The organism is Pseudoalteromonas sp. SIMBA_162 (assembly GCF_046535955.1).
Classification (GTDB): Bacteria; Pseudomonadota; Gammaproteobacteria; order Enterobacterales; family Alteromonadaceae; genus Pseudoalteromonas; species Pseudoalteromonas marina.
This window is the reverse complement of the sequence record NZ_JAWJBQ010000007.1, coordinates 1-115343: the sequence shown is the minus strand read 5'-3', so window position 1 is coordinate 115343 and position 115343 is coordinate 1. Positions and strand designations below refer to the sequence as shown.

Annotated in this window: 112 protein-coding genes and 2 pseudogenes (1 of these 114 running past the window's edge); 68 read left to right on the top strand and 46 right to left on the bottom strand. The window is 37.7% G+C overall.

The window, feature by feature from the left end:
* The 20 genes from R0J88_RS07375 to R0J88_RS07280 all read left to right on the top strand — a co-directional run.
* Positions 1–1042 carry the 3' portion of a hypothetical protein gene (locus R0J88_RS07375; RefSeq protein ID WP_410899557.1) on the top strand. 962 nt of this gene lie to the left of the window's left edge, so only the last 1042 of its 2004 coding nucleotides appear in the window; its start codon lies beyond the left edge, outside the window; it ends in the stop codon at positions 1040–1042.
* A gap of 55 nt (positions 1043–1097) precedes the next feature.
* Positions 1098–1535, top strand: a complete 438-nt coding sequence (locus tag R0J88_RS07370) for a hypothetical protein (RefSeq protein WP_410899556.1) — start codon at positions 1098–1100, stop codon at positions 1533–1535.
* Positions 1535–2194, top strand: coding sequence for a hypothetical protein (locus R0J88_RS07365; RefSeq protein ID WP_410899555.1), 660 nt, complete (start codon positions 1535–1537; stop codon positions 2192–2194). Before R0J88_RS07370 ends, R0J88_RS07365 begins: the two co-directional genes overlap by 1 nt.
* Before the next feature lie 42 nt (positions 2195–2236).
* Complete coding sequence (locus R0J88_RS07360) at positions 2237–2680, top strand: hypothetical protein (RefSeq protein ID WP_410899554.1); 444 nt, start codon at positions 2237–2239, stop codon at positions 2678–2680.
* A gap of 60 nt (positions 2681–2740) precedes the next feature.
* Positions 2741–4249 (top strand): cell surface receptor IPT/TIG domain-containing protein, encoded by a 1509-nt coding sequence (locus R0J88_RS07355; RefSeq protein WP_410899553.1) that lies wholly within the window; start codon positions 2741–2743, stop codon positions 4247–4249.
* A 186-nt stretch (positions 4250–4435) separates the two neighbouring features.
* Positions 4436–4975 carry a tetratricopeptide repeat protein gene (locus R0J88_RS07350; RefSeq protein WP_410899552.1) on the top strand — a complete coding sequence of 180 codons (540 nt, stop codon included), beginning with the start codon at positions 4436–4438 and terminating at the stop codon, positions 4973–4975.
* 155 nt (positions 4976–5130) lie between these two features.
* Positions 5131–5493 carry a hypothetical protein gene (locus R0J88_RS07345; RefSeq protein WP_410899551.1) on the top strand — a complete coding sequence of 121 codons (363 nt, stop codon included), beginning with the start codon at positions 5131–5133 and terminating at the stop codon, positions 5491–5493.
* Positions 5494–5558: 65 nt separating this feature from the next.
* On the top strand, positions 5559–6116 hold the full coding sequence (locus R0J88_RS07340; RefSeq protein WP_410899550.1) for a hypothetical protein: 558 nt from the start codon (positions 5559–5561) through the stop codon (positions 6114–6116).
* Between the two features lie 121 nt (positions 6117–6237).
* Complete coding sequence (locus tag R0J88_RS07335) at positions 6238–6717, top strand: hypothetical protein (RefSeq protein WP_410899549.1); 480 nt, start codon at positions 6238–6240, stop codon at positions 6715–6717.
* A gap of 2 nt (positions 6718–6719) precedes the next feature.
* Entirely contained in the window at positions 6720–7415 is a 696-nt protein-coding gene (locus tag R0J88_RS07330) for a hypothetical protein (protein WP_410899548.1), read from the top strand.
* A gap of 305 nt (positions 7416–7720) precedes the next feature.
* A complete protein-coding gene (locus R0J88_RS07325; RefSeq protein WP_410899547.1) occupies positions 7721–9232 on the top strand; it encodes an OmpA family protein in 1512 nt (503 codons plus the stop codon).
* Positions 9233–9478: 246 nt separating this feature from the next.
* Positions 9479–11023 carry an IPT/TIG domain-containing protein gene (locus tag R0J88_RS07320; protein WP_410899546.1) on the top strand — a complete coding sequence of 515 codons (1545 nt, stop codon included), beginning with the start codon at positions 9479–9481 and terminating at the stop codon, positions 11021–11023.
* A gap of 29 nt (positions 11024–11052) precedes the next feature.
* The gene (locus R0J88_RS07315; protein WP_410899545.1) at positions 11053–11520 is read left to right on the top strand and encodes a hypothetical protein; all 468 of its coding nucleotides are present in this window, start codon (positions 11053–11055) and stop codon (positions 11518–11520) included.
* A gap of 186 nt (positions 11521–11706) precedes the next feature.
* Positions 11707–12315, top strand: a complete 609-nt coding sequence (locus R0J88_RS07310; RefSeq protein WP_410899544.1) for a hypothetical protein — start codon at positions 11707–11709, stop codon at positions 12313–12315.
* A 79-nt stretch (positions 12316–12394) separates the two neighbouring features.
* A complete protein-coding gene (locus R0J88_RS07305; protein WP_410899543.1) occupies positions 12395–12589 on the top strand; it encodes a hypothetical protein in 195 nt (64 codons plus the stop codon).
* A gap of 156 nt (positions 12590–12745) precedes the next feature.
* Complete coding sequence (locus tag R0J88_RS07300) at positions 12746–14800, top strand: hypothetical protein (protein ID WP_410899542.1); 2055 nt, start codon at positions 12746–12748, stop codon at positions 14798–14800.
* 19 nt (positions 14801–14819) lie between these two features.
* Positions 14820–15245, top strand: a complete 426-nt coding sequence (locus tag R0J88_RS07295) for a hypothetical protein (RefSeq protein WP_248461526.1) — start codon at positions 14820–14822, stop codon at positions 15243–15245.
* Positions 15242–15679, top strand: coding sequence for a hypothetical protein (locus tag R0J88_RS07290; protein WP_410899541.1), 438 nt, complete (start codon positions 15242–15244; stop codon positions 15677–15679). The genes R0J88_RS07295 and R0J88_RS07290 overlap by 4 nt, the downstream gene beginning before the upstream one ends.
* A gap of 80 nt (positions 15680–15759) precedes the next feature.
* Positions 15760–16923, top strand: coding sequence for a hypothetical protein (locus R0J88_RS07285; RefSeq protein ID WP_410899540.1), 1164 nt, complete (start codon positions 15760–15762; stop codon positions 16921–16923).
* An 87-nt stretch (positions 16924–17010) separates the two neighbouring features.
* Positions 17011–17808 (top strand): hypothetical protein, encoded by a 798-nt coding sequence (locus R0J88_RS07280; RefSeq protein WP_410899539.1) that lies wholly within the window; start codon positions 17011–17013, stop codon positions 17806–17808.
* Positions 17809–18484: 676 nt separating this feature from the next.
* On the opposite strand, the gene R0J88_RS07275 is transcribed toward R0J88_RS07280, so the two are convergent.
* The 6 genes from R0J88_RS07275 to R0J88_RS07250 all read right to left on the bottom strand — a co-directional run bounded on the left by R0J88_RS07275 (position 18485) and on the right by R0J88_RS07250 (position 25246).
* Positions 18485–19324, bottom strand: a complete 840-nt coding sequence (locus R0J88_RS07275; protein WP_410899538.1) for a UDP-2,3-diacylglucosamine diphosphatase — start codon at positions 19322–19324, stop codon at positions 18485–18487.
* Positions 19325–19515: 191 nt separating this feature from the next.
* Positions 19516–21240 (bottom strand): proline--tRNA ligase, encoded by a 1725-nt coding sequence (locus R0J88_RS07270; protein ID WP_410899537.1) that lies wholly within the window; start codon positions 21238–21240, stop codon positions 19516–19518.
* An 88-nt stretch (positions 21241–21328) separates the two neighbouring features.
* Complete coding sequence (gene tsaA / locus R0J88_RS07265) at positions 21329–22033, bottom strand: tRNA (N6-threonylcarbamoyladenosine(37)-N6)-methyltransferase TrmO (RefSeq protein WP_243530555.1); 705 nt, start codon at positions 22031–22033, stop codon at positions 21329–21331.
* 181 nt (positions 22034–22214) lie between these two features.
* Entirely contained in the window at positions 22215–22784 is a 570-nt protein-coding gene (locus R0J88_RS07260) for an outer membrane beta-barrel protein (protein WP_410899536.1), read from the bottom strand.
* A 249-nt stretch (positions 22785–23033) separates the two neighbouring features.
* The gene (locus R0J88_RS07255; RefSeq protein WP_006793023.1) at positions 23034–23498 is read right to left on the bottom strand and encodes an acyl-CoA thioesterase; all 465 of its coding nucleotides are present in this window, start codon (positions 23496–23498) and stop codon (positions 23034–23036) included.
* A gap of 101 nt (positions 23499–23599) precedes the next feature.
* Positions 23600–25246, bottom strand: a complete 1647-nt coding sequence (locus R0J88_RS07250; protein WP_410899535.1) for a 4Fe-4S dicluster domain-containing protein — start codon at positions 25244–25246, stop codon at positions 23600–23602.
* Positions 25247–25466: 220 nt separating this feature from the next.
* Here R0J88_RS07250 and R0J88_RS07245 point away from each other — a divergent pair, with 220 nt between their 5' ends.
* Together R0J88_RS07245 and R0J88_RS07240 are read left to right on the top strand one after the other, a co-directional pair.
* Positions 25467–26216: an electron transfer flavoprotein subunit beta/FixA family protein gene (locus R0J88_RS07245; protein WP_006793021.1), complete on the top strand. Its 750-nt coding sequence runs from the start codon at positions 25467–25469 to the stop codon at positions 26214–26216.
* Positions 26217–27143 carry an electron transfer flavoprotein subunit alpha/FixB family protein gene (locus R0J88_RS07240; protein WP_410899534.1) on the top strand — a complete coding sequence of 309 codons (927 nt, stop codon included), beginning with the start codon at positions 26217–26219 and terminating at the stop codon, positions 27141–27143.
* 139 nt (positions 27144–27282) lie between these two features.
* On the opposite strand, the gene asnS is transcribed toward R0J88_RS07240, so the two are convergent.
* On the bottom strand, positions 27283–28680 hold the full coding sequence (asnS, locus tag R0J88_RS07235) for an asparagine--tRNA ligase (protein ID WP_006793019.1): 1398 nt from the start codon (positions 28678–28680) through the stop codon (positions 27283–27285).
* Between the two features lie 297 nt (positions 28681–28977).
* Between asnS and R0J88_RS07230 the strand changes: the two genes are divergently transcribed.
* Entirely contained in the window at positions 28978–29412 is a 435-nt protein-coding gene (locus R0J88_RS07230) for an ATP-binding protein (RefSeq protein WP_008131176.1), read from the top strand.
* A gap of 2 nt (positions 29413–29414) precedes the next feature.
* Here the strand turns inward: R0J88_RS07230 and R0J88_RS07225 are convergent, their stop codons facing one another.
* The 6 genes from R0J88_RS07225 to bioA all read right to left on the bottom strand — a co-directional run bounded on the left by R0J88_RS07225 (position 29415) and on the right by bioA (position 35972).
* The gene (locus R0J88_RS07225; protein ID WP_410899533.1) at positions 29415–30044 is read right to left on the bottom strand and encodes a Vat family streptogramin A O-acetyltransferase; all 630 of its coding nucleotides are present in this window, start codon (positions 30042–30044) and stop codon (positions 29415–29417) included.
* Between the two features lie 30 nt (positions 30045–30074).
* Complete coding sequence (locus R0J88_RS07220; protein WP_410899532.1) at positions 30075–31085, bottom strand: ABC transporter ATP-binding protein; 1011 nt, start codon at positions 31083–31085, stop codon at positions 30075–30077.
* Positions 31086–31098: 13 nt separating this feature from the next.
* Positions 31099–32598: an ABC transporter permease gene (locus tag R0J88_RS07215; RefSeq protein ID WP_410899531.1), complete on the bottom strand. Its 1500-nt coding sequence runs from the start codon at positions 32596–32598 to the stop codon at positions 31099–31101.
* Positions 32598–33638 (bottom strand): extracellular solute-binding protein, encoded by a 1041-nt coding sequence (locus tag R0J88_RS07210; RefSeq protein WP_410899530.1) that lies wholly within the window; start codon positions 33636–33638, stop codon positions 32598–32600. The genes R0J88_RS07215 and R0J88_RS07210 overlap by 1 nt, the downstream gene beginning before the upstream one ends.
* Positions 33638–34450, bottom strand: coding sequence for a hypothetical protein (locus tag R0J88_RS07205; RefSeq protein WP_410899529.1), 813 nt, complete (start codon positions 34448–34450; stop codon positions 33638–33640). Before R0J88_RS07205 ends, R0J88_RS07210 begins: the two co-directional genes overlap by 1 nt.
* 214 nt (positions 34451–34664) lie before the next feature.
* Positions 34665–35972: an adenosylmethionine--8-amino-7-oxononanoate transaminase gene (bioA, locus tag R0J88_RS07200; protein ID WP_410899528.1), complete on the bottom strand. Its 1308-nt coding sequence runs from the start codon at positions 35970–35972 to the stop codon at positions 34665–34667.
* Between the two features lie 95 nt (positions 35973–36067).
* On the opposite strand from bioA, the gene bioB reads away from it, so the two are divergent.
* The 5 genes from bioB to htpX all read left to right on the top strand — a co-directional run bounded on the left by bioB (position 36068) and on the right by htpX (position 40817).
* The gene (gene bioB / locus R0J88_RS07195) at positions 36068–37108 is read left to right on the top strand and encodes a biotin synthase BioB (RefSeq protein ID WP_006793000.1); all 1041 of its coding nucleotides are present in this window, start codon (positions 36068–36070) and stop codon (positions 37106–37108) included.
* A gap of 13 nt (positions 37109–37121) precedes the next feature.
* Complete coding sequence (locus R0J88_RS07190) at positions 37122–38273, top strand: aminotransferase class I/II-fold pyridoxal phosphate-dependent enzyme (RefSeq protein ID WP_410899527.1); 1152 nt, start codon at positions 37122–37124, stop codon at positions 38271–38273.
* Positions 38270–39103: a methyltransferase domain-containing protein gene (locus tag R0J88_RS07185; RefSeq protein WP_410899526.1), complete on the top strand. Its 834-nt coding sequence runs from the start codon at positions 38270–38272 to the stop codon at positions 39101–39103. The genes R0J88_RS07190 and R0J88_RS07185 overlap by 4 nt, the downstream gene beginning before the upstream one ends.
* Before the next feature lie 25 nt (positions 39104–39128).
* Positions 39129–39812 (top strand): dethiobiotin synthase, encoded by a 684-nt coding sequence (bioD, locus tag R0J88_RS07180; RefSeq protein ID WP_006792997.1) that lies wholly within the window; start codon positions 39129–39131, stop codon positions 39810–39812.
* A gap of 141 nt (positions 39813–39953) precedes the next feature.
* Complete coding sequence (gene htpX, locus R0J88_RS07175; protein ID WP_203983513.1) at positions 39954–40817, top strand: protease HtpX; 864 nt, start codon at positions 39954–39956, stop codon at positions 40815–40817.
* Positions 40818–40893: 76 nt separating this feature from the next.
* Here htpX and gloA read toward each other — a convergent pair whose 3' ends face one another.
* Entirely contained in the window at positions 40894–41421 is a 528-nt protein-coding gene (gloA, locus tag R0J88_RS07170) for a lactoylglutathione lyase (RefSeq protein WP_008131158.1), read from the bottom strand.
* A gap of 377 nt (positions 41422–41798) precedes the next feature.
* Here gloA and R0J88_RS07165 point away from each other — a divergent pair, with 377 nt between their 5' ends.
* The 8 genes from R0J88_RS07165 (at position 41799) to R0J88_RS07130 (ending at position 46056) form a co-directional block, all read left to right on the top strand.
* Complete coding sequence (locus R0J88_RS07165; RefSeq protein ID WP_410899525.1) at positions 41799–42584, top strand: DUF2071 domain-containing protein; 786 nt, start codon at positions 41799–41801, stop codon at positions 42582–42584.
* 125 nt (positions 42585–42709) lie between these two features.
* Positions 42710–42997, top strand: a complete 288-nt coding sequence (locus R0J88_RS07160; RefSeq protein WP_410899524.1) for a hypothetical protein — start codon at positions 42710–42712, stop codon at positions 42995–42997.
* A gap of 184 nt (positions 42998–43181) precedes the next feature.
* Positions 43182–43580, top strand: coding sequence for a hypothetical protein (locus R0J88_RS07155; RefSeq protein ID WP_410899523.1), 399 nt, complete (start codon positions 43182–43184; stop codon positions 43578–43580).
* Between the two features lie 243 nt (positions 43581–43823).
* On the top strand, positions 43824–44135 hold the full coding sequence (locus R0J88_RS07150; protein WP_410899522.1) for a hypothetical protein: 312 nt from the start codon (positions 43824–43826) through the stop codon (positions 44133–44135).
* A 173-nt stretch (positions 44136–44308) separates the two neighbouring features.
* Positions 44309–44641 (top strand): hypothetical protein, encoded by a 333-nt coding sequence (locus R0J88_RS07145; protein WP_410899521.1) that lies wholly within the window; start codon positions 44309–44311, stop codon positions 44639–44641.
* A gap of 18 nt (positions 44642–44659) precedes the next feature.
* Positions 44660–45208 (top strand): GNAT family N-acetyltransferase, encoded by a 549-nt coding sequence (locus R0J88_RS07140; protein ID WP_410899520.1) that lies wholly within the window; start codon positions 44660–44662, stop codon positions 45206–45208.
* Between the two features lie 197 nt (positions 45209–45405).
* Positions 45406–45639 carry a hypothetical protein gene (locus R0J88_RS07135; protein ID WP_410899519.1) on the top strand — a complete coding sequence of 78 codons (234 nt, stop codon included), beginning with the start codon at positions 45406–45408 and terminating at the stop codon, positions 45637–45639.
* A 108-nt stretch (positions 45640–45747) separates the two neighbouring features.
* A complete protein-coding gene (locus R0J88_RS07130) occupies positions 45748–46056 on the top strand; it encodes a DUF6419 family natural product biosynthesis protein (RefSeq protein ID WP_410899518.1) in 309 nt (102 codons plus the stop codon).
* 222 nt (positions 46057–46278) lie between these two features.
* On the opposite strand, the gene bktB is transcribed toward R0J88_RS07130, so the two are convergent.
* The 6 genes from bktB to R0J88_RS07100 all read right to left on the bottom strand — a co-directional run bounded on the left by bktB (position 46279) and on the right by R0J88_RS07100 (position 52768).
* Complete coding sequence (gene bktB, locus R0J88_RS07125; protein ID WP_410899517.1) at positions 46279–47469, bottom strand: beta-ketothiolase BktB; 1191 nt, start codon at positions 47467–47469, stop codon at positions 46279–46281.
* Positions 47470–47859: 390 nt separating this feature from the next.
* The gene (locus R0J88_RS07120; RefSeq protein ID WP_410899516.1) at positions 47860–48462 is read right to left on the bottom strand and encodes a thiamine biosynthesis protein ThiC; all 603 of its coding nucleotides are present in this window, start codon (positions 48460–48462) and stop codon (positions 47860–47862) included.
* A 196-nt stretch (positions 48463–48658) separates the two neighbouring features.
* Complete coding sequence (locus tag R0J88_RS07115) at positions 48659–49363, bottom strand: metal-dependent hydrolase (protein WP_243530503.1); 705 nt, start codon at positions 49361–49363, stop codon at positions 48659–48661.
* 75 nt (positions 49364–49438) lie between these two features.
* Complete coding sequence (locus tag R0J88_RS07110) at positions 49439–51070, bottom strand: diguanylate cyclase domain-containing protein (protein WP_410899515.1); 1632 nt, start codon at positions 51068–51070, stop codon at positions 49439–49441.
* Positions 51063–51503 (bottom strand): hypothetical protein, encoded by a 441-nt coding sequence (locus R0J88_RS07105; protein ID WP_243530499.1) that lies wholly within the window; start codon positions 51501–51503, stop codon positions 51063–51065. The genes R0J88_RS07110 and R0J88_RS07105 overlap by 8 nt, the downstream gene beginning before the upstream one ends.
* A gap of 2 nt (positions 51504–51505) precedes the next feature.
* Positions 51506–52768 carry a hypothetical protein gene (locus tag R0J88_RS07100; protein ID WP_410899514.1) on the bottom strand — a complete coding sequence of 421 codons (1263 nt, stop codon included), beginning with the start codon at positions 52766–52768 and terminating at the stop codon, positions 51506–51508.
* 235 nt (positions 52769–53003) lie between these two features.
* Here R0J88_RS07100 and R0J88_RS07095 point away from each other — a divergent pair, with 235 nt between their 5' ends.
* The 4 genes from R0J88_RS07095 (at position 53004) to R0J88_RS07080 (ending at position 58731) form a co-directional block, all read left to right on the top strand.
* Positions 53004–53819 carry an ABC transporter ATP-binding protein gene (locus tag R0J88_RS07095; RefSeq protein WP_410899513.1) on the top strand — a complete coding sequence of 272 codons (816 nt, stop codon included), beginning with the start codon at positions 53004–53006 and terminating at the stop codon, positions 53817–53819.
* A complete protein-coding gene (locus R0J88_RS07090) occupies positions 53819–55267 on the top strand; it encodes an ABC transporter permease (protein WP_410899512.1) in 1449 nt (482 codons plus the stop codon). Before R0J88_RS07095 ends, R0J88_RS07090 begins: the two co-directional genes overlap by 1 nt.
* Positions 55264–56535, top strand: coding sequence for a DUF3526 domain-containing protein (locus R0J88_RS07085; RefSeq protein WP_410899511.1), 1272 nt, complete (start codon positions 55264–55266; stop codon positions 56533–56535). The genes R0J88_RS07090 and R0J88_RS07085 overlap by 4 nt, the downstream gene beginning before the upstream one ends.
* A gap of 84 nt (positions 56536–56619) precedes the next feature.
* The gene (locus R0J88_RS07080) at positions 56620–58731 is read left to right on the top strand and encodes a TonB-dependent siderophore receptor (RefSeq protein ID WP_410899510.1); all 2112 of its coding nucleotides are present in this window, start codon (positions 56620–56622) and stop codon (positions 58729–58731) included.
* 83 nt (positions 58732–58814) lie between these two features.
* On the opposite strand, the gene R0J88_RS07075 is transcribed toward R0J88_RS07080, so the two are convergent.
* Together R0J88_RS07075 and msrA are read right to left on the bottom strand one after the other, a co-directional pair.
* Positions 58815–59729, bottom strand: coding sequence for a 2OG-Fe(II) oxygenase (locus tag R0J88_RS07075; protein WP_410899509.1), 915 nt, complete (start codon positions 59727–59729; stop codon positions 58815–58817).
* Between the two features lie 174 nt (positions 59730–59903).
* Positions 59904–60503, bottom strand: coding sequence for a peptide-methionine (S)-S-oxide reductase MsrA (msrA, locus tag R0J88_RS07070; protein WP_410899508.1), 600 nt, complete (start codon positions 60501–60503; stop codon positions 59904–59906).
* Between the two features lie 492 nt (positions 60504–60995).
* Here msrA and R0J88_RS07065 point away from each other — a divergent pair, with 492 nt between their 5' ends.
* A complete protein-coding gene (locus R0J88_RS07065) occupies positions 60996–61190 on the top strand; it encodes a CPXCG motif-containing cysteine-rich protein (RefSeq protein ID WP_058428886.1) in 195 nt (64 codons plus the stop codon).
* 57 nt (positions 61191–61247) lie between these two features.
* On the opposite strand, the gene R0J88_RS07060 is transcribed toward R0J88_RS07065, so the two are convergent.
* Positions 61248–61448: a hypothetical protein gene (locus R0J88_RS07060; protein ID WP_006792973.1), complete on the bottom strand. Its 201-nt coding sequence runs from the start codon at positions 61446–61448 to the stop codon at positions 61248–61250.
* A 91-nt stretch (positions 61449–61539) separates the two neighbouring features.
* Here R0J88_RS07060 and R0J88_RS07055 point away from each other — a divergent pair, with 91 nt between their 5' ends.
* Positions 61540–62028, top strand: coding sequence for a GNAT family N-acetyltransferase (locus tag R0J88_RS07055; RefSeq protein ID WP_410899507.1), 489 nt, complete (start codon positions 61540–61542; stop codon positions 62026–62028).
* A gap of 15 nt (positions 62029–62043) precedes the next feature.
* Positions 62044–62925 carry an alpha/beta hydrolase gene (locus R0J88_RS07050; protein ID WP_410899506.1) on the top strand — a complete coding sequence of 294 codons (882 nt, stop codon included), beginning with the start codon at positions 62044–62046 and terminating at the stop codon, positions 62923–62925.
* Positions 62926–63136: 211 nt separating this feature from the next.
* Here the strand turns inward: R0J88_RS07050 and R0J88_RS07045 are convergent, their stop codons facing one another.
* Positions 63137–64345 (bottom strand): porin, encoded by a 1209-nt coding sequence (locus tag R0J88_RS07045; RefSeq protein ID WP_410899505.1) that lies wholly within the window; start codon positions 64343–64345, stop codon positions 63137–63139.
* A gap of 518 nt (positions 64346–64863) precedes the next feature.
* On the opposite strand from R0J88_RS07045, the gene R0J88_RS07040 reads away from it, so the two are divergent.
* The 5 genes from R0J88_RS07040 (at position 64864) to R0J88_RS07020 (ending at position 72337) form a co-directional block, all read left to right on the top strand.
* On the top strand, positions 64864–66453 hold the full coding sequence (locus tag R0J88_RS07040) for an ABC-F family ATPase (RefSeq protein WP_074210169.1): 1590 nt from the start codon (positions 64864–64866) through the stop codon (positions 66451–66453).
* 205 nt (positions 66454–66658) lie between these two features.
* Positions 66659–67141, top strand: a complete 483-nt coding sequence (gene purE, locus R0J88_RS07035) for a 5-(carboxyamino)imidazole ribonucleotide mutase (RefSeq protein WP_006792966.1) — start codon at positions 66659–66661, stop codon at positions 67139–67141.
* Between the two features lie 2 nt (positions 67142–67143).
* Positions 67144–68292, top strand: a complete 1149-nt coding sequence (locus tag R0J88_RS07030; protein WP_203987182.1) for a 5-(carboxyamino)imidazole ribonucleotide synthase — start codon at positions 67144–67146, stop codon at positions 68290–68292.
* A 260-nt stretch (positions 68293–68552) separates the two neighbouring features.
* Entirely contained in the window at positions 68553–69716 is a 1164-nt protein-coding gene (locus tag R0J88_RS07025) for an endonuclease/exonuclease/phosphatase family protein (protein ID WP_410899504.1), read from the top strand.
* A gap of 119 nt (positions 69717–69835) precedes the next feature.
* Positions 69836–72337: a prolyl oligopeptidase family serine peptidase gene (locus R0J88_RS07020; protein ID WP_410899503.1), complete on the top strand. Its 2502-nt coding sequence runs from the start codon at positions 69836–69838 to the stop codon at positions 72335–72337.
* A gap of 44 nt (positions 72338–72381) precedes the next feature.
* On the opposite strand, the gene rrtA is transcribed toward R0J88_RS07020, so the two are convergent.
* Complete coding sequence (gene rrtA / locus R0J88_RS07015) at positions 72382–73005, bottom strand: rhombosortase (RefSeq protein ID WP_410899502.1); 624 nt, start codon at positions 73003–73005, stop codon at positions 72382–72384.
* A gap of 64 nt (positions 73006–73069) precedes the next feature.
* Here rrtA and ggt point away from each other — a divergent pair, with 64 nt between their 5' ends.
* The 3 genes from ggt (at position 73070) to R0J88_RS07000 (ending at position 77592) form a co-directional block, all read left to right on the top strand.
* Entirely contained in the window at positions 73070–74848 is a 1779-nt protein-coding gene (gene ggt, locus R0J88_RS07010; RefSeq protein ID WP_410899501.1) for a gamma-glutamyltransferase, read from the top strand.
* A gap of 137 nt (positions 74849–74985) precedes the next feature.
* Positions 74986–76680 (top strand): NAD-dependent malic enzyme, encoded by a 1695-nt coding sequence (locus R0J88_RS07005; RefSeq protein ID WP_008133030.1) that lies wholly within the window; start codon positions 74986–74988, stop codon positions 76678–76680.
* A 186-nt stretch (positions 76681–76866) separates the two neighbouring features.
* Positions 76867–77592 (top strand): SIMPL domain-containing protein, encoded by a 726-nt coding sequence (locus R0J88_RS07000; protein WP_410899500.1) that lies wholly within the window; start codon positions 76867–76869, stop codon positions 77590–77592.
* On the opposite strand, the gene R0J88_RS06995 is transcribed toward R0J88_RS07000, so the two are convergent.
* Positions 77580–78947 carry a DUF2254 domain-containing protein gene (locus tag R0J88_RS06995; protein ID WP_410899499.1) on the bottom strand — a complete coding sequence of 456 codons (1368 nt, stop codon included), beginning with the start codon at positions 78945–78947 and terminating at the stop codon, positions 77580–77582. The two genes, R0J88_RS07000 and R0J88_RS06995, sit on opposite strands and share 13 nt — an antisense overlap.
* 152 nt (positions 78948–79099) lie before the next feature.
* Here R0J88_RS06995 and R0J88_RS06990 point away from each other — a divergent pair, with 152 nt between their 5' ends.
* From R0J88_RS06990 to R0J88_RS06975, 4 genes are all read left to right on the top strand, one after another.
* Positions 79100–79474 carry an MAPEG family protein gene (locus R0J88_RS06990; protein ID WP_276755108.1) on the top strand — a complete coding sequence of 125 codons (375 nt, stop codon included), beginning with the start codon at positions 79100–79102 and terminating at the stop codon, positions 79472–79474.
* A gap of 14 nt (positions 79475–79488) precedes the next feature.
* Positions 79489–80124 (top strand): sulfotransferase, encoded by a 636-nt coding sequence (locus R0J88_RS06985; protein WP_410899498.1) that lies wholly within the window; start codon positions 79489–79491, stop codon positions 80122–80124.
* Positions 80125–80230: 106 nt separating this feature from the next.
* The gene (locus R0J88_RS06980) at positions 80231–80803 is read left to right on the top strand and encodes a tRNA-(ms[2]io[6]A)-hydroxylase (protein WP_008133023.1); all 573 of its coding nucleotides are present in this window, start codon (positions 80231–80233) and stop codon (positions 80801–80803) included.
* A gap of 274 nt (positions 80804–81077) precedes the next feature.
* The gene (locus R0J88_RS06975) at positions 81078–81854 is read left to right on the top strand and encodes a DNA/RNA non-specific endonuclease (protein WP_410899497.1); all 777 of its coding nucleotides are present in this window, start codon (positions 81078–81080) and stop codon (positions 81852–81854) included.
* Positions 81855–82135: 281 nt separating this feature from the next.
* Here R0J88_RS06975 and R0J88_RS06970 read toward each other — a convergent pair whose 3' ends face one another.
* From R0J88_RS06970 to R0J88_RS06945, 6 genes and pseudogenes are all read right to left on the bottom strand, one after another.
* Positions 82136–83095, bottom strand: a complete 960-nt coding sequence (locus R0J88_RS06970) for a sugar-binding transcriptional regulator (RefSeq protein WP_006792952.1) — start codon at positions 83093–83095, stop codon at positions 82136–82138.
* Between the two features lie 176 nt (positions 83096–83271).
* A pseudogene (locus tag R0J88_RS06965) lies at positions 83272–84282 on the bottom strand (ABC transporter ATP-binding protein).
* Between the two features lie 10 nt (positions 84283–84292).
* Complete coding sequence (locus R0J88_RS06960) at positions 84293–85057, bottom strand: carbohydrate ABC transporter permease (RefSeq protein WP_410899590.1); 765 nt, start codon at positions 85055–85057, stop codon at positions 84293–84295.
* Positions 85058–85124: 67 nt separating this feature from the next.
* Complete coding sequence (locus R0J88_RS06955; protein ID WP_410899496.1) at positions 85125–85997, bottom strand: carbohydrate ABC transporter permease; 873 nt, start codon at positions 85995–85997, stop codon at positions 85125–85127.
* A gap of 138 nt (positions 85998–86135) precedes the next feature.
* Positions 86136–87443: pseudogene (locus R0J88_RS06950) on the bottom strand (ABC transporter substrate-binding protein).
* Between the two features lie 108 nt (positions 87444–87551).
* The gene (locus tag R0J88_RS06945; protein ID WP_410899495.1) at positions 87552–88880 is read right to left on the bottom strand and encodes a hypothetical protein; all 1329 of its coding nucleotides are present in this window, start codon (positions 88878–88880) and stop codon (positions 87552–87554) included.
* Between the two features lie 446 nt (positions 88881–89326).
* On the opposite strand from R0J88_RS06945, the gene R0J88_RS06940 reads away from it, so the two are divergent.
* The 5 genes from R0J88_RS06940 to R0J88_RS06920 are packed head-to-tail and all read left to right on the top strand — an operon-like array spanning position 89327 to position 94927.
* On the top strand, positions 89327–89710 hold the full coding sequence (locus tag R0J88_RS06940; RefSeq protein ID WP_006792946.1) for a response regulator: 384 nt from the start codon (positions 89327–89329) through the stop codon (positions 89708–89710).
* A gap of 12 nt (positions 89711–89722) precedes the next feature.
* A complete protein-coding gene (locus tag R0J88_RS06935) occupies positions 89723–90628 on the top strand; it encodes an AAA family ATPase (RefSeq protein ID WP_410899494.1) in 906 nt (301 codons plus the stop codon).
* A 5-nt stretch (positions 90629–90633) separates the two neighbouring features.
* Positions 90634–91623 (top strand): DUF58 domain-containing protein, encoded by a 990-nt coding sequence (locus tag R0J88_RS06930; RefSeq protein WP_410899493.1) that lies wholly within the window; start codon positions 90634–90636, stop codon positions 91621–91623.
* Positions 91620–93596 (top strand): transglutaminaseTgpA domain-containing protein, encoded by a 1977-nt coding sequence (locus R0J88_RS06925; protein WP_410899492.1) that lies wholly within the window; start codon positions 91620–91622, stop codon positions 93594–93596. The genes R0J88_RS06930 and R0J88_RS06925 overlap by 4 nt, the downstream gene beginning before the upstream one ends.
* A gap of 8 nt (positions 93597–93604) precedes the next feature.
* A complete protein-coding gene (locus R0J88_RS06920) occupies positions 93605–94927 on the top strand; it encodes a Na+/H+ antiporter family protein (RefSeq protein WP_410899491.1) in 1323 nt (440 codons plus the stop codon).
* Between the two features lie 180 nt (positions 94928–95107).
* Here the strand turns inward: R0J88_RS06920 and R0J88_RS06915 are convergent, their stop codons facing one another.
* From R0J88_RS06915 to R0J88_RS06905, 3 genes are read right to left on the bottom strand one after another with little or no spacing between them, the layout of a single operon-like run.
* Positions 95108–95539, bottom strand: a complete 432-nt coding sequence (locus R0J88_RS06915; protein ID WP_410899490.1) for an acyl-CoA thioesterase — start codon at positions 95537–95539, stop codon at positions 95108–95110.
* A gap of 5 nt (positions 95540–95544) precedes the next feature.
* The gene (locus R0J88_RS06910) at positions 95545–96363 is read right to left on the bottom strand and encodes a M23 family metallopeptidase (protein ID WP_410899489.1); all 819 of its coding nucleotides are present in this window, start codon (positions 96361–96363) and stop codon (positions 95545–95547) included.
* Positions 96356–97213 (bottom strand): 6-carboxytetrahydropterin synthase, encoded by an 858-nt coding sequence (locus tag R0J88_RS06905; protein ID WP_410899488.1) that lies wholly within the window; start codon positions 97211–97213, stop codon positions 96356–96358. Before R0J88_RS06905 ends, R0J88_RS06910 begins: the two co-directional genes overlap by 8 nt.
* Positions 97214–97416: 203 nt before the next feature.
* On the opposite strand from R0J88_RS06905, the gene fabA reads away from it, so the two are divergent.
* The gene (gene fabA / locus R0J88_RS06900) at positions 97417–97932 is read left to right on the top strand and encodes a bifunctional 3-hydroxydecanoyl-ACP dehydratase/trans-2-decenoyl-ACP isomerase (RefSeq protein WP_006792937.1); all 516 of its coding nucleotides are present in this window, start codon (positions 97417–97419) and stop codon (positions 97930–97932) included.
* Between the two features lie 68 nt (positions 97933–98000).
* On the opposite strand, the gene rmf is transcribed toward fabA, so the two are convergent.
* Entirely contained in the window at positions 98001–98171 is a 171-nt protein-coding gene (gene rmf, locus R0J88_RS06895; protein ID WP_004586522.1) for a ribosome modulation factor, read from the bottom strand.
* 365 nt (positions 98172–98536) lie between these two features.
* Between rmf and R0J88_RS06890 the strand changes: the two genes are divergently transcribed.
* From R0J88_RS06890 to R0J88_RS06880, 3 genes are all read left to right on the top strand, one after another.
* Positions 98537–99172 carry a TetR/AcrR family transcriptional regulator gene (locus R0J88_RS06890; protein ID WP_410899487.1) on the top strand — a complete coding sequence of 212 codons (636 nt, stop codon included), beginning with the start codon at positions 98537–98539 and terminating at the stop codon, positions 99170–99172.
* Between the two features lie 49 nt (positions 99173–99221).
* Positions 99222–100214, top strand: a complete 993-nt coding sequence (locus R0J88_RS06885; RefSeq protein WP_410899486.1) for an MDR family oxidoreductase — start codon at positions 99222–99224, stop codon at positions 100212–100214.
* Positions 100215–100286: 72 nt separating this feature from the next.
* Positions 100287–100703, top strand: a complete 417-nt coding sequence (locus R0J88_RS06880) for a VF530 family DNA-binding protein (RefSeq protein WP_006792934.1) — start codon at positions 100287–100289, stop codon at positions 100701–100703.
* 136 nt (positions 100704–100839) lie between these two features.
* Here R0J88_RS06880 and R0J88_RS06875 read toward each other — a convergent pair whose 3' ends face one another.
* Positions 100840–101271: a DUF3859 domain-containing protein gene (locus R0J88_RS06875; RefSeq protein ID WP_410899485.1), complete on the bottom strand. Its 432-nt coding sequence runs from the start codon at positions 101269–101271 to the stop codon at positions 100840–100842.
* A 158-nt stretch (positions 101272–101429) separates the two neighbouring features.
* Here R0J88_RS06875 and R0J88_RS06870 point away from each other — a divergent pair, with 158 nt between their 5' ends.
* Positions 101430–102434 carry a YHYH protein gene (locus R0J88_RS06870; protein WP_410899484.1) on the top strand — a complete coding sequence of 335 codons (1005 nt, stop codon included), beginning with the start codon at positions 101430–101432 and terminating at the stop codon, positions 102432–102434.
* A 3-nt stretch (positions 102435–102437) separates the two neighbouring features.
* The gene (locus tag R0J88_RS06865; RefSeq protein WP_410899483.1) at positions 102438–102959 is read left to right on the top strand and encodes a hypothetical protein; all 522 of its coding nucleotides are present in this window, start codon (positions 102438–102440) and stop codon (positions 102957–102959) included.
* A gap of 52 nt (positions 102960–103011) precedes the next feature.
* Here the strand turns inward: R0J88_RS06865 and R0J88_RS06860 are convergent, their stop codons facing one another.
* Positions 103012–104823, bottom strand: coding sequence for a protein kinase domain-containing protein (locus R0J88_RS06860; RefSeq protein WP_410899482.1), 1812 nt, complete (start codon positions 104821–104823; stop codon positions 103012–103014).
* Positions 104824–105031: 208 nt separating this feature from the next.
* On the opposite strand from R0J88_RS06860, the gene R0J88_RS06855 reads away from it, so the two are divergent.
* Positions 105032–107047 (top strand): TonB-dependent receptor, encoded by a 2016-nt coding sequence (locus R0J88_RS06855; protein ID WP_410899481.1) that lies wholly within the window; start codon positions 105032–105034, stop codon positions 107045–107047.
* Between the two features lie 143 nt (positions 107048–107190).
* Here R0J88_RS06855 and R0J88_RS06850 read toward each other — a convergent pair whose 3' ends face one another.
* Positions 107191–107862: an NADPH-dependent FMN reductase gene (locus tag R0J88_RS06850; protein WP_410899480.1), complete on the bottom strand. Its 672-nt coding sequence runs from the start codon at positions 107860–107862 to the stop codon at positions 107191–107193.
* A 182-nt stretch (positions 107863–108044) separates the two neighbouring features.
* On the opposite strand from R0J88_RS06850, the gene R0J88_RS06845 reads away from it, so the two are divergent.
* Positions 108045–109562 (top strand): leucyl aminopeptidase, encoded by a 1518-nt coding sequence (locus R0J88_RS06845; protein WP_410899479.1) that lies wholly within the window; start codon positions 108045–108047, stop codon positions 109560–109562.
* A 43-nt stretch (positions 109563–109605) separates the two neighbouring features.
* On the opposite strand, the gene R0J88_RS06840 is transcribed toward R0J88_RS06845, so the two are convergent.
* From R0J88_RS06840 to R0J88_RS06810, 7 genes are all read right to left on the bottom strand, one after another.
* Positions 109606–110190: a lipoyl domain-containing protein gene (locus tag R0J88_RS06840; RefSeq protein ID WP_410899478.1), complete on the bottom strand. Its 585-nt coding sequence runs from the start codon at positions 110188–110190 to the stop codon at positions 109606–109608.
* A 137-nt stretch (positions 110191–110327) separates the two neighbouring features.
* Positions 110328–111341, bottom strand: coding sequence for a DUF5924 family protein (locus R0J88_RS06835; protein WP_410899477.1), 1014 nt, complete (start codon positions 111339–111341; stop codon positions 110328–110330).
* Positions 111342–112032: 691 nt separating this feature from the next.
* Complete coding sequence (locus R0J88_RS06830; protein WP_410899476.1) at positions 112033–112590, bottom strand: cytochrome b; 558 nt, start codon at positions 112588–112590, stop codon at positions 112033–112035.
* Between the two features lie 670 nt (positions 112591–113260).
* Positions 113261–113521, bottom strand: a complete 261-nt coding sequence (locus R0J88_RS06825) for a hypothetical protein (protein ID WP_006794208.1) — start codon at positions 113519–113521, stop codon at positions 113261–113263.
* 121 nt (positions 113522–113642) lie between these two features.
* Complete coding sequence (locus tag R0J88_RS06820) at positions 113643–113867, bottom strand: hypothetical protein (protein ID WP_006794207.1); 225 nt, start codon at positions 113865–113867, stop codon at positions 113643–113645.
* Between the two features lie 142 nt (positions 113868–114009).
* Positions 114010–114444 (bottom strand): hypothetical protein, encoded by a 435-nt coding sequence (locus tag R0J88_RS06815; RefSeq protein WP_410899475.1) that lies wholly within the window; start codon positions 114442–114444, stop codon positions 114010–114012.
* Positions 114445–114593: 149 nt separating this feature from the next.
* Positions 114594–115163, bottom strand: coding sequence for a hypothetical protein (locus tag R0J88_RS06810; protein WP_276755085.1), 570 nt, complete (start codon positions 115161–115163; stop codon positions 114594–114596).
* Between the last annotated feature and the right edge of the window lie 180 nt (positions 115164–115343).

The following is a 115343-nucleotide window of genomic DNA, read 5'->3' as shown; positions in this document are numbered from 1 at the left end:
CGATCAAAACCCAGCAGAAAAAATCGGCACTGCAGATTTACTTAGTCCCGAAAATATGGATTTAGTAAATTTAAATTATAATTATATAAATCAGTATTTAATACCTGATTTAGTTATTGAGAATGAATCTGCAATTATAAAATACAATGGTAAAGAATCCTCTGGCTGGTTAGTTATTCAGTTCGATGACCACTTTATAAATTTACCTAAAACAGTTGAAAATAATCAATTAAAATTTAATGTACCATTTGGTGCTAAGTCTGTCTTTTATACAAATGGACATTATAAAAGTAACACTCTTGATATTAGTTTGTCACCAAAAGGTACGCCAATTATTATCGCCGAACAAGCCACTTTGGCAGGTAATTTAGCAATCAATTCAAGTTTAGGAAATACACTTACAATTCAAGGTGATTACTTTTACCCTGACTCTTTAATAGTGATTGGTGATAAAGAGTACACACCTGATTCAATATCTTTTAACGAGTTAAATTTAGAAGTAACTAAAACAATTAGTTCTGGAGAGCTAAAAGTTAAAACAAGTTACGGTTATTCAAATAGTATTGAGTTTGAACTTGTATCAACTAAGGAAATCATTTTAGCGAGTGAATTTGATGCGATATCGAGTGATATTATAATAAGCTCGTTTACTGGTGTTGATTATAATTTCACTAACAGAACAACAAATATAAATACAAGTGGCCATTTTTACTCTGGCTTTTTTGTTAAGAATAAATCAGGTGAAAATTATCCGTATTATATTTATCTAGAAGGGTTAGAAAATGACTTTTCACCGTTACACCTTGCAATATCCAGTGTGTGGTTTGAACTCAGGCCAGAACGAGTGCTTTCTAAGGCAGATAGCCTAAACTTCTATAACGCACTAAAGCAGTTAAAAGAGGTTTTAAATTTAGCAAGTTATATTAGTAATCAAGCCAACACTTATAAAATAATTGATAAGAAATACCATGAACTTTTAAATACAGCGAGTATCGCTGGTGGAGAGATGTTGAATAAGCGAAAAATTAATAATGGCAATTAAATTAGCTGGCATTAAATCTATAGCTTTACAGCCTAACAGCAATAAGGAAATTATTATGGGAAGAATAACCAAAATATTAAGTAGTTTTATATTTTTAGCATGTTCATTCTCAGCACTTGCTGATGAAGTACCGGACGAGCTTAAAACAATGAGTAAAGCAATTGTCGATAGCTACCTAGTAAACGACAGTAGTGAATTTTTAGCCCAATACCACCCAAGGTTGGGCAAAGCAATGGAAGAATACTCAAAAGGTAAAGTTGAACGTTTGTTTGAACATAAAAGAGGCGATATACATGAACATAAATGGGACAGTATTGAGCTCTATACAAAAAGGTCTGGTTACAAAAAGTTTGATTCTCGAATGCAAAAACGTTTTTTTCCTAACCTCAATACACACTTCATAGTTTATTATGATCTAAAAAGATATAAACATAGTTCATTAATTGTTTTCGATTATATAAAGGAAGATGGCAAGTGGTACTTGGTTAACTAATGAAAGACTCGTTATCAAAACTAATTACAAATAATGTAGAAAATATGCCGCCTTTTGCAGAGGGCGGCAACTACACCTTAAAAAATACAGGCTACTGGCCGCAAAAAACCAGCGGCCAGTGGACCATGTTTTATTTGGTTAACTTAATAGTGTCTGTGTTACTTGGGTTGCTGGGTATTGATTTTTTCCCGCAACCTACACATCAAGCATTTCACTTGCAAACACAAGTATTGGTGTCAGCACCCATTAATATGGTGCTGATAAGTGGCTTTAGGTTAGCGCTTTGGGTTCATGATAGTAAACGAAAAGCCAAGCCCATTGAAGTAAACAAAACCAGTGGCTGCATAACTCCCGTCAGTGGTATCAAACCAGTTAAGGCAACTCTAAAAGTGTTTCCCAAAAGTAATTTTGAACAAGGGAAGTTTCATATTTTTACAGGTTTACAAGTTGAATATGATGATAATACCAAACAACAGTTTAACCGGTTATCAGTACTTCAGTTACCAGAGTTAGTAGCTTGGCTTGAGTCAACTAAAGATGTAGAGGTTACCTTTAAAACATCGTTAATAAAAAAAGTGCCTGTTTGGTTTACTAACACACTGTTACTTATTGTGGCGACTGTGGTGGCAATACGCTTATACCAGTTGTTTTTAACTTAATTAAATTTTCAATTTAGATAATATAAATTAGTGGGAATATAAATGAAGAATATAAGTCTACTTGGCGCATCACTTTTATTATTAGCAGGGTGTGGCAATGGCACTATAAATATTGTTGGTGTACAAAAATTCGAAGCCCCAAAAGAATTATATGAAGGTTATACAACACCACCGCGATTATTTTTAGAAATAGAAAGTGGCGAAGAAGACGAGGTCTGCGAAATGGACTTTCCTATCGATGTACTTAAAAACAAACAAGCCATAGATGAAAGCGGAATTGTACCTACTTTGATTGTAACGTGTGACTATGATGGCATTAGTGGGGTAGGTGATAGAGTCGACTCTGAGTACGAACATGTAAAACTCAATTTTTTAGAGGGGAATAAAGCGGTTATAAGTGTAAAAGCTAAGCTTATGGTTTCGTCTGAAGATAGATATTACGAAACACAAACATTGGAGCCACTTGAGTTCGAATACGCCTATTAAAACAATTTTTTTGAACGATTAAATTACAATATTAACGGACTAATCAACAAGGATGGATTCTTGAAAATACCTCTATTTTATATCTCATTACTAAGCCTAAGCTGTGCTTTTATAACACCATTACACGCAAAAACTATTCAGCCAACTACCCATATAGGCACGTGGCAAAATAAAGACGAAGACGGCGATGGGGTTCCTGATGAGCTTGATGCTTATCCGTTTGATAATCCCCGATCTAATTATTTTGAAGTTCAAGACAGCGAACCTAACGATAACCCCAGTGTTGCTTCATCTTTGTCTTCTGGGATCCCTTTTAGGGTAAAGGGAGCTATTTCAAACAAAGGAGACAATGGCGATCTATATCGTTTTAAAGGCAAAGAAGGTGATTTTGTTTCCGCATTAGTTACCTACGAGTCTGAAAGTTTTGCTCCCAAAGCTTACTTTTCGGATGAAAGTGGTTTAGCTATTAACTCTTCTTTAATTCACTCTAGTAAAGAAAATAAAACTTTTTTTGTAACTGTTATTATCCCTAAAGATGGTTTATTTCATTTGGGGGTAATTGATAGTCGTTCAGGCGGAAATCCAAGTTTCAAATATCAAGTAGATGTTTTTTATGATAAAGATATCGATGGTATCCCAGATAATAAAGAGAGTGCATTAGGTATACTTCCTAATAGTCAAGATACCGATAAAGATGGGATCCCCGATTTTTATGAATACTATGTAGATGCATCTATTGGAATAGACTTCGATAGTGACGGCATTCTAAATATGCTCGACGAAGACAGTGATGGCGTTGCAATTAGTGATAAGTTCGAAGAGTACACCGACCCAGACGAAGACGGCCTTCACAACTTTCTTGACCTTGATAGTGATGGTGATTCAATTTTAGATAGTCAAGAAAAGGTGAATGATAAAGGCTTACCATTAGATTCGGATTATGATGGTTTAGCTGATTTTTTAGACTTAGATAATGATGGTGACTACATATTAGACATTTATGATTCTGCTCCCTATGTAAAAGTTGAAAGTATTTCAATGGATTCAACCCCATTTATCCAAATTAGCAGTGTGAGTTCTTTAATTAATGGGGTAAAGACTAAGGAAGTATTCAGAGGGAATGATACCGTTGTTGTAAACGGTATGAATATGGAAAACGCAAAAGCACCACTTTTGGTTATTTATTCACAAGACAATATTTATAATTTTACTCCCATATTTATTGAGGGAAAATATAGATTCAAGCTCAATATTCCTGAAGGAAAACATAGAGCATTTTTATATGTTAACGATTTAAAAACAAATGATATTTACATCAAAGTTTATGGTAAAGATGCACCGCTTATTTTAGGATCTTCTTTCGTTATGCTTAAACGTGGTGCTAATTTTACATTAAACGTAACGGGAGCAACACAAGCCACTAAGGTTATATTGAATGGCAAAACGATTTTTCCAAATAATATATCGGCAACATCAATAACGTTTCACGTACCTAATAAAGCGGTAAAGGGAGCTCTTCATCTCTTGAATGACTCGGGTAAAAGTAATTCAATATTCTATAACTTTTAAAAAAGATTTGCGTAAATACCTAATATGAATTACTCGCCTAAGATCTTTTCGTATCTGATATTTGGTTAGAATAAGTATTGGAGTAAGAGTTTTTAAAAGACGTTAACAGTGCACAGAGTACTGTTATTAAATAAAATGATTGGGAGTGCAGGCCTTTATTGCACGCTTACTATAAGGACTATACAGATGAAAAAACTACCATTAGCGATTGTACTTGGCTTAGCCAGCACTATAGCATCGCTTGAAATACAAGCAGATACCGATAAATCGCTATACGCAACTGTTTCAACTGAAGAGCAGCGCAATGTTGACATACAGCTTAGCAAAGCAAAACAAGGAGATGCTGAGGCGATGGCGAGAGTAGGGCGGCTTTATGCTCAAAGCTCTGGTAGGGAGTACCCACAAGACTTTGATAAGGCACGCTACTGGTTAGACAAAGCTATTGAACAGGGTAATACTAGCGCTTTTTACTATTACGCAAAGTTATATGAAAAGGGAACGTTTGGTAAAAAAGACCCTGTTAAAGCGTTTGAGTATTATCATCAAGGTGCCGAGGCTGGAAACATGACTGCTATGTACTTTGTATATGAGGGCTACCGCGATGGAAAGGGAGTTGCAGCAGACCAAGAAAAAGCCCAACACGTGTTGGATGAGTGCGCACAAAAGGGCGGGTCACTGTGTTCTGACTTAAAAAGGGTTTTAGGTAACTTAAATAAAAACAAATAATATTATGCTATTAAATAATGAAAAACTTAAACAGAGTTTGGCTGCTTACTCTCACATATTTGATAAGGTAAGCGATAAAAATCACATAGCATTTAAAACCAAAGCAACGGGTCTCGCTCGTACCTTAGGAGTTATATTTGCTGTGTTGGCGCTAGGTGCAAGTACACAAAGTTTATCATTTACGTTTTACGCATGGGCAACGGCGGTGTTTATCACTTTTATTGCTTAGTGCCAAAGTGTTACTGGTATTTACAACTGCAAGCAAAGGTTGTTATTACAGTATTTCAATACTCGGTATAAAGCACAAACAACATGCTTATTTACATAGTAAAGGGTTTAACGTTGAGCCCGATACTGATTTACAAAATAAGTGGCGGCTAGTAGTTGCCAATCAACGCTATTTATTAAATAGCCGAAGCGATGCTGAGTCACTGGCTTTAATGTTAGCTTTAATTTTAAACACAAATGCTTTCATTAAAACTCACAGTGGTGCAAACCCTGAGCTAATAACTAAATAAAACTATCAAAATAATAAGGACATTTTTAAGATGAAACCATTTCTAAACGACCCTGCGCCAGTTTTATGGCGAATAAAAGATTACGCCAAGCTTACACTGCCTTTTTTTGCGCTGTTTTTATTTGCAAATATACTGAGTTTACTATGAAGCCAAAGTCTCGTAAATCATCAGATGGCGCCTTTTATATTTACAAAGATATGGGGATGTTTAGAGCGACAGGTTTCGTTATTGGGCTTATTTGTATTGCTCAATTAGTTTTTTCTTACGATAAAGCCGATTTTAACCTATTTGCGTGGGCATGTGTTTCTACATTATGTTGGCATTTGCTTTTTTTAAAATCGCGCTTAAGTGTGCCTGCAAATAATAGTGTGCTTGAATTTAAATCCAGTTCACTTTATTCAATTAGGACTGTGCGTTATCAATTGAAGGATATCACAAGTGTAATAGCCACTCGCCACCCTATAAAAAAAGAGTTTTTTCAATACCATGTTGAGTTTGAAAATTTATCTAGGGTTACTTTAGGTTACAGTCGCGCACATAAAAATGTTAGAAATATCGCAAAAGAGTTAGCTGATCATATTAATAAGCCTTTTGTTGATGATATTAGAAATTTTTTTGATTGAGACGCTAAAACTTTATAAACAGATAATCTATTAAACAGAAAAGTGCAGAGTGTCTATGGTGTACTTATAAACTCAGCAAATGAGTAAAATGCACACAAATCGAAAATTACAGGAGAAAACTATGAAAAAAATCGCTTTTTTTACACTGGCTCAATCATTACTTTTATCATTTACGGCAAGTGCCGTTGACTACAGCATCCCAATCGAAAATTGTAAAAAGTCAGTAGATATCGTTTTAAATCAGGATTATGAGCTTTTCAAGCAGCTTTATGCCCCGCTGCCTAAAGATATGGACGAAAGTATTGTAAAAGGAATGTTAGCTCGTGAGCATGATCATTATACAAAAAATCATTATTTGGGTATCCATAACTTTACAATTGTTGGTACTGAGGTACTTGAGGATGCTAAAAACAGTATATATCAAACATCTCAAAAGAATGCATTGAAGTATGGTTACATTGATGAGTTGAGGGTTAATTATACATTTACAACATCAAAAATATTTCTTGGTAAAAAGAAAGACAACGTAACAATAAAAGGAAAATGTAAGTTTGGGCAAGTTGATGGCAAGTGGCTTTTGGTCAACTTATTAAGAAGCTAAATATGACTAATAATGAACAGCCAACCAGCCTAGACGATAAAAAATGGTTTAAAAATGTTCACTTTAAAGAGCAGGATACCTTAAGCTCTACAAGTGAAATTAAACTTCCTTTATTGCGTTTATTATGTCATTTGTCTTTTCCAATAGAGTTACTATTCACCGTAGCTTTAATTTCACTTTCATTGGTGGCCGGACTTTGGTTAGTTGATAGCTATAGCTTAGCTGGTTTAGTTATTTATATACCGCTTCTTATTGGTACCCTATTTTTAAAACGCATTCTTATATGGCGCAAGTTTGGGCTTAGTTCAAAACACGTGATGACCATAAGCAAAGAACAAATTAAAGTTTACCCTTTTATAAATGATTCATTAAAACAAAGCAGATTATTCAAAAGGGATGATATCGAGTCGGTAATATTTAATTATAACCTTAGCAATCAAGTGTCTGATACACAAATTCAAGTAAATGCTGCGCTAAATAGGGCTTTTATAAACCTAAAAACAGGCGAAAACATTGAGTTGAACGTTAACAGAGTGGGGTTGTTTAATGTTTTGTTTTTGTTGTATTACTTTGATTACCCATTAATTTATAAAAAATCATTTGAAGGAGGGGGCTCTAGTATCGGCTATATATTCTTACGCGTTTCTGGCATTTTAGCTAACTTTCCTATAATAGCGATGTACCTTGCCGAGTTTTAATAAGTAGCTAATATTAGAACGCTTCAAAATCGCTGTGGAAACCAGTTAAATAGGCTGGTTAACTTAACAGGTTTCATGTTGAGTTAAAACCTAGCTCTAATTAAGTTTATATGAGAACTTAATTAAAAAATGGCTAGCTGATATGAGTGACTTTTCAAAGCCAATTGCATTGGCTTTTTAATATAAAAAAATACTCATGCATACCAATATGTTAAGTTTTAATTTACGAGTTAAAGTATTAGAATATTTAACGTTTTCTAAATAAACTAATTTTTAGAGCCGAACCTATAAAAAAAGGAATTTTAATGAACAATAAAGTTATAAAAATACTCCAGCTATTTATAATCTATTTAATTGGTGTATCAAGTGTGCAAGCAAAGCCATTATTGTCACCGTATCCAAAAGCAAAATTAGATGATTCAGTTACTCTAGCGGGTGAAGAAACTCAGTTAATGACAAAGTTTGATCCTAATGCAGAAAAATCTAAACAGTTTGAGTTTGCAACATTTATTGGTGATACAGCTCATTATGAATATACAATAAGAAACGTTGCTTCGTTGAAGGTAGCAAAAAATTATGAAAATGCATTAAAGAATGCTGGCTTTGAGGTAATTTACAGATGCTCTTTAAATGAGTGTTATTCAGGTGATAGACGAAGCGATAAAAAGCGATTAGCTGAAAAATCTAGTTACTTTGATCCCAGTAGCCAGTTCTATAAACCGCATTATATTTTCGCAACAAAGGGAGGTGCACAACCAGACGCCGCAATTTCATTATTCGTAGGACAAAATGATAATCTGACACGAATATTATTAACCTCTGTGGATATAAAAGACATTGAAACAGGCCTTATCACGGCTGATTTTAATGCATTCAAAAAACAAAATGACACAAAAACAACAACCCCCCCTCGCAAAGATAAAGGTGGATCGGCTGACCACCCGTTAATCAGTCGTTATCCAGGCAGTTATATTGAAGATTACAAACAAGTTGATTATGAAGAATTTAGCATTCCTATTGGTATTGCTGATAAAAAGACCAGAAAGCTTCCAATGCTTGATGTAACAGGCGATTTAACACAAATTACTTATGCTGTGAAAAATGTGTCAACACTTAAAATTTATCACAACTATCTGAGTGCTTTAGTAAAGGAAGGATTTGAAACTGTTTTCACTTGCCAGAAAAATGCCTGTAGTAATAATACCCGCAGTAGACTAATTCGTGAGGACTTAATCAAATTGGGCGATATCCTTGCATTAAAAGGTGTTAACAATTACTGGGGTCAACCTCGTTACCAAGTTATGAAAAGCACATTTGAGGGGCAGACTACTTACGTAGCGTTTTTCATAGGCAACTATAAAGGTGATTCTCGTATTCAGCTTTTAGTTATGCGAACCGAGCCACTAATAACAGGGTTAATAGAAACAAATAGCGATAAAGTACTAGAGCAGCTCAAGCAAAAGGGTAAAGCGTCTATTTATGGTGTACTGTTTGACTATGATAAAGCAGTTATAAAACCCGAATCCAAGCAATCTCTAGATGTGATAGCACAAGTTCTTGAAAAAAATAAAAAATTGAGTTTGTATGTAGTTGGGCATACAGACGACAAAGGATCTGCAGAATATAATCTCGATCTATCTAAACGCAGAGCTAATGCGGTAGTTAAAGCGTTAATAGCTGATTATGGCATTGCCAAAACAAGGTTAATCCCTCAAGGCGTTGGGCCTTATTCTCCGGCAGCGACTAATAAAAATGAACTAGGTCGAGAGCTTAACCGTCGTGTTGAGTTAGTTGAAAGGCTGTCTGATGCAAATTAATGTATTTAAAAATCTTATATAACCAACTTAGTAAATGCTAAAAAGCTAAGTTGGTAATTTTTCGATGCTAAAAATAAAGATAGATAACATTTTCGCTAGTTGGAAAACAGCCACGCGCACTATGCTAACCTTAAGGATGTGTAAAGTAAGTATTTATTATATAAGTACTTAATACACATCTTTTTTAGCTTTTAGCGTTATCAGCACTAAATTATAAAAATTGGATAATTAAAAAAGGATGGACTCTTGAAAACACAACTAATATATCTTTCGCTTTTAAGTGTTAGCTGTGCTTTTTGCACGCTAACATATATACCAAATTCACATGCAAAAAACATTCAGCCAACCACCCATATAGGTACGTGGCAAAATAAAGATGAAGACGGTGATGGTGTGCCAGATGAGCAAGATGACTATCCGTTTGATGCGAGTAAAACTCAATACCCTGTTTATTTCGAAAAAGAACCTAACGATAACCCATCTGTTGCAACTCCAGTAGAGCTTGGTAAAGGTTTTAAAGTTAAGGGCGTTATTTCATCAAGAACAGACAAAGGTGATTTATATGGTTTTAACGTTGATGATGGAACTATGGTCACTGCTGTATTCGAAAGTGCAGCTAAACGATTTGACCCGCAAGTTTATGTTTCAAATTCAGAAGGCAGAGTAATTAGTAAGTATGTTATTAGCGAATATAAGAAATTTGGAAAGCATATTGTTAATTTTCATATGTTTGAGGCGGGTCGTTATCAACTAAGTGTAATGGATAATAATTACGGTGGTGGCCCTGATTTAATCTACAGTATGGTTTTATTTTATGACGAAGATGTAGATGCTTTTGATGATGAGAAGGAACGTGCATTTGGCAGTAACCTTATTAAGAATGACCAAGATGAAGATGGTATTTTAGATGGGTTAGAGTATGTTTTACTGAATAATTATATAGATTTTGATGAAGATGGAATACCTAATTGGCAAGATACTGACTCTGATGGTGATTCGTTCTCTGATAAAATAGAAGGCATTGAAGATTTAGATAAAGATGGCTTCCCAAATTATATAGACCTTGATGCTGATGGTAATAACTTAGATGATGAAATAGAAATTGGTGATTTTAACCATTCACTTGATTTTGATGATGATGGAAAATTAGATCACTTAGATTTAGATGATGACGACGATTTAATATTAGATATTTACGATACGCAACGTCGTAAAAAATCTCAAACTGTTAAATTAACAGGGCCTAATCAAAATCGTTTACTTGTGCGTTGGGTTTATAATATGTCCTTTGAAGGGCACTCTATTCGAGATTTTATTAGAGCTGGGGATAAAGTAGAGTTTGAAGTAGATGGCTTACCAGCAGATGCAAAAAATTTGGTCCTTGTTTTTCAATACCCTGATGATCTTATTAACTTAAAACCGACCATAGCTAAAATTGAAGCAAGCAAAACATATATAAGTGTAGAGGTGCCAAGTAAGATAGGCGAGGCTTATGTATATTTAGCTCATGATGAGGTTATTAGTGATGCCCAACCAATTGAAGTAAATAAGAGTAAATCCCCACTTTTAAAACCTGAAAAGCGAAGCATCAGTGCAGGAGAAACAATTACTCTTATAGGTGAAAATTTTAATGAGCAGACGGTTGTTCATTTTAAAAATGTGACTGTTAATAGCATTTATATAGATGAAAAAACCATTAAAGTTAAAACGCCACGTCAACTCAGTGGCTGGCGTTACTGGGTAAGTAATCAGTTTGGAAAAAGTAACGCGGCTAGCTTTTCAATCGAATAGGTCAGGCCCTAATGTTTTAAGGATAAATAATGAATAAATACCTAATTCCATTGTCGTTATTAGCAAGCTTTACATGCCACGCAGAGCTTGATTTAACGATCCCAAAAGAAAACTGCTTTAAAGCGGTAGAAATAGTAAAAAATAAAGATGAACAGCTATTTAAACAATTGTATACACCTCTAGATCATATCCCCAATGCAGATAAAGCGATCACCAAACATGTTGATAGGGCACATAAAAAATACTATGAAAAAGAGTACGATGGTATTAAAAACTTTCGTCTTGTCGAATCAAAGCTTGTTAACTACTCTGAGGATACTGAGTATAACGTTGTTAAAGGAACGTATAAAAAGTGGGGATATACAGAGCAAGCATTTATATATTACAAGTTTGATACTATTGATAAGCGACATAATGAGAAAACCACAATGTATGACAAATGCCGTTTTGGTTTAAAAGACGGCAAGTGGTATATGGTCAATTTACTGCAAGATTAGTTCGTGCATATTAAAAAAAAGAGCATGTAATTTATATTACATGCTCTTTTTTATAGTTTACTGTTGAGATTAGTAATGCAAAGCGAAAAGTTAGATATACAATTGGATGACAAGTTTTGGTTTAGGCTCGTAAATTTACCTGAAAAAGACGCCTTAACCCCTACGAGTAAAATCACTATGCCGGTAGTGACTAAATTATTTAGGCTAAATTTTGGGATTGAGTTTTTATTTGCAATCGCATTGTTAGCGCTTGCATTGTACAGTCATGTCTGGGTTGAAGAGGACTGGATTAGTGGTTTGTTTTTTATATATATTCCTTTATTCTTGGGACTATGGTTTTTGCGAAAGGTGTTAATTTGGCAAAGGTATGGCTTTAATTACAAAGCCGCTTTTGAAGTAAGTAAAGATGAGTTAACTATAGTTACAGAGCCATTATCTAAACAGCAACATATTACTTTAGCTAAAGCAGATATAGATTACATACAATTTAGCTACGGGTATATGCGCTCAAGCGGGCAAGGCTATCAAGAAAAACGTTCACATATTTCCCAAGCGGTTGTGGTGTTAAAAAACAATGAACGCTATACAATTAAACCAAATACCATCGCAACATTAAACTTGCTTTATCTTTGCATTTATTTTGACTATCCGGTGAGTTACAAGTATGGCCTTACCGACGGCGGGGGCAGCGTTATGTTTATTTTGATGCGGGTTATGTCAATGGGTGGTAATTTTATAATGATAGGTCTTTATTTGTATTGGATAGGGACAGGATATTTGAAATCAATTTTTTAGCTCAAGCAGAAATTTTCAACTTAAGTTATTATTTAAAAAGCATTCATTAACACACAAAGCTTTAACCAGAGGGATCGTTATGATTAAAGGATTTAGTATAATTTTAATTGCCGTACTGGGAATTACGTTATTAAGTATAGGGTTATACCGCTTTACAATTCAGCCAGAGTTCTCGCAAACCACTACTTTTGGGTTAATGTATATTGGCGGACTTTTAAGTATGTACGGTTTGCTCGCTATGTTTTATGAAGGGCTTACTAAAAAGGCATATTAAATCTTTAGGGTGTATAAGCTGTAGGCTTTAATTCACTTAAAGTATATACAGTTGATTGCTCTAATTATCATTTTTGATTAAATTGCATACTTTATATAAATTAGGTACAGTTTATAACTGTAAATGCTTTATGGATAAACCAACAAGGATGGATTCTTGAAAATACCCCTATTTTACCTTTCATTGTTAAGTGTTAGCTGTGCTATTAGCTCGGTAACATATACAACACACGTTCAAGCAAAAATAGTTAAATCACCCTCACATATTGGTACATGGCAAAACAAAGATGAAGATGGCGATGGTGTACCAGATGAACAAGATGACTATCCGTTTGATGCTGCTAAAACCACAATCCTGGTCGTTCAAGAACAAGAGTTTAATAATAACGTTGGCCAAGCAAATCCAGTTGGTACGCTGCCTTTTAAAGCGGCGGGGGTTATTGCTAAAAATGTAGATATAGATGATTTTAAATTTAATATCCCCAGCTCAATGCTATTTGAAGACTTATCAGTGACGTTTATACTTTTTAAAGATGATTCACGTTTTACACCGTCTTTAACGATTATTAATAATAATGGCGATGTTATTTCTTCTATACCTACAAACATTGAACACGTTGGTAAAGTCGGTCAGGTTATTACCTTCTCGCCTAAGCAAGCGGGTGAATATAATTTAAGTATTACTGATAGAAACAACTTAGGTGCAGATAGCTTTACATATAAGGTACATGCGTTTATTGATATAGATAAAGACGCAGTTCCCACAAACAAAGAGCTTGCTTTGGGAATGAATCACCTTGGGCAACATACCGATGATGATAAAATACCCGATGGAAATGAGTACCATATTTATACAGCTAACTTTATCTTTAGTCATGATGTCGACAGTGATGGCATTCCAAACTGGCTTGATTTAGACAGTGATGATGATGGCATTACTGATGCTATAGAACAAACCTACGATTTAGATGGTGATAAAAAACCAGCCTTTATAGACTTAGACAGTGACAATAATGTAGTTTTAGATTCTGAAGAAGTAAACTTAGTTGAGTTTATCCGTTATGACCTTGATGGTGATGGCATCCCTAATTTTTTAGATACAGACGACGATGGCGACTTTTTGTTTGATGAAAATGACACTCAGCCACTAATAAAACTAATTGATATAAATAACTTATACCCATCAAATACCCCAGTCATTAGCTCTGTAACATACTCTCATAGTGACGAAGCCGTATTTATTAACAAAGTTAGGCCGTTTTTCCCTGCTAATTTAAATGCAGAAAACCTAAAAGGTGATGCGGCACATTTGATAATGTTAAAAGGGGATGACAAACAGCCAGTCGTTAATTTACCAGTGACGATTACATCCGAGAATAAAATTGAATTTGTTATACCTAATTATCCAAAGGTAGCGTTGGGCGGAGAACCCATTACATTTTTTATTGCTATAGATGGCTATAAAATCAACAGTATTGATGCCACATTACTGCATCCAAAAACACCAGTTATTACAGGCATTCCGACTAAAAATGTAGTCGAAGGCGATAAAGTATTAATAACTGGTGCAAATTTAGAAAGTGGTACTGCATTAGTTTTTGCAGATGGCCCATCAATACAGTTGGATTATATAGATGATACTAATGCTAGTTTTATTGTGCCTAGTGATGTTGGTACAGGCTGGTTTAGCTTACAAAATGTATATGGTGAAAGTAACTATTCAAGTATCAAAAAAGAAAACGTTATATTGCTAAAGGTTGTAATGCCCGATTACTTACATATTAAGGGGCCTTTTTATGTAGATAATTTAGACGGGGAGTTTTATGGCATTAATGCCTTTAATAACAAACAGGTACAAATAAGCTCAACCACTGATTATATTTCTCTTTATTACAAAGATGGCATTCGATTATTCCAAAGTTACATAGCCGATGATAGCCAAATAGAGCTAAGTGTTGATAGTACGCTTAAATCTTTTGTTTTACGTGCTTTTGCATATCAAAACAAAGTTGAGAATGTGCAACAGTTAAAAAATAAAATAAGTGATTTAGTATCATACAAAGAGTTTAAATACTGGTATGAAGAAAATTTAAGGCAAGAGTCGATTGACGCATTTTTAAAAGATGACTCTTATAGCATTATTGGTAAAGCCACAGCAGTAGCAGACGATCTTTATAAAAAATTAAAAAGTGAACATAAAAATAATAATTAAGAGTGAATAAGGGAACGTTATGTTAAAAAAAACCATGTGTGTATTGCTTGGTTCATTAGTTTTGCAAGGGTGTGTAGACTCCCACTTAGTGACGGGGGTTATTGAAGATTCAATTAAGTTTGAATCTGGCGATAGCATGTTAATCTATGATGTAAGCATTGAGGGGAGTAAGCATAGCTGCACAATGCTATTGGCTGTAATGGGAGAGGACTTATGGGCGCTAGAAAACGAAGATACCTTATTAGGGGGGTTAGCATGTATTGATAAAGAGGGTCGAATTTTATCTGGTCCTCCGGAAGTAGATGGTTTTACTTGGAAACCAGTAGAGGGCGGTTTTGAATTTACTATGAACGCGACTGCTACAGAGCAAAATAATAAAAGTGAAAAACTTAATATTTACACAACGTCCCCCTTATTTGTTCCGTTAACAAAGGATTTGAAATGAAACCCCAATTAATAGCGTTTTCTAGCATTATGGTATTAAGTACAGCAGCTTTTGCTAATGAATCTAACGTAAATTTTCCTGCCAAGGATAATCAAGACCCTTTATTTATAAAAAAATGCGAAGAGTTTAGACAAGCAAAAGCTGATAAAGACATTGATACCTTGATGTCTTTTGTACCAAAGCATTTTAAAGATACGGAAGACGAAAAAAAACGCGCTATTGCATATTTGAGTAAAAAGGCAGAAAAATTTCAAAAGTATGTAACAAGCCCTGAATTCGAGGTTTTATCTCAAAAGATATCAACAGAGACAAAACCTCTTTTTGCTCAAGTTAAAATTGAGGCTAAATATGGCGAAAAGAACTTAGTGTCGGATGGTTGTGGCTTTAAATATACCAAAAAAGACGGTTGGATAATCATTGTTGCGTCTAGTTAATTAGCTTTTCGACTACTTTAAGTATTTATATATTATGAGAGTATGTAACTAAGCATACTTTTTTATTCAAAGAGGGAATTTTGGCTAATTCAATTATATTAAAATCACTATTAGAAACGATTAAATGGCTATTCATTTGGCTAACAGTAGCAGGGCTTGTGCTCGATGTTTTAAGTCAAGGCTTTATTTTTGATACAAGCGATGGGCTTGATGTTTTATTAATTATTGTGCTTTTGATGTTTCAACACCGATTAAAATTTGATGAACACAATAATCGAATAGATATAAAGTTGGGGGCTTATTTTTTTAAGAAAGAAATCTTCACGTATAGTCACCACAGCATTGATACAAACAGTATAAACACAATATCGTTTAGAGCAGATAAAGCTGTAAATATCATAGATATTAATTACACTTCAGCAGAAGGTAAATTGAGCACTTATACGTTTAGGTGTTTCAAACAAGACAAACAAGCACAGTTAGTGGCGAGTAAGCTGTCAACCGTTGAGCGCGTTTATGCAGCTAAACGTGAAGAGGCCGAGGCTGAAAAAACAAACTCAGCAACGGTGAACAAATTTACAAAAATATTTCCGCAACATACTATTTTAGGTAATGCGGAGGCTAAAAATAATATTCCCATACTTAGGTGTGCGCTACCGCTCCCTGATAGTAAGAAAAGCTTAGTTCATTTTGTCGTCGTGTGTTTTGCTTTGCTTACACTATTTATTGCTTATTCATCACAAAATTGGAAATCATCTTTTGCATTTTTAGTAATAACTTATTTAAGCTATTACTTTGCTAGGGTTATTGTTTGTAATAAATACTACTTTATTAAAGCAGCGCCTTTAAGCTCCATTATAGTAAATGGTGACGAGCTTTATTTACCCGCACTATTATTTACTGATAAAACACCGCGTACACTAACTAAGCAGGATATTATTAGCATTGAGGCTAAATGGAATTACAACTACGATTCAATTGATGACTCTATTGGCAGAACTACAAAAAGGTCACACTTAATATCGCTTGTTTTTAATACCACAAAAGGGCAGAGCATTTCGCTGACGCACTGGAGTGTTGATAGTGAAGCCCTAGTATATTCGTTATTAAAATACCAATACCCAGTTTCATTAGATAGAGCAAGTCAAATGGTTTACCCATTTAAGCGGCACGTGGGATTATTCGTTTTTTTATTCATACTCATTATACTTGTTATGAACCTAGAAAAAGTTATATCTATTTAATCTAATAGGTACTTTAGTACAGGCGCTGATAACAGCTTAATATAGCGTGGTTACATCGCTTTTTAATTCCTAAGTTTTAAGGATGAAATGTTGAAAAATATTGTTAAATTAATAGTTTTTATCACTGTGGTTTTTTGTGGTTATGCACATGCGCAAATTAACCTAACACTTAATTATCAAGTCACTAAAGAGCTGAATCATTTTGCATACATTAAAATAAAGGTAACCGATAAATACCTTCGTACAGATTATATTTTGCCAAATAAAACCTTCACAGAAATGACCATTAGAGACGATGGCCAATATATTTTAGACTATCAAAAAAATATCGCATACAGGTTAGATTATGCTGTAAATAAAGAAAATGGTGATAAAGCTTTAGCGGGTATGCTGCAACATGCTCCAGGTTTTACTAAAGAGCAAATTTACGAAATGAGCTTAGATCCTAAAAACGACCCTAATAACTACATTGCTTATCAAAAGGAAGGAGATAACTTATTTGTAGGATATTTAGATGGTGATAAAGTGCAAACAGTTAAAACAAGTGCATTCCCAAATCAATTTTTATCTTCTACTGATTATACTTGGCTGTTAGAACGAGCGCGAGAAGATACTTATTTTGGTAAAGCGCTTGTTGGTTTTTTAGATGTACCTTTAATAGACTTTATGCGTAAATTTAAGTACGACACAGAGCAGTTGCCGACGGAAATCTCACTCCATAATGAAAGAAAAGCAGTTTTTTTAAAGACTGTTAATAAAAATAGCATAGATGAAGGAGAGCTTGAAATAGAGCCTCAGTTTATCATTAAGGATATAACGCATGAATCGATTCAATTTATGCAGAATTTAAATGATTACGCCAAAAAAACAGGAGTTATAGAATGAAAAGCGCCACCGTGTTAATAATTTCATCTCTAGTCGCTTTGCTTATATTAAGCTATGGACTTTTTTCGATGACTTTAGATACTGAATCCAGCCCAATAATCAACTATATCTGTATAGGGGGAGGATTTATCTTTTGTGTCGCCATCGCCATATTTGTTGTAAAAGAAGGTTTGAATAATCAAAATACACTCAAATAGTTCACTTTAGTTTTAGGGTCCTTATTTAGTTTTTAATACACAACACAGTAGCGAGAAAGTCTTGGAGGTAAATGTTAAAAAAGGAGTGTTTTTTTGATATTGCTAAAAGTAATAATCTAATTGGTATAGCTGCGGGACTCTTTTTGCTGATTGTGTTGCCTTATTTGTATATATTTGAATAAACGTTAGAAGCTATATTTATGACATTGAACAAATTGAATTAAAGTGCGAACTAAAAAGCCTCGTTTTTAAAAAACACCTGCAAGATAGCGTTAATACAATTAGGTTTTGATTCTATAGCTCTTATTTAGGGCATATCCTTTGGTATGAAAGTAAATACATAGATCCGTTGCTAAGTACAGCTATTGGTATGAACGACTATGTTGTCAAACTTATAAAACCTAAAACGCTGAAAGACAGGTTAATGAAGTGTTTAAATTAACCTGCGTATTTAGAGGTGTAACTTAATAAGTCAGTGGTTAAGCCGCTGACTTATTAGTTTTCGCATCGTCATTACTCATTAGTGGCGATGAAATGTTAGATATGTCGGCGCTGTCTAAAACTGTGTGTGTATCTGACCAGTGAAGCAGTTCTATTTTTCCATCGGCTTGTTCCACTAAGGCGGTGCAGTTTTCTATCCAATCGCCGTCGTTACAATACACTATGCCGTCGCACACTTTTATTTTAGGGTGGTGTATATGCCCACAAATAATTCCATCTACGTTTTGTTTTTTTGCCTCATGAATAGCTGCGTCTTCAAATGCATTTATTGCTTCGCGTGCCTTATGAACTCGTGCTTTTATCCACGACGCTAACGACCAGTAATTACCCCCAAACAACTTTCTTATTTTATTGCTCCAACGATTTAAAAATAAAAGCAAATCGTAGCCTGCATCGCCAGCAATGCTAATAATTTTGTTATAACGAGTTGCGCTATCAAAGTCATCGCCGTGAACGAGCAAAAAGCGTTTATTGGCTTGAGTTACATGAATATACTGCTGGTGGACTTCTATGCCAAACAGGGTTTGATTTATATAGTTTCTAAAGGTTTCGTCATGGTTTCCTGGTATATAAATTACGCGTGTTCCGTTGGCCGCTTTTTGTTGAATGCAATTAAGTATTTGATAGTGAGAGGGGTGCCAATAAAATTGGCGCTTCATAGACCATAAATCAATAATGTCGCCAACTAAATATAAAACGTCAGTCTCAACAGCGCTTAGAAAATCGAGTAAATAATCAGCTCTGCAATCTTTATAGCCTAGGTGAACATCTGATATCCATATAGCAGGGTATTTAGCCTTTTGTTCAGCACTTTTCATATTGTCCCTCGTTAGTTTTGTTAGCTATAAATTACTTTAGAGAGAAAAAATGACAGTTACACGACATTTTTAGTAAAGCTATATGACACAAAATTTAGGCATAAAAAAACCGCTTAGAAATGAGTCCAACTTATTGGGGTCACTTCAAAAAGCGGTTTTTGCATTCACGTTATTGAATAACGAATAAGTGTTTAGGCTTGCATAGCTGCTTTAATGCTTTCAATAGCGGTATCTATGTCAATCATTAGCTTTTCACCTGTGCGACGATTTTTAAGCTCTACTTTATTTTCGTCTAGGTTACGTTCGCCAATTACAAGTGTGAAAGGCACACCTACAAGCTCCATATCATTAAACATGACACCTGGGCGCTCTTTTCTATCGTCAAATAACACATCCACACCTGCATCTTTTAAACCTTGGTAAAGGCTGTTTGCAATATCAGGAATACGATGCGACTTGTGCATGTTCATTGGTACAATAGCAAGGTCGAACGGCGCAATAGATTGTGGCCAAATAATACCGTATTTATCGTTGTTTTGCTCAATAGCAGCAGCCACAATACGCGATACACCTACACCGTAACAACCCATGGTCATTACTTGGTTTTTGCCATCTTCGTTTAATACGCCTGCTTTCATGGCTTCTGAGTATTTTGTGCCAAGTTGGAATATATGTCCTACTTCAACACCACGTTTAATTTGTAATGTGCCTTGGCCACAAGGGCTAGGATCGCCTTCTACAATGTTACGAATATCAGCAACGTCGTAGTTAGTTACATCACGGTCCCAATTTATGCCGCTAAAGTGTTCGTCGTCTATATTAGCACCGGCTACAAAGTCAGCCATTACGTTGGCTGTGCGGTCAACAATAATTGGCATTGTTAATCCTACAGGACCTAGTGAGCCAGGTTTTGCGCCGATTGCAGCAATGATGTCTGCTTCTTTTGCCATTTCAAGCGGTGAGTCAACGAGAGGGTGCTTTTCCGCTTTCAATTCGTTTAATTCGTGATCGCCACGAATAACAAGGGCAACTAAACCACGTTGTTCGTTTTCATCTGGGGCACCATAAACGATTAACGTTTTAACACTACGGTGTGGTTTAACACCGTAATGCTTTTTAAGCTCTTCAATTGTTTTAGCATCTGGAGTCGGGAACGCTTTTAATTCTTTTGTAGCATCAGCACGAGGCTCTGTTGGGGCAAGGGCTTCGGCTTTTTCAATATTAGCGGCGTAATCACTACCATCGCTAAATGCGATAGCGTCTTCACCTGATTCGGCTAAAACATGGAATTCATGAGACACGCTACCACCAATAGACCCTGTATCGGCAATTACTGGGCGGTAATCTAGGCCTAAACGTTCAAAAATATTGCAGTATGCTTTGTGCATTGCTTGATACGTATTATTTAAACATTCTTCACTCATATGAAATGAATAAGCGTCTTTCATGGTGAATTCGCGTGCGCGCATAACACCAAAACGAGGGCGTCGTTCGTCACGTACTTTAGTTTGTACTTGATATAAAGTAAGTGGTAACTGTTTATAGCTATTCACTTCTTTGCGAACAAAATCGGTGATTACTTCTTCATGTGTTGGACCAAGTGCAAATTCACGATTATGACGGTCTGTAAAGCGCATTAGCTCTGGACCAAACTCGCTCCAACGGCCTGACTCTTCCCATAAATCAGCAGGCTGTATGACAGGCATCAGCATTTCTATTGCGCCTGCTTTGTCCATTTCTTCACGAACAATGTTTTCAACTTTACGCAAAACGCGTAAACCAGAGGGTAACCAAGTGTATAAACCCGAAGCGACGCGACGGATCATACCGGCTCTAAGCATTAACTGATGCGATACAATTTCAGCATCTGAAGGCGTTTCTTTAAGTGTTGCGAGTATATATTGACTGGTACGCATTATTTTTCCGAAATAGAGTAATATGTTCTTTTAATAGAGCTTAAGTTTACCAGCGGTTGCTTTTACACAAAAGCGCTAAGTGAGTTATTTAGCTTTTTTCTATACTTGTTACTAGGTTGTGCTCGCCATTAACTTGCCAGCGTATATTGTAATCATACAATGTCATTCCATAGCTCTGCTCGCCGTCTTTTTGTTTTTTGTAAGCAGGGCGTGGATCTTGTTTTAAAACATTACTAATAAAGTTCAATAATTCAGGGTATTGAGTTTGCTGCTCAATGAATAAAGTCACTTCAGGGGTAAACTCTACACTCATTTGTGTTTCTGGGCGTGTATCTGCAAAGCCAGCACTTGCGTCAAGCATGGCATCTGAATAAGGCAAGTAGGGTTTTATGTCAATGATGGGCGTGCCATCAAGCAGGTCTATTCCGGCAAGTAATAAACTGAGTTGGCCATTTTTATATTCTATGCCCTCAAGCTTTACTGCACTCATACCAATGGCATTTGGTCTGAAAGTAGCACGAGTAGCAAATACACCTTTGCGTTCATTACCGCCTAAGCGAGGAGGGCGTACCATGGGCGAGTAGCCTTTATCTGCGGTTTCATGAAAGCGAAACAATAACCAAATGTGGGTAAATTCATCAATGCCGCGTACAAATTCTTCGCGGTTAAAATCAGGCGCAAAAATAAGTTTTGCTTTGGCTTCAGGTACTAAACGAGGTTGTCTTGGTATGGCAAACTTTTGTTTATAGGGAGATTGTATGTGGCCAACGGCCGAAATGCTGTAGTCGCTCATGTTACTCAAGTACAAATAGAATAGGCGGGTATTCTACCTTTATTTACAGGCCATCGCATCACAGCAGAGCAATTTATTTAATTAGACTAAATGGTTTAAAATGGCTTTTAGACTGAGTGGTTTATATGAAGCAGAAAAAGGTAAGCCTAAGCTTACCTTTGTTAAACAACTTGTTTATAGTTTAAAACATGTATTGCAGTGAAACTGATGCTACATCCATATCAGGATCAATATCATCGTCTAGTTTGTAACGCTCGTACTCTAAACGCATTTGCACATTGCTAGAAAAAGCAAACTCTAAACCAGCACCATAAAATGCGTCACCGCCATCTTGTGAAGTAGAAACGCTTCCAACAGGGAGTTCTTGTTTTATATCTGCATCCCATTCTAACCAACCACCTTTGACATAAACCGAAAAGCTCTCAGTTAATGGGATACCTAAACGCGCGGCCAATGACACACCGTCAATTTCAGCTTTGCTATCAATATCGCTAACTTCATCAAAGTTTTGATAAGCCAGCTCTACACTTAAATATTCATTAAATTGCGTACCAACATACCCTTTGAGCATTTGTGCGTCATCATCAAAATCAGTATCGTTTTCACTGTCTTCAAACTCAAAAGAGTACTGTCCGTAACCTATACCGGTATAAATACGTGGAGAATCAAAATCGGAAATGTCTGCCTGCGCCGCAGAGTTAAAACCAAGTGTTGCTAGCGCCAGTGCTGAAAGTGAAAGTGATTTAATCATTAAATAGCTCCTTTAAAAAATAAAATGGTTTGATTTTTCAAACTTCAATTACTTATTTGCAGTGAACATGCCAATGATTAAATTGATTACTAATACAGCTAAACTAGTATTTTTGGATTAGTTATTTGGGTTATTTAGGGTTTTTATTAAACAAATCGCTAACTGCTAAGATTTAGCGATTTTAAATAAATTGTATTTTTTACAAAGCATTAGGTGATTTTTACAGTACAAAAATTAGCTAATGCGTATTTACACTTGATGAAGTAAGTTTTCGGTTTCTATCGCAATTTCTTTCATTTTAATTGCGTAGTTTTCTAATTTTATATCTTCATTGGAGACTGCTTTAAACTCTGGCACTGCAACGGGGTAACCCGTTTCATCCATGGCAACAAAGCTTATTACACAGTGATTTGTTTCAACCATGTTCTGTGTTTTAGGGTCGCCACACCGAACTTGTATAAATATTTGCATACTTGTTTTACCGGTATGTGCAATTTTAGCTTCCACTTCTACTATTTGACCAACCAGAATAGGGCGTCTAAATTTAACACCTGCCACCGATACGGTTACACAATAATGACCACTCCAGCCAGCAGCACAGGCATAGCCAGCTTGGTCAATCCACTTCATAACCACACCACCATGTACCTTCCCACCAAAATTAACGTCGGTAGGTTCTGCTAAAAAACGAAAAACAACATTTGACGACGGCATAAGCTTTACTCTTTTTATTAGTTATACAATCAGCATAGCGCAAAAAAGGGGCCGAAGCCCCTGCAATTTAGGATATGTTTATAATTTATATGTAAAAGATATTACATATTGGGGTAATTAGGGCCGCCAGCGCCCTCTGGGGTAACCCAAGTGATGTTTTGGCTCGGATCTTTAATGTCACAGGTTTTACAGTGAACACAGTTTTGTGCATTAATTACAAACTCGTTGTTACCTTCTATTTCTTGCACTTCATAAACACCTGCTGGGCAATAGCGCTGCGCAGGTTCATCAAATTTCACAAGATTAACTTTTATTGGTATTGCTGTGTTTTTAAGTTTTAGGTGACAAGGTTGAGACTCTTCATGGTTAGTGTTTGATAAAAACACACTTGAAAGTTTATCAAAACTAAGTGAACCATCAGGCTTAGGGTAAGCTATTTTTTCAGCAATGTTAGCATCAACCAGCGTAGAGTAATCTGGTACATCATCTTTAAAGGTAAATGGTAAAGCACCGTTGAATACATTTTGATCGAGCGTGTTGTATGCACCCCCTAAAAATTTACCTAGCTTATGCATCACCGGACCAAAATTACGAGACTGATAAAGCTCTTTATAAGCCCAAGATTGTTCAAACTGCGTGTGGTAATTTACTAAATCAGTATTAGCTTGTTCATTTTCTAATGCTTCAAAAATGACTTCAGCGGCTATAATGCCCGATTTCATTGCTGTGTGATTTCCCTTAATTTTTGCAAAATTTAATGTGCCTGCATCACAGCCTACTAATAATCCGCCAGGAAAATGCATTTTAGGTAAAGAGTGTAATCCACCTTTTGCAATAGCACGCGCGCCATAAGCAATACGCTCACCGCCTTCAAGTACGTGTTTAAAAACAGGATGATGTTTCATTCGCTGGAATTCATCAAACGGGCTTAAATGCGGGTTTGTGTAATTTAAATCAACAATTAAGCCAACAACGACCTGATTATTTTCGCTATGATACATAAATGCACCACCGCTCGTATCACCACTTAACGGCCAACCTGTGCCATGAACTACTTTACCTTGTTGATGCTTAGACTCATCTACTTGCCATATTTCTTTAAAGCCTAAGCCATAATGTTGAGGCGATGAGTCAGCATCAAGTGCAAACTGGTTTATAAGTTGTTTGCCTAAATGGCCTCGGCAGCCCTCAGCAAAAATAGTATATTTAGCTCTTAGCTCCATGCCTGGCATGTAGCCATCTTTTTCATTACCCTCTTTATCAACGCCCATGTCACCCGTAACAATACCTTTTACTGCGTCGTCTTCAATAATAAGTGAATGTGCGCTAAAGCCTGGAAATATTTCTACGCCTAAACTTTCAGCTTGCTCTTCTAGCCAGCGGCATACGTTACCCATTGAAACAATGTAGTTACCATTATTATGAAATGTTTTAGGCGTAGCAAAGTGGGGGATTGATGTTGCTTTTTCTTCGTTATTAAACCAATAAATTTCATCATTTGTAACTTTTGTAGTTACTGGCGCACCTTGCTCTTGCCAATTTGGTAGTAATTCATCTAACGCTTTTGTTTCAAATACAGCGCCCGATAGAACATGCGCCCCAACTTCTGAGCCTTTTTCTACAACACAAATCATGCACTCTTGTTGTTTTTCTTGTGCAAGTTGTGCGAGTTTTATTGCACTAGCAAGTCCTGCAGGTCCAGCGCCTACAACAACTACATCAAATTCCATGGTTTCACGTTCGACCATAATAACCTCTTTATTTATGACGGACTCACTCAATACTGCCTCAGTATTTGAATAAGGTATTCAGCCTATTTATTACAATGCCAATTTTTCGTTACAGGCTGTGAATAGTTAAAGGTTATTTTAGGTTGACGTTTACGTCAACAGGAAGTAGTCTGATTTCATAAAATAAATAGGTTGACGTACACGTTAGGTTGTAGGTTTAAATAATTATGGAGTTCCTATGAAAGTTCTTGTACCAATAAAACGCGTTATAGATTACAACGTAAAAGCGCGTGTCAAAAGTGACAACAGCGATGTAGATTTAACGAACGTTAAAATGGCGATGAACCCATTTTGTGAAATTGCAATTGAAGAGGCTATTCGCTTAAAAGAAGCCGGTACAGCCACTGAAGTTGTAGCTGTTACTATTGGCGCTAAAACATCGCAAGAACAATTACGCACAGCGCTTGCACTGGGTGCAGATAAAGCAATCCACATCGAAACCGATGAAAAATTAGAGTCATTACACATTGCAAAATTACTCGCGAAAATTGTTGAGCAAGAAGCGCCAGAGCTTGTTATTTTAGGAAAGCAGTCGATTGATTCAGACAATAACCAAACGGGTCAAATGCTTGCAGCATTAACTAATCGTGGGCAAGGTACGTTTGCGTCTAAAGTGGTCGTCGCTGATGGAAAAGTAAATGTTACGCGTGAAGTAGACGGCGGTTTGCAAACGGTCGCGCTTTCATTGCCAGCCATTATCACTACAGATTTACGTTTGAACGAACCACGTTATGCATCACTACCCAATATAATGAAAGCAAAACGCAAGCCGCTTGATGTAATAGCTGCAGACTCTTTAGGTGTAGATTTAACACCTCGTATTCAGCTTGTTAGCGTAGAAGAACCGGCTAAACGTAGTGGTGGTATTATTGTAGAAGACGTTGCACAACTTGTAGAAAAATTAAAAACAGAGGCAAAGGTGATTTAAATGAAAACACTTGTAATTGCAGAGCACGACAACGGTGCCTTAAAACCAGAAACCTCAAAAACAATTAATGCGGCTATTCAAATGGGTTTTCCTGTTGATGTATTAGTGGCCGGTGAAAACATCGCCAGTATGAGCGAGACTATTTCAAGTATAGAAGGCGTTGCGAGTGTGCTTGTTGCAGATAATGCAGCTTATGCACACCAACTAGCAGAAAGCATGACCGATTTAGTTATGTCGTTAACTAACAACTACAGTCATATTGTGGCAAGTGCAACTACCACAGGCAAAAATTTTATGCCACGTGTTGCGGCCCTTTTAGATGTAGCACAAATATCTGAAATTATTGATGTAATAGATGCTGATACGTTTAAACGCCCAATTTATGCCGGTAACGCTATTGCGACTGTAAAATCACTTGATGCTAAAAAGGTGATTACCGTACGCGCAAGTAGTTTTGATTTACAAGGCGAGCAAGCCGTTGCAAGTATTAATACTTTAGATACAGTATCGGACTCACAGTTAAGTACGTTTGTAAGCGTTGAGCAAACTGAGTCAGAGCGCCCAGAACTTACCGCTGCTGAGGTGGTTATATCTGGCGGTCGTGGTATGCAAAATGGCGAAAATTTTGCGTTATTAAATGGCGTTGCCGATAAACTAGGTGCCGCTATTGGTGCATCGCGCGCTGCGGTAGACGCAGGCTTTGTACCTAATGATATGCAAGTAGGGCAAACAGGTAAAATTGTAGCGCCTAACTTATACATCGCAGTGGGTATTAGCGGAGCCATTCAACACTTAGCGGGTATGAAAGACTCAAAAGTGATTGTTGCAATTAACAAAGATCCCGATGCACCTATTTTTCAGGTTGCAGACTATGGACTCGTTGCCGATTTATTTGATGTGTTACCGCAATTAGAAAACGCACTATAACCATTTATTAAACCTTATTCTGGTTGAAAGCCGTGGTGCCTGATGGGTGCTGCGGCTTTTTTTATACGTTAAATTTTAGCCATAAAAAAACCAGCCAATTGGCTGGTTTTTAATTTTAAACAATTTAGTAAATACTCATCTAGTAAGTTGCGCTGCCTTTAGTACGAGGGAAGGCGATTACATCACGTACATTGCCCATACCTGTTACATAAGCAACTAAGCGTTCAAAGCCTAAACCAAAGCCTGAATGTGGCACACTACCGTATTTACGTAGGTCGCGGTACCAGCTGTAATCTTCTTTGTTTAAGCCCATTTCTTCAAGGCGCGCATCAAGTACATCAAGGCGCTCTTCACGTTGAGAACCACCAATGATTTCACCAATACCCGGTGCAACTACGTCCATAGCAGCAACGGTTTTGCCGTCTTCGTTTTGGCGCATGTAAAATGCTTTAATATCACGTGGGTAGTTTTTAATTACTACCGGTGCTTTAAAATGTTCTTCTGCTAGGTAACGTTCGTGCTCAGACTGTAAATCTACACCCCATTCAACATCAAACTCAAATTTCTTACCGCAGTTTTTAAGAATTTCTACTGCGTCTGTGTAATCAACTTGTGCAAAGTCTTTTTCAACAAATTCTTCTAAACGGCTAATAGCAGTTTTTTCGATACGTTGAGCAAAAAACTCCATGTCGTCACGGCGCTCTTCAAGTACCGCTTTAAATACGTACTTAAGCATGTTTTCAGCAAGCTTTGCGATGTCTTCTAAATCTGCAAATGCTACTTCAGGTTCAACCATCCAAAACTCGGCCAAGTGGCGTGAAGTATTTGAGTTTTCTGCACGGAAAGTAGGGCCAAACGTATAAATTTTTGACATTGCAGACGCGTAAGTCTCACCGTTTAACTGGCCAGATACAGTTAAGAATGCTTCTTTTCCAAAAAAGTCTTCACTGTAATCAACATCGCCTTTATCTGTACGCGGTAGGTTTTGCATATCTAGTGTAGATACACGGAACATTTCACCTGCGCCTTCACAGTCACTTGCTGTGATAATAGGTGTGCTGATCCAGTAGTAACCTTGCTCGTGATAAAAACGGTGAATGGCTTGTGCTAAACAGTTACGTACACGTGTTACTGCACCAATCATGTTAGTACGTGGGCGAAGGTGAGCGTGTTCACGTAAGTATTCAATGCTGTGGCGTTTTGCCGACATTGGGTATGAATCTGGGTTTTCTACCCAACCTAATACAGTGACCGTATTCGCTTGAATTTCAAACGATTGGCCTTTGCCCGCAGATTGAACTAAAACACCAGTAACCGATACAGAACAACCGGCTGTTAAGCTAGTAACTTCATCATAATTATTTAGTGAATTAGGAACTACCGCTTGAATAGGATCAAAACACGAACCGTCATGAACGGCTAAAAATGATATTCCTGCTTTTGAATCGCGGCGAGTACGGATCCAGCCTTTAATTGTTACTTGGCTGTCTACCGCAACATTGCCTTTTAATAGCTCTGAAATCGCTAAATGGCTCATCTTCACTCCAATGATATAAGTTGCCTAACTTTATTTATTTAAATATGTACAGTATATAAACCATATTTTATTTATAGATGGTGCTGTACTAGAACCCTGTATCTTACCTAGTAAAGTAAAATAAAAAAACTATTGCGGGCAACTCTTTATAAGTTTTTATCAATGCGGTTTATTTTTAGTCGATTTTTAGGCACAAATGACTAAGTTTGTAATTTGCTGCTCTGAAGTTTAGCGATTTTGTGGCATTATATATTTTTTGATTACTCAATACTGACCATTACTTTAGAAATGGATGCTATGAAACAAGTTTTTATTTTACGTGGACTACCTGGAAGCGGTAAGTCGTATTATGCACAAAATTTAGCAGACGAATTAGCGACTGCAGATGAAAGCCAATACTTAATTTGCTCAACAGACGATTATTTTTTAAATGAGCAGGGCGAATATCATTTTGATAAATTTAAATTACCGCAATACCATAATTTAAATTTAGCGCGTTTTATTCAAGCGCTCGCACAAGATATTCCGCTCGTGATTGTAGACAACACCAATATAAAAAAATGGGAGTTTGTTGCATACACTCAAGCAGCTGTTGCCTTAGGTTACCAAGTTAAAGAAGTGATAGTGGGTGAAGTAAAAGATAAATCTATGCAGCACTTATACGCTAAACGCAATTCGCATAACGTGCCGCTTAAAACCATTAGTAAAATGGCATATATGTTTGAATGGTAGTGTTATAGTTTAGACAGTAAGTCTAAATTATTTTGAGTTATAGCATCTAAATGAGCAGTGATTTTGTCACTGCTCCAATCCCACCATGCAATAGATAGCAGTGCATTAATCGTTTTATCGTCAAACCGCTGTTTGATTATTTTTGCTGGATTACCACCAACGATAGCATAAGCAGGCACATCGTTGGTCACTACCGATTTACTAGCAATGATAGCGCCACTTCCTATTTTTACCCCTGGCATAATAGTGGCGTTATAGCCTATCCACACATCATTGCCAATTTCTGTATTTCCTTTAAATGGTAAGTCACCTGGTTGAGGTGCAGACTTTTCCCATCCGTTACCAAATATAAAAAATGGGTAGGTAGAAAAACCAGCACTTTGATGATTAGCCCCATTCATTATAAACGTTACATCTTTTGCTATGGCACAAAACTTCCCAATAATAAGTTTGTCGCCAATAAAATCGAAATGATAAAGTACGTTTTTTTCGAAGTGTTCAGGCCCATCAGGGTCGTCGTAATACGTATAATCACCGACTTCTATATTAGGCGACGTAATAAAATTTTTTAAATAACCTACTTGAGGAAACCCTTGCATTGGAGATGGGTTATTTGGATTTGGTCCGTTCATAGTTTCCTCTAAAGTAAAATATTTAATGCGCTAGTTTTTAAAAGCAGCCAGCGGATGAGAGGTACTTAGCGAAACATGTACGTTGTCACCAGGGTGTACAACCAGTTCATGACTCACGCGGCTAGTGACTACTGTACCACAGGCAAGTTTTATAGCGCATAATCGACTACCGCCTTCAAAGCGTACCCAAATAACCTCGCCATTATTACCTATACTGCTTTGTACTAATAAAACATCGTCGGGGCGAAGCAATACATCAACATTGCCTTGAGCGCAGTCAACACCATGCGCGGGCACATTGCCAATATCGGTAAGTGCTTGGCCGTTATTTAATGTGCCTTTTATAAAGCTAGCTTCACCTAAAAAACGCGCAATAAAGCGGTTTTTTGGGGTACTAAAGCATTTTTCGGGAGTGTCAATTTGTTGTATTTGCCCACCTTTTAAAACACCAACACGATCCCCAACCGATAGTGCCTCTTCTTGGTCATGGGTAACCCAAATAGCAGGTACACCTGCATTTTTTAGTGCGTTTCGGATATCCCAACGCAGCATGTCTTTTAACGCGGCATCTAGATTCGATAGCGGCTCATCAAGTAATACAAAGTCAGGCTGGTGAGCAAGAGTACGTGCTAATGCAACACGTTGCTTTTGACCGCCAGACAGGGTCGCAGGTTTCTTAGCCCTAAACTCTTCAAGACCAAGTAGGTTAATCCATTGATCTGCCACACTGTGATCTTTTAATTTAAAACAAATATTTTGCTCAACCGTTAAATGCGGAAATAACGCAAAGTCTTGAAAAACCATACCGACACTGCGCTTCTCAGGAGGCACTGATTTATTACGGGTTGCACGCCATTTATCTGCGTTTATTTCACCTTCAGAAATAGGTATTAAGCCTGCGAGTGCTTGTAATATTGTACTTTTACCGCAACCGGTGGGGCCAACAAGCATTAGGATTTCGTTTTCACCAAGCGTTAAATTCAAATCGCTCACAACGCGATTACTGCCATAATCTATAGACAACTGACTTACAGATAGCATTTACTTCAAATCCTTAATGTTCAAACTGGTTACGTTTTTCGCCAGACATCATAATAGCTAAACCACAAGCAGAGATCACCACTAATAACAGCCCAGGTATAGCGGCACGGCCAAAATAGCCAGCTTCGTAAACACGCCATAAATAAGTAGACAGGGTTTCAAACCCAGTAGGGCCTAGCAATAAAGTGGCTTCAAGTTCACGCATTGACTCTAAAAACACCAATGCACCACCAGCGACGATACCACGCATGGTTAAAGGCAAAGTAATACGTGTGAAAGCTTCGCGCGGGCTTGCACCAAGCACTCGAGCAGATTTTACCAAGCTAGGGTCTAAATGTTCGGTACTAGTACGAATTGAACCGACCGCGAGAGGCAAAAAACGTAGCATGTAGGCAATAATAAGTAATCCCAAAGTTTGATACAAAAATGGTAATTGCAACCCGCCATAAACCAGCGCTGTGCCCATTACAATACCGGGTATGCCAAAGCCAAAGTAAGTAACGCGCTCCATAACTCTGCCTGCTTTGCCACTGAGAGCCGCGTGCGCAACAGGGACCGCTACTATTACTGCAACAATAGCAGCAAGTGCAGACGCATAGGTTGAATGCCATGCAATGGTAAAATCAAAATTACTTAAGCCATCTCGTGCAAGCCATATAAAAAATATTGCCAAGGGTAAGCCGATTGCTAGCAACAGCACAGGAGCGAACAGAGTAAATAACGCACTCAATTGAAGTTTATTCGGGAATAAAAAAAGGGGGCGGCCATGACGCTCACTCGCTGTTTTTATTTGCGACTCTATAAGTAATAAAAAGCCTACAATAACCATTAACTGAAGCGACAGCATCGCTGCGCGACCCAGTTCAAAGGCATTGTATTCAACATAAATTACACGGGTGAATGTATCAAGTCTCATCATGGCTGGGGTGCCAAAGTCAGATAAAGTATAAAGTGCTACTAATAACGACCCAGCAGCAATGCCATTTACCACGCGAGGTAGAATAACTTTGAATACACTTTGCGTCATCGACATACCCAATGTGCGAGCTGCGTTTACCATGCTGGCGTCTAAACTGAGTAAAGATGATCGGGTAGTCATCATCACAAATGGAAATGTATATAGGGTCATAACTATTGCAGCGCCGGATAGCCCATACATAGACGGTGTTTCAAATCCGAGTAAATTATTTATTTCACCCCCAGGGCCAAATGCAGCATAAAGCGTAAACGCACCAATATAACTAGGTATAGCAAGGGGAGCGGCAAATAATACAAGCCATGCTTTTTTAAATGGTAAGTGTACATAGGCGCTTATAAACGCAAGTGGTACGCCGATTAAAATTGAGCCTAAAACAGTTAAGCCCATTAAAGCCAGTGTATTACCTAATATGGTTAAATTATGGCTATCAAAATAGGAACTTGAGTCACTAGCAAGCACCATTAATATACAAATAGGGGTAAGCGTAATGAGCGCTGCAAGCAGCGCCATTGGGTAAGATGGGGGTAATCGCATTATAAAACGCCGTTGCTGCGCATTAAGTCAATAGTGGGTCGCAAATCTGCAAGCTGTGTTAAATCAATTTTAGGTGGTGAAACACTCGAAAGCGAAGGTAAACCATCAGGCTGAGCAATACCGTTTACAAGGGGGATTTCGTAGGCTTCACGTGATAAATAACCTTGTACTTCTTTGCTGAGTAAATAGCGCATAAAGTTAGTTGCAAGCGGATCACTGTTAAGCGTTAATATACCCGAGGCGTTTACTAAACAGCCTGCATCGTTTTGGGTAAAGGCTAAATCAAGATTTGCATCCGGCTTGCCTGATTTTAAACGTAAAGTGTAATAATGATTAGCAAAGCCAATATCAACTTCACCCCGTTCTACACCCATTACAACGCCTAATTCACCTGCGTATGTTTTTGCACGTTTTTTAACTTTTTTAAGCCATTTAGCCGTTTTATCGTCGCCTTGTAAAATACGCATTGCTGTAACAAACGATTGAAAAGACGCATAAGCAGGGGCCCAACCAATACTCAAGTCGCTGTCAGCAATTTCCATAATGCTGGTTGGAATTTGATCTTTAGTTAAACGCGACGTATTAAAAGGCAATGTGCGAATACGTCCCGTTACTGGCGCCCAGTCTTTATATTTAAATTGCGGCTGCAGTTGAGACGATAAATCGTCTGGCAGTGGTTTTGCAAGACCTGCATCGGTTACTAAACCAATTGCACCTGAGTCCACTGCCCAAAATAAATCAGCACGTTTAACACCCGCTTTGGCTTCTGCAACAATTGTGTTGGCAAGTGCAGCTGTTGGTCCACGGCGAATAGCTAAATTAAAATCAGGGTTATTTTTTTGGATAGCTTGTAATACGTTTTCGTATAAACCACCTTCACCTCGGCCTAAATATAAGGTTAAATCACCTTTAAGCTTAGGTAAATCGTCAACCGAGACGGGGTTAGTTACTGTATTAGCAAAAGCTTGCGCTAGAGGTAATGGCAATGAGCCAATTACCCCTAATGCAGCTAACCCTTGTATAAAGGTTCTGCGTTCCACTAAAAAACGTCCTTACGGTTTTTTTCTGCTTTTTCAATTAAACGTTTGGCGCGGTCCAATTTTGTTTGCATGCTGGTAACTACATCGCGTACTTCATCAACACTTTTGTTATCTGCGATTGCTTTTGGAAGCGTGACGTTAAAATCTTTTTCAAGTGCCTCGACTAAATTTGCATCTTGCTCTATGAGTGTTCCTTCAACGCCTTCGAATAAGTGTAGGTAAGTATCGTGAACAATTTCAGTGGCTTCGTCTTGAAGGCGTTCAGCAAGTTTTGCGATGACGCGGTCTAGTTTGTGCTTTATTTCGTCTATTGTTGTACTTTGTGTCATTTCTTTACTTGCTGTAGCTGTAACAGACTCTAACAAGCCTTTTTGTTGAAATTTAGCCGCTAATTTAACAGCACCTAAACCTTGCCATAAAGCATTATTCATTGCGGTTTGTTGTACACGAACCTCAGCGGCTGATTTACCACCGTCAATTGCCATTTTTACACCGTACAAACCCTGCCAAATAGAGGCATAAACAGGCACTAAATTAGTTTCAATTGCACTGTGAAATTTTACCGATTCCCAATATTCAATTAAATCGTCGGTATTTACGGCCTTAGCGCCTTTATTTTCGTAGGTGCTAACAAGCGTGTCTACTTTGCCTACCATCCACTCAACTTCTTCGTTATAGCTTTTAAGGTTAGCTTGAAGGTGATTTACATGTTCACCAATAGGACCGTTAGCAAATACAGGTTGCGCAATAAACGCAGACGCTATTAATAAAGAGGCACCTAATGTTTTGGCTGGTTTAAAAAATAAGTTCATGAAAGAAGTCCAAAAAGGTAATTGTAAATGATAGGTATTATCATATCCGTAAATATTACGAAGAGCAATATACTAAAACTGCTAAACACGTATTTGAGGGCATGAGGACGAATTTAATTAATACAAATGATCTATATCAAGTTAAATCCGCTTTTTGCTTAAAGTTAATGAAGCTATTGACTAATTAATACCACTATTAAACTTTAAAAAATCACTATACTTTAGCGTAATGTTTGCCTTTAATTGCACTATAAATAGCATCGCAAAGCGTTTTAATACTGTTTTCGTCACTTATATACGGTGGCATAAGGTAAATTAGTTTACCGAAAGGGCGGATCCATACACCTTGTTTTACAAAAAAGGCCTGAATAGTCGCAACATCGATATTGCTAACCTCTTTATTAAGCTCTACAACACCTATCGCGCCGAGCACTCTTACATCAGCAACGTCTTCAAGCTCCGCACATTTGTGTAATTGCTGAAGTTGATTATTTATTTCTTTTACGCGTTGTTGCCAGTTTTGCTCAAGTAATAAGTCTATGCTGGCACATGCAGCTGCGCATGCTAGCGGATTACCCATAAAGGTAGGTCCGTGCATTAAAACTCCGGCTTCACCTTCACTAATGCCTGTGGCAATTTTATCGCTCGTAAGCGTTGCCGATAATGTCATTGAGCCACCGGTAAGTGCTTTACCTATGCATAAAATATCGGGTTCAATATTAGCGTGTTCAACCGCAAATAACTTACCCGTACGGCCAAAGCCTGTGGCTATTTCGTCGCAAATTAAAAGTACATTGTATTGATTGCATAGCTGCCTTACGCAGGCTAAATAATCGGGATGATAAAAATTCATACCTCCCGCATTTTGTACTATGGGTTCAATAATAAAAGCAGCTACGTGTTGGTGGTTATTTTTAAAGTACTGTTCAAGTTCACGCGCTTCACTTTGCTCAAAAGTGCTTGAAAACTTACTGGCAGGGGCAGGTACAAATACGTGCTCAGGTAAAAAACCCTTATATAGGCTATGCATAGAGTTCACAGGATCGCATACGCTCATTGCAGCAAACGTATCGCCATGATAACCCTTAAAAGGGGTCATTAATTTTTGTTTTGTTTTAATACCTTGGCTTAACCAGTATTGCAGAGCCATTTTAATAGCTACTTCAACACTTACCGAGCCACTGTCAGCTAAAAATACTTTAGTTAAGCTTGGGGGGCTGATATCTACAAGTTTTTTACACAGTTCAACTGCACTTGAATGTGTGATACCTCCAAACATAATGTGGCTCATGTGATTAATTTGATTAACCATTGCTTTGTTAATAGCAGGGTGGTTGTAACCATGAATAGCGCTCCACCACGATGCCATGCCATCTATAAGTTGCTCGCCTGTTTCTAGATAAATTATATTGTGTTTAGCGTGGGTTACAGGGTAAACGGGAATAGGCTTTGTCATTGATGTGTATGGATGCCAAATGTGTTCACGATCAAAATTTAAATCAATTGAGTGTTTATTGTTCATATGTAAACTTTAACTGGGTGGACTTCGTTGACAATGGTACTTGAAGTTTTAGACTAATCCAACATCACCGATATGAAAAAAATAAAGAGAGAATTATGGAACTTGCACCTGTTCGCCACAATTGGACCCATAGCGAAGTTAAAGCATTATTTGAAATGCCGTTTAACGATTTACTTTTTAAGGCGGCGTCGGTACACCGTGCTAACTTCAACCCAAATGAAGTGCAAATTTCTACCCTGTTATCAATTAAAACTGGGGCATGTCCAGAAGATTGCAAGTATTGCCCACAGTCAGGACACTATAAAACCGACTTAGAGCGCGAGCGCCTTATTGAAGTAGAAAAAGTAGTAGAGCAAGCGCGTTTAGCTAAACAAAAAGGCGCAACACGTTTTTGTATGGGCGCTGCGTGGTCAGATCCAAAAGACAGAGACATGCCTTACATTTCGAAAATGGTAAAAGAAGTAAAAGAGCTTGGCCTTGAAACCTGCATGACGCTGGGCAAACTCACAAACGAAAAAGCACACGAACTCAGCAGTGCAGGTTTAGATTACTACAACCATAATCTTGATACATCACCTGAATACTACGAGCAAATTATATCAACCCGTACCTTTGAAGATCGATTAAACACCATAGATCATGTACGCGATGCCGGTATGAAAGTATGTTCAGGCGGTATAGTCGGTATGGGCGAGCAAGCAGCCGACCGTTATGGGTTACTTATGCAATTGGCTAACTTGCCACAACAGCCAGAAAGTGTACCTATTAATATGCTAGTTAAAGTAAAAGGTACCCCACTTGAAAACGTTGACGATTTAGACCATTTTGAGTTTATACGCACTATTGCTACTGCACGAATAATGATGCCACACAGCTATGTACGTTTGTCGGCAGGGCGTAACGCCATGAACGAGCAAATGCAATCAATGTGTTTTTTTGCAGGTGCTAACTCTATATTTTATGGTGACAAGCTGCTTACCACAGAAAACCCAGAAGCGGATGCCGATATGAACCTAATTAAAAAGCTAGGAATGAACCCAGAAACGCGTGAAGATTATTCAGATGAAGCTGTAGCAGCGTCGCTTTCATCGCAAGTTGCAGATAAAGCAACGTCTGAATTATTTTACGAAGCCTAAGTAAGCGTTACTAATGCCATTTGAATTTATTAGCGCACACCTTAATGAACGGGCAGAGCAATTGCTTTTACGCAAACGCCACGTGGTACAAAGCGCCACAGCACGAACCATTATGGTAAATGATAAAACCTACCTAAATTTTGCCAGTAATGATTACTTGGGCTTTGGTGATTTAACTATTGAGAGCGAAAATATTAATACGTTAGGTAGCCATAGCTCTGCATTAGTAACAGGGTATCAATTACAGCAACAAGCGTTAGAGCAGTACTTATGCACTCAGTTAGGTTATCAAGCTGGGTTGCTTTTTAATTCTGGGTTTAGTGCTAATAGCAGTGTAATTAAAGCGTTGTTTCAGGATAAAGCAGCAGCGCAAAACAGCGCTATTTTTCAAGATAAGTTAAACCACGCTAGCTTAATAGATGGGGCACTTCATTCAAATGCGGCTTTAATACGGTTTAACCACAACGATTTAAATCACTTACGATCTCGGCTCGAAAAGTCAAAAGCACAAAATAAGTTAATTATTAGCGAAGGTGTTTTTTCGATGGATGGCGATACGGCCCCTATCAAAGACCTATTGCTCCTTGCAAAACAACACAATGCATGGCTGATGATAGACGACGCACATGGCTTTGGCGCGTTAGGTAATACAGGACTGGGTAGTTGCGAAACACTTATTGGCGATATTTTACCCGATATACTCGTCATCACATTTGGTAAAGCTGTTGCTAGTAGTGGCGCGTGTGTGTTGGGTTCACGCGCATTTATAGACTACATGCTGCAATATAACCGCGATTACACATACTCAACGGCTATGTCGCCATTATTGGCAGATAATACATTAGTGCGCTTAAAGCACATTAAAAAAGCTAACACGCAACGAGTAATGTTAAATAAAAACATTGCTACTTTTAAACACCTTGCACAACAGCACAACATAGCGGTAATGGAGTCCGATACGGCTATTCAACCTATTGTATTAGGGTGTGCAGAGCAAACATTAAAAGCGGCTAATAAACTCAAGCAACAAGGAATTTGGCTAACCGCTATTCGCCCACCTACGGTTGCGTACAATACTGCACGCTTAAGAGTGACGTTAACGGCAGCGCACACCCTTGATGATATTACTTATCTAGTTAAACATTTAGCAAAGGCACTATTATGATAGCCCATGCACTTGATAGTAAGCCGGTTACAAAGCCCGCAACACTGTGCCATTTAAAAAGGTTTAACCCAGCCCTTAAAAAAGGAGCGCAGGTTAACTTTTCAAAAGCGGCGGGTGATTACAATACGCATGCACATGTTCAAAAAAAAGCAGCGGATGATTTGTTCAAATTAATAACGCCTTCAGCATGTAATAAAAATAAAGTGTGTGTTGATTTAGGTGCAGGCCCACTTGTAAACACCGATCAGCTTAAAAGCCTTTACGGTAATGTGCTTTCAATGGATTTAAGTTTTAATATGCTCAATAGTTGTAATAAAGGCGATTACAAAGTATGCGCAGATATGGACAATTTACCATTACAATCAAACAGTGTAGATATTATTTTTAGTAACTTTGCGGTGCAATGGTCAGCTAACTTTAACGTGCTTTTAAAGTCACTTTATGAGGTATTAAAACCGGGCGGGCAAGCTTTTATTAGCACTGTAGTGGAAGGCTCACTAAACGAAATAAAAACAGCGTTTGCTGCGGTAGATAGCCACAGCCATATTAATACATTTAATTCGGTTGATTATATAAACCAATCGGTCCAAAGTTCTGGTTTTAATGTTACAAACACTATAAGCACAATGTATACAGATAAATATTCGACACCGCTGCAAGCAATTCGCTCAATAAAAGCAATTGGCGCAACCACTCAGAATACAGGAAAAACACGCCCAGGGTTATTAACAAAATCGGCGCTCAAAACGGCGTGTGCAGCGTATCCAGTAATAAACCAAAAAGCGTGTGTTTCTTATCATGTAGTATTGTTATCATTAACTAAAGCGTAAACATCGTTTGTTACAAGGCAAAGCTATGAAAGAATTTTTTATTACTGGTACCGACACCGATGCGGGAAAAACACATGTAACCAGTTTATTGTTAAAACTGCTTGCCCAACATAAAAAAAAGGCAATAGGGTATAAACCACTAGCGGCTGGGTCTGAAATGGCGTTTGACCAACTTGTTAATGCTGATGCACTTATGCTAATGGAAAGTGCAACAGTAAGCGCAAAGTATGACGTGGTAAATCCCTTTACTTTTGCACCACCCATAGCCCCCCACATAGCTGCTGAGCAGGCGGGTGTAACTATTAATGTAAACAAACTTACTGCGGCCTATAAAACGGTAAAACAGCAAGGCGCTGACTACCTGCTTACAGAAGGTGCTGGTGGCTGGGCTTTGCCTATAAATAATACCGAGTATTTATACGATTGGGTAAAAGCTGAGAAACTACCGGTTATATTAGTGGTTGGTATGAAGTTGGGCTGCTTAAATCATGCACTTTTAACCGCAGCACACATACAAAGCTTAGGTATTAACTGTATAGGTTGGATAGCCAACCAGGTTGATGAACACATGGATGAATACCAAGCAAACCTTGATAGTTTAAAGGCACGCTTACCGTTTCCCATTCTTGCTATTAGCCCGTACAGCGAACAAACACCAAAATTACAAATCTATAAAACACTTCTTGAAAATTTATCAATAAATCCATAAATAATACTTGCGCTGTGACATAGTTTGTCACAGAATAACACTATCGCAAATGACATAGTGTGTCATTGCGATAGTGTTGCTTACAGCCGATCAAATTTTAGTAAATCGCTCAGCAATAAATGTTATTTTTGGAGAAAGCGAATGAAACGTGTATTTTTGTTTTTATTAACTAACCTTGCGGTTATGTTGGTATTAGGTGTGGTGCTTTCAATTATAATGAGCGCGCTAGGCTTAAGCCATCGCAGCCTAGGTGGTATATTACTTATTGCGGCCGTATTTGGTTTTGGTGGGTCGTTTATTTCACTTTATATGTCTAAATGGATTGCTAAAAAATCAACGGGTGCGCAGGTTATTACTCAACCAAGTAACCAAACCGAACAATGGCTTGTAAACACTGTGGCAGTGCAAGCTAAAAAAGCTGGCATTGCAATGCCTGAAGTGGCAATTTACGACAGCCCTGAAATGAATGCCTTTGCAACAGGCCCAAGTAAAAACAATTCACTAGTTGCTGTAAGTACAGGCTTAATGCAAAGTATGACCCAAGATCAAGCCGAAGCAGTGCTTGCTCATGAGGTGTCACACATTGCTAGTGGCGATATGGTAACGCTTACGCTTATTCAAGGTGTGGTAAATACCTTTGTTATATTTGCTGCAAAAGTGTTGGCAAATATTGTAGATAATTTTCTTAATGGCGATGAAGAAGAGGGCGGAATAAGCTGGACCTACATTTTGTTCGATATGTTATTCCAAGTCCTGTTTGGTGTGTTGGCAAGTATAGTTGTAGCGCATTACAGCAGACAGCGTGAATTTGCAGCCGACAGCGGTGCCGCTAAATTAGTTGGTGCAGATAAAATGCGTTCTGCCCTAGAAAGGTTAAAGCAAAACCATCCTTCACAATTGCAAGGCTCAATGATGGCATTTGGTATTGCGGGTGGTAAAAGCATGGCTGAGCTGTTTTCATCTCACCCGCCGCTTGACTCTCGAATAAGTGCACTGAGTAAGTAATTTTACTTTAAAATACAAAAGCCAGCGTAACAGCTGGCTTTTTAGTATGTGGTAACCGTTTTATTAAGCGTTGAGATTATTTACCAAAAATAATATCGGTTATGCCATCTGGTGAGAGTATTTCTATCCAGTAGCCATCAGGGTCTTTTATAAAAGCTAAGCCTTTCATTGAACCATCGTCTGGTTTTTTTACAAACTCTACATCGTATTTTGCAAAGCGCTCACTGGCTGCGTACACATCGGGTACACTAATACCAATATGGCCAAACCCTTTTGGTTCGTCGTTACCGCTGTGGTAGCCTGTAAAACTATCGTCGTTTTCTGTGCCCCAGTTGTGAGTGAGCTCTATAAGAGCAGGGCGACCAAATACCCATTTCGCTTTTGTCTTATCATCACCTTCTGGCTGTGTTGGCTCGTAGCCTAAAAAGTACAGCGTAAACTTCATTTCAGGAAAGTCATACTTACCTAATAGCTTCATACCTAATACATTTTGATAAAATGCCAGCGACGGTTTTGGATCTTTTATACGTAACATAGTTTGCTGCATTACATAGCCTTCAGTGGCCTGTGCAATTTGCTCTGGAGATTCGTCATACTGAGACATGCGGTGATCCTTAATGAAATGAATGAAAAATTTAAATGAATTTATAAAAGCAGACTTTGCATCATCATAATCAACAGCCGCAAAAATTAAAACCACCTAGCTAAATTAACAGCCAGTGAGTTAAGTGTTTTATAAGCAAGAAATGGCATATTAAATGACTCTGTGTATTTATACAGTAGTGTTGTTTTGTCTAATAACATTATTAAAAGTCGTTTTAGCGCATTTAAAAAAGGGCGGGTTATAGCCTAGGTAATTAGCTGTTTACATTAAAGTTATTTAGTGGAAGTATTAAGCAATGTAATTTACACCGTTATGAGATGTTATAAATCCCGGAAGTGGTGTTCAATAAATTGTTATATTTCAAGGGAGGCTTGGCATTGGATTCATTAAAATTAAAAGATTTTCTTCAACCAAGACCTACTCCCAAAGGGATTGATATTCTCTGTAAATTACAACATTTTGCCATCATCACTTACGCAGTAACTCCTTCTAGGTTTGATGGACTTTTTCCAGAACGTTTTAAATTAGATACTTTAATAATTAACGGTGAAGAAAAAGCTTTAATCTCTGTTGTTCCTTTTATCGATGTTGACTTTACGTCAGCGGTTTTCCCATTTCCCAAGTTTACAATGGGACAAACCAATTACCGAATTTATATCATTGATAGAGAAACTAATGAACGTTGTGTTTGGTTTCTAGGTACTACTTTAGATTCATGGACTCTTGCTGTACCCAGATTTTGTTGGAACTTACCTTGGTACAGCGGTGAGGTTAAATTTGATTGTGAATTCAATGACTCACAAAAAATATACAGTAAATATAACATGACCACCAAAGCCACATGGGCTCCTGCTAAGGTAGAGTTATCTCAAACCAAAGACACTCCTATAGAGTTACCAGGGTTTCCTGATACTGAAACTGGACTTGTATATTTAACTCATCCATTGGCAGGTTTTTACTATTGTCGTGATGGTAAACTAGGAACTTATCGTGTTTGGCATAAGCAATTAGATGTCTCTTCAGCCAATCTTGTATCTGCTAGTTTTGGTCTACTGAGTCGCTTAGGGTTAGTTACTCAAGATGAACAACAAGCAGCACATAGCGTACTTACTGAGCCTATGAATGAGTTTACTATTTATTTACCTCCAAAAGTGGTGAAATAGAAATATAATAAATAGTTTAAAAGCGGACAAAATTCAGTTGGCTGGTTTCGCTCCGCTTCACATTATAGCCAACCAAATTTTGCCTTTTAGCTGAGGCGTTATGTGCCAAGGGAGTATAGAGTTACATGTCATTTATGCATGTGGGATTCGCATGGTGGAATAGTAAAAGTAAATTCCATAAACGAGTAATGTTCTTTTGTGCTTTTATCATCATATTTACAATAATAATGGCTTCCGTAATAGTTAACTTTACTGACAGCCGCGCATTCAAGATGGCAGTAAGTAAACTTTCTACTAATCCTATTGTTCAAGCTAACTTTGGTCAATCCCCAGGTTTTTCATTTGATTACGCAAATGGATTTGAAATTTCCGATAGTGGAGTTAACGGTGAAGCAAACTTTGCATCAAAATAATAGGTAATGAAAAATCAGGACTCGCATATGTTGTAATGTACAAATCTGCAGGTATCTGGAAAATCGAAGAACTAAACTTGCTCATGGATAACGAAGAACCAATTGTGCTAATTGGCATATAACAATCATTAGAGTAGGACAATGTTCCTCACCCGTTTTAGTACGGTAATTATTAAGGGGTCTCATGAAGATAGTTATACTTTTTATTTTTCTTTTTCCCCCTTCTGTTTTTGCAGATGATTGCTCTTTTGAACACCTACGTAATGACTTTATTATTGAAAGTGCAGAGATTGATGCAAAACAAAGTTTTGAGGCTAAAGGTGTGTCTTTTATTGCCGTCGCTAATGGTTTAGTTCCTGCTCGCCCTGGGTTTGAGCATATTCAAATGACAGCATGTATTATATTGAAAACTAGATGGGATGTTTTGTGGGTTGGTGCAGACAGCAGTAATTGTTCTGCACAAATTGAGCTGGAAAAACACGCCATAGCTTATTCACGTATTTTTAACGAGGAAATGCTAGAACTCGCTAAGCATAGTAAAAACTATAATTGTGCTAATGATTTTCAAAATTTACTTAATTAGAACGAGTACGACTTTTTATATTCTTTTAGACACGCACTCTTCAAAACAATTACAGGAAAGCAAATCACGTCATTCTGTTTACAATTAATGCTTTTAACCTAAGCTAGCCAAAAGAGAGCAAATAAGTCATTTTCTTTAAGCAAAATATTAATATTAACTAATAAATAGTTACAAATTACAGTTGGTTTTATTACCGTAACTCATTTACTTTATTGATTAAAGTTTTATGTAAGAAGGATTTTTATGAGTAATTTATCTACAAGAGAAAAAGTAGCGTTCACGTTGTGTGTTAGTTTTGCTTTTTTATTATTAATTAGCGGTATTTACGATTTTTGGATTATCGAATTTAAAGCACAAGATTTATTAATGAGTATTGGGGCATTTTTAATGCTGCTTAGTTTAGCGTTAATGCCGAAAATATTTTTCTTACCTTTTGCTGATATTTTTAAATCAAAAGAAACACCAACTATAGGTATTCCCAAAGTACAGCAATGGATTATGTTCTCAGGTGTATTGCTATGCGCATTTGGTTTTGCATTGAGGTTGTTTTTTTAATAAATGTGAAACCTAAACTTACTGTATAAGTTAAAGGCTTAGTGATTATACAAAGTTTACTGCTAGATATAATAGTACGTGCTTTAGCTTATGCTTGATTACTCGTCGTTAACTACTAAATAGAGGGTGTAGCTATAAACATATTACATCTAGATGGCGCGGCTGGTTTTAGCGTGGGTGTATTGTTATTTGCTTTATTAGAGTGGGTTTCGGTTTTATATAATCTACCTGTAAATATTGTAATTTTACTTGCCAGTGCCAATGTTATCTATGGGATTTACGCTTTAACCCTTGCTTTATTAATTACTAAGCCTGTTTACACAATCACTGTATTGGCAATAGCTAACGCGGTATGGGTATTGATATGCATTTTTATTGCTTTATATTATGTACAAACAGCAAGTTTAATTGGCGTTGTGTTTATTATATTAGAAGCTGTGTTTGTGTGTATTTTGGCATATTACGAATTCAAATTTAGGTTTGTATTAACAAACGCACAATTATAAGCATTGAATAGGAATGAAATGGATTTTCCAATATTAAACACCCCACGCATTGTGCTTGACCAAGTAACAGCATCAGATTCTATGGCCCTGTTTGAGCTTTTTTCAAACCAGTCGGTTATAAAATATTACGATTTAGAAGCTATGACTGAGTTAACCCAAGCGAGCAATTTAATCACGTTATTTAATGATCGTTTTAGTGAAAACTTAGGAATACGCTGGGCTATTCGGTTAAAAAAATCTAATAAACTGATTGGTACTTGTGGGTTTAACTCATGGAACGCCAAAATGCAAAGTGCTGTTATTGGTTATGATTTACACCCCGATTATTGGGGGAAAGGGTATGTAACAGACGCAGTAAATTGTATTGTAAAAACAGCTTTTGAAGGTAAATTACCGTGTAGCATACACCGAGTACAAGCCGATACTGTTTTAGGTAATGCTGCGTCTGAGGCGGTATTATTAAAAGTGGGTTTTAAAGAAGAGGGTATAAGGCGCCAAAGTGGCTATTGGAAAAACCAATTTCACGATCTTAAATGCTTTGGGTTGTTAAAAACAGAGTACATGTAAATGTTTAGGGACCTAATAAAAGCTTAGTAAGGAACACATATTAAGATTTTTTTAAAGCTATCGTTATTGCTGCTTATTGTATATTAATGCGTTAGAGACTTTGTTCGTGCTCAAAAACGAGTAGCTTTTTAAAATACAGAAGCCTACATGCTAATTTATTTCTAAGTTAAATTTAAAGGAATACAAAGGAAATTTTTATGAAAGACATTAAACGTATTTGGTTTTGGTTTACGCTAGTTGTGTGCCCATTATTAATAATGTTAGGTGTAGCGACTTTTGCACAGTTATTAGGGGAGTATGTGTATTCGCCTCAATATAGCTTTTCTTCGTTATCTAGCTTTCAAATTGTGTTTATGGCTGGTGGAATTTGTGCATTTTCTATACTTTTAACCACAATAAAAGAAGCCAAAATACGCTTTTTTACAAAATGAGTTCGTTAACATTAGAAATTGCGGATGTTAAGCAGACCCGGCAAAGTTAATTTGGTTTAATCCTCTTTTAATTACTTGGATTAAACGCCACTTATCATTGAGGTTATTATGTTTAAAATAATAATTGGATGTGCTGTTATATTTTCATTCGTTTGCATGTTACTTGCCGTTGCACCATTTACGCCTGCGATTTTAGGTTCAATTTTTATGTTGTTGTTTGCAGGGGCTATAGAGTACAAAGGCTACCTTCAATCAAGTTTAATATTGCTACTAATTAATACGCTGGCAGTTATTGGCAGCCCAGCTATAAATATTGCTAACACCAATACATTACTGTTTTTACCGATTTTATTTTTAATATCATTTGGTGGTGCTTTTTTGGGGGTAAGAAAGTTAACTTGTAAAAACGTTTTATAAATCGAGTTTTGCTCAACGATAATAGTTAAACTATAAAATGAGGTAACTCTTATTTTTCTGTTTGAAGAGTTTTTAAATAATAAATTTTCACAAACAAAGACTCAAGAGGAAGTTCACGCAAACACATAGCCTTACACGTTTTTACTTCCTCTAAAAGCAAAGTGTTTTTTTGCTCTAGGTGAATACAGCTTTTTATTAAACTAACTAAAGCGCTTCAAAAATTTAAAGCGCTTCAAAAATGGCTGCTATGCCTTGCCCACCGCCAATGCACATAGTAACTAGACCATATTTACCGTTAATGCGTTTTAGTTCGTATAAGCATTTTGTTGATAAAATAGCGCCTGTTGCGCCAACCGGGTGACCTAGCGCTATGGCGCCGCCATTCGGGTTCACCTTATGTGCAGGAAAGTTTAACTCGTTTGCTACGCATAAGGCTTGAGCTGCAAAGGCCTCATTAGACTCAATTATATCAATGTCGTCAATTGTTAAGCCCGTTTTTTCAAATACTTGCTGTACAGCGGGAATAGGTCCTGTTCCCATTAATGAGGGTTCAACACCAGCACGAGAATAGCCAATAAGTCGTCCAATAGGTTGAAGCCCTTGTTCGTGAGCTTTTTGTTCAGACATAAGTACAAGCATAGCTGCGCCATCGTTTATACCTGAAGATGAAGCAGCTGTTACTGTGCCATTTTCTTTAAAGTAGGGCTTAAGTGTGGCAAGTTTGTCAGTTGATGTGTCTGCACGAACATGTTCATCTGTATCAAAAAGGTGCGTGCCTTCACGCGATTTAATTTCGATTGGAACTATTTGAGACTTAAAGTGACCTTTTTCAATTGCTTTAGCTGCTTTATTGTGACTTTGCGCTGCGTAATTATCTTGTTCTTCGCGGCTGATTTTATATTTTTCTGCGACATTTTCTGCGGTGATCCCCATAGGATTGTTATCCCACGGATCTTGTAATGTTGTTGTGAGCTCGTCTAACATTACGCTGTTGCCCATTTTTTGTCCCCAGCGGTTACTTTGAAGTGTATAAGCCGATGTGCTCATACTTTCTGAACCACCAGCAAGGGCTGCATCCACATCACCTAATTGAATTTGTTGTGCTGCTTGTATTATTGCTTCCAGGCCTGACCCACATAAGCGATTAAGTGTAACTGCATGGCTGCTGATAGGTAGCCCGGCATTTAAACCGATAACACGAGATAGGTAGGCATCTTTTGGGCCATTATGTATTACCTTACCAATTACGGATGAACCTATTTGGTTTAAGGGAATATGTGCTCTTTTAATGGCTTCTTTTGCGCAAAGTGTACCAAGCTCTGCAGGGGTAAAGTTTTTAAGGGTTCCGCCAAAACTGCCAATTGCTGTTCTTACGGCACTTAATACAACAACACCGGTATTAGATTTTGTCATTTTTTCTCTTTATTATTAATCTATTAGCGAAGTAGGGTATGCTAAATAATTAAATTTAGCTTGTATTGGCACTTTAGCATACTAATGAGGTGGGTAAAAAAGCAAAGTTATAAATAATAAATAGTGCTACAAATTTAAAGCCTACAGAAATATAGCTTTGTTTACGTGCAATTTTTATTTAATAGATTCAAGGTCTCTTTTACAGGCGATTTAAATAAACATGAGGGCTGGTATATTTTGTTTTTTAGTCAATCGGATAAATAGGTTTAGAGATAAACAATTTGGAATACGTTGGGTGAGTGGGTTAAAGGTAAAACATCGGCCTATATAAAATATTAGCCGATGTTTATAACCTATAAAATATATACCTTGCTTGTAAGGTATTAGGCCTTAGTCTGCTTTGCGGAAAAGGCTTATTAAGCATATTGATAAAAGTAATGTTGCAATCATACCTGAAGCGCCAGCAACGCCTGATGGTAGAAATCCATCACGGCCAAAAATAATTAATAAAGCATTGGCAAGCATTGCAACACCGCCTGCAAGGGCTGTAAGGCTACCAATGGCTTTGCCACCTTTAGCAATAAAAGATAGGCCAAATACAAGGGCTGCTAAGCCTAATAATAATTTAGCTGCGTAGTAAATCATAAATGATAAAGACACTACACCACCAATTAATGGCTGTGCGCCTTCTACTGCACCCGCTACTTTTCCAAATGTTGAAAATAAAGTTAGGCCAATACTTACTTGTATTATGTTAAGAACAGCGCTAAATGTGATTGCCGACCAGCCTAGTTGAGAATTTTTTGCTTGCAGCATAGCTGCACCTGAAAATGCAACAAGTACTGTGAACAGCACCGCTTCTAGACCCCATGCATACTGCCTTGAAAAGCTAATTCCGCCACTATAAAGCGCTGTAAAAATAGCCTGTGTTATCGCTAACGCCAACAATAAAGATGCTGCAATTAGGGTGGTGCGTTTATTCGTAAATTCCATTAAGGACCTCTTATAATTTATATTTGACGCTTTAAATGATGCAAAAGCTTTCGAACTTGCAGGTATAAGACAGGTGAAACTATTTAATTATTTCGTTTAAAATTATAAAAATATTTTGTATCAAATAGTGGCAACTAATTTAGCAATGTTATAACTAGTTAAAGTTAATAACATTGCAAACTGCCTTAATACTAAACTAACTAGATAAAAGCCTAAAATGAGACCAGTCACTCAAGGCCGATATAGTTTGCGCTGTAGGTGGGGCCACATAGATTAAACATGTAATAGCTATAATCGAAGCCAATGTAATTAATTTATTATCAAATTCAGCCACTTTTAGAGCCGATCCAAATGACCGTTTTATTTCCACATTACTTAAATCTACGCTGTAAATTTCATCGAGCAATAAATGAATGAAGCCGCCGAGTAAAATAAACCCACCTGTTAACCAGGCAAAAGTTGCCGAATAAAGGGTTGATTGGTCATTCAATTGCCATGTTACTTGTGTTGTTAACAACGCGCAAAGCAGTATAAATAATAAAGAGTGGCAACTGCCTCTATGTACTGTGATCCATTCAAAAATGGGCCTGACAATATATTTCATAAATCCATACACTAACAAAGGCACTACAATTAACTCGACAAAACTAATTTGAATAGTTAGCTCCGTGGTAATGTAATGCATTACTATTAATACAGTACTTAGCGCAAATAAGTTAAAAATAGTATCGAGTGATGTGGAGTTATCAGAGTCTATGTCGGGTAATAAGCCGCCAATGGAGCCTAAAAACCACAACCAAAGTGCGCCGTTTAAATCAATGTGATCTGCAGATAATAATGTGGCTGAGCTTAAGCCGGTGATGATAACAGCAGTATTTAGATGAGTATTGAAGTTTGCCATTGTATATCTTGATAGGAAAGTAGGTTTGCATTTTAGCAATTGAAAACTTAATTGTTCAATATACTTAAGAGCATCTTATTTTTTTAACTCGTCATAAAAGGCAACATTTCCGCGGCCTGTTTCTTTTACCTGGTAGAGCATTTGATCTGCGTTGAACATTAATTCAAGTAGTTCATTGCCATCGTTAGGGGCCACCGCAATACCTATGCTTGCTCCTACTGCGCATTTTTTAGTTTGAGAAATACTAATGTCCTGCTGTAGCTCATCGATCAGAGCTATGGCTTGGTTCTGTGTTGCGGTTTTATCGTAAGTATTAAGTTGCTGCGCAATAATGAATTCATCACCGCCTAGCCGTATACATATGTCAGTATTGTTATTAAATCGCTTTTTAAAGCGGTTTGCTATCTTTATTAATACTTTATCACCGGCTTCGTGACCATAGGTATCGTTAATGGGTTTAAATTTGTCTAAATCAATCATCATAAGCACAAGATGTTGGCCGTGTTTAGCGCATTCACGCAGTGCTTTTTTTAGGCGCTTTTCGCCGGCACGGCGATTAAATAGGTCAGTGAGTGGATCGTGATCGGCTTCAAATTGGGTTTGAAATTCTCGTTCTGCTCGTTCGGTCACGTCATGTAAAATTACTTCTACTAATTGTTCTTGCTGGGGACTTCGGTTGTTTTGTCTTTGGTCTGTTAACCTTACAAATAAGCAATGAAACCAAACCGTTTTGTAGCCTATTTTACACTCAACATCTAATGTTGTTTGAGGTGGATTTATATCACTGCGAATATCTAACAGTAGACTTTGTAATTTTTCAACGTTATTTAATAATTCAGGGAAGTGCAAGGTTGATAACTTTTCTTCACCGGGTAGGGTAAAGTAATGTTTAAACGCAGGGTTAAAGGTAGTGATAGTATTTTTATCATCCAGTAAACAAATGCCAGCACTGGCTTGTTCAAATATAAGTCTAAATTTTGCTTCCAGTTCTTGTGTTTTTTTTCGTAGGGTTTGTTCATTGCTAATAGTTAAATGCAACTCATGCATTAAAGCATTTATATTTTGTGTTAATCGACTTATTTCATCTCGTTTACCCTGTTTAAAGCTTAACATTTTAAGGGTTTCAGGTTTAGATGGATTAATTTTAGCAAAGCTATCAGTAAGGTTTTGAATAGGTTTCGTAAGCCACCTTTGTACAACAAGCGACACAAAAAAAGCAATGACGATAGATTGTATTAGCATTAATATGAATTCTTTTTTTAGTGCGGCTTGTGCTTGTTGCTGTATAAATTTATCGTCGGGGTATATTGATAAAACGCCTATAAAAGTGTCATCTAGAAAAGGGTGAACAAGCTTAACTAATACTGCTTCTTTTTGTTTATTAATAGTTCCATTTGCAATAAATAACTCCATTTCTCCTTTTGTGTTTGATTTACCCTCTATGCTTGCGCCTTGCACAATATCGTTACTTAGCAAGCCATTAATTATTTCTTGGCTTAATTCCTGATCGTTTAGGTAAGCAGCTATAGTCGCTGCTTTTTCAACGGTATGGGCTAACTGCTGGACCAGTAGATAGTTGGTGTTTTTCTTTTCTTTAAGGTCTGAGTAATACGACAGCATTGACGACACTATTGATACAACAATAGCAACTAAGGCAATAGATAAAGCGACTCGTAAGTAGAGTTTTTGGCTAATAATTTTAATCAAACGTGTATACCACTTTTACTGTATCTGTAACGTGCGACAAGGGGATATAGCCAATTGCATATTGCGATGATGCAATTGTTTTTAATGCATCTTCCAAAGAGGCTGATGGTGTGGGGGGCTTTCCTCTGCCCGAAAATAATAACCTGGCCCAATATGCATTTATTTGCTGCTCATCTTTATTAACCAATTTTAAGTAAAAATCGTTTTTGAATGCTGATTTCGCGGGCAGATCGAGTGGCTTTGATATTTCACCATCAGGGAAAGTTGAATATCGGCCCATATAAATATCTATTACTTCTCGTTTCGATAAGGCATTAATAGTATTATTTTTGTTTACCACTACAACAAATTCAGTAGACTCGGCATACATGCTAACAACTAGCAGAAACATGGAAAGTATTAAATTAAAGCCAAGATTACGAGCGATTATCATAACTAAAAAACCATGCTAGCATTTAAGCTGAGTACATGTACTTTGTGACCTTTATCGACATCTGCAGGATTACTTAAGCTCCATAATCCCGCACCAACTGGTTTTATATCAAAGCGATCTAGTTGAGCTTTTAGAGCTAACCGCTCTGATAGTTGCCATTTTACACCTACGTTTATCGAATGCTGATGTACATAGGGAATCTTAATTGAAGCTTGAGCAGCTAAAGCCAGTTGTTGTATTGGTTTTGATATTTGTTCGGGTGTACCGGGTGAAAAAACAGGGTCAATTACTTTAATTACATTGTGGCGGTTTTTTGCTGCAGAAAAGCTAGTGTAAAATATTGCATTGTTTACTCGGTAACCTGCGCTAATGTAACTGTTGAGAACTGATGGTGCAATTATCCAATCGGACTCTGAAATACCCATTTCAGATTGAATAAGCCAATTATCATAATCGTAAGTAAGCCCAAATGCAGCGTACTTTATACTATTTCCCTTAGTATTAAATTTGTTCGATATTGTTTGTGCTTGTGGCCATATACTTTGTGGTACTGAATCTAGTGAAGATATAAACTCATCCAATGCGGTTAGTTTGTAATCGCCAAAAGCGGACCTTGATAACGAAAAGCGCATTGTCCATGCATCTAAAGAGTATGTTGCACTGAGGGTTGTTAAGTTATCAAAATCAATAAAAAAATCGTCATTATAAGCTTTTATTTTTGCTGTAGAGCCACCATAAGCGAGTTTTAAGCGTAAGAAGCCATCGTTAATTGCTTTACTGTATTCAACGTCTATTCCATCAAAATTACCTGCAATGTTTGCAAACGAGTAATACGAATGAGGCGGGCGCACCCACAAGTAAGCGTATCCAACGTAAGGGTACTCAGACAGTAAGTAAAGGTCGCTGTTTAACCTACCTGCGCGGATGGCCCAGTTACGTGATGGCCGGTAACGTACAAATGCAAGTTCTAAAAAGTTATCAAAGCTTTTGAAGGCATGATCTTGTATCACTATTTGAACTACAGAATCCCAGTTATTTGACAAAGATATATTTGCCTGGCCACCTAAAATTGAATCACGCGTAGCTGAAAAACCAGACTTGTTTACATTTGAATAATTAGATGCAAAGCCAATATCTGAGTCGTCAGTGTAACTAAGGGCAAAAGATGCAAATCCGCTAAATTGAACATCAATGTCATTTGCATAGCTTCTATCAGTTGCAGATATTGCCATTAATACGATGATAATGAAGCCTATGATCCGCATGTTATCCGGTATTTATTTAATTAAACATAATAAAAAGATAGCACAATATCTTAAATTACCAACTCGCCAGAATGCTAGGGTTGACGGACTGTGATCACGCTTTTAGTGCCATATTATTTTACACGCCCAGCTGCTTGAAATATTGATTAAAAAATACAATGTTATATTGTTGCAATTAAGGGTTGTTATAGTATAACATCCTCCGCATTGAATTTTTCTTTAATAGAGTGTGAATGTGACAACACCTACTGCAATTAATCAAACATCACAAATAGAACCTCAACGAGCTGAAAATACCAGCAATTCTTTATTAAATAGTACTCATAAAAATAAAGGTGAAGCCATTATTGAAGTGGACTCGCTAAGTTTTAGTATTAAAAATAACGCCATTTTAAAAAACTTAAATTTTACTGTGGGCTCAGGCGAAATTTATGCACTACTTGGCGGTAACGGTGCGGGTAAGTCAACCACGTTAAAAACGTTACTGGGTTTTAATAAACCAACGCAAGGCTCGGTAAAAGTAGTGGATAAAGAGGTGAGCAAAGCACTTGATTTTGTTCGCGGCAAAACGGCGTATTTACCCGAGTCTGCAACGTTATACCCCCATTTGACCGCCCGCGAAAACGTAAAATACTTTTTATCACTTGCTGATATTAATAAAACAGACGAGCAGATTAATACCGCGTTTAACCGTGTAGCGCTGCAACAAGCTGCATGGGAACGTCCTATGCAAACGTATTCTAAAGGCATGAGGCAAAAAACCGCAATTGCATTGGCTATTTTACGTGAAGCCCCAATATTTTTACTTGATGAACCTACATCGGGCCTTGACCCTGTTGCCATAGATGAGTTTAACCAGTTAGTGCGCGAGCTTGCATTAGCGGGTGCTTCTATTTTAATGGTTACGCATGATGTATACGGCGCCTGCCAAGTAGCTAACCGTATTGGGTTACTAAGAGCGGGCGAGCTGGTGGGCGAATTCGACGCGCCAGAAAACGGCCGCATTGATACCGAACAAGTGCACGCAGCCTTTGCGCAAAGAGGCGCGTAATGAGTATAAATAATTTCTCAAAAATGGTTACAGTTGCCAAAGATGAATGGCGTTATTGGCTTCGCTCAAAACTAGCAATGACCGTTTTAGCCATTGGCTTACTGCTTACCCTTTCATCGGTTGTGGTGACCACAATTACTATGCTTGAACTAAGCCATGATCGCCATGAACTTCAATCAAATGCCGAGCAAAGTTTTGTTGAGCAGCCCGATCGTCACCCACACAGAATGGTGCACTATGGGCACTATGCCTTTAGAACACCTTCACCACTGAGCACCCTTGACCCAGGTATTGACGCATACACAGGTAACTCAATATTTTTAGAAGGGCATAGGCAAAATAGTGCAATGTTTGCCGATCAACGCCAAGGTACAGCGCTTACTAAATTAGGTAGCTTAACGCCAGCTTTTATAGTGCAAACACTAGCGCCGTTACTGCTTATATTAATTGGCTACAGCTCTATTAGTCGTGAGCGTGAATCGCAAACGCTGTCGTACTTATTAGCGCAAGGCACGTCGGGTATTACGCTTATTGCCGGTAAAGGTTTAGCACTGCTTTCGGTAGTGGGCTTGGTTATTGCGCCACTGGCTGTATCGGCTTTGTTTACGGTATCTGCGGGTGAAAGCTTATTAGCAGTTGCCAGTTTTGTTGTAGGTTACGCTTTATATTTAACTGTGTGGGTATTACTGATTTTACTCGCATCGAGCGTGTTTAGTAAAAACAGTGGTAGTTTTACGGCGCTTGCGTTTGTATGGATTTTACTGTGTATTGTTATGCCGCGCGTAGCAAGTACTACGGCCTCAACGGCTGTGCCATCTGCCGGTAAAATAGAAACCGATTTTGCTGTTAAAGCCGAGCTTAGAAAACTAGGCGACGGCCATAACACGAACGACCCTGCATTTAAGCAATTTAAACAATCACTCCTTAAAAAGTACAACGTAAATAGCATTGATGAGCTGCCGGTAAACTTTAGAGGTTTAGTAGCCAGTGAATCAGAGGCTAAACAAGCCAAAGTACTAAATCAATTTGCTGAGCAACGTATGCAAAGTGAACTTAAGCAAACGCAGGTATCGCGTTATTTTGGTTGGGTATCCCCTATGGTGGCTATTCGCTCGCTCTCTATGATTGTGGTGGGTACAAGTATTGAAACGCATCATCGTTTTTTACGCGAAACTGAGCAACTGCGTTTTGATTTTGTGCAAGGGCTTAACAAAATTCATATTGAAGAGCTTGATTACAAAGTTGATATGAACCGAAACGCCAATGCTGCAGCCACTAAAAAAGCACGTGTAAGCGCAGAGAACTGGCAAATACTACAAGACTTTAATTTTAATGTAGACAGTGCAGATGTTAGAGCACAAAGAAGTGTACCTGCGTTTTTACAGTTATTACTGTGGATTGTAGTACTTGTGGGCGGTATTAAATTGGTAGGAAAACGTTTGTTATGAGCTATTTAATTACACAACTTATGCGTGAATGGGGCTTTTTACTGCGCCAAAAGTACGTAGTGGTATTACTACTGTGTAGCCTTGTTTTATCGGGTTTTGCTATTTACAGCGGGTTAAGCGAAGTAAGCGCACAGCAGCAAACAATAGAGCGCTTAAAAGCAGCAGATCAAAGCGACCGCGCCAAAGTACAGAAAAAGCAAAGCGATGCAGGCATGTTGGCTTATTACAGCTTTCATTTAACGTACTCGCAGCCATCTAACCTGGCATTTGCTGCTTTAGGCGAGCGCGATATATTCCCTTGGAAACACCGCATTAATTTATTAGCGCTTGAGGGGCAAATTTACGAAAGCGATGCACAAAATGCTGAGCTGGCTCAAGCCGGTAAAATAGATTTTGTGTTTGTAATTAGTGCGCTAGCGCCACTGATTATTATTTTGCTGTTTCATGATTTATTTGCAAGCGAGCGTACCAGCGGTAGGCACGATTTATTAGTCACTACAGCTAAGTCTTACTTTGCTTTGTGGGGCGCTCGTATAACCGTAAGGTTTGTAGCAATAATAGTGTGTTTAATGCTGCCATTTTTTGTAGGCGGATTTATAGCTGGGGCAAGCGCGTATGAAGTGGCTTATGTATCGCTGTTGTGTATTGCTTACCTTGCATTTTGGACTGCACTAAGCGTGTGGTGGGGTAAAAATGCAACCAGTGCGCCACGTGTTGCCTCTAGCTTAATTGGTTTGTGGGTGTTGTTTGCTTTTATTATTCCTATTTTAGGCGATCTTACTATAAACAAGTCAGTGCATTCGCCTAAAGGGGGCGACATTATGCTAACTCAACGCGAGGCTGTAAACGATGCGTGGGATTTACCTAAATCTGCCACTATGCAGCCTTTTATTAAAGAGTACCCAGCGCTTGCACCATATATTGATATGAACAGCGAATTTGAATGGAAGTGGTATTACGCATTTCAACAAATGGGCGATTTAAAAGCGGCAAAGCTTTCAAAGGCCTATCGCGACGCAGCCGCTAAAAAATACGAGTTAGCCAGTTTTGTATCTTGGGTTTCGCCACCGCTGTTATTGCAGCGCAGCTTAACCCGTGCAGCCAATACCGATTCAATTGCCGCGTATGCTTATGAGCAGCAAATTAGAGATTATCATCAACAATTACGCGAGTTTTATTACCCGTGGTTATTTTACAAAGGCGACCCAACTAAAGCAGCCCTTGAAAACATGCCACTCTTTGAAAACACCACGCAAAGCAGCAACTAAAAATACAGCGCTAAACGTACCTGTTTAGCGCGATTAAAATTACTACATAACTATAAAATACTTACATTACTCACAAGGTTCGCAATGAAAACCAATACAAAAGGGCTTAAGCTCACCTATTTAAGTACTTGCTTAGTAGGCTTATTTAGCAGCCACGTTATGGCCGCTGAGCAAAACCAGCAAAGTAAAAGCGTAAAGGATGACGCAATTGAAAAAGTAACCGTTGTTGCATCTCGCCAGGCTTATCAAGGTAACTTTAGCCCTTTAGAAACACCTCAGTCAGAGCTTAAAATTGATTTAGAAGCCCTTGAAAACGCAGGCGCAGTAAGTCTTGATCAAGCGCTTGATTTATCAGCCTCTGTTGCGCGCCAAAACAACTTTGGTGGGCTGTGGAATAGCTTTTCGTTACGTGGCTTTGTAGGCGACGAAAACCTGCCAAGTAACTACTTAGTAAATGGCTTTAATGCAGGACGTGGCTTTGGAGGCTCGCGTGATTTGTCGGGTATTGAGTCAGTAGAGGTTTTAAAAGGTCCGCGCGCTGCTTTATTTGGCCGTGGTGAACCAGGTGGTACAGTAAATTTAGTTACTAAACGCCCAACGTTTGACACCGCAGGCGAAATTAAGCTCTCTGTAGGTAGTTTTGATACTTACCGCACCGATGTTGATTACACCACAGCGCTTAACGACGACGTAGCAATTAGACTAGTTGGTTTTTATGAAGACGCCGAAAGCTTTAGAGATACCATCGAAACCACTAAACAAGGGTTTAGCCCGTCAATAGTGTGGAATATTAATAATAACAGCCAACTAATATACGAGCTTGAATATAGCGACCAAGAAGTACCGTTTGATAGAGGTGTATTAGCCATAGATGACGAGCTTGGCCTTATACCTGAAAGCCGCTTTTTAGGTGAGCCGGGCGATGGCCCAATTGAAGCCGATGTACTAGGGCACAAGTTAGAGTATATTCATGACTTTGATGATAACTGGAGCATTTTATTTGGTGCAAACTACCGCGATACTTCTTTAGAAGGCTTTGCAACCGAAACCGGCTTTGGTGGTGTAGTTAATGGCGAAGTAAACCGCTTTAGACGCTATCGAGATTACGATTCTACTTATCAAGTACTGAGAGCTGAAGTGAGCGGTAATGTTAACGTAGCAGGCGTTGAAAATCGTTTAATAATCGGGATAGATGCCGATAAATTTGAAAATGATCAATTTGCACTGCGTGTACGTGGCGATCAATACATTAATGTATTTAACCCTGTTTACGGCGCGTATGAATTACCAACGCCAACATCAAATACTGACCGCGTAGAGATTCAAGAGTCGGTAGGGGTATTCATTCAAGATCAAATAAGCCTAACCGATAAGTTAGATATACGTATTGGTGCACGTTTTGATGATTACGAGCAGCGCTTAAATAACCGCTTAGCTAACACCAAAACTAAACAAACGCAGTCACGCGTGAGCCCGCAGTTTGGTGTGGTTTATCAAGCAAGCGATTATGTATCTGTTTATGGTGCTTACGGTGAAAACTTCCGTCCGCTTTCGGGGGGCGATGCCAATGGCGATGGTTTTGAGCCAAACCAATCTAGCTCTACAGAGGTGGGGATTAATTTTACATTAAACGATGGCGCCTTATTTGGTACTGTTGCCGTGTTTAAAGTAGAGCAATACAACATGCTAGTAGTAGACGATGCAACAGCGTTTACCTATGCCGCCATTGGCGAAGCGCAAAGTAAAGGCATAGAAATAGACCTAACGGGCGAGCTTACCGATACGCTTGAAGTTTGGGCGTCGTATGCGTACGTTGATGCAACAATCGAAAACTCATTTTTTGATGCCAACTTTGGTTACACAGTAGAAGCGGGCGCGTCACTATTAAACGTGCCTGAGCAACAGCTTAGTTTACAGTTAGTGCAATCTGCTGTGCTTTACGGTAAAGCCGTTAAGTTTGGTGGTGGTTTGTTACATGTGGGCAAGCGTAACGGCTTTTTTGGTACCGATTTTGAACTACCAAGTTACACAACAGCGCGTGTTTTTGTAAATTACGATGTGACAAACGAAATTGGCATTGCGGCTGAGATAAATAACCTGTTTGATGAAACGTACTACACAAACTCGTTTGCCGATGCCTGGGTACAACCTGGTACACCAAGAAACGTTAAGTTTTCTGCAGCATATAGATTTTAAATTTACGTAAGTCATACAATGAAAAGGCTGCTTGTGATAGCAGCCTTTTATACAGTTAGTTTTTCTTTCAATAGTATTAAATACTAAAAGGGTACATAACCGTCAGGTACTGATTTTGGCGTTGTCCAACGCTCTTTTGCATCTATATGATTACGTTGTGCACCATGGGCTGGTAAGCGGCCTCGGTCACCAAATAACCACATTACAAAATTTGTTCTATCACCTGTTAGGATAGGTTTAGCAGCATGAGCAACATTGCCTCTGTGTATCATTGCACAACCCGGTTTAAAACTGAGCTGAGTGACTTTACCTGTTTGTTGGTCATAAAAGTCGAGTTCTGAACCTGTAAATTTTTCTTCAGGTAAATTTAAATTAATATTTAACGTGACCGCTGACGCATCGGTATGTGGGCGAATAGACGCATCTGTGTTGGGATCGTAGTAAATAGAAAACCCAAATGTTTGCGTGTCATAACCCATAATCTCAGGGAACAATAAGCGCGAAATTGGTCTCATATAATTGTTTAAGACCTCGTTGTAAAATGCCTGAAAACTTGGCGCTGCTAAATAACCACTTGAACGCTTATCAAGCATTACGCCACGTCTGTTTAATACAATTCCGTATGGTGGGCGCATAGGGATCCCAGAGCTCCACACTTGCTCAAGGTAACCGCGTAAATCAGGTAGACGCTCTGGGTCAAAAAATTGAAACTCGTACACATCTGGTGCTACTTCTTTAAGAAGCGATTTTACCAAATGTTCTTTAGTAGGATCTTGCCAAGCTTTAGTAATCGCTTCGCGTAAGTTTTTATCAAGCAAAGAATCATCGAGTGTAAAAGCTGATTGATTAAGTTCGCTTAGTTCCCATTCACTCCAAGCATTTGTTATTAATTCGTTATTGTTTGACCAAAACTGTTGAACTGAATGCTCACGGTTCAACATAGCTTGACGTGTTGGTAAATCAAGTGCTCTGGCTAGTTGTAATTGATTAGTTTTCATATTGTGTCACTCCAGTTATTGAATACAGGTTTAACAATCTAGGAGTCTATTTTATTAGTGTAATTAAAATTAATAAATAACACTTTAAAGTAAGCAGTATATATAAAAAATTAATAATAGAGGAGCGTTAGCTTGAAAGGCTACACAAAATGCAGCCTGATTTAACAGCAGTTATTAATGGGTGACTCTGTCGCCCCATATATCTTCAAGACGGCTGTCGCGACCACATCGCCAACGATATGTGTTGTAGCGAATAGGATTATTTTTATAATAATCCTGATGGTAGCTTTCTTTTCCTTTAATGGGATAAAAGGTGGAGGCGTTTAGTATAGGCGTTACTACTGTTTGATTAGGAAACTCATTCACAACGGCCTGTTTGGTTTGTTCAGCTATTTTACGTTCTTGCTCGTTAGCTACAAAAATTGCGCTTAAATAACTTGGCCCTTTATCACAAAATTGGCCTTTGGCATCAAAGGGATCAATATTTACCCAATAGTGATCAAGTATACCTTTGTAGCTCACCACATCCGGATCGTAAGTAATTTGCACAGCCTCGTAATGGCCTTTGTGGTTACCACTGTAGGTTGGGTTTTTAAGCTTACCGCCTGTGAAGCCTGATATTACATCTTTTACGCCATCAAGCTTTTCAAAGTCGCTTTCCATACACCAAAAACACCCACCGGCTAAAACCGCTTTTTCGGTTTTTGCAGCATGAGTAAAAGTGCTAAATAAAATTGCGGCAGATGTTAATGCAAGCGTAAGTGATTTTTTCATATAATAATCTACCTCTAGTATGAGTTTAAATACATATTCTCTATAGCTAGACCTGCTAACTGTTATTACTATTTCATTGCTTAGGGCCTGTTGACCTTTCAGGATTAAAATTTGTTCTAACTAGGGACGATTTAATCGTGGCGCGAGGTTTGTAACCTAGAGGGCTAAGTAAAAACCGAGCAACAAAGAGTTAATCGCCCCTAGGACGAACCTTCGGGCAGCGCGTGTTTGGTATTTATACTGCGTTATCGCCTATTTATGGGGAGTAACCACACTACATAGGCTCTGCCTTGCCTAAATACCAAACACACTGCTGCAAATTTAACCTCGAAAGATAAACAGGCCCTAGTGTATACAGGATGCAAAGTAACGTACGTAATACTTTGTAATTAAAGCCACATTTTGAATAAGTAACCCACATAACACTATGTTGTATTATTAAAGCGTGTTTATTAAAGTGAAAACATTGATGAATAAATTAGCAGGTGTTGAATGAACCAGTTAACCGAAAAATCGATAAGTTGCCCGTATTGCGGCGAAAGCATTGAAGTATTACTTGATGCAGCTGATATTGATGAACAATATATAGAAGACTGCCAAGTATGCTGTAAGCCTATTTCGTTTGTTGTATTTGAAGACGACGATGAACTCAAAGTAAATGTATACAGTGAAGACGATACATTTTAAATTGGCGTTAATTATAAAAAAGGCTGCTTAACTGCAGCCTTTTTTATTGATGGAGCGTTAGCTATTTTGCTCTCGAGCTAGCTGGTTAGGGAGTAGCTCTTCAATAATTTCACGTGCTGGTAATGTGTAACGTGTACCATCAAACATAACAGAGGTAAATTCGTTAATGTTAGTGATTCCGGTTAAGGTCCAACCTTCACCACGTTTAGGGCAGTAAACTGTAGTTGTTGGTTGTATCACTTTAAAGTCGTCACTCATGCTTGGCTGCTCTCAATTTAATGCTTGTTAATACGTTATGGTAAGTTAATAATACGTGTTCATAAAGTGCTATTTAATTTTGTATTACAACATGTATAAAAATTTGGCTACACCTCGTGTCACGCTTAGCTTAATATCCCATAAAGATGCTGCCAGTATGCATGCTATTTTAAATAATCCTCTTGTTAGCCAGTTTAATGACTACACAATACCCCTTAGCAAAAGTGATATTAAACAATTAATACAAAATGATATTAGCCGCTATTATGAGGGAGAAGTTATACGCTTTACGATTAAACAGAATACCCTCAATAAAGTAATTGGTAGTTGTGGTCTGTATAAAATTAATAAAGAAGCAAGAACCGCATTTTTGGGTTTTGAATTAGATCCTGAATTTTGGCAACAGGGCTACATGAAAGAAACGCTGCAAACTTTAATCCCAAAACTTGTTATGCATTACGAGTTAATAATGCTTTACGCAGAGGTTAACAAAGCTAATACGGCTTCGTGCAAGTTGCTTGAGGGACTAGGGTTTACTAATAACGAAAATATTTGGTTTTGTAGTCTTAAAAATAATTAGTAAAAAGAGAGATACATGTCGTTAAAAATTAATAAAAACTATCTAATTAACCTCGTATTAGCTGTCATTACGTTAAGCTTACTTATTTTAGGCGGCCGCTACTACAATCATTATGTATCGGCTTATACAGACATTACACTTGATTCAAAAATTTTAAATGAATCGCGTAAGGTATTTATTAGGCTACCCGTTAACTACGATACCAATAAAGTTTATTCGTTAATAATAAAAACCGATGGTAACTTTAACCTAGATACGTGGAATGAATCATTAACGGCATTTTCAAATAAAGGACAGGCCGAGCAAGCTATATTGGTATCAATCCCTAACTTGTTTTTTACGGCTACTCGAAATCGTGATTTGGTACCTCCTTATGCTCGCCAAGACGTTAATACCCAAGCGCCTGCAACAAACAATATAGAACCCAACGGAGAAGCAGATAAGTTTTTACAGTTTATAGAGTTAGAATTATTACCTTATTTGACTAATCGATTTAAATTAAACAATAACCGTATTTTAAGTGGGTTTTCTGCTGGTGGCAGTTTTGTGTTTTATACACTTCATACTAAACCGGATCTGTTTAATGGCTATTTTGCATTTAGTCCTGCCGCATGGTATGACGATATGACGGTAGTAAACAAAGTTGACTCGTTTTTAAAGGCGTCGAATAAAATGTTTAAAAAGCCAACGTATTTGTTTTTATCGGTAGGTGAGGAAGAGCATCCGCTTATGTTAGAGGCGTATAGTAATTTAGAGCAAGCATTAAAGGCCAGTCCTAACGAGCACTTAAAGTGGGAATCTATTATTAATCCCAATGCGGAACATAACGATAATCCAAGACTAAGTGTTGCAGATGCGTTAGGTGGATATCAAAAGTTTTTAAATGAAAGGCCTTAATATGTTGCTAAACCAAGCATTGTAAACAGCCTACAAAGTATATATATAGGTTTGCTTTAAACAAGATTATGTAAATATTCATAAAGAACACATCATACAATATATGATAAAAGTTAATCTTAGCAGATGATTATATATGAGAAATAATAAGCAAGGATGAGGTTAGGGCACAGCGCCCTAAGTCACTAGAGCGCGAAAGGGTAATTGCTTTCTACAATTGATATCTAAATCCAAATGCGATGCCGTCATCTTCTGACTGCTCCATTTGTGCTTGCTGTTCTTTATCATTGCTTTCAAAGTCACTAAAATCTTTACGTGCTTCTATATACGCAATTGTGTCTTCGTCAATTAAATAATGAAGACCAATAACAGCAAATTGACGTTTAAATACATCGTTCGGATCGGTATTAAAGTTTGGCTGAATAACGTAATCATCGCCTGCATCAAATACGTTGTAGGCAATAAAAGGGCGAACATCGTTATCAAAGCGGTACGATGCAAATGTTTCTATACCTATTGCGTCTTTAATTAAGCGACCAAGATTATCGGTATCATGATTTTTGTTTTCATTAATATTAGCTGCAACATAAAGACCTTTTTGATCTACGCGACCCCACATAATGCCTGCACCGTATATTAGGTCTTCAACATTTTGTGTGGTGCCATCACCGTAAGTCAAATCAAACTCGCCTCGGTTTACACCGGCTGTAAGCGTTAACATGTCAGTAGGGGTATAAGTAACCGAAGCACCAAAGGTGTAGTTAAATTCTACTTGTTGGGCAGCTGTATCGCCTGCATTCCAAAGCGTTTCGCATTCTTGTTCTGTAATGTCACTAACGTCACAGGTATAAAACTCGCTGTTTTTGAGCTGTGCTTGCAGTGTAAAACTTAAGTCATTGTAGCTATTACGATATTGAATAAGTTTATCGCCTCGGCCCGTACCGTTTACTGCGCCATCGTCCTTGTTATAGGTATAAACACCCGCTGCATTACCATCCCATACAAAGCTGTTATTTGTGCTATAAACAACGTCGTACCATGCACCCCATTGCTTACCAATTGTAATTTGCCCGTATTTATCATGCGAGAGGCCGGCATAGCCTAAACGGTTATATAAAAATTCATCCTGGATTGATTCAAAGCGATTGTTGTAAATAATATCGCTACTACCTACAGGGTTTACACCCCATTCAACTAGTCCTAAGGCTTTCCAGTCTTGCTTAAGTTTTCGATCAATTTTAAAATTTATACGTGATGTACCGTTCACGACTTCAGTTTGGTTTTGCGTATTTATTACTCTTACGTCTATATAACCACCCACACTCATTGAATTGCGCTCGTCCGTGTATATGTTTACTTCAGAGAATACTGAAGGGCTAACTATTATTGCTACTAGCATTGATGTTAGTTTCAATTTCATTGTGTGTTTCCTTGTGTGCGATGTGGTCAATCATAAGTGCAGAGCACACTAGCAAACACCTTTGTTTGTCAAAAGTGAAAAAACATCATCGAAATTTTATACATAATAGGTAGACATTCACGCTGAGTTAATTGTGTTTTTAAGTTGTTATGAATGTGTATTTTTATAGTAAATACACAAGTAGTTTGAAAATTTACAACCTTAAAAACATTTAATTATTGTGATGATTTTTCAAGTTAGCTATTAATTATGTTTCTAGTATAAAAACTCTAATTCTTATGTTTTTCAATTAAATAGCATAACCTTACTTAATTTTTAAAAATTTATATGAGCATTGCTATCTAACCTTAAATTTAATATTAACAATGATGTAAATACCAAAATAAAATTAGAAATCTATACTCTTAATCATTAAGTTTTGGTGCTTGGTAAGTTTGATTTTTGATAGAAAAATAGGCCATTTTGGTTTAAACTGCGCGCAATTTAAATACATCCTGTCTCCCTTGGAGGGTAGCGCTATTATTAGTACAGCTAACATCACCATGCAATTTGGTGCTAAACCGTTATTTGAAAATATCTCAGCAAAATTTGGCGAAGGAAACCGTTACGGTTTAATTGGTGCAAATGGTTGTGGTAAATCAACATTTATGAAAATACTCAGTGGTGAACTAGAGCCATCTTCGGGTAACGTAAGCACTGATCCAAATGAGCGTGTTGCTAAACTAAATCAAGACCAGTTTGCTTACGAAGAATACTCTGTAATTGATACTGTGATCATGGGTCACAAAGAGTTATGGGCTATTAAACAAGAACGTGATCGTATTTATTCTTTACCTGAAATGAGTGAAGAAGACGGTATGAAAGTAGCTGATCTTGAAACTGAATTTGCTGAAATGGATGGTTACTCAGCCGAGTCTAAAGCGGGTGAGCTTTTATTAGGTGTTGGTATTGCTACTGAGCAGCACTATGGTCCTATGTCTGAAATTGCACCGGGTTTTAAACTGCGAGTGTTACTTGCACAGGTTCTTTTTTCTGACCCTGATATTATGCTACTTGATGAGCCTACCAATAACTTGGACATTTACACTATCAAGTGGTTAGAAGATGTATTGAATCAGCGTGATTGTACTATGATCATCATCTCGCATGACCGTCACTTCTTAAACTCTGTATGTACACACATGGCCGACATAGATTACGGTGAGCTACGTATTTATCCTGGTAACTACGACGAATACATGTTTGCAGCAACGCAAGCACGTGAACGCCTATTAAGTGAAAATGCCAAGAAGAAAAGTCAAATTGCCGAGCTCCAGCAGTTTGTATCACGCTTCTCGGCTAATGCTTCTAAAGCTAAGCAAGCCACATCGCGTGCTAAGCGTATCGACAAAATTCAGTTAGACGAAGTAAAAGCATCATCTCGACAAACACCGTTTATTCGTTTTGACCAAGAAAAACAACTGTTCCGCAACGCGCTAGAAATGACAAGTATCAGTCAAGGTTTTGAAGACAATACTCTATTCTCAGGCCTTGAAGGTTTAGTTGAAGTTGGCGAGCGTATTGCCATAATTGGTGAAAACGGCGTAGGTAAAACAACGTTACTTAACACGTTAGCAGGTAAACTTACACCAAAGGCAGGTGAATTTAAGTGGTCTGAAAACGCTAACATTGGCTACTATGCGCAAGACCACGCTGACGAATTCGAAAAAGACATGAACTTGTTTGAGTGGATGGAGCAATGGCAGCAAGAAGGCGACGACGAGCAAGTTGTTCGCAGCTTTTTAGGTCGTATGTTGTTCTCACAGAACGATATTAAAAAGTCGGTAAAAGTAATATCAGGTGGTGAGCAAGGCCGTATGTTGTTTGGCAAAATTATGATGCATAAACCAAACATACTTTTAATGGATGAGCCAACCAACCACATGGATATGGAATCGATTGAAGCACTAAACTTAGCGCTTGAAGCATACGAAGGCACTTTACTTTTTGTATCGCATGACCGCCAGTTTGTCTCTTCTGTTGCAACCCGTATATGGGAAATTAAAGACGGTAAAATAATCGACTTTAGAGGTAATTACTCTGAGTACCTAGCAAGTAAAGAAGCGTAATTACGTTGCAATTTCAGATTTACAAAAAGCCATGTTTAACATGGCTTTTTTTGTTTTTGTTGTGTATTAATTATTTATAAAAAATTAGCCTTTAATCTTCATTTAATACCATTCGAACCTCGCAAATTAAACGTGTTTGGGTATAATACCCGCCTAAAACCGGACATAAGTCCGCTATTTTAAAATACATTACTGAGGAGTATTTATGACTGTTGGCATTATTATGGGTTCTAAGTCAGATTGGCCAACCATGGAACACGCTGCACTGATGCTAGAGCAGTTTGGTATTAAGTACGAAACCAAAGTTGTATCTGCACACCGCACTCCTCAATTACTTGCTGATTATGCAAGCTCTGCTGCAGAACGTGGAATTAAAGTTATTATTGCCGGCGCAGGTGGCGCAGCCCATTTACCGGGTATGGCAGCGGCTTTTACATCTGTTCCTGTTTTAGGCGTTCCTGTGAAATCAAAGGCATTAAATGGTGTTGATTCTCTATTGTCAATTTGCCAAATGCCAAAAGGGGTAGCAGTAGGTACCTTAGCAATTGGTGAACCAGGCGCTGCAAACGCAGGCTTATTAGCCGCACAAATTTTAGGGTGCCATAACCCCGACATTTTTGAAAAAATCGAAGCGTTTCGTAAAAATCAAACAGACACAATATTAGCCAACCCAAACCCTGCAGAGTAACAATGAATATTTTAATTTTAGGTGCCGGACAACTTGCACGTATGATGAGCCTTGCAGGCGCACCGCTTAATTTGAATGTAGTTGCCTACGATGTGGGAACTAAACAAATTAAGCACCCGCTAACCGGTGAGATTTACACAACTACACTTGAACAAGCAATTAGCGACGCTGATGCAATCACGGCAGAATTTGAGCACATTCCTGATGATGTATTAACGCTATGCTGCAACAGTAATAAGTTTTATCCGGGTAAAGCCGCGATTAAAACGGGTGGCGATAGAGCACTAGAAAAAGCGTTACTTAACAAAACCGGTGTTGAATGCGCGCCTTATCAGTTAATTACAGAAAAAGTACATTTGGAGTTGGCCGCTAAAAACCTGGGTAAGCCACTTGTTATAAAAACCTGCCAAGCAGGGTACGATGGTAAAGGGCAGTGGCGTTTAAAATCTGATGAGCAAATTGACGAAATTTGGTCTGAAATGGCTGAGTTTATAGCATCGGGAACACTAGATGCGCCGCATACTATTATTGCTGAAAAAATGATCCCGTTTGACCGAGAAGTGTCGATTATTGGCGCACGAGATAAGCACGGTAATGTTGCAATTTATCCATTAACAGAAAACGAGCACACCAACGGTGTGTTAACACTGTCGGTTGCGGGTAAAAATAACCAAAATGTTGAAGCTCAAGCAAACGATGCATTTACAAAAATTGCAAACGAACTTAACTATGTAGGCGTATTGGCCATTGAGTTTTTTGATGTAATGGGCACACTATTAGTTAATGAAATTGCACCGCGTGTACATAATTCAGGTCATTGGACTCAGCAAGGTTGCCATTGTTCGCAATTTGAAAATCATATGCGTGCCGTTGCAGGTTTACCACTTGGTAATACTGAGCTTAAACATATTACAGCTATGATCAATGTACTAGGACAAGCAAGCATCCCTGCTGAGGTGCTTACATTACCCGACGTGACAAGTCATTGGTACGGTAAAACGGCTAAGCCAGGTCGTAAAATGGGTCATATAAATGTATCGGCTCATAATATGAATGACCTGTCAGATAAGTTAAGCCAATTAACTGATTATTTACCAGAACACGATTACCCGGGAATTTTAAAAACGGCAGAAAAGCTCATTCTAGGTTAGGGTTGGATTTTTGTATGGCTAAAGCTTTATGGTCCAGTAGGTTATGATTAGGGAAGCCTTCTTACTGTTTTGTACATGGATGTTATTTAGGGATTGAGCAGGTCTTAGAAGCAGTTGCTGGCCGACTAGTTCAAAACTATACGAATAAAAAATGAAATAATAAAAGCCGAGTAATCTCGGCTTTTTTTTTGCCTGAAAAAACAAAAACAGGTTACATTATTAAATAATCAAAATTACTTTTTTATAAGTAGGATAATTAAATGAAATTTGATCTAACGTTTGGTGCGTTGCTAACAGCTGCTTCATTGAGTCTCAATGCGTACGCAACCGATACAATTCGTGTTGCAACGTTTAATGTAAGTATGGATGCCACAAATTACACCGCTAAAGGCGAGCCTATTAAAAGTGATGCCTTAGTCAAAGCGCTTACCTCAAACACACAACAGATAAAAAATATTGCAGAAATTATTCAGCGCGTTCGTCCTGATATTATTTTACTGAACGAATTTGATTTTGTTCCTAAAGAGCAAGGTATTGATTACTTTAAAACGCATTACTTAGCCGTAAGCCAAAACAAGCAAAAAGCCATAGATTATCCTTATTCTTATATAGCCCCCGTCAATACTGGACTTGCGACAGAATTTGACCTAGATAACGATGGTAAAAAAAGTAAAGTAATGGGTGATGCCCAAGGCTTTGGCTTTTTTGAAGGGCATTATGGTATGGCCATATTATCGAAATACCCAATCGATTTTGACAAAATCAGAACGCTTCAAACTTTTAAATACAAAGATATGCCTAATGCAAAAATGCCGTTAATGCCAAAAACAGGCGAGAATTGGTATAACGCACAAGAGTGGCAAGCGTTTAGGTTAAGTTCTAAATCGTTTTGGGATGTCCCCGTTGTTATTGATAATAAAGCAGTGCATATATTGGCGTCTCACCCTACGCCTCCTGTGTTTGACGGCGAAGAAGATAGAAATGGTAAACGTAACCATGACGAAATTAGATTAATTGCCGACTACGTAGCCAATGTAGACTACCTATATGATGATAATGGCAAAAAAGGTGGGCTAGAGGCTCAGTCGCGTTTTGTTATTTTAGGGGATTTAAACGCAGCACCAGAAGGTGATAAAGCGCGTTTAGAAACAACAGATCAATTGCTAAAAAATCCATTAATTAATGCACAGCTTGTACCTAAAAGTGCAGGCGCTAAACAGCAATATGAACTTGCCTATGCACAACACTTTACTGCTAATTGGCAAGCACGAGTAGACTATGTATTGCCATCAACTTACGGTTTAGATATTAAAGAAGGTGGGGTATTTTGGCCAGTTGAATCAAGCGAACAATATCGCTTAATTAAAGATAGAGGTGCATCAAGCGATCATCGCCTAGTATGGCTAGATTTAGTGATTAAATAATTAAGGCTTAAGTAAACTGAGCTTTACCCTGTTAAATGGCTATTTATCTTAAAAAATTGCATTAACTTTAGTGCTTCTGCTTAAATACTCGTTAATTATAATAACGGTATAGAAGCACTATGATTTTTAATTTTTCTTCATCTAAAACGTTAGTAGCATTAGCTGTTGCCTCAAGCGTAATGCTTGCGGGCTGTAGTGCAACTGCAAACACAGCCTCAACAAATAATGCTTTGGAAAAAAACAAAGTTGAATCGGTGGTTAGTACACCTGCCGATGTTGGTTCAGAAAAAATAACTTTAAAACAAGCAATGGCCGATCCTGATTGGATAGGCAACCAACCACAAAATGCCTTTTGGGCTGCTGATTCGGCAACAATTATTTATGCTCAAAAGCAACAAGGTAGCACATTACGTGACTTATTTAGCCAGTCTGTAACGTCACAAACTGCAGAACAAATAGCATTAAATAAACTACATACACTGGGTGCTAGAAATGCGGTTTATTCAAACGACAAGGCTCTGCAAGCCTACGTTTTTAAAGGCAATGTGTTTGTAAAAAATATTAAAACTAACACACTGCGCCAAATAACCCATAGCACAGCTAACGAATCTAATCCGCAGTTTTTAAACGATGGCACATTGGCTTATCGCCAAGGTAATATGTTTTTTAAAGTTGATTTAGTAACGGGGTTAACACAAGAAATTGCTAACCTAGAACTTGCTGATAAACCAAAAGGAATTAGCGAGCCAAGTTCGTACATTGCAAAAGAGCAGCATAAACTTATTGAATACATTGCTCTTGAACACAAAAATAAAAAAGACCAATACGCACGTAACGCGAAAATAAACGAACTAAATACCTCTGTAGCTAATACAAGTTACTATTTAGGAAAAGGTAATAAAGTTGATAACGTAGAACTTTCACCCAATGGAGATGCGTTACTAGTTGTCGTAAAAAAACAATCAAGTTGGCGAAGTGACACCGATATAATGCCACATTATGTGACTGACGACGCCACCATAGCACCTAAAAAAGTTCGCCGTCGCATAGCTGATGCAAAAGAAGAAACATCGCAAGTTATATATATTAATTTAAATGATAAAACACAAAACACACTAGCGTTTGATTCGCTGCCAGGTTTTGATGAAGATGTATTAGCAAGTGTAAAGCAAGAAAATTATGCACGATTAGGTAAAACCTATGAATCAAAAAACTCACCACGCGCTATTAACTTGATCACAAATTGGGGATTAGGACAAAGCCCAATAGTTTGGAATAACGATGGTTCGCAAGTTGCTATTATGCTTGAAGCGTGGGACAACAAAGATCGCTGGATTGCGACCGTAGATTTTGAAAACAATAAACTGGTGTCACAGCATCGTTTACATGACGACGCATGGATCGCTTATGCATTTAATAATTTTGGCTGGTTGAATAACGAAAACACGCTTTATTACCTTTCAGAAGAGTCTGGGTACAGCCAGCTTTATAAAAAACCATTAAGCGGTAACGCCGTTGCGTTAACTCAGGGTGAGTTTGAGGTATCAAACCCAACAGTTACAAACGATGATTCTGCTATTTATTACAAAGCTAATGTTGAACACCCTGGTCTATACGAAATTTTCCGTGTAGATCCACAAACAGCTAAAAGTGAAAAAATTACTGATCTAAATGGTATGACTGACTACACGTTAAGTCCAGATGAAGAGAAATTACTGCTTGTTCATTCAAAAATTACCATGCCTAGCGAGTTATATATTGCGGATGCTAAAGCAAATGCAACGCCAACACGTTTAACTAATACAGTATCAAGCGCTTTTTTAGCTAAAAAATTAACTGCACCGAAAATAGTTGCAGTGCCGTCTAGCCATACTGATGCGCCAATATATGCCAAGGTATACTACCCAGCTGATTACGTAGAAGGCGAAGGTGGTAAAACACGTAAAGCGGTTATTTTTAATCACGGTGCAGGTTATTTACAAAACTCACATATGGGTTGGTCTGTGTACTTTAGAGAGTTTATGTTTCATTCATTATTGGCTGATGAAGGTTACGTGGTAATGGATATGGACTACCGTGCATCTAAAGGTTATGGCCGCGACTGGCGTACAGCTATTTATCGTCAAATGGGCACTCCAGAAACGCAAGATTTAGCTGATGGTGTTAAATGGATGGCTGAAAATGCTAACGTCGACACGCAAGCAGTAGGCACCTACGGTGGTTCTTATGGTGGCTTTATGACCTTTATGGCATTATTTACTGCACCAGAGTTGTTTCAGTCAGGTGCAGCACTTCGCCCGGTAACTGATTGGGCACACTACAATACGGCCTATACGGGCAATATTTTAAACCATCCAGATGTAGATCCCATTGCATACGAGCGTAGCTCACCTATTTACTTTGCAGAAGGTTTAAATAAGCCATTATTGATAAATGCACCAATGGTAGACGATAACGTATTTTTTCAAGACTCAGTACGCTTAGTCCAACGCTTAATTGAGCTTGAAAAAGAAAACTTTGAAACGGCTATCTTCCCAGTTGAACCACATGGTTTTGTGCAACCGTCAAGTTGGTTAGATGAATACCGCCGTATTTATAAACTATTCAAAGACACCCTTTAAATAAACAATGTAAAACGCCACTTTGGTTAAAGTGGCGTTTTTATTTAACCTTTGGCTCTATTTTTATAATATTTAATAACAAGCTCGATGCCTAACAATGATCCACCAATAGCGCCAATTAAATGAGCATCTATTGCAACGGTCGAATTAATAAGCTCGCTAATATCAGCACTTGGACCACTCAATTGCTCATATGCTATTTTTACCCACACACCGATGAATAATAAATACCCCGATTTAAGCCCTTCAGTAATATCTTTTACTGCGCCCCAAATAATAACACCGTGTAACAGCGCGCTTAAACCTGTATAGATATGTATGTCTGGGCAATAAAAATACACGCCTAAACCGCACCAAAGCGCTAAAGTGATTGTATTTAGAAAGTACCGGGTAGGGGTAGTATACTCACCATGTAATAACCAAATTAAAAAAATCCCGCTTATATTTAACCCCAAATGGGCCCAATTTGCGTGTACAAATTGGCTAGTAAAAATACGCCAAAGCTCACCTTTGTTAACTAATGTTCGGTTAAATTCTAGTAAATTATTTGAATCAAATGCAGCAAAAATAGTGCTAAAAAGTATCAATAATAAAGGTGGTAAAATATAACGAGGCTGTATAGGTAAATTAAGCATTTTATTGTATTTTTTTAGTATTAATTTTTGCATATTGTGCCCGTTTAACTTTAAGATGCCAATTACCTATTGTAATTAAGTGTTTTTAGTATTTTTTATGCATTTTAAACTTAACTCATTATTTGCTATCGGCTTAGGTGTACTGTCTTTGCCGGTGCTGTCAAAAGAACCCACAAAAATAGAAGTTCGCGAACCAGAAGCTACCACATCAATTAGTTCTAAGCAGATTGTTGTAGGTGACAAATACATGGTTGCCGCGGCAAATCCGTATGCATCTCAAGCGGGACAGCAAATATTAGCAAAAGGCGGCAGTGCAGTTGATGCAGCAATAGCCACTCAACTTGTTTTAACACTTGTTGAGCCTCAGTCATCGGGTATTGGTGGCGGTACATTTATGATGTACTACAACAAAGAAAATAATAAGTTAACCAGCTTTGATGGAAGAGAAACGGCCCCTAAAAATGCGAATGAAAATTTATTTTTAAATAAGCATGGCAAAGCGGTCAAATGGATTGAAGCCGTTGTAGGCGGTCGTTCTGTAGGCGTCCCTGGTGTTCTACATGCCTTTGCAAATGCGCATAAGCACTATGGTTTATTACCTTGGGAACAGCTATTTAAACCGGCTATTGAACTTGCTGAACAAGGGTTTGTTGTATCGCCTCGATTACATGGTTTGTTAGCTCGCCAGCTAAATCCAGGTGTTATGAGTATGCCAGTGATAAATGAATACTTTTACCCAAATGGTAAACTCATTGAGGCCGGTACTGTTAAAAAAAACCAGCCGCTTGCTGATTTATACAAAGCCATAGCTAATGAAGGCATTGATGCGTTTTATAAAGGTGAAAACGCAAAAAAAATGGTAAGTGCGGTACAAAATTCAAAAATTGCACCCGGTACATTAACGCAGCAAGACCTTGCACAATACAAAAGCAAAGAACGCGATGCAGTTTGTATAAAATACCGTGTTTATAACGTATGTTCTATGGCACCACCAAGTAGTGGCGGTGTGGCTGTTTTACAAATACTAGGGTTACTAGAGCATACAAATATTCCTGCCTTAAAGCCTAACAGCGAACAAGCAATTCACTACTTCAGCCAAGCGTCGCGTATTGCCTTTGCCGATAGAAATGTATACATGGGTGACCCAGATTTTACTGAGGTACCAACTCAAGCGCTATTAAACAAAAGCTACATTAAATCACGCGCAACACTCATAACCGAAAAAGATCAGCATGCAGTTGCCGGTGACCCCGTTAACTACTTAAGTTATGCACAAGATGATTCGTATGAACTCCCTTCAACATCGCATGTCTCTATTGTTGATAGCTTTGGTAATGCAGTATCAATGACCAGCTCAATAGAAATGGCATTTGGCTCTACAGTTATGGTTAATGGTTATATTTTAAATAATCAGTTAACCGACTTCTCACTTTCTCCTCGTAAAAACGGTAAGTTAGTTGCTAATCGTGTAGAGCAAGGAAAACGCCCGCGCAGTTCTATGTCACCGGTTATGGTTTTTAATGAAGATGGTAGCTTACGTTTAGTTGTAGGATCTCCTGGTGGTAGCCGCATTATTGACTACGTCGCTCAAGTAGTTGTTGGCGTTTTAGACTGGAATTTATCGGTGCAAGAAGCTATTAACCTGCCGCGTACTACTAATCGTAATGATTACACCAGCCTTGAAAAAGGCACCGTTATTGAATCACTTGCACCAGCACTCACTTCACGTGGTCATAAAGTGCGTGTGTTAGACCTAAATTCAGGTTTACATGGTGTTGAAGTGAAAAATAATAAGCTGTATGGCGCAGCTGATCCGCGCCGTGAGGGTGTTGCGTTGTCTGATTTAACTAACAATAACGCCACTTTCAAATTTTAAATTATGTATAATACAAACACGACCTATGTGCGTGTTTGTATTCTCAATGGTCTGACAAGTACTATGTTCATTGCATTTAAATTCTGAGCATTGATAATGACAGATCATAACTTAAGACTCCATTAAAGCCTGGAAATATGACAACAAATACTGATCCTAATTACTTATATATTCATCACTCTGGCCCTGGCCTTATTGAAACGCCATTACTAAACAAGGGCAGTGCGTTTAGTAAAAAAGAGCGCGAAAATTTTAACCTTGCAGGTTTACTTCCTCCACGCTTTGAAACCATCGAAGAGCAAGTTGAACGTTGTTATCAACAATACTCAAGTTTTACCGACAATTTAAATAAGCACATTTATTTACGTGCCATTCAAGATAACAACGAAACGCTTTACTACCGCTTAGTGCGCGATCATCTTGAAGAAATGATGCCAATTATTTACACCCCTACAGTGGGTGATGCCTGTGAAAAGTTTTCGGATATTTACCGCAGCGCACGTGGCTTGTTTATTTCGTACGAAGACCGTTATCAAATTGACGACATTTTACGTAATGCCACAAAAGGTAAAGTAAAAGTCATTGTTGTGACCGACGGTGAACGTATATTAGGGCTAGGCGACCAAGGTATTGGTGGCATGGGTATTCCTATTGGTAAATTGTCATTGTACACCGCGTGTGGTGGCATAAGCCCAGCATATACATTGCCAGTTATGCTTGACGTAGGGACCAACAACGAAAAGCTTTTAAATGATCCTATGTATATGGGCGCGCGCCATAAACGTATAGCCCAAGACGAGTACGATGAGTTTTTAGATCTATTTATTAAAGCGGTCAAACGCCGTTGGCCAAATGTATTGCTTCAATTTGAAGACTTTGCACAACCTAATGCCATGCCGCTTCTTAAGCGCTATCGTGAAGAAATTTGTAGCTTTAACGATGACATTCAAGGTACTGCATCAGTAACAGTTGGCTCTTTATTAGCTGCGTGTCGTGTTAAAGGCTCAACTCTTAGCCAACAAAAAGTTGTATTTGTTGGTGCAGGCTCTGCGGGTTGTGGTATTGCTGAGCAAATTATTAGCCAAATGGTATTTGAAGGTATCTCTGAAGAGCAAGCACGTAGCCAAGTATTTATGGTTGATCGTTTTGGTCTGTTAACTAATGGCATGGAAGGTCTACGCGACTTCCAACAAGCTTTAGCGCAACCAACAGACGCGCTAAATGATTGGACTTACAGTGGTGAATACGCGTCATTGTTAGATGTAATGCATTGTGCAAAACCAGACATACTTATTGGTGTATCGGGTCAGCCAGGTTTGTTTACAGAGCAAGTTATTCGTGCAATGCATTCAACGTGTGAACAACCTATAATTTTCCCGTTAAGTAACCCGTCTAAACAGGTAGAAGCACACCCAGAAGACGTCATTAAATGGACTGATGGTAAAGCATTAGTTGCAACAGGTAGCCCGTTTGATCCCGTTGAATATAATGGTGAAACTTTCCCAATTCCACAGTGTAACAACAGTTATATTTTCCCTGGTATTGGTTTGGGCGTTATTGCAGCTAAGGCTACACGCATTACAGATGCCATGCTTAGCGTGTCGAGTGAAATGCTTGCTGAGTCTTCACCGCGAGCAAACAGCGGAAAAGGCAGCTTATTACCAGCATTAACAGAAATTGAAACGCTTAGTAAACGCATTGCATTTGCTATTGCTAAAAAAGCGATTGAAGAGGGTGTTGCATTGGAAATTTCTGACGATGCTCTGTGGGCAGCCATTGATAAAAATTATTGGTTACCAAAATACCGTAACTACAAACGTTGCAGCGTTTAAGTGGTATAAGTGGTATAAGTAATTTTATGTAACCCTGCGTTACAACACATAACAAAAAACAGGCGCTTGCCTGTTTTTTTATGCTTGTTCATTTATTGTTAACCCATTAGGCTCTTTAATAGAGCTAATGCAAATCCGCGATCATACTTAATTAAGCAAATTAGTATAAACAAAAAGGATTCTATGATGAACACACTAAAACTTTTTCTCGGCAGTGCCATAGCATTAAGCACATTTAGTTTTAATGCCGTTGCCAGCCCAACACCCGATGCACCACACATATATGTGAAAGGGCAAGCGACACTTACCACCATGCCTGATTATGTACAAATGAGTGTGGGTATCACTGAGGTAAATAAAGACTTAATAGCTGCAAAAAACAAAGCCGATATCACTATGGCGAAAGCCATACAATTAGTAAAAACGTTAGGCGTTAAAGACACTGACATTAACGCAGGGCAAATTAATATACACCGTAATACCCAATACAATCGGCAAACTGGACAGCAAGAATTTATCGGTTTCAAAATTACCCGAACACTAACGGTCAAACTTACTGATATAAGTAAATACCCTACGTTATTACAAAGTTTGGTTAATAACGGCATAAACCAAATTAACAATACCCAATTTTTAGCTAGCAACTATGACGATCTTCATAAAAAAGCTCAAAAAATGGCAATACAAGATGCTAAAAAAGCGGCTAAAGAATTAAGCGACGACTTTGATGTGTCGTTAAAAGGACTATATAACGCATCGTTGAGCCCACTTAATGTTCAAACTCAGCCCTATATGCGTGCAAAAGAAATGGTAATGGCGGATAGTGCACCCGGTAATTATGTCCCGGATGCGTATCACAGTGGAGAAATTAAGGTAACAGCATCTAGTTACGCTATTTATTATATTGAGTAGGAATTATTTTGGTGGTGCTCAAAACGTGCCACCAATTGACTACCTTGTTGCTCATTGATGCGTGTTATGGAGTTTAGCATATTACAAATTTCGCGCCTGTCGTACTCGTTAGTCACATTCATGTTTATGTCATCAACAATAGCGAATAAATAATTAAATAAGCTTTCGCGTGCTTTTTCATTCTCGCGAGCTACAAATAAAATATTTTTAAATGCTTCTAATACATTTGTCATTACGTAGGCGTCACCTTTTGCATAATGACGAAGCGGCGAAAAGTTATCATGCAGTAACTCATCAAAACTGGTTTCATGTAAATATAAAAGCGGTTTTTTTTCACTGTGCTTAAACGAATAATTTATATCGTTAAGAGATAGGCGCTCAATCAGTAAAATACTCAGCATATCAATTGATTTAACAGCGGTACCTGGATCGTTAATGCCAGGGCTCATAGCTTTTACTGCTATTTCAGATATTTGTGTTAAACCATAGCGGTAGTGGTCGCTAATGTACTCTTCTATATAAAAAATAAAGCAATCTAATATTTTTTCTAAGAGCTCTTCATCGTGGGTTATATCGACATTACATTTTAAAAATGGATAACCTTTTACTGTAAAATATCCTTGGTTAACAGAAATATATAAGTTTATATCGTGCTCTTTTAAAATTGCACACAGTTTATCTGTTTGCACACCCTTATAGTAACCCTCTGTTTTACTGCTTATGGAGTGCCATGTTGAAAAATCAGGAAACTCACTAACAGGGGCCTCTTTTTGTCTTTTGATGATCGCCTTAATTTCTTTTTTAGTCTGGCTAAACAAACCATTGAGGACATTATCAACTTGGATAGCGCGTGAAATAGAATGAATAAAAAATACAAATAACCCTAATGAAATCAAACCAAAAATTAAAGCAAATAAAACACCTATAGACGGAATTGCAGTACTGCCGCCTTCTAACTTATTAATATTTATAAGCATGATAATAGAGTAAATGATACTGCCTAAGTAAAAGCCGAGCACCATTTGATGAGACTTTCTAGTAATTAAACCGGGCACAACGCGAGGCGATAGACTCGCACTAGCAGAGTTTAAAACCACCATAACCATAGAAAAACTAAATACAGTCAATGAGATAATACTACCTGCAAGCGTACTTAAAATTGTTCGCGCATTTTCTGCGCTATCAACCAAAACCACTGAGATAAAAGACTTCAACTGCTCAACAGGGGCTAAATATTCAACCGACATTGTAATGATGGCAAAAAACAAAAAACCAACAGAAAGCACAGAAGGGTAAAAGCCAATGCTGTTTATCATTTCACGATAACTATCGGCCACTTTGCGAGGAACAAACATATAATCCCTATGATTGCGTATAAAATATGGCTATCACCTTATCATAGTTGAACTTTAAACTTGTGATAAAGCCGTTAATTTATATGTTATTATCTGCACAGCTTAACACTGCGCATACTTAATGCGTTTAAAAAAACTAATAGGAACACACTGTGATTATTTCAACATATGCTGCATTACTCGCTTTTTTTTATATTTATTTAAGCTTTAATGTCATAAAAGTTCGCAGAGCAGAGCAAATATCATTAGGTGATAACGGTAATTCAGTTTTACAACGTGCAATTAGAGCACATGCAAACTTTATGGAATATGTACCTTTTGCCGTTATTTTATTATTTTTAGCTGAATACCAAGGTCTAGCCAGTCATTATTGTCACCTTTTAGGCGCATCTTTGTTAATTGGTCGATTTTTTCATAACCTAGGTATAGTAGAAAAAAACTTAAAGTATCGTCAAATAGGGGCTGTAGCTACTTTTTTGGTTATGATAATAAGCGCGTTTGTTTTATTACTCACTCGTAATAGCTAATTAAAGTACAGTACATGACTAAAATATTTGTAATAGGCTTACCGAGAACAGGCACAACTAGTGTGTGCCACGCACTACTAGAATTAGGATTATCCACCGCACACACAGCATACACAAAAGCTAGTTTTGACAATGCACAAGCTATTGCCGACACCCCCATATTTACTGATTATAAAATGCTTGATAAGCATTACCCAGGGTCTAAGTTTATATATTTGGAAAGAGAAATTGATGTTTGGTTGCCATCCATTAGGCAATTACTCACACGTATGCATACTAATTTAACACGTACAGATGGCGGTTTTAATATTCATATAAAACGGTGTTACTTTGATGTTTTTTCTAATTTATCTCTCGAAAACATTAGTGATGATAGTTACTTAGCAGACTGTTACAAGCGTCACCTAAATGCTGCACAGTATTATTTTGAAAAAAGACAAGCTGACTTTTTATCGATTGATATTGCAAAGGCGGGGAGATATCAAAAGGTATGTGATTTTTTGAACATACAAAGTGATAAAACTGATTTTGATAAAATGAATATGGGCGGAAAAGTCACCGCATGGAACGATATTAAACACCCGTTAAAAATAGAGTCGACAGCAAAAGGGCGCATAGATAAACATTTACCTTACATCTCACAACTGTAAATATCTAAATTAAGCCTTAAGAGCATTGCTTTACTAAAACCTATTGCGAGATTTTTATTTTTAAATACGTTAAAATTCCCGCATTATTTTTTAAGTAGTATTTATTATGTTTGAATTAAAATACCAAACGCCATTTGAATGGACCGAGGCTGTACTTGCCGACTTTAACACCTTTTTGCAAGATCATGCGGCTGCTGAAAAAAAAGCATCAGGCATGGCTATTTCAATGCTTTCGCATTACCCAGACAAGCGTAAACTTGTAAAAGCAATGACCGATTTAGCACTTGAAGAGCTTATTCATTTTAAACAAGTACTCAAGCTATTAACTGAACGCGACACAACACTGGGTGATGACCAAAAAGATCCGTACATAAAGCAAATTCGTGCTTTATTTAGGCACGGACGTGATGGCTTTTTAATGGATAGGTTATTAGTTGGCGGTGTAATTGAAGCTCGTGGGCACGAACGTTTTTCATTAGTTGCGCAAGCATTACCTGAAGGTAAAGAAAAAGAGTTTTATGTAGCCATTGCTAAATCAGAAGAAAAGCACAAAAACTTATTTGTAGAGCTAGCCTACGAATACTTTGACAAAGAAGAAGTAGACGTGCGTTTAGAAGAGTTATTAGTTGCTGAGGCTGAAATTTGTAAAAGTATTCCATTTACAGCGGCACTTCATTAATCTTATTTTATTAAATTATAAAAACGCAGGCATTTACCTGCGTTTTTTTATGCCTAGGATTTATTTAAAATGCATAAATAACTATTGGTAGGGTGTTTATTACCTTTTTTATTAAGCGATTAACTAGAACGTATAAATTAACAATTAAACACAATACTTAAGTGCTAAATATACATATATGCAATTAACTTATTGAATATATGTATAAAGTTAAATATATCTGTAACATAAACTTGTTAGGTTTTTATCCTCATTTATACAGGATAAAGCAACAATGAAATCATTTATAAATATATCACTAACCTTAACAAGCTTATTACTAGCTTCAACTGCCAATGCTGCCAATTGCTTAGAAGGTTGTCCAACAGGATTAAACAACGGTAAAACAATTGAACGTAGTATTTATACTTTAAAAAATAACCGTTACACAAAATTTGCGGATTGGGTAGCATACCAAGTAACGCCCAATACAATTAGCGGGCCATCAAGATCAAGGAGTTGGAAATCAGACCCTGATTTATATTCCCATTATACGCTTGAGCCGAGTGATTATACCGATGCATATGCAACAATTAATACTGACCGAGGGCATCAGGTTCCATTGGCATCTTTTAGTAATACAGCCGATTGGCGTTTAACAAATTTGCTTTCTAATATTACACCACAATCTTCAGCATTAAACCAAGGGCCATGGGTTAGGCTTGAAACAGCGGTAAGAAATCATGTTGATGATGGAAATAACTTATACGTAGTTACTGGTCCAATGTACGAATATTACTTTGCAGATTTACCACGAGCAAATGAAAACCATACTATACCAAGTGGTTATTTTAAAATTGTAATGAAGCAATCTGGTAACACCATTAAAGCATCAGCATTTATTATGCAGCAAAGTGCTGGCCGCAGAGATAATTTTTGTAATACCCAAGTAAGTATTGATGAAGTTGAAAGTAGAACTGGCATTAATGTTTTACCTAATTTAACGAGTAATCAGGCACAAACAATAGAATCATCCGTATTTGGTTTAGCAAGTGAGTTAGGCTGTAATTAAAATATCTACATGATTAGCGGTATAAATTTATGCCGTTAATCATGATTTAAAATAAATAATAGTGAAATATAGCGTTTTATACGTTAAATAGATAAGCGCTTTGCCTTACTAAGTAATTAAAATACTTTATTTAACATAATATAAATTATAGGAAGTTAAGTGTTATTTAATAAGAGCGCATAAATGCACTCTTATTATGTCCAATACTAGACGGTATCGGACATTAGGTCGTTTTGTTCGCTATAAAAATTTTGTAATACACAATGCAATGTTCAAATAACTCAATCAATGCTGAGTAAACGTTCTGCGGTATATTCGTTAGTGATTAAACCACTAATCATATTTGATCTTACTGCGCCTAGTATAGCCAACACTTTTTCTTCACCTGCAGCTATTGCATAAATTTGTTTGTTTTCATTTGTTACTAATGGCGTACTCGCAACGCGTTGGTTTACAGTGCAATCTAGCAATTTACCATTTTTATCGTAAACCCAGCTGATCATTTCGCCAACGGCGCCTAAGTCTTGAAGCTCTTTTAATTCATCAGCGTCAACAAAACCATCTATGTGTAATGGTGACTTTTCACCTAAACTACCAATGCCAACAAAAGTCACGTCTGCATTTTTAGCAAGCTTCAGGTTCGCAGTTATATTATGTTGTGCATGAAGTTGGTTTTTTTCTTCAATACTGCGCGGTAAAACTGGTAATGGCATCGGATAATGTTTTGCATTAGTGTGTTCAGCCATTCTAACTACAACATCGTAAGGCGAAGCCGAACCATCTAACGCCATGTTACCTAACATAGCCACTATTTTATGTTGTGGGCAATCAAGTATTGGTAGTTCATCAACAATAGCACGCAAAACTCTCCCTGTTCCCATTGCTAATACTTTTGGCGTTTCTGATTTCAAATGGCGCTGTATCTCAGCGGCACCAGCTTGTGCAAGTCCAACTGTAGATGATGGTTCAGAAGGATCGCTTGGCACCACTTCACATGATGCTAAACCAAATCGGCTTTTTAATTTTTCTGCTAAATCCATACATTTGGCAATGGGGTGATCGAGTCTTACTTTTATTAGGCCTTGGCTAACTGATAAAGCGACCATTCGCTGCGCAGACTGACGAGATACATTAAGCTTTTTCGCTATTTCGTCTTGAGTTTGGCCGGCGACATAATATAACCACCCCGCTCTTGCTGCATCATCAAGTTTTCTTATTTCTGTGTTCGATAATTTTGCCACTTAAACCTCTGTAATTAAGGAGTAACTTGTGTTTGATATTATTAATGGCTTCAAACTTATGCTTTAAGGCAAATATATCATTTATTTATATAATGCCGAAGCCAATAATGAGCTAATAACCAATACCTTAAAGTTAATTATGACTAAATAAGGTATTGGCTCTGTTGCTTTCAAACTTAGTTGCTAGCTTTAATCGTTACCCCATTTTTATCAAACTTGTGTACTTTATTTTCTTGCGCAGTTAAAAATACAGAGTCACCGTATTGGAGCGAGCAATCACCATCAGCTTTTACTGTCACTGTGCTGCCATTTGTAAGTGTTACATGTAAAAAGCTCTCAGACCCTAAGTTCTCAATTACCCCTACTTTACCTGACCACGTGCCTGTATCTTGCGAAATTATAAAGTGCTCTGGACGAACATCTAAGCTTGACACTCCATTAGTGTCACCATTTGGAATATCGATAAAGTTCATTTTTGGTGAACCAATAAAACCTGCCACAAATTTATTTACTGGGTGTTGATAAAGTTCCAATGGAGTGCCTACTTGCTCGATAATACCGCCATTAAATACAGCAATTCTGTCGGCCATTGTCATTGCTTCAACTTGGTCGTGAGTTACATAGATCATTGTAGTGGCTAAACTTTTATGCAGCTCTGAAATTTCAAGACGCATATTTACACGCAATGAAGCATCTAAATTTGATAGTGGCTCATCGAATAAAAACGCAGAGGGTTGTCTAACAATTGCGCGCCCTATTGCTACTCGCTGACGTTGACCACCTGATAACTGTCCTGGTTTTCGATCTAGATAATCAGTTAAATTAAGAATTTTAGCGGCGTTAGCGATTTTAGTTTCAATTTCTGCAGCGCTTACTTTAGCGCGCTTAAGTGGAAAAGCAATGTTATTGCGAACGCTCATATGTGGCTACAACGCATAAGATTGGAACACCATTGCTAAGCCTCTTTTAGCAGGTGGTGTATGTGTTGCATCTTGCCCGTCTATTTCAATATTTCCGCTTGTTGTGTCTTCAAGCCCCGCAATCATGCGTAGTAATGTTGATTTACCACAGCCTGATGGCCCAACGAAAACAATAAATTCACCGTCTTTAATTTCTAAATCTAACGGTTTAATAACGTTTACGTCGTCAAAGTTTTTAGTGACTTGTTTTAGTGTGATGCTGCCCATGTGTGTTCTCCTACTTTACTGCGCCAAAGCTTAAGCCGCGCACTAATTGTTTTTGACTAAACCAACCAAGAATTAAAATTGGCACAATGGCCATGGCAGATGCTGCCGATAATTTGGCGTAAAATAACCCTTCAGGGCTTGAATAACTGGCTATAAATGCAGTTAATGGAGCAGCATTTGCTGCGGTTAATATTAAAGTCCAAAATGCCTCGTTCCAGGCTAAAATTACATTTAACAATAATGTTGAAGCAATGCCAGGTAAGGCTATAGGCAGTAATACATGAAATATTTCTTCGCCAATTGTTGCACAATCCATGCGTGAAGCTTCTAATATTTCACCCGGTATTTCTCTGAAGTAGGTATAAAGCATCCAGATCATAATTGGTAAATTTATAAGGGTCATCACGATAACTAAACCTAGTTTTGTATCGACTAAACCGAAGTCGCGAAATAATAAGTAAATAGGTATTAGCACCCCTACCGGCGGTAGCATTTTGGTCGAAAGCACCCACATTAGTAAATTTTTTGTTTTTTTACTTTGCACAAAAGCCATGGACCATGCTGCCGGTACAGCAATTAATGAACCTAATAAACTTGACCCTAATGAAATAACAACCGAATTCCAAAAATGCGTAAAGTATGGTGAGCGTGATAATACATCTGAGTAATTTATTAGCGTCCACTCGAATGCAAACAAAGTGGGTGTAGCTGATATAGCCTCAGATTCTGTTTTAAAACTTGTGATCAACGTCCATAAAATAGGGAAGAAAATCATTGAACTGACTGTCCATGCCGCAATGGTATAAATAAGTGTTGAACGTGTGTTATTTTTAATACTCATTTTACCCCTCCAAGTTTTTGCCAATTAAGCGCATTAAAAATATTGCTACTATATTTGCAATGATCACGGCAACTATGCCACCTGCCGAACCACCACCTACATCAAATTGCAGTAATGATTGGGTGTAAATTAAATAAGTAATATTTGTTGATGAATAACCTGGTCCACCGCTTGTTGTAACCAATATTTCAGCAAATATAGAGAGTAAAAAGATGGTTTGAATTAATATCACCGCAGTCACAGCGCGAGATAAATGAGGTAAAACAATATAGAAAAACTTACTAAATGGGCCTGCACCATCTAAATCAGCGGCTTCTAATTGTTCGCGGTCTAGTGACTGAATTGCTGTAAGCAAAATCAGTGCTGCAAATGGTAACCACTGCCAAGACACAATTATAATGATTGAAAATAACGGCATTTGAGCAAAAAAGTCTATTGGCTCAAAACCTAACCAAATTGCAAAGTGAGCAAACAAACCATTTACAGGGTTCATAAGCATGTTTTTCCACACTAAGGCTGAAACCGTTGGCATAACAAAAAATGGCGCAAGTACCATTATACGAACGTAATTACGTCCCCATATTGCTTGGTCTAATAAAATAGCCAAACCTATACCACCACAAATGGTAATGAGTAACACGCCAGTAACTAAATAAAGCGTGTTAAAAAAAGATTCAAAAAACGCCGGATCAGTTAAAAAAAACTCATAGTTTAAAAAACCTACAAATTCTTTATCTCCAGGAACCAATAAATTGTAATCAATGAATGAAAAATACAATGTCATACACAGCGGAACAATCATCCAAGCGAGTAACAATGTTACGCTAGGAAGAAGCATGGACCGAGCAAGCGTACGCGAGTTAGTTGTTGCCATAACGGTGACCTTAAAAAAGCCAATTCTATTTACTCACTATTAAGTGAAAATCAGAAACCCTTAATAATATGTAAAATCATAAATAGAACTGACATAAAATACAGGGCAAGTTAAGAGCTTGCCCACCTATAATTGATACTACTTAGGGTAACGGGCTTTACGCATGGCTCTTTCAACTAATCGTTGAGATGAGCTTAACGCTTGTTTAACGGTCATCTGCCCAGTTAAAGCGGCTGAAAATTGTTGCCCTACTGCTGTTCCTATCCCTTGAAACTCCGGAATAGCAACAAACTGAATACCAACATAAGGAACAGGTTTTACGGTTGGGTTTTTAGGATCTGCGGTTTCGATTGAATCTAATGTTATTTGAGCAAAAGGCGCTGCTTCCATATACTGAGAGTTACTGTATAAAGATTTACGAGTACCCGGTGGCACTTTTGCCCAGCCTTTTTTATCGGCTACAAGTTGAGTATATTCTTTAGATGTTGCCCAGCTGATAAATTTCATTGCAGCATCTTGTTTTTTACTGCTTGAAGGAATGGCTAGTGTCCACGACCATAACCAATTACCACGTTTACCTAGCCCGTTGTCAGGTGCGAGTGCAAAACCAACTTTATCGGCTACTTCAGAATCTGTTTTGTTTGTAACAAATGCGCCAGCTACTGTTGCATCAATCCATATACCACACTTACCGGTTTGAAATAATGCTAGATTTTCGTTAAAGCCATTAGCTGACTAACCCGCAGGACCTGATTCATTCATAACATCAACATAGTACTGAAGAGTTTTTTCCCATTCAGGTGTATTAAACTGAGGCTTCCAGTTTTCGTCAAACCAACGTGCACCGAATGAGTTAGCCATTGATGTAATAAGCGCAATATTTTCTCCCCAACCGGCTTTACCACGCAAACACATACCATAAACGCCATCCTCTTTATTGGTCATCGCTTTTGCTGCTTTTCTAATAAAGTCCCAAGACGGTGCTTTAGGCATGGTTAACCCAGCTTTTGCCATTAAATCAGTACGGTACATAACCATTGAGCTTTCGCCATAAAAAGGAGCGGCGTATAGCTTATCGTTAACGGTAAGGCCGCTTCGAATAGCGGGTAGTAAATCATCTAAATCGTAATTTTTGCCAAGGTTATCTAACTCTGTTAACCAGTTCTGTTTGCCCCAAATTGGTACTTCATAAGTACCGATGGTCATAACATCATACTGACCGCCTTTTGTGGCCACGTCTGTTGTTACACGTTGGCGTAAAATATTTTCTTCAAGTGTTACCCACTTCAAATCTATATCTGGGTTTTGACTGGTGAATTCATTACTTAGTTCTTTCATGGTGATCATGTCACCATTATTTACTGTGGCAATTGTAATTGTTTCTTTTGCATAAGCGTTGCTCATTGCCATGATGCCACATGCAAGCATTAATAATTTATTTTTCATTTTAAATACCTTATCTCTAACATTAAAAGGTGCACTTGTAGTTAATAAAAAGTGAATTAAAATAGCTTTAATTACGTGAATATTAAGTACTAAGTTACTGAATATAAGTTAAAATTTAACTGAAATCTCAGATGTGAACCCGTCAAAACCAGCGCCTATTTGGCCTGCAGAGTTAACGCCTTCTTCTTGATTTACATATTCCACTTTTAATAACGTTTTATCGTTAAACCAGTAGCCCGCAGCAACTTGAATACGCTCTACTGTATTGTCTGTTTGCTCAATTAAATCAGATGTATTTTCTGCTTCTGAATAACGAGCTGCTACATATAACTGTTTAGGGATAAGGTATTGTTGTGCTTCAAAAACAAAATATTCTACTGATGTATCACCTTTGATCACACTGTTTGAATCGTACGTTGTGCCATTAGCGTCGGCTACTCCATCGGTACCAAAGTATGTAATTCCTGCAACTGCATTGCCCGCAGCATCTGCAAATGTGTAATCATCTGATGATTTACCAACCATGAACACTAAACTTGTTTCGTCAGATGGTTGGTATGCTAGATTTAGTTGTATGATTGACTGCTCTAGTCCGGGCATTGCACCTACGTGCGTGTCACGTTCATTTGATGGTGAGGCAGAAAAGTTATAGTTTTCACCATCGCCAAAACGATAGTTTGTTGTAGTTACTCCGTCTAAACTAGCTACACCATTTTCAAAGTTTAACTGGTCGCCTTGATTGGCCTTGAAAAGATTTAAACCCGCTTTGAAACCACCTTCAAATTCTAATGTGCCTTGTAAACGGTAATTGTAACCACGGTCTTCTTGGAATGCTTCGCCAAAGCTTGAGGTTGTTATATGGCCAGCCACATTATATGAGCGAAGAAAACCGCTATCGTAAGTTTTTGTGTAACTAAGTTGCGCGCCGTTTTCAGCTGTAGCGTAATCAGTTATTCCGTTACCAATTAATGCATTACCTTGGTTATCTGCTCCATCTTGGAATCCTTTGAATTGAAACGGTGATGCACCAATGTTACCAAGCCTCAGGGTCAGATTCTCATCTTCTTTTGGTGTTCCATAAAGGCCAAATAAATCAAACTCAACACCGGCAAAGTCATTATGAAATGAAAAATCTCGGTCGCCGCCACCAAAATCATTTGGTTCTTCAGCTATATCAATATCAGCTTTAATAAATTCGTTAATATGAAATTTAAGCTGTAAATTTGCTCTTACACGGCCAAATCCAGATTCTTGTACTTCATCTTCAGGACGAAACGCCCCCTCTTTTGCTTGAATAGACTGGAAATTTTGCATTAATAAAAAGTCGACATCAACGCGGTCTAAGTAATCAGAAACATCAGCTTGAGCTGACATAGAGGTAGCCATTGCAGCTGTTAATAGTGAGATTGCGAATTTTGTATTTTTATTTTTTAACATAATAAGCTCTTCGTGTTGTGTAGTGTTTAGTGTGAGTGTGTAGAAAAGCATTATGAGCATTGGATGTGACTTTATATTAAAATCCACCAATGAGCATAAGCTCAGCTGCTGAGCATAATCACAGAATGATTTTAATAGGTCAACGATTTTTTATTACAAAACATTTACAAAATTAGAATTGTTAATTTAAAAGTATTAATATCAATGGCTTGTAAATTTATTAGATGTGGTTGAAAAAACGAGTGTGCGGGTGTTTATAAAATGGATAACTTTTAAATTAATTAGAAAGTAGTAGAATTGAGTGTTGTTTTGATATTTTTCAAGCAGAATACAAAATCAACAAAAGCATGGATGTATTGTGATTTTTTAAGCAACGTTCTTGAGGTTATTAAGGTCATAGCTTAATATTAATGTACTTAAGAAGTATTAAAAGAAGTAACTTACATATGGAATTTGTTCGCCCTTTAGAGCCTATCCTCATCATTGACGATGTTAAAGAAATCCGTGATTACCTAAACCAAATATTAACCGAACTGGGTTATGAAGATATTTTAGAAAGCACGGATTTTAGCTCTGCCAAGCCAGTTATTGATAAAAAATGCCCTAGTGTGATTTTTTTAGATGTAGACTTACCCGACTCTGATGGGACTGATATTTTAGAATTTATTAATATAACCTACCCAAACGCACATGTAGTTATGTGCTCAGGTCATAACAGCTTAGAAAATGTTCAGAATACTTGGGAGCTTGGAGCTAAAGGGTTTATAGCAAAACCTTTTAATGCAAAAAAAGTTGATACCGTAATGAAACGTCTCGAACACATAGAATAATAAAAGGTTAGCATGCAAAGCTCCGTTAAAGCGATTATTGAAGACTTATCAGATGTTATTTTTGGAAAACAAAAACAGATAAAATTAGCACTAACTTGCTTGTTTAGCGAAGGACACTTACTAATTGAAGACTTGCCTGGCATGGGAAAAACCACTCTTTCTCATGGTTTAGCGGCAGTACTTGGCTTATCTTACCAACGAATTCAATTTACAAGTGACTTACTACCTGCCGATATACTCGGTACAAATGTATTTAATAGTAACGATCACAGCTTTACGTTTCATAAAGGCCCTATTTTTAGTCAAGTTGTATTAGCTGACGAAATAAACCGTACAGGGCCAAAAACGCAAAGTGCATTACTTGAAGCCATGGAAGAACAACAAGTCACTGTTGATGGCAAAAAGTATAGCCTTCCAGATCCATTTTTTGTTATTGCTACGCAAAACCCTTTATACCAATCGGGTACTTATCCTTTACCGGAATCTCAGTTAGATCGATTTTTAATGCGTATAAGCCTTGGTTTTCCTCAAAAAGAAGCTGAAAAACGTTTAATTTTAAATATGCAAAAACGCGACTACAGCCAATTTCCTAAACGGATAGATAAGCAGCAATTAAAACAAATTCAGGCACAAATTAGCGAAGTTACACTTAGTACTCCCGTTGTTGATTACATTATAGAGCTTGTTAATTATACAAGAAGCAGCAATGCGTTTGCGTCTTCATTATCACCTCGAGCAAGCATTGCGTTAGCTAAGGCTTCTAAATCATGGGCTTATATTGATGGACGCGATTATGTAGTTCCTGAAGATATACAAGCAGTTTTTACAAGTGTGTGCCAGCACCGCTTAGGTTTGCATAATGAATCGGGTGAAGCTCAAGTGAATGACATTTTAAATGCTGTGCCGGTTCCGGTGTAGCTTTTATGCCATCTAAAAAATCAAAACGCCCCAACATATTTGCATCTTTAAAACGTACTGTTTTTGATAAATTTTTAAAACATAAACACCAAAAAAATTCAATTACGTTAGAGCACAACACAATCTATGTTTTGCCATCATCCCTTGGGTGGTATTTTATTATTGTGGCTATTTTAAACTTTGTAATGGGTATAAATTATCAAAATAATTTAATTTTGATCATGTCGTATCTGATGTTCGTGGTCATTGTATTAGCTGTTTTTATGGGCTACAGCAATGCGAAAGGCTTAACAGTGACTTTTGATAAAGTATTACCTAGTTTTTCTCCACAACAACCCATTTTAAAATTAAACTTACATAGTAATTCAATCTGCCAATCGCTCTCTATTACCTATAACAATGATTTAAAAGCAAGTACACATAATGATGAAATTTCAAATAAATCGATTAGTAGCAGTTTACCGCTTCCGTATGAAACACGAGGTTGCTACAAATTAGAACGAATAAAAATAGCCAGTAACTATCCTTTTGGTTTGGTATCTGTATGGAGCTATTTACAAGTACAAACTAAAACTTATGTTTACCCTGCGCACGAATACGTATTAAGCGATGCACACATTTCTTCAGAAGATGAATATACACAAAATGGAATGACAAAAAAGTCGGGAACTGAAGAATTCGACAATCTATTAATTCATCAACCCGAAATGGGCTTAAGCAGAATATCGTGGAAACACTTCGCTAAAACAAAGCAATTATTAGTTAAAGACTTTGTAGATTTTAAAGCCACTGATGCTTTGTTTGATTTTAATTTAATGAGTGGTGCTACAGAGCAACGCCTTAGCCAGTTGTGTTATTTAGTGTGTGAAGCCACTGAGCACAACACCCCTTTCATGTTAAAACTGCCAAGTAAATTAATCAGTATTAATACCGGACAAGCCCATAAGCAACACTGTTTAGAATGCTTAAGTTCATTTGCAGGTGAAAAGCAATGATTGAACTTAAAAATGAAAAAGTAATTAACTTCTCTTTGTGTTTTATTTACGCCTGTTTAGTTCTATTTTTTATAGCACACCTGCCACTCCCATTTATTAGTGTATTAGCTGGCTTATGCCTATGGAATGCAGTTATTACAGCCAAAAATATCGCAAAGCCTAATGCATGGCTTGCAAACATACTTGCCGCTGGTGCTTTGGGTTTAATGATATTTACAATAGGAATGTCCGATACTGTAATATTGTTTGTGGCCATGCTTTTGTTATCAAGCTTATTTAAACTTTTACAAGCTAAAAATAAAAAGCATTATCAGGTAATTACAACGCTTACTTTTTTTTCATTGTCGTCGGTTTACTTATTTAGCCAAACTATATTTACCACTGTTGTTGTTAGCTTTTTATACGTATTAAATTTTTCAGTAATGGGTTTATTAGAATCTAAACACAACTTAAAAATAAGCGCTAAACAAAGTTCAAAGTTATTATTAATGGCGTTACCACTGGCTGTTTTTTTACTATTGTTTTTACCAAAAATGCCTGCGTTTTGGCAGTTACCCGGGCCAAAACTTGCTAAAACTGGGCTTTCTGAGCAAGTAGATCCGTTTGATATTGCTAAATTGTCTAACTCAGATGAACTAGTATTTAGAGCTACTTTTAATAATCCCCCGCCTTTAACCCCTTACTATTGGCGTGCAATTATTCATGATGAATTTAATGGCAATGCATGGCTTGCGTCTGATTTTTTAAAATACAGTAACCAACAAACAAACCAAAACTTAATATCCGAAAAAAGCATACTTATTGCAAACTATTCAGTCATTGCAGAACCTGCAACGCAAAAATGGCTTTATGGCTTAACTTATTCAACCAGCAATAGTAAAAATGTAAGCGCTAATGCGCTTGGATTATTAAGGAAAAACAGTTACCAAGCAAAAAGCCTGCAATATGATGTGGCAAGTTATCAATTTTCAGTAGATTCACTTAACGAATTTGAAAGAAATAGATATACATTTTTAAGTTTAAAGCAAAATATTAAAACTAATAAGTTTGCTTTACAGTTAAAAGAACAAGTCACCAATGAGCAGGCTTTTTATGACGCATTACTAGCGTACTTTGTAGAGCAAAACTTTACCTATACATTAACGCCGACCCCAATGAGTGGCGATAATACACTAGACCAATTTTTATTTGATAATAAACGTGGCTTTTGCGGGCATTATGCCAGTGCCGCTGCTTATATTTTTAGGGTTGCGGGCATACCTGCACGTGTCGTCAGTGGTTATTTAGGTGGTGAATATAATAGCGACAATAACACGCTTACTGTTCGCCAATACGACGCCCATGCTTGGGTTGAAGTATATTTACAAAATACTGGCTGGACTATTTTTGATGCCACTGCTGTTGTTGCTCCCGAGCGGTTAAATGGATCGCTTTCCCAAAACCAAGAGCTAAACGAAGAATTTAAAAATAATTTAAATTTCGGCTTAGTTAGCTTAAGCAACTTTGCAGCAATAAACTGGTTAAGGCTTGAACTCGAGCAACTAGATTATCAATGGTCTAGTTGGGTGCTTGGTTTTGATCAAGAAAAACAAAGTGATTTTTTAAAATCCATATTTGGTAATAAAAAAGGTTGGCTGGTGCCTTTAGTTGTATTAATTACAGCAGGGTTAAGTTTTGCAATTTACTTTGTGTATTTAAACTGGCCAAAAGCAAAACCAGTTAAACTCCCTCCTATAGTTAAAGCCTATAATGAAGTTTTTGATTGGGGAAATAAAAACAAAATTACATCGGCCGACTCTCTTAGTCCGTCACAACAACTTGATCATATGGCTAAGCAAAGACCTAACGTGTCTAAGGAGCTAATAGAATTTAAACAATTATTCGAAAACAGCCGTTATGCTAACAAACCGTTTACCAAAGAGCGCAAAACCAAAGCTAAAGATCTGATAAAATTAATTAAAAGTTCAAAATAGAGAAGACTATGAATGCTGTTGTTGTTGGCGTGATTTTAATGCTTGCGCTCACCTTGGTTCGTGTCAATGTTATTGTAGCTATGACACTGTCTGCTTTAGTTGCTGGGTTAACTGCTGGTTTAGGAATAAAAGAAAGTTTAGATGCATTTAATTCGGGTTTGTCAGCGGGCGCTGAAATTGCCTTAAGTTATGCAATGCTTGGTGCATTTGCAGTTGCAATATCAAAGTCTGGTTTAACCCGCATATTAGCAGATAAATTATTAGCTAAAGTAGATGCTAGAGGGCAAGGCAGCCAAACATTACTTAGTTATTTTATTTTAATGATTATATTAACGTGTGCTATCTCATCACAAAACTTGGTGCCCGTGCACATAGCGTTCATCCCAATTTTGATCCCGCCTTTGTTGGTTGTATTTAATAAATTAAAACTCGATCGACGTGCCATCGCGTGTATTTTAACATTTGGTTTAGCTTCGTCCTACATGGTACTCCCCTATGGTTTTGGTGGGATTTACTTATATTCAATTTTACATAAAAATCTTGTAGATAACGGCCTTCAAATTGTAAATACCAGTGTACCCGTAGCAATGATTATTCCTGCGTTAGGAATGTTTATTGGCCTACTCATTGCTGTATTTTTTACTTATAAAAAACAACGTACCTATAAATCGATCACAGTTACTAACCAGAGCAACCATGAACCTATAAAAAATCCAAAAAAAGTCATGTTAGTTGGCTCTTTTGCTGTTATTACATCGTTAATTGCACAAAACATAAGTGGCTCAATGATACTTGGAGGCTTAGTAGGCGTTATGATTTTTAGCCTATTTGGTATTGTTAAATGGGAAGAAAATGGAGACGTATTTAGTAAAGGCGTTGCCATGATGGCCATGATTGGTTTTATCATGATATCAGCGCAAGGTTTTGCATCAGTTATGCAAGCGACGGGTGATATACAAAGCTTGGTCAACAGCGGTGCAAGTTTGTTTGATGGAAATAAGCCTATAGCAGCGGCGGTAATTTTATTAGTTGGTTTACTTATCACCATGGGAATTGGAAGTTCTTTTTCAACGGTACCAATTATTGCGACCTTATTTGTTCCTTTATGCCTAGAGCTTGGTTTTTCAGTAATGGCAACAGCTGCTTTAGTCGGTACTGCGGGCGCTTTGGGCGATGCGGGCTCCCCTGCTTCAGACTCAACACTTGGGCCAACATCTGGTTTAAACGCAGATGGTCAGCACGACCATATTTGGGATTCGGTAGTCCCAACCTTTATACACTTTAATATTCCACTATTAATATTCGGCTGGATTGCAGCAATGGTACTTTGACTAGTCTAAAACCTTCAATTTAAGAGGCTTATTATGTAATAAACCTCTTATTCCCTGTTAAATTTTCTTTGACCTATAACTTCAATGCAAAGATTAAACTTAAAATAAAAACAGTATGATGTGTTCTTTTGCTCCTAAAATATAAGCACCTATTCGGGTGCTTATATTTTTATATTAATTTTATTTAAACCCGTTAATCATTTTTTCGCACACAACAGGTGTTGGCCTATGGTTATCATCTACAGCAACAAATGTAAAACTACCGCTTATAGCCGAGTGTTTATCATCTTTGTGCATTGTTTCAAGTAGTATATCAACATCTACTTTTAAGCTAGTGTTACCAACATGCACAACTTTAGCTATTAGTTCAGCAAATGTACCTGCAGGTATTGCTTCTTTAAAGTCTACTCTATCAGACGAAATAGTTACCAAGGGCTTACGGCAAAAACGCGTTGCAGCAATAAATGCAACCTCGTCCATCCATGCTAATGCATCGCCACCAAATAGTGTATTGTGATGATTGGTACGCCCTGGGAATACCGTTTTTGTAACTGATGTAGTTGAATCTTTTATACGCTGAGCAATAATTGCATCGCGATTTACGTCTGTCATAGTCTCTACTTTTTGTTGGCTAACGTATCTTGCATTAATAAGCCTGGATCAAGGCGTTCGCCTTTCCAGTTAAAGCGCCAATCTAAATGCGGGCCTGTAACTCGGCCGGTTGCACCAATTTCAGCAACTTTAGTACCTTGTTTAACTTTATCACCCACGTTTACATCTAACTTACTTAAATGTATGTAAGTAGAGGTAATACCATGGCCATGATCTAAAATAAGTGTTCCGCCAGAATAATATAAATCGGGTTCTGCAAAAACAACAGTGCCACCAATTGGCGCATACACTGGCGAACCAGTTTTGTTAGCTATATCTAAACCAAAATGCGCGCGACGTGGTTCACCATTAAAGTAACGCTGGCTGCCATACACACCCGAAATTCGCCCTTGTGCAGGTTTTAATACTGGGTCTAAAAAGTAAGTAAGGTCTGAATTAACAGCACGGGCATTTCTTACCGCAACCGCTTCTCTGCTTATACGTTCACTTACAGATTTAGGCGGAGAAACGTATTTTTTTGCAACACCCGTTATTTTGTCAATGTTGTAATCACGCTTGGTAATAATAAGATTCTGGGTATGCTTTTTGCCATTCGTATCAACCCAGCTAAGTGTATGATTTGTTTTTGCGTCACGGCCAAAACCAAATACAAAATCACCATTTTTTGAAAGCTTTAACGGTGTGTCGTTTAAACTAACAGACTGCACATCACTAAGCTTTCCTGTTACTAAGCCCCCTTGAGTAAGGTGCCCTTTTAGCTCAACAGCTAACGAATTTACACTAAATGTTGCTAAAACCAACGCAGATAAAAGTGACTTAAGCATAACTAATTGCTCCTTTGCCAACCCCTTCATACGCGGTTATTTTAACATTTTGTTCAGGGTGCTTGGCTTTAACTTGCCCTGCAATATACCCCGCAATACTTTCAACGGTTGTGTCTATCGGTAAAATATCACAGCGCGTTTCACTAATGGCCATTTCGAAATAACCTTGAGCTGATGTATAAGCAAAACAAACATCATTATCTCTTGCGCTAATATGCTTTAAGTTTTGCGGTTCTATTTGGTCTTCACTTGTTGCTAGGTATATATCTTCCCACTGCATTGCCCATTCTTTTTGTAAGCGTGGCATGGAAATACCGTCTAGGCTTATACCTATTTGAGAACGATGACCATGAATAATGCGCTGGCAATTACCATCATGTTTTTTAAGACCATGACTATAATGATAATAAAAGCTTTGGCTATGTTCTGGTTTTAACGATAACTCTATTTTTTCTATGTTTGAGGGCAACTTAGGTAAAATAGTATCAACTAAAAATGCAGTTACCGACTCCACATTAATTTCATCGGCATCAATCATACAATAGGCTTGATGCGGTGCACTCATTGCCAAGTGGTGGTTGTCGCCAAAAGTGCAATCTAGTGTTTTGTGCTCATCAAATTCAGTCACTGAACCATTTATGCTATTAGGAATAGCTAAACGGTGATCAATACATTCATCAATAATACCTTTAATTTGTTTTTTAACTAATCCAAAGTCTAACACCATAGACTCGTCGTTAAGTTTACCGTGCAAAGTTAAATCAACAATCCAGCTCTCGCCAACGGCGCCGCGTTTGTTACATAAGTAAGAAAAATCTATCACAGTAAGTGAGTTAACAAAAAGGATCATAAACTTCCTTTAGACTAGTTATAAGACAGCGTTAATTATAATGATTTTTGATTGTAATTGCGCGGTTTTATAAAGCAAAAACCTAACGCATTGTTTGATTGATGATTTAATACTCAATATAGTAGGTATTTAACTGCTCCGAGTTGTTTAGCGTACAAGTGTACGCTAAAGTACGGGCAATTTCTAAGCGAAGATAAAGAGTTATGGAACCTAAAAACAGCTATACAAAAGAAGAATTGATCCTATGTGGTCAAGGTGAAATGTTTGGTGAAGGCAACTGTCGTTTACCTAGCGATAACATGTTAATGATGGACCGCATTACCTCTATAAATGCTGATGGTGGAAGCCACGGTAAAGGTGAAATAATTGCTGAGCTTGATATTGACCCGACCCTTTGGTTTTTCGATTGTCACTTTAAAGGTGACCCTGTTATGCCAGGGTGTTTAGGCCTTGATGCAATGTGGCAACTAGTGGGTTTTTATCTTGGTTGGTCAGGTGGTCCAGGTCTTGGGCGCGCTTTAGGTGTAGGTGAAGTTAAATTTACAGGCCAAATACTTCCAACGTCTAAAAAAGTAACCTACCGCCTTGAAATGAAACGCGTAATTAAACGTAAACTCTTCATGGGTGTTGCAGATGGCACTGTTGAAGTAGACGGCCGCGTAATATATGAAGCCAAAGATTTAAAAGTAGGTTTATTTCAAGACACCACGTCTTTTTAATAGATTTACAATATAAATACAAAAAGGCCTCCAATTCGGAGGCCTTTTTGCTTAAATTTGGGTAATAATTAGGTTTTATACATATTTCGATTTTCAATTGCCTCTCGCCATCCACCTAACCACTCTGACTTTGGATCTATCTGTTGATAAGGGCATAGCTCTTTAGAACGACCTGCTAAACCTGCTTTGAAACCTTGAGAATGAGCTCTTTCTAAACGATCTCTTTTCTGTCTCTTCATCGGTATTATCCTCACCTTTTTTAATTATATATTTTGTAGCATAAGTGAAATCTACAATTAATGAATAGTTAATAAAAATGTAAAGTTCAAATAACAAAAACAATTAAATTGTTTGACATTAACTAAGCTGCTGATGCAAAAATGAATTAACATTTAAAGAATCAACCTGGTCATACCACTACAATAAACAACTTAAGCATCTATCTAAAATCATTAATTACTAAGTCGCACAATTTGTGTATCAACCATAATTATTGACTAATAAAAATAACTGAAGTTCAAACAAAAATGTAATTCATAAAATATTTTTAAACAGATGAATTTAGTACTTGCACATTAAAAGCCGATCGGTCTAATATATAGGTATGAACAAAAATAATACAGTAACTCCACGACGTGGCCGTCCTCCTAAAATAGCCAGAGATAACGCCGATACTAAAGCGTTACTTATACGTACAGGTTTAGAAACGTTAACAGAGTTTGGCTTTAGTGCCACAGGACTCGATACAATATTAAAAAAAGCCTCAGTACCCAAAGGCTCTTTTTACCATTACTTTAAAAGCAAAGAAGCCTATGGCATTGCGTTGGTTGACGCCTACGACAGTTACTTTATTGCAAAGCTAAACCATTACCTCGATCAACAAAATATTCCTCCGCTGGAACGCATAGTAAACTTTACACAAAGTGCCATTAAAGGCATGAGTAAGTACGATTATAAACGCGGTTGCTTAGTCGGTAATTTAAACCAAGAATTAAATCACTTGAGCGACGAATTTAAAAATCGCTTAATGCAAAGCTACACAGCTTGGCAAAAACAAATTGAAAACTGTTTAAATCAAGCTAAACAGCAAGGCACTATTTCTAAAACTGTCAATACACAATTAATGAGCGAGTACTTTTGGATTGGTTGGGAAGGCGCAGTAATGCGAGCAAAACTTACCAAGTCAAGTACACCCCTTACGTTATACACTGAAATGTTTTTGCGTGCATTACTTACATAATGCACTTTTATTTACAAATTAAAAGACGATCGGTCTAAAAGGATATGATATGAATAACCCAATTAAAGCCATTGTTATTAATAAAGAAGACAATAACTACAGCGCTTCTTTAGCGCAGCTTAACGAAAATGATTTACCTGACGAAAATACCACAATAAATGTGTTGTACAGCACATTAAACTATAAAGACGGTCTAGCCATTACAGGTAAAGGCCCGGTAGTGAGAACCTTTCCGATGGTGCCCGGTATAGATTTAGTAGGCACTGTAACAACCTCCACCAGCGATGAATTTAAAAATGGCGATCATGTTATTTTAAATGGTTTTGGTGTTGGCGAAAAACATTGGGGCGGCCTTGCACAAAAAGCAGCACTAAATAGTGACTGGTTAATTCCCCTACCCGCTGCTATTAGTCCAAAACAAGCAATGCAAATTGGGACTGCCGGTTATACCGCTATGTTGAGCGTTATAGCACTCGAAAAACAAGGAGTTAAACCTGACGATGGTGAAATTTTAGTTACAGGTGCAAACGGTGGTGTTGGCAGTTTTGCTATTTATTTATTAAGTCAGCTCGGCTATAACGTAACCGCCGCCACAGGACGAGTAGATCAAAGCGAATACTTAAAAGAACTTGGTGCATCTCAAATAATTAACAGAGATGAGTTATCAAACCCGGGGAAGCCACTTCAAAAAGAACGTTTTGCTGCAGCTATAGATTCTGTTGGCAGCCATACGCTTGCAAATATTTGTGCGTCGCTTAAATACGGTGGTGTTGTCACTGCATGTGGTTTAGCTCAAGGCATGGATTTACCCGCATCAGTCGCGCCCTTTATTTTACGAGGTGTTTCACTTATTGGAATCGATAGTGTTATGCGACCAAAAACAGACAGAATTGAAGCATGGGAAAGGTTAGCTACATTAGTAAAAGCTGACTATTTAGATAAAATTTCAACAGAAATTACACTCGAACAAGTAATTGAAAACGCCGAGCAACTCATGGAAGGTAAAATTCGTGGCCGCGTTGTAGTTAATTGCCAAGGTTAGGCTGTTTACACTATTAAAGCCTCGTTTTTAAATTTATAATACATTTTGTATTTTAATAACGAGGCAACACCTATGAGCAACCAAGAACTTTTCAGTAATAATCCACTGCAAGGCGTAAAATTAGAACAAGTGGTTGAAGAGCTGGTTGAGCAATACGGGTGGGAACTCCTGCATGCTTACTTGCAGCTTAATTGTTTTAAAAATAATCCAGATATTAAATCTGCTGTAAAATTTTTACGTAAAACCCAATGGGCACAAGAAAAGGTAGAAAATTTTTACCTTTATCGCCTTAAAAACTTACCTAAACCAGATGATGTTCAGTACGAGTTACCGCCGCGTGATCGTGTTATACCGGCCGATCATAAACCAGGTGAACCTTGTGAACTAAGCTTTAGTGACGCAAAACGCATTCAAGCTAAAAAAGCCACCAAACAACGTGCTCGAGAACGCAAGCAACGGTCTAATCCAAGTAACCCTTGGGGTAATTAACAGTGAGTTTAAAAAGCCAATTTTTATTGGCTTTTTTTATGCTTTATTGCAACTAGTTCTTAGCGTTGCAGCACGATAACTATGTAAACCGAGTAATTTAGCTTATTTAAACCTATGTTGCCGTTGTGCCTAGGAACTAGTACCCGCGCTTTTTCCAAAAATCTACTTCTGTTTGTTGCGCTTCTAATGCAACATTAAATGTTTTATCTGCAATTATTTTATTATTCATCGTTAAAGTCATTCGCCATGGGCCTAGTTTATTGTTGATGGGCTCCCATAATGTATCACCAAGATAAAAGTGCCAATCGTTATCTTTAACGTATTCAACGCCTTCAAAAGGCGGCATAACATCCCCCTCTTCGTTAGGTATGTCTGGATGGTAAATACAAAAATGTAGTTTTTCACCTTTGGCTTTTTTTATATTTACTATTAGCCCAAATTCTACGTCTATTTCAGCAATCACATCGGTAGTGAATTGCTCAATTTGTGGAAGAGCCTTGCTACTACTATCCCAAGTTGAATAAATACCATAACTCTGGAGCGTAACGCTGGGTTTTAACTTTGCCATTCATCCAACCTGTACTTACTTATATACCAAAATTTTATAATAAACCGTTGGTTTAGTCTTATATAAAAGCTTAATTACATAATTTTCATTTATATTTGCACATTGCTTGCACAATTACAGAATAATATTTTGATCTCTTTATCAGTGAGTTCAAAGTTATGTGTACATCCCTAGTAAATAGTATTTCTAAAAATTCAGTTGCACAATTTAAACTAATTGTGTGCTTTACTGCAATCTCATCACTTGTTGCATGCGGTGGTTCTGAGCAAAATACTTCAATAAGCGACGTAATAACTGATAGCACAACAGTTGACGGTTCAAATGCTGATGCAAATGGTTCTACACACAATGTTTTATGTGAGTACGCTTACAACGAATACAACAACGCTGACTCTGTACAAACAACAAGCTCAGCTGACTGGACATGCACAGGCACAACGCGTGACATCATTGCTAATGGAATTCCTGACCACGACGTAGGCACTTTTCCTAATCCGGCTAACCCCAACACCATCGCAGAACAATCAGTAAATGAAAGCTTTACATTAACACCGATTCAGTCATCATCCGCTACGATGATGGGCGGCCCTCGCGGTATAACAGGGCTTGTTTTAAATGGCGTTAAAATTGATGCCGGCACAGGTGGTAGCTGTGATGACTCAGGTGAAAATTGCGACCTAGGTGATAATAGCGGCAACTGGAATATAGAAGCTTTAAGCCAAACTACATTTAGTTTTGGCACAGATGCTAACAATGCCCATGTGCAACCAGATGGGACGTATCATTACCATGGAATGCCCGAAGGGTTTATAACAATGCAAGGCGGTAATGAAACAACCATGACATTAATAGGCTGGGCTGCAGATGGCTTTCCTATTTATGCACGTTATGGTTACTCAGATTCAACCGACGCCACTTCTGAACTCGTTGCAATGACAGGCAGTTACCAACACGTTACCACAGTCAGTACAAACAGACCTTCTACCGACATTTACCCATTAGGAACATTTGCACAAGACTGGGAATACGTTGCAGGTTCAGGCGATTTAGATGAATGCAATGGCCGTATTGGCGTAACACCGGAATTTCCAGATGGTATTTATCACTACTATGCAACTGACACTTACCCGTTTTTTCAGCGTTGTGTAAAAGGAGAGCTTTAAGTTATGCGCCTTTCAAAATTAATACATAACATTGGGGGAATTATTATCGCTTTTTGTATATCTCAAAAAACACATGCTCACTTAATAGTTGCACAACATGGCACCCTTAATGTTGTTGAGGAGCATGTGTTTGTTGTGCTGTCGCTTCCTGCGTCGTCATTGTTAGGCGTTGACGAAAACAACGATGGGACACTTTCACTCACTGAATTTAATAAATATCGTAATCACATTAGTAAACAGGTTAAAAAGCACGTGTATTTGTCTGATCAGCAATATCGCTTTTCGATTGAAGGGCTGTTATTACATCCAGAAACGACGCACAACGGTAACAATACATTTGTTGATCAAATTACCATTACCGGCAGATTCACACCTCTAATGACAGACAATGTAAAATTCAATATTAATTTATTTGCCAATAACCGTAGTAAACAAACTTATAAAATTACCGCTACCAATAAAAAGCAACAGCTTATTCATCAATTTGAGCTAGAGCCATTGTCTCCGCATAGTGAGTTATTTTAAAGTATTAGGCTGATTTACCAAGCCAAATAAACCCATTACAAAAGCTGACACGTTATACGCGTTTTGGGTTTTTAGGAAAGAATTGCTCAGCTTGTTGTGCACACAAATCAAACTCTCGTGTATTTTTATAGGGTAGCTTCATAAAGCCCGCAACGCCCACATCGGTAATGTTTACAGCATATTGCATTAGTTTATTTAACAAACGTTTAAATTCGACCTCTTTTGTCGAGTCGAGTAGCCTGTAGTAGTGGTGAATTTTCATTCTGTCAGGCAAGGCTTCAAAAATAATACAACCAGTATGGTGTATTTGGTTTAGCTCAAATACACATTTAATTACCTTTTTAGGAAGCTGTAATTGCTCATCGGGATCTTTACCATCTTCAAAGTATGAATGTGGCCGGGTTATTTCGTTAGCTTTAACACTCACAACTTCATAATCTAGCTCAGGAAGACTATCAAACTTAAATGCACCGGTTCCATCTCGCTCTAATTGAATGGTTTTACGTGCATCAAATAAACAACATTTAAATAGCCCTTTTTGGTTAATTGCTTGGGCTAACATCACTGTATTGTTTATTGAATCTGTAAATGCTTTGCCTAATGACTCATCGTGCATTATTAATGACGACTCAATAAACAACGATTCATCTTTCCAATGAAAACTAAGCCCGCCCACGGCTGGGTATTTCGCAAGCCGGCTTATGGAGGCCAAAAATGCTTTTTCGGTGTCGCCAGTATCAAATAAAAATTCTTTGTAGTATCGGTCTAACTGGGCATCATTTACATCTAGTAACTGTTGGTTGTGGTCAGCTTGGCGTAAAAACTGTTTACGCGAGCTATAAACTACAGTATCTGGCGCTTCATCGGTACCGTACCAAAACGGGATGGCGGCTTTTTGCTGTGTTAATTTAAGATCGGGTAAATACGCTTTTGCCATTTTTGGTATATTACGTATAAAGTAATCGCCTGCAGCATCACGTACTGTTTTACTTTTACTGAGCATGCCATCTATAACGTTAGCGAGCTCTATAGGTAGCCCTAAAGAAATTGCAGGAATAGCCTGCGCACCAAATCGGCAAGACTGTGCAGACGCTAATGCATATAAAGTTGCTGCAACACCTTGCTCATCAAACCGCGGGGATGATTGCTCACCCGACATTTGCGCTTCGCCTATAAAGTACACATCTCCCATACGCGCATTGGTCGTGCTTAAATCTCCCGACATTAAATCCATAAAGTTACTGGCTACGGGCTCACCGTTACTGTGTAATTGGGCATATACTGAACTCCCCCAATCAACTAAAGATAAAGCATCTGTTTGCGCATCCCACACCAAATTTGAAGGTTTTATATCTCCATGCACAATTGGTTGAGCACTTAACCCATTTTTGTGATTACTTAAATCAAGTAATACATTACGTAATTTAACGGCTAATGCCATTATTTTAGCTGCGCTAAATCGCCCCTCTTTAAGCGACACTTTTTCAAGGTCTTCTCCCATGGCGCGCGCCATCATTAAAATGCCCTGCTTTTTAATGCGCTCAAACGCATAAAATTTAGGCACCAGCGGATTATTAATTTGTGAAAGCATATACGCTTCGTCTTCAAGACGGTCACGTACACTTTGAGCAAGCGTAATCCGTGAAAACTTAAACACCCAAGGCAAGCCTTTGTCGTCTTCACCTGCAAAGACAAACCCAAATGCACCTGAGCCAATCATTTCTACATTTTTATAACCAAGCAAAGTAAGTTGTTTAATACAAATATTAAGCCACTGGCGATGTTTTTTAGCATCACGATGCGACAGCAAATATACGGATTGCTCTTCGTTAATGTAAAAATTTCGAATTTCTTTGGCTTTCAATACAGGCTCTCTAATTATGTGATTACTGGTAAGTTTTAACACTCTGATTATTAGTTTTATATAACGACATTACAATAGCACCAATATAGTTTTCAAACTTAAGCCCTATTTGGATAATAAAACACTCAATGTTGCATCCAAAAGGTTTACTTAGTCGTTTTAATTTAAACAGCACTGAATAGTAAACATAATAAATAGGACTTTAAGGATGAAAACATTAGCAATTTTAACTATCGGCACATTATATAGCGGTTATGTACATGCCAATATAGAAAAGCTCACTGTATATGGGCACCGTGATGGTTTAATTGGCGAATCAATCAGTGCTTCTAGCGGCATTATTGGCCAAGGTGAAATTGAGCAGCGCCCAATGCTAAGAAGCGCTGAAATGTTAGAGCTCATTCCCGGGATGGCGGTTACTCAACACAGTGGCTCAGGTAAAGCAAACCAATACTTTATTAGAGGATTTAACTTAGACCATGGGACCGACTTTGCCACAAGTATCGATGGTATGCCTATCAACATGCGTAGCCACGGACACGGCCAAGGTTACACCGATCTAAACTTTATAATTCCCGAATCTATTTCTACCATTAACTATCAAAAGGGTTCATATAGCGCAAGCCAAGGTGATTTTTCAAGTGCTGGTAGTGCACAGTTTAAACTGGTTGATAATGTTAAACATCAGCAAATAGAACTAAGTATTGGTGAAGATAACTATAAACGCGCGGTAGTACTTGGCTCAACTATCCTTAAAAAAGGTAAACTTATTGCGGCTGCTGAGTGGCAAGGCTACGACGGCCCTTGGGATGACATAAACGAAGACGTGAATAAAAAAAATGCCCTACTACGCTATGTTGGTAAAGCATTTAATGGTGACCTATCAATAAGTGCAATGGCATACGACAACACATGGAACTCAGCCGATCAAATTCCACAGCGTGCTGTTTCGCAAAACTTAATAACACAATTAGGCTCGCTCGACACCACTCTTGGCGGCAGCTCTAGCCGTTATAGTTTATCGGGTAATTGGCAAGGGGAGCATTTGAAAGCCAGCGCTTATGTAATAAATTACGATTTAAACCTATATTCTAATTTCAGTTATTTTTTAAATGACCCAATTAATGGCGATCAGTTTAATCAGCAAGATAGCCGCAATATTTATGGCACCACTTTAAGTTATCAGTTTGAAACTAAAACATCAGGCATAAACATGCAACACACTGCAGGGCTTGAGCTTAAACACGACGATATAGATAACGTTGGGCTTTATAACACTAAAGCCAGAGAGCAGCTAAGCACTGTAAGGCAAGATGCACTCAAGCAAACGAGTTATTCAAGCTTTTGGGAGTCTAAACTTTTATTTACTCCAAAACTAGAAGCAACAGCAGGTGTAAGGTACGACTATTTTGATACAAATGTAACCAGTATTACCGCCGTAAACTCAGGTAAAGCAAGTGATGATTTAATCAGTTTTAAAGCAAGCTTAAATTATCGCTTTACTCAATTGCTAGCTGCCTATGCAAATTGGGGGCAATCTTTTCACTCTAACGATGCGCGCGGCTCCACAATAAATATCGACCCAGTAACAGGTGATCAAGCCGAACGGGTCGATCTATTAGTAAAAAGTGAAGGCGCTGAAATTGGATTACGATTTGCTGATGAAAAAAAATATAATATGTCAGCTGCGCTTTGGTGGTTAAAACTCGACTCAGAACTATTATTTGTTGGAGATGCTGGTAATACAGAGCCAAGTGATGCGTCTAAGCGTTATGGGTTAGAAATAAGTGCCTATTACTGGATTAGTGACCAATTTAATATTGATTTAGAAGCCTCGTTTACACATTCTCGCTTAGATATAAATGACAATAACAATTACATAGAAGGCGCTGTACCCGTTGTAGCAAGTACAGGTTTAAATTGGCACTTAAGTAAACAATGGCAATCATCGATCAGGGTACGCCATATTGGTAAACGCACATTAACAGACGACGGTGATAAGCGCTCAAACCCGCTAACGGTAGTTAATAGCTCTGTGAGCTATAAGCAAACCCATTGGAAAGTAGACTTTGAATTACTTAACTTGTTTAACAGTACCGACCACGATATAGATTACTATTATGCGTCGCGTTTAGCCGGTGAGCCCGCTCAAGGCGTTGAAGATAATCATTTTCACCCTATTGAGCCTAGAACTGCACGCCTAACACTTAGTTTATTGTTTTAGTATTTATTAACGCAACAGCTACACTGTATATAAATACAGTGTAGCTGTAAATGGGTACTTATTTGCAAAATTTCGCCTAACCGGTTTTTCTACTCTTTGATGACCCAAAAAGTACAAATACATATAATTTAAATTACAGTAACTTAATTAGTAGTCGTTTTAGGCGCATTTCGCTGCGCGGGGTTTGTTTTAAAGCTTGCAATCATATTATGAGGGTTTTTACATTCAGCCTGTATTTTAGCGGCCTCAGCCCACCATATTAATTGATTAAATGTACGAGAAAAATAGTTAAACCACGAGGTCTGATCATCAGTAGCACACCCTCCAAGCTCGTTAAACACATCCTGTGCCTTTGGAACATGAATCATCGACGATACTGGTAAACACCCAAGTTCTGATAAAAAAGTGCGCATACTAATTGCAGCACGAACCCCACCCCACTGCCCAGCAGAATAAGAAACAATCGCACTGGGTTTATACGAAAACAGTGAACTACCAAAATGATTGAGAAGATCAGCTAATGCAGGGCTCATAGAGTGATTATATTCAGGGCTGATCATTATGTAGCCATCAGCAGATTTAATTTTATCGGCCAAATTGTTAAGTTTAGTGGGGGCATTGTGCTGTGTATATGCAAAGTGGGGTTTAAATACAGCGTCGTTTGGGTAATCTAACGCATCAATTATTTCAAATTCATGTTCACTAAAGTGTGACTGCAAACACAATAAACACGCTTTACTAACTCTACTTCCAAGACGTACTGGTTTAGGGGGGGAGCTCTCACGCACAGTGCCTAAAAACAATAAAAACTTCATAATATAACTCCATGTAAACATTTTGTTTTACATTAAGCCTAGTATCACCGACATGCAAATAAATTTATAACGTATTTTTTATGCCGTTATACGTCGCTCTTAATTGCCGTTTCAGCTTATCGCACTTAACTAAGCAGTCAAAAATAGGTAAAAAACAGTTTTAAATTAATCTTAGGTGAACGATGAAACACATAATTAAAGCCTCTCTCTTAACGCTGGCAATAAGCGCTAGTTTAAATACACACGCAGCACAGTTTTCGTTTTCTTCTAAAGTAGACAACGATGCACACACATTAATTGTGTTTTATAGCCAAGATGGAAAAAACAACCAATTTAAAAACCTCGACAAACAATTTAATGGACAGCTGCAACGTATAATTGATGTTGAAAACTTTGAAGGTAAATACGCCAAAACAACACAGCTGATTGCCCCACTTAATAGTAACTACAAACGTATATTAGTTGTCGGAACTGGTAAACAAAACGAGTTTAATAAAGCACGCATTGCTAAATTAGGCGGAAACGTACACGCTCAATTAGTTAAATATAAAGCAGATACCGCCAATGTATTATTTGACGATGTAACGGGTGTTGATGCAAACCATTTACTAGCTGCAAACTTTGCGCATGGCGCAAACCTGCGTGACCATCGCTTTGAAAAATACAAACAAACACCTAGCACGCAAACAGTGACTTACTCGTTTGATGTCGATAGCACAAAAAAGACGAAAGCGACGTATAAACAGCTAGAAAGTATTCAGGCCGGTGTATTTTTAGCACGCGACCTTACCTCTGAAGTAGCCACTGAAATGACGCCAGTTGATTTTGCAAATGCTGCAAAAGAGCTTGAATCGTTAGGCGTGACCATTACAGTTTTAAAGCCTGAACAACTTAAAGAGCTTGGTATGGGCGCATTAGAAGCCGTTGGCCGCGGTAGTGATCAGGGTGCTCGCTTAGTCGTTGCCCATTATAAAGGCTCTAATGACGACCCCATTGCGTTAGTAGGTAAAGGTATAACATTCGACTCGGGTGGTTATAGTATTAAAACAGGTGCATCTATCGCACGTATGAAATCAGACATGGCGGGCGCTGCAGCTGTACTCGGTACGGTTAAAGCAATGGCTATGGCCAAAGCCGACAAAAACGTTGTAGCTGTAATGGGCATGGCGGCAAATATGGTTTCGCAATTTGCAGTAGCGCCTGGCGATGTTGTTCGAACAGCTGAAGGCTTAAGTGTTGAAATACTCAACACCGACGCCGAAGGCCGTTTAGTTTTAAGTGATGCAATGTGGTATGCACGTAAGCACTTCAACCCAAGCATAATGATTGATGTGGCTACACTTACTGGTTCAAAAATTCGTGCTGTTGGTAACGAGTATGCGGCTGTTTTCTCAAAAGACGACACACTCGTAAATCAGCTAACACTTGCAGGCGAGCAGGTAAACGAAAACCTATGGCGTTTACCATTAGGTTATAAAGATATGCTTAAATCAGACATTGCCGACATAACAAACGTAGGGTCTGGCGGACCTGGCGCAACCACTGCAGCAACGTTTTTAGAGCATTTTGCGGGTGAAACCCGTTGGGTTCATATTGATATAGCAGGTAACGCGTTAGTTAAAAAAGGAAAAGGTGAACTATCACCTGGCGGCACAGGCTATGGTGTACGCTTGTTAAGCGAATGGCTATTAGCTAACTAATTTTATTTTACGCCAAAAGCCCACGCTTTTGGCGTTTACTCCACTAATTAAATATAAAGCGACTCGCTGTTACACCAATAATAATGCCTACCACTAGTACAGCAACCATATAAAACACCCCTTTACTCTCACCACTATGGCTTACTTCTTGAGGTAGCTGTGCTCCGGTGTCTATTTTAGATTCTGTATGTGGCGTATCATTATGTTTATCCAAGCAAGCCTGTTTGGGATCATCAATCGTTGGCTCTAGATTTATTATTTCATTATGAATGGGTGTTTCAGTGACTGAGCTCTGAATATCATGGGTGTTAATTTGGTCTACGTCGCTGGTGTTATTTTGAAATTCAGGTTTATCACTCAAAGGGGCTTGTATTAGCTCCTCGGTTATTTCGTCATATTCAAACTGCATCACCACTTGGTTTGAGCTAACCTGTTCACCTTCATTTATATTTATCTTGGTGACAACTCCGTTAGCCATGGCAACAATTTCAAGAACAACTTTATCAGTTTCCACATCAAGTAATGTGTCATCTTTTTTTACGTGTCGCCCCTCAGTCACATATATTTTTGTAACCAAAGCAGACATTGTTGGTTCGGGTAAATGAGGTATTAAAACATCACTGTTCATCGTTCTTCCTTGCTTAATAAATGTAATACGTTTACTAATACAGCCTATCAAGCCCTTTGATAGTTAACAATAATTTTTTAATACGTACAGTCCTTATTAATTTATTTATCACTTATCAAATTTTTGTGCAGCTTGTATTAAAGCGTCACCGTAAATTTAGTTAAACCAATTAACTGGCCTGATTCAGTCATAACCTTAACTTGCCACTTTCCTGCCGCGTTTTGTGGAAAATTTACTTTGTGTGTCCATGCTCTGTAACCACTTTTACGCCCACCGCTGATATTAAGCGCTATTTTATCTACCTGCTTTTTATTGTGTGTCCATACATGAAATATCTTTTCGTTTAACCCTCGCGGTGCTTTTACCGCTGTCCATGTATAAAGCCCTTTTGCGTGTAACGAGCGTTCATTTAACGAGTTAATATTTCCTATCGGTTTTTTACTTTGCTCATTTACCTCATGCGCTAATGTAATGCTTGTTAGGTGCAGCGCGGCAGGTGGAACAAAGCTTTTTAATTGCCATATGCCTACACTCAAACTGAATAAAATTATTGCTAAAATAGGTAAACGCCACCATGGCGCATTAGGCATTAAATTAGTAAGACTAGGTAATGTTAATACAACGGCTATAACTAGCGCAGCAGCTAAACTTTGACTGGTTGTTAAGCTAAACAAAATAGGCAATGTAACAAGTAAAACTACAAACAAAGCAAAGTTATGAAACACCGTAAATAGCGTTCTATTTTTAGCTAATTTTTTGTAATAGAAAGGATCAATAACCGATGCAACCGCACACAAAATAATAAGTGATGTAAATACTGCTTGAGGATGGTCCCACTGGGTTACAACTAAAAAAAATGGTAGCGCAAAAAACAAACTCTCTTGCTGAATCATTTGTAGAGCAAAGCGTGTTACATTAGGTGAAACACTCACACCAAATCGTTCTTCAACTTTATCACGAAGCCAATTATCTACAATTAACCACAACCAGCTTATAAGTAAAACTAAAGCAACAACTTGCGCAAACGACTCCTTTCTATCAACTAGCACGTAGCTTGCAATACCAGAGCAAAACGCTAAAACAGCCAGTAAGCCCGGTCGTTTTTGCATTGCATTAATAAATTGAGTAATCAACGATTTTATTTTGTTCATTTGTTCGCTTTGTAAGTACCAAATGCACTTTATTATTATGAAGTTAGTTATAACAGATTAGCTAAACAAAAATGAACAGGACATAGATAGCCCAATAATATTTTTAATATTGAGGAACTAAATAAGAGCGAAGGACAGTTTTTGGTAAATTGTTTATGTGGCTCAATTACAAATTATGCAAATAAAAATCTATTGTACACCCACAAAACCAACACAGTTTATAAGGACGGTACCAATAACAAATATTCAGGATTAATATAAAGCGTTCTAACTAAGGCCTTTGAGCAACTGAACGGTAAATGTTGTTTAAACAAAGGCCCAGCTAAAAACAAACCACGTTATTGATTAGTGGTAGAGCTTTTTTTAAATTGAGATAAACCCCAAAATAGTATGCCAGTGCCAGCACATGAAAGAAAAAAGAATAACCCCAAACCTAAAGGGGAACCCCAATTTAAAATATGATATAAAAATTCCATACCCTTGCCTTCAAAAATTGAATTTAGCAAACAGTAACCCAATAATTATAAAAATACTAACTAAAGCTTTTAAAGCTAAAAGAGCAACATTTGGTTCTTTGCTGCTAACGCACTCAAATAGTTTAATTTAAAAGCGCAACGTTTAAGGATGTACCAGCTAAATATCAGTCACCAAACATTAAAGGCAAAATTAAAGGTCGGCTCCGTTCATTTTATTATTTATAGTATTTCGGCAAACGCATTCGCGATACCGTATTATCAGCCAAAAGATAATGGTGAAATAAAGCCGCAGCCGCATGTAAACCTATTAAGTAATACCCCACTTCCCCTGCGGTTTGATGTATCTCTTTAATACTTTTAGCAAGTTCAAAGTTTTGAGCGGCCAATGCAGGCAACTCTAAACCAAAAAACGGGATGGGTTTACCTGCTAAACTCAAAATTAGCCAACCAGCTATAGGCATAGCAAACATAAACACATACAGCGCAAGGTGTACAAATTTAGCTAACTTATCTTGCCACTTTGCAGGCTCAGGTTGTATGGCAGGTGCTGCACCACCCACTAAACGCGCAACTACCCTCACACTAACTAAAGCTAGCACCGATAAACCCAACATAAAGTGCCACATTTTAAAGGCATCACGGGTTTCAGTGCCTTTCTCAAATAATTCACGTAGTTCTATACTGCCGTAAACAGTGACTATCAAAATAAACATAAGCCAGTGTAAGGCTATAGAGAGTGTATTGTAATGAGTCGTTGTGTTTTTAAAATTCATAATAACTCCTAAAAAACGAATTAAAGTTAAAAGCTCACTTATGCGTATGAGTATATGTTTACAGGCTAACCTTTAATCACTCACTGCTTAATGATCTAAAACATAAAATGAGTTACTAAGTCAGTTCAATGGTTTAATGATTCTGGAATTTAAGTATTAGTTACAATAACTGAACAAGCTTAAAATAAACTTAAATAGTAGGCATAAAAACGACAACCTTAAGTTACCGTTTTAAACAATTAACGTGTGTTTAAAAGTAATAAACCGCTAAAATTGAATGAATTTCTAGGTCTTCAGTCTTTGTATACTAACCAGTGCTTGTACAGTTCGCTCTTTAATGCCTGAAGTCAAGATTTGACCCCTTTGGTTCTAAATAGTAGGCATAAAAAACAACAACGTAAAGTTACTGTTTTAAATATCAACGTGTGTTTAAAAAGTAATAAACCGCTAAAATTGAATGAGTTTCTGAGTCTTCAGTCTTTGTTTGCTAACCAATACTCGTACAGTTCGCTCTTTGATGTCTGAAGTCAAGATTTGACCCCTTTGGTTCATATGTTCCCTTTAAATATAACGCCCTGTTAATGGGCAAAATATAGTTGGCTAAAATAAGCGACGAAGGAGCAAATGCCAACTGTATTTTTTCCTTGTTAAACAGCTTGTTATGTGTAAATTACTTCTGTTCTTCTAAATGTTTTTTTACGTAATATTGTTCATTCTTTTTATATGCAGCCCACAAGGCATAAAAAACAATTGCGTAAACTAGTAAACCTTTAACGTTTAAATAATACGAGCCAAAAAATCCTGCTACTGAAAAGCCAAAATCGGGTATTAACGCAAAGCTAACAACAAACAAAAAGCCAGCAGTTAATACTGCACTAAATACACCAGTAAATATAACTTTGAAACTTTTCTTAACTTCGACTTCGCTCAAAACATACCTTTACACATAACGCCCTAATAATGGGCAAAAAATTGTTGGCTAAAATGTTGAGGAACGAAAACAGCCAACTGTTTTTTGTCCTTATTTATTAGCTTGTTATATAACTTTAACACTAACCAAAGATATTAGTAAATTTACTAACTGCAAACAAAGCAATACCAACAATTAGTGCATGTAAGCGATATTGCGACCAAGAAAATGAGTCACTTGGTACTGCTTTAAGGTACTCGTCCTCTCCGCCACCGTTAAACATATCTACGGGCAAGAAATCAGATATAAACATAATTAGCCCAAAAGCTATTAAAATAATGCTAATTATAAAAATGAATTTGGTCACTACTCGATCCTGATAGTTATATAACGCCTGCGTCAATTGCACTTTGGCCATAGTGGAGTTTTGGGGTAAAGTTGCGGAGCAACCCCAAAACAGAGCGACGGCCAAAGTGTCAATTGGACGCATTTGTTAGGCTTTTTTTGAATTATAATATTCCATTAGAAATAAGGATTCTTTCAAAGGATATAGCTCGCTGTACATCTTCTATTATTACATCGTACCAGCTAGTGGAATTAAAATTGAATTCTATTGAAAAATCTGAGGTTTCAGTTCCGATACGGATATATGTTTTGTACCCGAAACATTCGCATTCATTTTTATACTCAATCCAATACTTAATTCCCTCCACATCAAAAGGTGGAGGACACCAACATTCTGGTTTTTCTTTGTGTAATAAGTAGTTTGCCCCTATAGCGCCTAACCCTTCCAACAATAATTTTCCGTCGGTAAAAACCAATTTCCCCAGCAATTCGAACCCGTCATTATAATGCGCTCCCCTCGGATATTTAAGACGAAAAATTTTACACTCTTTAAGGGCCTCTCTAAATTCTTGGCTTTGGTAAAGTTCATATTGCGACACTACTAAGTCCTTTTTATTTCTATTTATTAGGCCTGTTTTAGACGCACCAAGCCTAACGCCCAAATAATGGGCAAAAAATAGTTGGTTAAAATAGCGACGCAGGAGCAAAACCAACTGTTTTTTGTCCTGTTAATTTGCTTGTTAAGTTGCTACTTTGCGAGCCAACACTTTTGGAAAACTAATGTATTACCACTTTCAAAGCGAATATTTTTTACCTTATTATGTTCATGGGTAGTGATTGTTTCATCTACACCCTCCAAGAACCTTACCTGTAGCTTTTTGATTGGTTGATTATTTACTTCAACAAACGCTGACTCTGTAAATAGCGCAATTACAAAAGCTTCCTGAATACCAGCCATAACATGCGATGCAACTTGTTGCTCTTCACTATTCATGTTGCTTGCATTAAGCCATAGTTCTTTCTCGTTTATACTCTCTGTAGTTGATAATTTCTGCAAAGAGGATAAAAGATGCTCTTTTGCCTTTTTTAAATAAGGACGATGGCTCCGCATTTCTTTTTCAATGATGCTTTTAAGCTTTAATACAGTGACAGTTACTTTCGAATTGTCATCTTGTCTATATACAGAAGGAAAACTGTTGTCTGCTAATGTTTTAAACTCTTTAACCGTTGTTACAGGGTAATCAGTTCTTTCACATGGGTCTTCATTTGCCAAAGTTACACTGGAAATAAATAATATTATTACGGGTAGAAATTTCACGTGTATCCTCAGAGCAACTTAACGCCTCATTAAGAGGAAATTTATAGTTGGCTAAAATGTTGAACGCAGTGAAAACAGCCAACTGTAAATTTTCCTGCTTTAATGCCTTATAGTTCGACCAAGCCACTTAATTTAAAAGTAACTGACTATTATATTAAGTGGAATATGCTTCTGTTGGTT

Coding starts and splice junctions, on each gene's coding strand:
- ggt (WP_410899501.1), top strand. CDS start 73,070: ATGCATTTTAAACTTAACTCATTATTTGCTATCGGCTTAGGTGTACTG.
- R0J88_RS06920 (WP_410899491.1), top strand. CDS start 93,605: ATGAATGCTGTTGTTGTTGGCGTGATTTTAATGCTTGCGCTCACCTTG.
- R0J88_RS07370 (WP_410899556.1), top strand. CDS start 1,098: ATGGGAAGAATAACCAAAATATTAAGTAGTTTTATATTTTTAGCATGT.
- R0J88_RS07220 (WP_410899532.1), bottom strand. CDS start 31,085: ATGCTATCTGTAAGTCAGTTGTCTATAGATTATGGCAGTAATCGCGTT.
- R0J88_RS07215 (WP_410899531.1), bottom strand. CDS start 32,598: ATGCGATTACCCCCATCTTACCCAATGGCGCTGCTTGCAGCGCTCATT.
- R0J88_RS07245 (WP_006793021.1), top strand. CDS start 25,467: ATGAAAGTTCTTGTACCAATAAAACGCGTTATAGATTACAACGTAAAA.
- R0J88_RS07150 (WP_410899522.1), top strand. CDS start 43,824: ATGAGTAATTTATCTACAAGAGAAAAAGTAGCGTTCACGTTGTGTGTT.
- fabA (WP_006792937.1), top strand. CDS start 97,417: ATGGAACCTAAAAACAGCTATACAAAAGAAGAATTGATCCTATGTGGT.
- R0J88_RS06870 (WP_410899484.1), top strand. CDS start 101,430: ATGTGTACATCCCTAGTAAATAGTATTTCTAAAAATTCAGTTGCACAA.
- R0J88_RS07080 (WP_410899510.1), top strand. CDS start 56,620: ATGAAAACCAATACAAAAGGGCTTAAGCTCACCTATTTAAGTACTTGC.
- R0J88_RS07330 (WP_410899548.1), top strand. CDS start 6,720: ATGACTAATAATGAACAGCCAACCAGCCTAGACGATAAAAAATGGTTT.
- R0J88_RS07030 (WP_203987182.1), top strand. CDS start 67,144: ATGAATATTTTAATTTTAGGTGCCGGACAACTTGCACGTATGATGAGC.
- R0J88_RS07190 (WP_410899527.1), top strand. CDS start 37,122: ATGCCATTTGAATTTATTAGCGCACACCTTAATGAACGGGCAGAGCAA.
- rrtA (WP_410899502.1), bottom strand. CDS start 73,005: ATGCAAAAATTAATACTAAAAAAATACAATAAAATGCTTAATTTACCT.
- R0J88_RS06925 (WP_410899492.1), top strand. CDS start 91,620: ATGATTGAACTTAAAAATGAAAAAGTAATTAACTTCTCTTTGTGTTTT.
- R0J88_RS07160 (WP_410899524.1), top strand. CDS start 42,710: ATGTCATTTATGCATGTGGGATTCGCATGGTGGAATAGTAAAAGTAAA.
- R0J88_RS07050 (WP_410899506.1), top strand. CDS start 62,044: ATGTCGTTAAAAATTAATAAAAACTATCTAATTAACCTCGTATTAGCT.
- R0J88_RS07250 (WP_410899535.1), bottom strand. CDS start 25,246: ATGGTCGAACGTGAAACCATGGAATTTGATGTAGTTGTTGTAGGCGCT.
- R0J88_RS07060 (WP_006792973.1), bottom strand. CDS start 61,448: ATGAGTGACGACTTTAAAGTGATACAACCAACAACTACAGTTTACTGC.
- bktB (WP_410899517.1), bottom strand. CDS start 47,469: ATGACAAAATCTAATACCGGTGTTGTTGTATTAAGTGCCGTAAGAACA.
- R0J88_RS06830 (WP_410899476.1), bottom strand. CDS start 112,590: ATGAATTTTAAAAACACAACGACTCATTACAATACACTCTCTATAGCC.
- asnS (WP_006793019.1), bottom strand. CDS start 28,680: ATGAGCCATTTAGCGATTTCAGAGCTATTAAAAGGCAATGTTGCGGTA.
- R0J88_RS06955 (WP_410899496.1), bottom strand. CDS start 85,997: ATGGCAACAACTAACTCGCGTACGCTTGCTCGGTCCATGCTTCTTCCT.
- R0J88_RS07305 (WP_410899543.1), top strand. CDS start 12,395: ATGATTAAAGGATTTAGTATAATTTTAATTGCCGTACTGGGAATTACG.
- R0J88_RS07115 (WP_243530503.1), bottom strand. CDS start 49,363: ATGGCAAACTTCAATACTCATCTAAATACTGCTGTTATCATCACCGGC.
- R0J88_RS07270 (WP_410899537.1), bottom strand. CDS start 21,240: ATGCGTACCAGTCAATATATACTCGCAACACTTAAAGAAACGCCTTCA.
- R0J88_RS06865 (WP_410899483.1), top strand. CDS start 102,438: ATGCGCCTTTCAAAATTAATACATAACATTGGGGGAATTATTATCGCT.
- R0J88_RS07100 (WP_410899514.1), bottom strand. CDS start 52,768: ATGCGGATCATAGGCTTCATTATCATCGTATTAATGGCAATATCTGCA.
- R0J88_RS06980 (WP_008133023.1), top strand. CDS start 80,231: ATGTTTGAATTAAAATACCAAACGCCATTTGAATGGACCGAGGCTGTA.
- R0J88_RS07205 (WP_410899529.1), bottom strand. CDS start 34,450: ATGAACTTATTTTTTAAACCAGCCAAAACATTAGGTGCCTCTTTATTA.
- R0J88_RS06885 (WP_410899486.1), top strand. CDS start 99,222: ATGAATAACCCAATTAAAGCCATTGTTATTAATAAAGAAGACAATAAC.
- R0J88_RS06995 (WP_410899499.1), bottom strand. CDS start 78,947: ATGTTTGTTCCTCGCAAAGTGGCCGATAGTTATCGTGAAATGATAAAC.
- R0J88_RS07065 (WP_058428886.1), top strand. CDS start 60,996: ATGAACCAGTTAACCGAAAAATCGATAAGTTGCCCGTATTGCGGCGAA.
- R0J88_RS06905 (WP_410899488.1), bottom strand. CDS start 97,213: ATGATCCTTTTTGTTAACTCACTTACTGTGATAGATTTTTCTTACTTA.
- R0J88_RS06915 (WP_410899490.1), bottom strand. CDS start 95,539: ATGACAGACGTAAATCGCGATGCAATTATTGCTCAGCGTATAAAAGAT.
- bioD (WP_006792997.1), top strand. CDS start 39,129: ATGAAAGAATTTTTTATTACTGGTACCGACACCGATGCGGGAAAAACA.
- R0J88_RS07130 (WP_410899518.1), top strand. CDS start 45,748: ATGTTTAAAATAATAATTGGATGTGCTGTTATATTTTCATTCGTTTGC.
- R0J88_RS06855 (WP_410899481.1), top strand. CDS start 105,032: ATGAAAACATTAGCAATTTTAACTATCGGCACATTATATAGCGGTTAT.
- R0J88_RS06975 (WP_410899497.1), top strand. CDS start 81,078: ATGAAATCATTTATAAATATATCACTAACCTTAACAAGCTTATTACTA.
- R0J88_RS07340 (WP_410899550.1), top strand. CDS start 5,559: ATGGCGAATAAAAGATTACGCCAAGCTTACACTGCCTTTTTTTGCGCT.
- R0J88_RS06835 (WP_410899477.1), bottom strand. CDS start 111,341: ATGAACAAAATAAAATCGTTGATTACTCAATTTATTAATGCAATGCAA.
- R0J88_RS07315 (WP_410899545.1), top strand. CDS start 11,053: ATGAATAAATACCTAATTCCATTGTCGTTATTAGCAAGCTTTACATGC.
- bioB (WP_006793000.1), top strand. CDS start 36,068: ATGGAACTTGCACCTGTTCGCCACAATTGGACCCATAGCGAAGTTAAA.
- R0J88_RS07075 (WP_410899509.1), bottom strand. CDS start 59,729: ATGAAAACTAATCAATTACAACTAGCCAGAGCACTTGATTTACCAACA.
- R0J88_RS07000 (WP_410899500.1), top strand. CDS start 76,867: ATGAACACACTAAAACTTTTTCTCGGCAGTGCCATAGCATTAAGCACA.
- R0J88_RS07025 (WP_410899504.1), top strand. CDS start 68,553: ATGAAATTTGATCTAACGTTTGGTGCGTTGCTAACAGCTGCTTCATTG.
- R0J88_RS07085 (WP_410899511.1), top strand. CDS start 55,264: ATGAGCTATTTAATTACACAACTTATGCGTGAATGGGGCTTTTTACTG.
- R0J88_RS06910 (WP_410899489.1), bottom strand. CDS start 96,363: ATGCTTAAGTCACTTTTATCTGCGTTGGTTTTAGCAACATTTAGTGTA.
- R0J88_RS07155 (WP_410899523.1), top strand. CDS start 43,182: ATGAAGATAGTTATACTTTTTATTTTTCTTTTTCCCCCTTCTGTTTTT.
- purE (WP_006792966.1), top strand. CDS start 66,659: ATGACTGTTGGCATTATTATGGGTTCTAAGTCAGATTGGCCAACCATG.
- gloA (WP_008131158.1), bottom strand. CDS start 41,421: ATGTCTCAGTATGACGAATCTCCAGAGCAAATTGCACAGGCCACTGAA.
- R0J88_RS07325 (WP_410899547.1), top strand. CDS start 7,721: ATGAACAATAAAGTTATAAAAATACTCCAGCTATTTATAATCTATTTA.
- rmf (WP_004586522.1), bottom strand. CDS start 98,171: ATGAAGAGACAGAAAAGAGATCGTTTAGAAAGAGCTCATTCTCAAGGT.
- R0J88_RS07230 (WP_008131176.1), top strand. CDS start 28,978: ATGAAACAAGTTTTTATTTTACGTGGACTACCTGGAAGCGGTAAGTCG.
- R0J88_RS07365 (WP_410899555.1), top strand. CDS start 1,535: ATGAAAGACTCGTTATCAAAACTAATTACAAATAATGTAGAAAATATG.
- R0J88_RS07255 (WP_006793023.1), bottom strand. CDS start 23,498: ATGCCGTCGTCAAATGTTGTTTTTCGTTTTTTAGCAGAACCTACCGAC.
- R0J88_RS07225 (WP_410899533.1), bottom strand. CDS start 30,044: ATGAACGGACCAAATCCAAATAACCCATCTCCAATGCAAGGGTTTCCT.
- R0J88_RS07260 (WP_410899536.1), bottom strand. CDS start 22,784: ATGATTAAATCACTTTCACTTTCAGCACTGGCGCTAGCAACACTTGGT.
- R0J88_RS07020 (WP_410899503.1), top strand. CDS start 69,836: ATGATTTTTAATTTTTCTTCATCTAAAACGTTAGTAGCATTAGCTGTT.
- R0J88_RS07090 (WP_410899512.1), top strand. CDS start 53,819: ATGAGTATAAATAATTTCTCAAAAATGGTTACAGTTGCCAAAGATGAA.
- R0J88_RS07055 (WP_410899507.1), top strand. CDS start 61,540: ATGTATAAAAATTTGGCTACACCTCGTGTCACGCTTAGCTTAATATCC.
- R0J88_RS06845 (WP_410899479.1), top strand. CDS start 108,045: ATGAAACACATAATTAAAGCCTCTCTCTTAACGCTGGCAATAAGCGCT.
- R0J88_RS06840 (WP_410899478.1), bottom strand. CDS start 110,190: ATGAACAGTGATGTTTTAATACCTCATTTACCCGAACCAACAATGTCT.
- R0J88_RS07135 (WP_410899519.1), top strand. CDS start 45,406: ATGAAAGACATTAAACGTATTTGGTTTTGGTTTACGCTAGTTGTGTGC.
- bioA (WP_410899528.1), bottom strand. CDS start 35,972: ATGAACAATAAACACTCAATTGATTTAAATTTTGATCGTGAACACATT.
- R0J88_RS07335 (WP_410899549.1), top strand. CDS start 6,238: ATGAAAAAAATCGCTTTTTTTACACTGGCTCAATCATTACTTTTATCA.
- R0J88_RS06930 (WP_410899493.1), top strand. CDS start 90,634: ATGCCATCTAAAAAATCAAAACGCCCCAACATATTTGCATCTTTAAAA.
- R0J88_RS07350 (WP_410899552.1), top strand. CDS start 4,436: ATGAAAAAACTACCATTAGCGATTGTACTTGGCTTAGCCAGCACTATA.
- R0J88_RS07290 (WP_410899541.1), top strand. CDS start 15,242: ATGAAACCCCAATTAATAGCGTTTTCTAGCATTATGGTATTAAGTACA.
- R0J88_RS07185 (WP_410899526.1), top strand. CDS start 38,270: ATGATAGCCCATGCACTTGATAGTAAGCCGGTTACAAAGCCCGCAACA.
- R0J88_RS07360 (WP_410899554.1), top strand. CDS start 2,237: ATGAAGAATATAAGTCTACTTGGCGCATCACTTTTATTATTAGCAGGG.
- R0J88_RS07240 (WP_410899534.1), top strand. CDS start 26,217: ATGAAAACACTTGTAATTGCAGAGCACGACAACGGTGCCTTAAAACCA.
- R0J88_RS07105 (WP_243530499.1), bottom strand. CDS start 51,503: ATGATAATCGCTCGTAATCTTGGCTTTAATTTAATACTTTCCATGTTT.
- htpX (WP_203983513.1), top strand. CDS start 39,954: ATGAAACGTGTATTTTTGTTTTTATTAACTAACCTTGCGGTTATGTTG.
- R0J88_RS07045 (WP_410899505.1), bottom strand. CDS start 64,345: ATGAAATTGAAACTAACATCAATGCTAGTAGCAATAATAGTTAGCCCT.
- R0J88_RS07140 (WP_410899520.1), top strand. CDS start 44,660: ATGGATTTTCCAATATTAAACACCCCACGCATTGTGCTTGACCAAGTA.
- R0J88_RS07280 (WP_410899539.1), top strand. CDS start 17,011: ATGTTGAAAAATATTGTTAAATTAATAGTTTTTATCACTGTGGTTTTT.
- R0J88_RS06945 (WP_410899495.1), bottom strand. CDS start 88,880: ATGTTAAAAAATAAAAATACAAAATTCGCAATCTCACTATTAACAGCT.
- R0J88_RS07295 (WP_248461526.1), top strand. CDS start 14,820: ATGTTAAAAAAAACCATGTGTGTATTGCTTGGTTCATTAGTTTTGCAA.
- R0J88_RS06890 (WP_410899487.1), top strand. CDS start 98,537: ATGAACAAAAATAATACAGTAACTCCACGACGTGGCCGTCCTCCTAAA.
- R0J88_RS06985 (WP_410899498.1), top strand. CDS start 79,489: ATGACTAAAATATTTGTAATAGGCTTACCGAGAACAGGCACAACTAGT.
- R0J88_RS06850 (WP_410899480.1), bottom strand. CDS start 107,862: ATGAAGTTTTTATTGTTTTTAGGCACTGTGCGTGAGAGCTCCCCCCCT.
- R0J88_RS07275 (WP_410899538.1), bottom strand. CDS start 19,324: ATGAAAAGTGCTGAACAAAAGGCTAAATACCCTGCTATATGGATATCA.
- R0J88_RS06940 (WP_006792946.1), top strand. CDS start 89,327: ATGGAATTTGTTCGCCCTTTAGAGCCTATCCTCATCATTGACGATGTT.
- tsaA (WP_243530555.1), bottom strand. CDS start 22,033: ATGAGCGACTACAGCATTTCGGCCGTTGGCCACATACAATCTCCCTAT.
- R0J88_RS07005 (WP_008133030.1), top strand. CDS start 74,986: ATGACAACAAATACTGATCCTAATTACTTATATATTCATCACTCTGGC.
- R0J88_RS07120 (WP_410899516.1), bottom strand. CDS start 48,462: ATGGAATTTACGAATAAACGCACCACCCTAATTGCAGCATCTTTATTG.
- R0J88_RS06875 (WP_410899485.1), bottom strand. CDS start 101,271: ATGGCAAAGTTAAAACCCAGCGTTACGCTCCAGAGTTATGGTATTTAT.
- R0J88_RS06880 (WP_006792934.1), top strand. CDS start 100,287: ATGAGCAACCAAGAACTTTTCAGTAATAATCCACTGCAAGGCGTAAAA.
- msrA (WP_410899508.1), bottom strand. CDS start 60,503: ATGAAAAAATCACTTACGCTTGCATTAACATCTGCCGCAATTTTATTT.
- R0J88_RS06960 (WP_410899590.1), bottom strand. CDS start 85,057: ATGATTTTCTTCCCTATTTTATGGACGTTGATCACAAGTTTTAAAACA.
- R0J88_RS06935 (WP_410899494.1), top strand. CDS start 89,723: ATGCAAAGCTCCGTTAAAGCGATTATTGAAGACTTATCAGATGTTATT.